The sequence below is a fragment of the Phyllobacterium sp. MT110 genome, assembly GCF_058792715.1.
Window position 1 is genome coordinate 111444 of the sequence record NZ_JBXAFE010000005.1, and the last position, 111675, is coordinate 223118.

Annotated in this window: 111 protein-coding genes, 1 tRNA gene, 1 pseudogene and 1 riboswitch (2 of these 114 running past the window's edge); of the genes and pseudogenes, 61 read left to right on the top strand and 52 right to left on the bottom strand. The window is 60.3% G+C overall.

What is annotated here, in order from left to right:
- The 9 genes from mutS to sppA form a co-directional block, all read right to left on the bottom strand.
- Positions 1–1212, bottom strand: the beginning of a protein-coding gene (gene mutS, locus AC1Q5O_RS20280) for a DNA mismatch repair protein MutS (protein WP_492565827.1). The gene continues 1509 nt to the left of window position 1, outside the view; only the first 1212 of its 2721 coding nucleotides appear in the window; its start codon is at positions 1210–1212; its stop codon lies beyond the left edge, outside the window.
- Between the two features lie 147 nt (positions 1213–1359).
- A complete protein-coding gene (olsB, locus tag AC1Q5O_RS20285) occupies positions 1360–2199 on the bottom strand; it encodes a l-ornithine N(alpha)-acyltransferase (RefSeq protein WP_464662297.1) in 840 nt (279 codons plus the stop codon).
- A gap of 157 nt (positions 2200–2356) precedes the next feature.
- A complete protein-coding gene (gene lspA, locus AC1Q5O_RS20290; RefSeq protein ID WP_464662299.1) occupies positions 2357–2860 on the bottom strand; it encodes a signal peptidase II in 504 nt (167 codons plus the stop codon).
- Between the two features lie 5 nt (positions 2861–2865).
- A complete protein-coding gene (locus tag AC1Q5O_RS20295; RefSeq protein ID WP_492565463.1) occupies positions 2866–3744 on the bottom strand; it encodes a TrmH family RNA methyltransferase in 879 nt (292 codons plus the stop codon).
- Positions 3741–4847 (bottom strand): RsmD family RNA methyltransferase, encoded by a 1107-nt coding sequence (locus AC1Q5O_RS20300; protein ID WP_492565465.1) that lies wholly within the window; start codon positions 4845–4847, stop codon positions 3741–3743. Before AC1Q5O_RS20300 ends, AC1Q5O_RS20295 begins: the two co-directional genes overlap by 4 nt.
- Positions 4848–4930: 83 nt before the next feature.
- On the bottom strand, positions 4931–5905 hold the full coding sequence (gene lhpI / locus AC1Q5O_RS20305; protein ID WP_492565467.1) for a bifunctional Delta(1)-pyrroline-2-carboxylate/Delta(1)-piperideine-2-carboxylate reductase: 975 nt from the start codon (positions 5903–5905) through the stop codon (positions 4931–4933).
- 24 nt (positions 5906–5929) lie between these two features.
- On the bottom strand, positions 5930–6259 hold the full coding sequence (locus AC1Q5O_RS20310) for a LapA family protein (protein WP_105738045.1): 330 nt from the start codon (positions 6257–6259) through the stop codon (positions 5930–5932).
- A 69-nt stretch (positions 6260–6328) separates the two neighbouring features.
- Positions 6329–6610 (bottom strand): integration host factor subunit beta, encoded by a 282-nt coding sequence (locus tag AC1Q5O_RS20315; RefSeq protein WP_091878879.1) that lies wholly within the window; start codon positions 6608–6610, stop codon positions 6329–6331.
- Between the two features lie 78 nt (positions 6611–6688).
- A complete protein-coding gene (gene sppA, locus AC1Q5O_RS20320) occupies positions 6689–7675 on the bottom strand; it encodes a signal peptide peptidase SppA (protein WP_223612256.1) in 987 nt (328 codons plus the stop codon).
- 260 nt (positions 7676–7935) lie between these two features.
- Between sppA and lptC the strand changes: the two genes are divergently transcribed.
- The 6 genes and pseudogenes from lptC to ptsN all read left to right on the top strand — a co-directional run bounded on the left by lptC (position 7936) and on the right by ptsN (position 13349).
- Positions 7936–8673 (top strand): LPS export ABC transporter periplasmic protein LptC, encoded by a 738-nt coding sequence (gene lptC, locus AC1Q5O_RS20325; protein ID WP_223612255.1) that lies wholly within the window; start codon positions 7936–7938, stop codon positions 8671–8673.
- Positions 8674–8717: 44 nt separating this feature from the next.
- Positions 8718–9353 (top strand): LptA/OstA family protein, encoded by a 636-nt coding sequence (locus AC1Q5O_RS20330; protein ID WP_288192577.1) that lies wholly within the window; start codon positions 8718–8720, stop codon positions 9351–9353.
- Positions 9354–9462: 109 nt separating this feature from the next.
- A pseudogene (gene lptB / locus AC1Q5O_RS20335) lies at positions 9463–10191 on the top strand (LPS export ABC transporter ATP-binding protein); the annotation flags it as partial.
- A gap of 167 nt (positions 10192–10358) precedes the next feature.
- Complete coding sequence (gene rpoN, locus AC1Q5O_RS20340) at positions 10359–12023, top strand: RNA polymerase factor sigma-54 (RefSeq protein WP_492565472.1); 1665 nt, start codon at positions 10359–10361, stop codon at positions 12021–12023.
- Between the two features lie 207 nt (positions 12024–12230).
- Positions 12231–12824, top strand: coding sequence for a ribosome hibernation-promoting factor, HPF/YfiA family (gene hpf, locus AC1Q5O_RS20345; protein ID WP_091878871.1), 594 nt, complete (start codon positions 12231–12233; stop codon positions 12822–12824).
- 60 nt (positions 12825–12884) lie between these two features.
- Complete coding sequence (gene ptsN / locus AC1Q5O_RS20350; RefSeq protein WP_492565474.1) at positions 12885–13349, top strand: PTS IIA-like nitrogen regulatory protein PtsN; 465 nt, start codon at positions 12885–12887, stop codon at positions 13347–13349.
- A gap of 246 nt (positions 13350–13595) precedes the next feature.
- Here the strand turns inward: ptsN and AC1Q5O_RS20355 are convergent, their stop codons facing one another.
- Positions 13596–14492 (bottom strand): DMT family transporter, encoded by an 897-nt coding sequence (locus AC1Q5O_RS20355; RefSeq protein WP_492565475.1) that lies wholly within the window; start codon positions 14490–14492, stop codon positions 13596–13598.
- A 101-nt stretch (positions 14493–14593) separates the two neighbouring features.
- Between AC1Q5O_RS20355 and AC1Q5O_RS20360 the strand changes: the two genes are divergently transcribed.
- On the top strand, positions 14594–15451 hold the full coding sequence (locus tag AC1Q5O_RS20360; protein ID WP_223612251.1) for a LysR substrate-binding domain-containing protein: 858 nt from the start codon (positions 14594–14596) through the stop codon (positions 15449–15451).
- Positions 15452–15457: 6 nt separating this feature from the next.
- Here AC1Q5O_RS20360 and AC1Q5O_RS20365 read toward each other — a convergent pair whose 3' ends face one another.
- Both AC1Q5O_RS20365 and AC1Q5O_RS20370 read right to left on the bottom strand, forming a co-directional pair.
- The gene (locus AC1Q5O_RS20365) at positions 15458–15841 is read right to left on the bottom strand and encodes a cupin domain-containing protein (protein WP_492565477.1); all 384 of its coding nucleotides are present in this window, start codon (positions 15839–15841) and stop codon (positions 15458–15460) included.
- 77 nt (positions 15842–15918) lie between these two features.
- Entirely contained in the window at positions 15919–16353 is a 435-nt protein-coding gene (locus AC1Q5O_RS20370; RefSeq protein WP_472461970.1) for a Fur family transcriptional regulator, read from the bottom strand.
- A gap of 235 nt (positions 16354–16588) precedes the next feature.
- Between AC1Q5O_RS20370 and AC1Q5O_RS20375 the strand changes: the two genes are divergently transcribed.
- From AC1Q5O_RS20375 to AC1Q5O_RS20390, 4 genes are read left to right on the top strand one after another with little or no spacing between them, the layout of a single operon-like run.
- Entirely contained in the window at positions 16589–17482 is an 894-nt protein-coding gene (locus AC1Q5O_RS20375; RefSeq protein WP_492565480.1) for a metal ABC transporter substrate-binding protein, read from the top strand.
- The gene (locus AC1Q5O_RS20380) at positions 17479–18375 is read left to right on the top strand and encodes a manganese/iron ABC transporter ATP-binding protein (protein ID WP_492565482.1); all 897 of its coding nucleotides are present in this window, start codon (positions 17479–17481) and stop codon (positions 18373–18375) included. The genes AC1Q5O_RS20375 and AC1Q5O_RS20380 overlap by 4 nt, the downstream gene beginning before the upstream one ends.
- Positions 18372–19232 carry a metal ABC transporter permease gene (locus tag AC1Q5O_RS20385; RefSeq protein ID WP_492565484.1) on the top strand — a complete coding sequence of 287 codons (861 nt, stop codon included), beginning with the start codon at positions 18372–18374 and terminating at the stop codon, positions 19230–19232. Before AC1Q5O_RS20380 ends, AC1Q5O_RS20385 begins: the two co-directional genes overlap by 4 nt.
- Positions 19229–20080, top strand: coding sequence for a metal ABC transporter permease (locus AC1Q5O_RS20390; RefSeq protein ID WP_492565486.1), 852 nt, complete (start codon positions 19229–19231; stop codon positions 20078–20080). Before AC1Q5O_RS20385 ends, AC1Q5O_RS20390 begins: the two co-directional genes overlap by 4 nt.
- Positions 20081–20116: 36 nt before the next feature.
- On the opposite strand, the gene AC1Q5O_RS20395 is transcribed toward AC1Q5O_RS20390, so the two are convergent.
- The 10 genes from AC1Q5O_RS20395 to AC1Q5O_RS20440 form a co-directional block, all read right to left on the bottom strand.
- Positions 20117–28720 (bottom strand): GH36-type glycosyl hydrolase domain-containing protein, encoded by an 8604-nt coding sequence (locus AC1Q5O_RS20395; protein ID WP_492565489.1) that lies wholly within the window; start codon positions 28718–28720, stop codon positions 20117–20119.
- A 361-nt stretch (positions 28721–29081) separates the two neighbouring features.
- The gene (locus AC1Q5O_RS20400; protein WP_223612245.1) at positions 29082–30119 is read right to left on the bottom strand and encodes a sulfate/molybdate ABC transporter ATP-binding protein; all 1038 of its coding nucleotides are present in this window, start codon (positions 30117–30119) and stop codon (positions 29082–29084) included.
- 11 nt (positions 30120–30130) lie between these two features.
- Positions 30131–31015 (bottom strand): sulfate ABC transporter permease subunit CysW, encoded by an 885-nt coding sequence (gene cysW, locus AC1Q5O_RS20405; protein ID WP_223612244.1) that lies wholly within the window; start codon positions 31013–31015, stop codon positions 30131–30133.
- A complete protein-coding gene (gene cysT / locus AC1Q5O_RS20410) occupies positions 31005–31865 on the bottom strand; it encodes a sulfate ABC transporter permease subunit CysT (protein WP_403169255.1) in 861 nt (286 codons plus the stop codon). The genes cysW and cysT overlap by 11 nt, the downstream gene beginning before the upstream one ends.
- A gap of 4 nt (positions 31866–31869) precedes the next feature.
- Positions 31870–32901, bottom strand: coding sequence for a sulfate ABC transporter substrate-binding protein (locus tag AC1Q5O_RS20415; RefSeq protein WP_492565492.1), 1032 nt, complete (start codon positions 32899–32901; stop codon positions 31870–31872).
- A 226-nt stretch (positions 32902–33127) separates the two neighbouring features.
- Complete coding sequence (locus AC1Q5O_RS20420) at positions 33128–33304, bottom strand: hypothetical protein (RefSeq protein ID WP_346307838.1); 177 nt, start codon at positions 33302–33304, stop codon at positions 33128–33130.
- A gap of 17 nt (positions 33305–33321) precedes the next feature.
- Positions 33322–33828, bottom strand: a complete 507-nt coding sequence (locus AC1Q5O_RS20425; protein WP_464662325.1) for a hypothetical protein — start codon at positions 33826–33828, stop codon at positions 33322–33324.
- Positions 33809–33967 carry a hypothetical protein gene (locus tag AC1Q5O_RS20430; protein ID WP_223612239.1) on the bottom strand — a complete coding sequence of 53 codons (159 nt, stop codon included), beginning with the start codon at positions 33965–33967 and terminating at the stop codon, positions 33809–33811. The genes AC1Q5O_RS20425 and AC1Q5O_RS20430 overlap by 20 nt, the downstream gene beginning before the upstream one ends.
- Before the next feature lie 251 nt (positions 33968–34218).
- Entirely contained in the window at positions 34219–34920 is a 702-nt protein-coding gene (hutC, locus tag AC1Q5O_RS20435; RefSeq protein WP_223612238.1) for a histidine utilization transcriptional repressor HutC, read from the bottom strand.
- The gene (locus AC1Q5O_RS20440; RefSeq protein ID WP_492565496.1) at positions 34917–36299 is read right to left on the bottom strand and encodes a formimidoylglutamate deiminase; all 1383 of its coding nucleotides are present in this window, start codon (positions 36297–36299) and stop codon (positions 34917–34919) included. Before AC1Q5O_RS20440 ends, hutC begins: the two co-directional genes overlap by 4 nt.
- An 85-nt stretch (positions 36300–36384) precedes the next feature.
- On the opposite strand from AC1Q5O_RS20440, the gene hutI reads away from it, so the two are divergent.
- From hutI to AC1Q5O_RS20485, 9 genes are all read left to right on the top strand, one after another.
- On the top strand, positions 36385–37578 hold the full coding sequence (gene hutI, locus AC1Q5O_RS20445) for an imidazolonepropionase (protein ID WP_492565498.1): 1194 nt from the start codon (positions 36385–36387) through the stop codon (positions 37576–37578).
- 2 nt (positions 37579–37580) lie between these two features.
- Complete coding sequence (hutH, locus tag AC1Q5O_RS20450) at positions 37581–39122, top strand: histidine ammonia-lyase (RefSeq protein ID WP_492565500.1); 1542 nt, start codon at positions 37581–37583, stop codon at positions 39120–39122.
- On the top strand, positions 39119–39925 hold the full coding sequence (gene hutG, locus AC1Q5O_RS20455) for an N-formylglutamate deformylase (RefSeq protein ID WP_464662332.1): 807 nt from the start codon (positions 39119–39121) through the stop codon (positions 39923–39925). The genes hutH and hutG overlap by 4 nt, the downstream gene beginning before the upstream one ends.
- Positions 39922–41592, top strand: coding sequence for a urocanate hydratase (gene hutU, locus AC1Q5O_RS20460; RefSeq protein ID WP_492565503.1), 1671 nt, complete (start codon positions 39922–39924; stop codon positions 41590–41592). The genes hutG and hutU overlap by 4 nt, the downstream gene beginning before the upstream one ends.
- Positions 41592–42143 (top strand): HutD/Ves family protein, encoded by a 552-nt coding sequence (locus AC1Q5O_RS20465; RefSeq protein ID WP_492565504.1) that lies wholly within the window; start codon positions 41592–41594, stop codon positions 42141–42143. Before hutU ends, AC1Q5O_RS20465 begins: the two co-directional genes overlap by 1 nt.
- An 86-nt stretch (positions 42144–42229) precedes the next feature.
- Complete coding sequence (locus tag AC1Q5O_RS20470) at positions 42230–42613, top strand: hypothetical protein (protein ID WP_492565506.1); 384 nt, start codon at positions 42230–42232, stop codon at positions 42611–42613.
- A gap of 114 nt (positions 42614–42727) precedes the next feature.
- A complete protein-coding gene (locus AC1Q5O_RS20475; RefSeq protein WP_492565508.1) occupies positions 42728–44092 on the top strand; it encodes a PepSY-associated TM helix domain-containing protein in 1365 nt (454 codons plus the stop codon).
- Positions 44093–44114: 22 nt separating this feature from the next.
- Positions 44115–44651, top strand: coding sequence for a copper chaperone PCu(A)C (locus AC1Q5O_RS20480; RefSeq protein WP_492565510.1), 537 nt, complete (start codon positions 44115–44117; stop codon positions 44649–44651).
- On the top strand, positions 44651–45241 hold the full coding sequence (locus AC1Q5O_RS20485) for an SCO family protein (RefSeq protein WP_492565513.1): 591 nt from the start codon (positions 44651–44653) through the stop codon (positions 45239–45241). The genes AC1Q5O_RS20480 and AC1Q5O_RS20485 overlap by 1 nt, the downstream gene beginning before the upstream one ends.
- Positions 45242–45280: 39 nt before the next feature.
- On the opposite strand, the gene AC1Q5O_RS20490 is transcribed toward AC1Q5O_RS20485, so the two are convergent.
- Entirely contained in the window at positions 45281–46174 is an 894-nt protein-coding gene (locus AC1Q5O_RS20490; protein WP_492565515.1) for a sigma-70 family RNA polymerase sigma factor, read from the bottom strand.
- 144 nt (positions 46175–46318) lie between these two features.
- Here AC1Q5O_RS20490 and AC1Q5O_RS20495 point away from each other — a divergent pair, with 144 nt between their 5' ends.
- Together AC1Q5O_RS20495 and AC1Q5O_RS20500 are read left to right on the top strand one after the other, a co-directional pair.
- Positions 46319–46777 carry a carboxymuconolactone decarboxylase family protein gene (locus tag AC1Q5O_RS20495; protein ID WP_223612419.1) on the top strand — a complete coding sequence of 153 codons (459 nt, stop codon included), beginning with the start codon at positions 46319–46321 and terminating at the stop codon, positions 46775–46777.
- Between the two features lie 135 nt (positions 46778–46912).
- Positions 46913–48127: an Mrp/NBP35 family ATP-binding protein gene (locus tag AC1Q5O_RS20500; RefSeq protein WP_492565518.1), complete on the top strand. Its 1215-nt coding sequence runs from the start codon at positions 46913–46915 to the stop codon at positions 48125–48127.
- 77 nt (positions 48128–48204) lie between these two features.
- Here AC1Q5O_RS20500 and AC1Q5O_RS20505 read toward each other — a convergent pair whose 3' ends face one another.
- Entirely contained in the window at positions 48205–49833 is a 1629-nt protein-coding gene (locus tag AC1Q5O_RS20505; protein ID WP_492565520.1) for an alpha-D-glucose phosphate-specific phosphoglucomutase, read from the bottom strand.
- Between the two features lie 167 nt (positions 49834–50000).
- Here AC1Q5O_RS20505 and AC1Q5O_RS20510 point away from each other — a divergent pair, with 167 nt between their 5' ends.
- Together AC1Q5O_RS20510 and AC1Q5O_RS20515 are read left to right on the top strand one after the other, a co-directional pair.
- A complete protein-coding gene (locus AC1Q5O_RS20510; RefSeq protein ID WP_223612223.1) occupies positions 50001–50255 on the top strand; it encodes a type II toxin-antitoxin system Phd/YefM family antitoxin in 255 nt (84 codons plus the stop codon).
- Positions 50255–50668: a type II toxin-antitoxin system VapC family toxin gene (locus AC1Q5O_RS20515; RefSeq protein ID WP_492565523.1), complete on the top strand. Its 414-nt coding sequence runs from the start codon at positions 50255–50257 to the stop codon at positions 50666–50668. The genes AC1Q5O_RS20510 and AC1Q5O_RS20515 overlap by 1 nt, the downstream gene beginning before the upstream one ends.
- A 49-nt stretch (positions 50669–50717) precedes the next feature.
- On the opposite strand, the gene AC1Q5O_RS20520 is transcribed toward AC1Q5O_RS20515, so the two are convergent.
- Positions 50718–51335 carry a L,D-transpeptidase gene (locus AC1Q5O_RS20520; protein WP_223612221.1) on the bottom strand — a complete coding sequence of 206 codons (618 nt, stop codon included), beginning with the start codon at positions 51333–51335 and terminating at the stop codon, positions 50718–50720.
- A gap of 180 nt (positions 51336–51515) precedes the next feature.
- Between AC1Q5O_RS20520 and AC1Q5O_RS20525 the strand changes: the two genes are divergently transcribed.
- Complete coding sequence (locus AC1Q5O_RS20525; RefSeq protein WP_223612220.1) at positions 51516–52010, top strand: MmcB family DNA repair protein; 495 nt, start codon at positions 51516–51518, stop codon at positions 52008–52010.
- Position 52011: 1 nt separating this feature from the next.
- Here AC1Q5O_RS20525 and AC1Q5O_RS20530 read toward each other — a convergent pair whose 3' ends face one another.
- From AC1Q5O_RS20530 to hrpB, 3 genes are all read right to left on the bottom strand, one after another.
- Positions 52012–52575 carry an ActR/PrrA/RegA family redox response regulator transcription factor gene (locus AC1Q5O_RS20530; protein ID WP_105737977.1) on the bottom strand — a complete coding sequence of 188 codons (564 nt, stop codon included), beginning with the start codon at positions 52573–52575 and terminating at the stop codon, positions 52012–52014.
- 68 nt (positions 52576–52643) lie between these two features.
- The gene (locus tag AC1Q5O_RS20535) at positions 52644–53948 is read right to left on the bottom strand and encodes an ActS/PrrB/RegB family redox-sensitive histidine kinase (protein ID WP_492565525.1); all 1305 of its coding nucleotides are present in this window, start codon (positions 53946–53948) and stop codon (positions 52644–52646) included.
- A gap of 63 nt (positions 53949–54011) precedes the next feature.
- Positions 54012–56459 (bottom strand): ATP-dependent helicase HrpB, encoded by a 2448-nt coding sequence (gene hrpB / locus AC1Q5O_RS20540; RefSeq protein ID WP_492565527.1) that lies wholly within the window; start codon positions 56457–56459, stop codon positions 54012–54014.
- 239 nt (positions 56460–56698) lie between these two features.
- On the opposite strand from hrpB, the gene AC1Q5O_RS20545 reads away from it, so the two are divergent.
- The 4 genes from AC1Q5O_RS20545 to fghA are packed head-to-tail and all read left to right on the top strand — an operon-like array spanning position 56699 to position 59805.
- Positions 56699–57811, top strand: a complete 1113-nt coding sequence (locus tag AC1Q5O_RS20545) for an S-(hydroxymethyl)glutathione dehydrogenase/class III alcohol dehydrogenase (RefSeq protein ID WP_492565529.1) — start codon at positions 56699–56701, stop codon at positions 57809–57811.
- Positions 57811–58287 (top strand): GNAT family N-acetyltransferase, encoded by a 477-nt coding sequence (locus AC1Q5O_RS20550; RefSeq protein WP_492565531.1) that lies wholly within the window; start codon positions 57811–57813, stop codon positions 58285–58287. Before AC1Q5O_RS20545 ends, AC1Q5O_RS20550 begins: the two co-directional genes overlap by 1 nt.
- Positions 58288–58293: 6 nt before the next feature.
- A complete protein-coding gene (locus tag AC1Q5O_RS20555) occupies positions 58294–58944 on the top strand; it encodes a DUF1345 domain-containing protein (protein WP_492565532.1) in 651 nt (216 codons plus the stop codon).
- Positions 58945–58971: 27 nt separating this feature from the next.
- Complete coding sequence (gene fghA / locus AC1Q5O_RS20560; RefSeq protein WP_492565534.1) at positions 58972–59805, top strand: S-formylglutathione hydrolase; 834 nt, start codon at positions 58972–58974, stop codon at positions 59803–59805.
- A gap of 9 nt (positions 59806–59814) precedes the next feature.
- On the opposite strand, the gene AC1Q5O_RS20565 is transcribed toward fghA, so the two are convergent.
- From AC1Q5O_RS20565 to AC1Q5O_RS20575, 3 genes are all read right to left on the bottom strand, one after another.
- Entirely contained in the window at positions 59815–60576 is a 762-nt protein-coding gene (locus AC1Q5O_RS20565; RefSeq protein ID WP_346306977.1) for an RES family NAD+ phosphorylase, read from the bottom strand.
- Complete coding sequence (locus tag AC1Q5O_RS20570; RefSeq protein ID WP_223612210.1) at positions 60536–60919, bottom strand: MbcA/ParS/Xre antitoxin family protein; 384 nt, start codon at positions 60917–60919, stop codon at positions 60536–60538. The genes AC1Q5O_RS20565 and AC1Q5O_RS20570 overlap by 41 nt, the downstream gene beginning before the upstream one ends.
- An 86-nt stretch (positions 60920–61005) precedes the next feature.
- On the bottom strand, positions 61006–62385 hold the full coding sequence (locus AC1Q5O_RS20575) for a cytochrome P450 (protein WP_464662363.1): 1380 nt from the start codon (positions 62383–62385) through the stop codon (positions 61006–61008).
- 281 nt (positions 62386–62666) lie between these two features.
- Between AC1Q5O_RS20575 and AC1Q5O_RS20580 the strand changes: the two genes are divergently transcribed.
- The 3 genes from AC1Q5O_RS20580 to gyrB all read left to right on the top strand — a co-directional run bounded on the left by AC1Q5O_RS20580 (position 62667) and on the right by gyrB (position 67606).
- Positions 62667–64472 (top strand): S10 family serine carboxypeptidase-like protein, encoded by a 1806-nt coding sequence (locus AC1Q5O_RS20580; protein WP_492565537.1) that lies wholly within the window; start codon positions 62667–62669, stop codon positions 64470–64472.
- Positions 64465–64893: a hypothetical protein gene (locus tag AC1Q5O_RS20585; RefSeq protein WP_492565538.1), complete on the top strand. Its 429-nt coding sequence runs from the start codon at positions 64465–64467 to the stop codon at positions 64891–64893. Before AC1Q5O_RS20580 ends, AC1Q5O_RS20585 begins: the two co-directional genes overlap by 8 nt.
- 271 nt (positions 64894–65164) lie before the next feature.
- On the top strand, positions 65165–67606 hold the full coding sequence (gene gyrB, locus AC1Q5O_RS20590; protein WP_223612206.1) for a DNA topoisomerase (ATP-hydrolyzing) subunit B: 2442 nt from the start codon (positions 65165–65167) through the stop codon (positions 67604–67606).
- A gap of 34 nt (positions 67607–67640) precedes the next feature.
- Here the strand turns inward: gyrB and AC1Q5O_RS20595 are convergent, their stop codons facing one another.
- Positions 67641–68006 (bottom strand): HVO_A0114 family putative DNA-binding protein, encoded by a 366-nt coding sequence (locus tag AC1Q5O_RS20595; protein ID WP_492565540.1) that lies wholly within the window; start codon positions 68004–68006, stop codon positions 67641–67643.
- Positions 68003–68299: a toxin-antitoxin system TumE family protein gene (locus tag AC1Q5O_RS20600; protein WP_492565542.1), complete on the bottom strand. Its 297-nt coding sequence runs from the start codon at positions 68297–68299 to the stop codon at positions 68003–68005. The genes AC1Q5O_RS20595 and AC1Q5O_RS20600 overlap by 4 nt, the downstream gene beginning before the upstream one ends.
- 284 nt (positions 68300–68583) lie before the next feature.
- On the opposite strand from AC1Q5O_RS20600, the gene AC1Q5O_RS20605 reads away from it, so the two are divergent.
- From AC1Q5O_RS20605 to thiD, 11 genes are all read left to right on the top strand, one after another.
- The gene (locus tag AC1Q5O_RS20605; protein ID WP_472461940.1) at positions 68584–69639 is read left to right on the top strand and encodes a dipeptidase; all 1056 of its coding nucleotides are present in this window, start codon (positions 68584–68586) and stop codon (positions 69637–69639) included.
- A 28-nt stretch (positions 69640–69667) separates the two neighbouring features.
- Positions 69668–71278, top strand: coding sequence for an ABC transporter substrate-binding protein (locus tag AC1Q5O_RS20610; protein WP_464662375.1), 1611 nt, complete (start codon positions 69668–69670; stop codon positions 71276–71278).
- Positions 71279–71305: 27 nt separating this feature from the next.
- On the top strand, positions 71306–72373 hold the full coding sequence (locus tag AC1Q5O_RS20615; protein WP_223612202.1) for an ABC transporter permease: 1068 nt from the start codon (positions 71306–71308) through the stop codon (positions 72371–72373).
- Positions 72370–73305 (top strand): nickel transporter permease, encoded by a 936-nt coding sequence (nikC, locus tag AC1Q5O_RS20620; protein ID WP_223612201.1) that lies wholly within the window; start codon positions 72370–72372, stop codon positions 73303–73305. The genes AC1Q5O_RS20615 and nikC overlap by 4 nt, the downstream gene beginning before the upstream one ends.
- Positions 73302–74135, top strand: coding sequence for an ABC transporter ATP-binding protein (locus AC1Q5O_RS20625; RefSeq protein WP_492565546.1), 834 nt, complete (start codon positions 73302–73304; stop codon positions 74133–74135). Before nikC ends, AC1Q5O_RS20625 begins: the two co-directional genes overlap by 4 nt.
- The gene (locus tag AC1Q5O_RS20630; RefSeq protein ID WP_346306489.1) at positions 74132–74905 is read left to right on the top strand and encodes an ABC transporter ATP-binding protein; all 774 of its coding nucleotides are present in this window, start codon (positions 74132–74134) and stop codon (positions 74903–74905) included. The genes AC1Q5O_RS20625 and AC1Q5O_RS20630 overlap by 4 nt, the downstream gene beginning before the upstream one ends.
- Positions 74906–75030: 125 nt before the next feature.
- The gene (locus AC1Q5O_RS20635; RefSeq protein WP_492565549.1) at positions 75031–75987 is read left to right on the top strand and encodes a TadE/TadG family type IV pilus assembly protein; all 957 of its coding nucleotides are present in this window, start codon (positions 75031–75033) and stop codon (positions 75985–75987) included.
- 56 nt (positions 75988–76043) lie between these two features.
- Positions 76044–76146, top strand: a riboswitch (TPP riboswitch).
- Between the two features lie 111 nt (positions 76147–76257).
- Complete coding sequence (locus AC1Q5O_RS20640; protein WP_464662381.1) at positions 76258–77001, top strand: ABC transporter permease; 744 nt, start codon at positions 76258–76260, stop codon at positions 76999–77001.
- Positions 77002–77039: 38 nt separating this feature from the next.
- Entirely contained in the window at positions 77040–77993 is a 954-nt protein-coding gene (locus AC1Q5O_RS20645; RefSeq protein WP_492565551.1) for an ABC transporter substrate-binding protein, read from the top strand.
- A gap of 25 nt (positions 77994–78018) precedes the next feature.
- Entirely contained in the window at positions 78019–78681 is a 663-nt protein-coding gene (thiE, locus tag AC1Q5O_RS20650; RefSeq protein WP_492565553.1) for a thiamine phosphate synthase, read from the top strand.
- On the top strand, positions 78678–79478 hold the full coding sequence (gene thiD / locus AC1Q5O_RS20655; protein ID WP_492565555.1) for a bifunctional hydroxymethylpyrimidine kinase/phosphomethylpyrimidine kinase: 801 nt from the start codon (positions 78678–78680) through the stop codon (positions 79476–79478). Before thiE ends, thiD begins: the two co-directional genes overlap by 4 nt.
- Here the strand turns inward: thiD and AC1Q5O_RS20660 are convergent.
- Together AC1Q5O_RS20660 and AC1Q5O_RS20665 are read right to left on the bottom strand one after the other, a co-directional pair.
- A complete protein-coding gene (locus AC1Q5O_RS20660) occupies positions 79420–82260 on the bottom strand; it encodes a DUF2339 domain-containing protein (RefSeq protein WP_492565557.1) in 2841 nt (946 codons plus the stop codon). The two genes, thiD and AC1Q5O_RS20660, sit on opposite strands and share 59 nt — an antisense overlap.
- A 72-nt stretch (positions 82261–82332) precedes the next feature.
- A complete protein-coding gene (locus AC1Q5O_RS20665) occupies positions 82333–83139 on the bottom strand; it encodes a transglycosylase SLT domain-containing protein (protein WP_492565559.1) in 807 nt (268 codons plus the stop codon).
- 255 nt (positions 83140–83394) lie between these two features.
- Here AC1Q5O_RS20665 and AC1Q5O_RS20670 point away from each other — a divergent pair, with 255 nt between their 5' ends.
- From AC1Q5O_RS20670 to AC1Q5O_RS20690, 5 genes are all read left to right on the top strand, one after another.
- Positions 83395–84435 carry an L-idonate 5-dehydrogenase gene (locus tag AC1Q5O_RS20670; RefSeq protein WP_492565560.1) on the top strand — a complete coding sequence of 347 codons (1041 nt, stop codon included), beginning with the start codon at positions 83395–83397 and terminating at the stop codon, positions 84433–84435.
- Between the two features lie 140 nt (positions 84436–84575).
- Positions 84576–85454, top strand: coding sequence for a D-alanyl-D-alanine carboxypeptidase family protein (locus tag AC1Q5O_RS20675; protein WP_223612191.1), 879 nt, complete (start codon positions 84576–84578; stop codon positions 85452–85454).
- 113 nt (positions 85455–85567) lie between these two features.
- Entirely contained in the window at positions 85568–86152 is a 585-nt protein-coding gene (locus AC1Q5O_RS20680) for a hypothetical protein (RefSeq protein ID WP_492565563.1), read from the top strand.
- On the top strand, positions 86152–86739 hold the full coding sequence (locus AC1Q5O_RS20685) for a hypothetical protein (protein WP_492565565.1): 588 nt from the start codon (positions 86152–86154) through the stop codon (positions 86737–86739). The genes AC1Q5O_RS20680 and AC1Q5O_RS20685 overlap by 1 nt, the downstream gene beginning before the upstream one ends.
- 4 nt (positions 86740–86743) lie before the next feature.
- Positions 86744–87316: a hypothetical protein gene (locus AC1Q5O_RS20690; protein ID WP_492565567.1), complete on the top strand. Its 573-nt coding sequence runs from the start codon at positions 86744–86746 to the stop codon at positions 87314–87316.
- 4 nt (positions 87317–87320) lie between these two features.
- Here AC1Q5O_RS20690 and AC1Q5O_RS20695 read toward each other — a convergent pair whose 3' ends face one another.
- Together AC1Q5O_RS20695 and AC1Q5O_RS20700 are read right to left on the bottom strand one after the other, a co-directional pair.
- A complete protein-coding gene (locus AC1Q5O_RS20695; RefSeq protein WP_492565569.1) occupies positions 87321–88619 on the bottom strand; it encodes a hypothetical protein in 1299 nt (432 codons plus the stop codon).
- Between the two features lie 71 nt (positions 88620–88690).
- Positions 88691–89875, bottom strand: a complete 1185-nt coding sequence (locus tag AC1Q5O_RS20700) for an MFS transporter (RefSeq protein ID WP_492565828.1) — start codon at positions 89873–89875, stop codon at positions 88691–88693.
- 222 nt (positions 89876–90097) lie between these two features.
- On the opposite strand from AC1Q5O_RS20700, the gene AC1Q5O_RS20705 reads away from it, so the two are divergent.
- Positions 90098–90736, top strand: a complete 639-nt coding sequence (locus AC1Q5O_RS20705) for a glutathione S-transferase (RefSeq protein ID WP_492565571.1) — start codon at positions 90098–90100, stop codon at positions 90734–90736.
- A gap of 36 nt (positions 90737–90772) precedes the next feature.
- Here AC1Q5O_RS20705 and AC1Q5O_RS20710 read toward each other — a convergent pair whose 3' ends face one another.
- Together AC1Q5O_RS20710 and AC1Q5O_RS20715 are read right to left on the bottom strand one after the other, a co-directional pair.
- Positions 90773–91654 (bottom strand): DMT family transporter, encoded by an 882-nt coding sequence (locus AC1Q5O_RS20710; protein WP_223612185.1) that lies wholly within the window; start codon positions 91652–91654, stop codon positions 90773–90775.
- An 8-nt stretch (positions 91655–91662) separates the two neighbouring features.
- Positions 91663–92076, bottom strand: coding sequence for a VOC family protein (locus AC1Q5O_RS20715; RefSeq protein ID WP_492565573.1), 414 nt, complete (start codon positions 92074–92076; stop codon positions 91663–91665).
- Between the two features lie 215 nt (positions 92077–92291).
- Between AC1Q5O_RS20715 and AC1Q5O_RS20720 the strand changes: the two genes are divergently transcribed.
- Positions 92292–92453: a Thivi_2564 family membrane protein gene (locus tag AC1Q5O_RS20720; RefSeq protein ID WP_105737901.1), complete on the top strand. Its 162-nt coding sequence runs from the start codon at positions 92292–92294 to the stop codon at positions 92451–92453.
- Between the two features lie 40 nt (positions 92454–92493).
- Here AC1Q5O_RS20720 and AC1Q5O_RS20725 read toward each other — a convergent pair whose 3' ends face one another.
- A complete protein-coding gene (locus tag AC1Q5O_RS20725) occupies positions 92494–93387 on the bottom strand; it encodes a LysR substrate-binding domain-containing protein (protein ID WP_464662407.1) in 894 nt (297 codons plus the stop codon).
- A gap of 201 nt (positions 93388–93588) precedes the next feature.
- Here AC1Q5O_RS20725 and AC1Q5O_RS20730 point away from each other — a divergent pair, with 201 nt between their 5' ends.
- Complete coding sequence (locus tag AC1Q5O_RS20730; protein ID WP_492565576.1) at positions 93589–93741, top strand: hypothetical protein; 153 nt, start codon at positions 93589–93591, stop codon at positions 93739–93741.
- Positions 93742–93750: 9 nt separating this feature from the next.
- Here the strand turns inward: AC1Q5O_RS20730 and AC1Q5O_RS20735 are convergent, their stop codons facing one another.
- The 3 genes from AC1Q5O_RS20735 to AC1Q5O_RS20745 form a co-directional block, all read right to left on the bottom strand.
- On the bottom strand, positions 93751–93939 hold the full coding sequence (locus AC1Q5O_RS20735; protein ID WP_223612181.1) for a hypothetical protein: 189 nt from the start codon (positions 93937–93939) through the stop codon (positions 93751–93753).
- A gap of 61 nt (positions 93940–94000) precedes the next feature.
- The gene (locus tag AC1Q5O_RS20740; RefSeq protein WP_492565579.1) at positions 94001–94402 is read right to left on the bottom strand and encodes a (R)-mandelonitrile lyase; all 402 of its coding nucleotides are present in this window, start codon (positions 94400–94402) and stop codon (positions 94001–94003) included.
- Positions 94393–94773, bottom strand: coding sequence for an ArsR/SmtB family transcription factor (locus tag AC1Q5O_RS20745; protein WP_492565581.1), 381 nt, complete (start codon positions 94771–94773; stop codon positions 94393–94395). The genes AC1Q5O_RS20740 and AC1Q5O_RS20745 overlap by 10 nt, the downstream gene beginning before the upstream one ends.
- A gap of 122 nt (positions 94774–94895) precedes the next feature.
- Between AC1Q5O_RS20745 and AC1Q5O_RS20750 the strand changes: the two genes are divergently transcribed.
- The gene (locus AC1Q5O_RS20750; RefSeq protein ID WP_492565583.1) at positions 94896–96071 is read left to right on the top strand and encodes an MFS transporter; all 1176 of its coding nucleotides are present in this window, start codon (positions 94896–94898) and stop codon (positions 96069–96071) included.
- A 58-nt stretch (positions 96072–96129) separates the two neighbouring features.
- Here the strand turns inward: AC1Q5O_RS20750 and AC1Q5O_RS20755 are convergent, their stop codons facing one another.
- Complete coding sequence (locus tag AC1Q5O_RS20755; RefSeq protein ID WP_105737885.1) at positions 96130–96591, bottom strand: YidB family protein; 462 nt, start codon at positions 96589–96591, stop codon at positions 96130–96132.
- A gap of 160 nt (positions 96592–96751) precedes the next feature.
- Here AC1Q5O_RS20755 and AC1Q5O_RS20760 point away from each other — a divergent pair, with 160 nt between their 5' ends.
- The gene (locus AC1Q5O_RS20760) at positions 96752–97009 is read left to right on the top strand and encodes a GlsB/YeaQ/YmgE family stress response membrane protein (protein ID WP_464662416.1); all 258 of its coding nucleotides are present in this window, start codon (positions 96752–96754) and stop codon (positions 97007–97009) included.
- Between the two features lie 156 nt (positions 97010–97165).
- Here the strand turns inward: AC1Q5O_RS20760 and AC1Q5O_RS20765 are convergent, their stop codons facing one another.
- From AC1Q5O_RS20765 to AC1Q5O_RS20800, 8 genes are all read right to left on the bottom strand, one after another.
- The gene (locus tag AC1Q5O_RS20765) at positions 97166–98179 is read right to left on the bottom strand and encodes a DUF930 domain-containing protein (RefSeq protein ID WP_492565586.1); all 1014 of its coding nucleotides are present in this window, start codon (positions 98177–98179) and stop codon (positions 97166–97168) included.
- A 91-nt stretch (positions 98180–98270) separates the two neighbouring features.
- A complete protein-coding gene (locus AC1Q5O_RS20770; protein WP_492565588.1) occupies positions 98271–98774 on the bottom strand; it encodes an ankyrin repeat domain-containing protein in 504 nt (167 codons plus the stop codon).
- 155 nt (positions 98775–98929) lie between these two features.
- Positions 98930–99844, bottom strand: a complete 915-nt coding sequence (locus AC1Q5O_RS20775) for a hypothetical protein (RefSeq protein ID WP_492565590.1) — start codon at positions 99842–99844, stop codon at positions 98930–98932.
- Positions 99845–100063: 219 nt separating this feature from the next.
- Positions 100064–101089, bottom strand: a complete 1026-nt coding sequence (locus tag AC1Q5O_RS20780) for a fatty acid desaturase (RefSeq protein ID WP_492565592.1) — start codon at positions 101087–101089, stop codon at positions 100064–100066.
- 189 nt (positions 101090–101278) lie between these two features.
- A complete protein-coding gene (locus tag AC1Q5O_RS20785) occupies positions 101279–102817 on the bottom strand; it encodes a putative bifunctional diguanylate cyclase/phosphodiesterase (protein ID WP_492565594.1) in 1539 nt (512 codons plus the stop codon).
- Entirely contained in the window at positions 102818–103372 is a 555-nt protein-coding gene (locus AC1Q5O_RS20790) for a heme NO-binding domain-containing protein (RefSeq protein ID WP_472461914.1), read from the bottom strand.
- A gap of 327 nt (positions 103373–103699) precedes the next feature.
- Positions 103700–103776, bottom strand: a tRNA-Arg gene (locus AC1Q5O_RS20795).
- Positions 103777–103961: 185 nt separating this feature from the next.
- Complete coding sequence (locus AC1Q5O_RS20800; protein WP_492565596.1) at positions 103962–104852, bottom strand: LysR family transcriptional regulator; 891 nt, start codon at positions 104850–104852, stop codon at positions 103962–103964.
- Between the two features lie 109 nt (positions 104853–104961).
- Here AC1Q5O_RS20800 and AC1Q5O_RS20805 point away from each other — a divergent pair, with 109 nt between their 5' ends.
- The 8 genes from AC1Q5O_RS20805 to AC1Q5O_RS20840 form a co-directional block, all read left to right on the top strand.
- Entirely contained in the window at positions 104962–105576 is a 615-nt protein-coding gene (locus AC1Q5O_RS20805) for a nitroreductase family protein (RefSeq protein ID WP_492565598.1), read from the top strand.
- Positions 105573–106457: an EamA family transporter gene (locus AC1Q5O_RS20810; RefSeq protein ID WP_492565600.1), complete on the top strand. Its 885-nt coding sequence runs from the start codon at positions 105573–105575 to the stop codon at positions 106455–106457. Before AC1Q5O_RS20805 ends, AC1Q5O_RS20810 begins: the two co-directional genes overlap by 4 nt.
- 265 nt (positions 106458–106722) lie before the next feature.
- The gene (locus AC1Q5O_RS20815; protein WP_308526417.1) at positions 106723–107424 is read left to right on the top strand and encodes a VirB8 family type IV secretion system protein; all 702 of its coding nucleotides are present in this window, start codon (positions 106723–106725) and stop codon (positions 107422–107424) included.
- Positions 107421–108242, top strand: coding sequence for a TrbG/VirB9 family P-type conjugative transfer protein (locus AC1Q5O_RS20820; protein WP_492565602.1), 822 nt, complete (start codon positions 107421–107423; stop codon positions 108240–108242). The genes AC1Q5O_RS20815 and AC1Q5O_RS20820 overlap by 4 nt, the downstream gene beginning before the upstream one ends.
- 3 nt (positions 108243–108245) lie before the next feature.
- Positions 108246–109544 (top strand): type IV secretion system protein VirB10, encoded by a 1299-nt coding sequence (gene virB10 / locus AC1Q5O_RS20825; RefSeq protein ID WP_492565604.1) that lies wholly within the window; start codon positions 108246–108248, stop codon positions 109542–109544.
- 51 nt (positions 109545–109595) lie between these two features.
- Positions 109596–110699 carry a P-type DNA transfer ATPase VirB11 gene (virB11, locus tag AC1Q5O_RS20830; RefSeq protein WP_492565606.1) on the top strand — a complete coding sequence of 368 codons (1104 nt, stop codon included), beginning with the start codon at positions 109596–109598 and terminating at the stop codon, positions 110697–110699.
- Positions 110700–110773: 74 nt separating this feature from the next.
- Positions 110774–111445 carry a lytic transglycosylase domain-containing protein gene (locus tag AC1Q5O_RS20835; RefSeq protein ID WP_492565608.1) on the top strand — a complete coding sequence of 224 codons (672 nt, stop codon included), beginning with the start codon at positions 110774–110776 and terminating at the stop codon, positions 111443–111445.
- 62 nt (positions 111446–111507) lie between these two features.
- Positions 111508–111675, top strand: partial view of a TrbC/VirB2 family type IV secretion system protein gene (locus AC1Q5O_RS20840; RefSeq protein ID WP_492565830.1) — the 5' portion only. It continues 120 nt past the right edge of the window; only the first 168 of its 288 coding nucleotides appear in the window; it begins with the start codon at positions 111508–111510; its stop codon lies off the right edge, out of view.

The window sequence follows — 111675 nt, forward strand, 5'->3', positions numbered from 1 at the left end:
GAAAGAAGCGATTTGGGCGGCAGCCTCGAGTCCGCGCGCGAGTGCGCCAAGATCGCGCGGACCGCCGCGCCCGACGGCAAGGCGCGACAGGGCGCGGGGCATGTCCGGTACGCCCTTCAAAGCTTCGCGGGTCAGATCGGCGAGGGATTGTCCGGCGAGAAAGCAGGAGACGGAATCGAGCCGCTCCGCAATGGCGGCGGAATTTGTCAGCGGCGAGGTCAGTCGCTCGGCCAACAGCCGGGCGCCGCCGCCGGTAACCGTGCGGTCAATGGATTTGAGCAGGCTGCCGTCGCGATTGCCCGACAAGGTGCGCAGCATTTCCAGATTGGCTCGGGTGGCCGGGTCGATGAAAAGCGTGGAGCCTTCCGATTCCCGCTCCGGCCGCATCAGCGGCGGTCGTTCCGAAATCTGCGTCTTTTCCACATAGGCGATGGCGCCCGATATGGCTGACAGTTCGGCGCGCGAAAAATGTCCGAAGCCGTCGAGCGTGGCCACGTCGAAATAGCGCTGTATGCGGTTTTCCGCCGTGGCGCTGTCGAAAAGGCTTGGCGGCTGCGGGCTGACCGAGCGCCCGACGACATCGAATGTCGGGCGCAGGTCCGGATCGTGAAACACCGGATCGGCAACGATCAGTTCGCGCGGATCGACGCGCAGAATATCGGCAAGCAGCCGCGACGGATCGGTTTCGCTGACCCGGAACGTGCCGGTGGAAATATCGATCCAGGCGAGGGCAAACTGGCCCTGCGCTGCGCCTTTCACCCGGCCCAGCGTCATGAGATAGTTGGCTTCGGAGGGATCGAGCAGCTTTTCCTCTGTGAGCGTGCCGGGGGTGACCAGCCGCACGACATCGCGCTTCACCACGGATTTCGATCCGCGCTTGCGCGCTTCAGCCGGGTCTTCCACCTGTTCGCACACCGCAACCCGGAAGCCGCGCATGATGAGCTTCTGCAGATAGTCGTCCGCCGCATGCACCGGTACGCCGCACATCGGGATATCCTCGCCCAGATGCTTGCCGCGCTTGGTCAGCGTGATCCCGAGCGCGCGGGACGCGGCTATGGCATCGTCGAAGAACAGCTCGTAGAAATCGCCCATCCGGTAAAACAGCAGGCTGTCCGGATTGGTCGCTTTGATCTCGATATACTGCTCCATCATCGGCGTTGGGCGCGCCGAGCTGTCAGCCTCATAGGATGGTGTTTCCGCAGTGAATGGCATGTCGGCCAAGACGTTCTCCTGATTTTGACCGATTCCGATCAGAAGACCAATCTATGCGCTATCGGGAACTTTACACACCGTGCAGGCGCATCATCGGCGGTTTTCTCCACAGATGATGTTCGTCCTGCAGGAGGCGAAAGTGGAATTTCAGTCGAAACGCTTGGCGTTCGAGATGTAATGGCTGACGTAGCGGGTGGAAATGCGGCTGACCGGCAGAATGATCAGTACATCGGTCGTGCCGAAATCATGATCCACCACCGCACCGTCACCGATCATGGCACCAAGGCGCAGATAGCCCTTGATCAATGGCGGCATGGCGAACAGGGCAACCTTCGGATTGACCGCTTCGCTGGGAACGAGGTCCATCGGCTGATACAGCGACGGCAGGGCCTGGACATCCCAGTCCGGCGTTGCGCGGCAGTTGTGATGCAGGAACGACAGCGGCAGAGCATGCGCCGCCGGCACCGTTCCCTGGAAGGATGCGCAGCCGAACATCACGTCGATGGAGTGATACCGGCAATAGCTCCAGATGCCCTGCCACAGCAGTTCGACCGTGCGCTTTGAGCGGTATTCCGGCAAAACACAGGACCGGCCGAGCTCAAGGAAATGCATCTGCGGCTTGGCAGCGACCAGACTGTCGATCGTATATTCGCTAGCCGAGTAAAAACCGCCTGTTTTGTGGGCAACTTCCGAGCGCATCAGCCGGTAGGTGCCGACGATCTGCTTGTGCTTGGGGCCAATGATCGAGGTATCATAAACCAGGAGGTGATCGCATACGGGATCGAAACGGTCTGCGTCGCGTTGTTCCAGGGTCGCCGAGCCCTTGGCGCCGAGTTCATCGAAAAATACCTTGAAACGCAGCTGCTGGGCAGAGACGATTTCGGCTTCGGTTTGCGCAAGGCAAACTTCCATCGTCCCAATGCGTCCAAGCACCGCGACAAGGTGTGGCGCCGTAAACGGCGAGGGTGTTGAATCAACCTGCGACATCGTGTGCTGATCTTTAAAGATAGACGCAGGTTCAAGCAAGGCGAAGCTCATAACGATTCGCTCTCATCATGGTTGATCGGCAATCACTAGATGCTTGAATACAACAATTGGATGACGGGCACATGACGCGGGAGACACCGCAGATGCTGGGTTTTCCTCAGTTTCCCCCAGCTTGCCCCTTTGGTGTCTTGCGCTCGCGCAGCCAGACAAAAATTTCTTCAAGCACGACCAGTGCGGCGCCGACGGAAATGTAGGCATCGGCCAGATTGAAGACGGCAAATGACCATGACGGCAGATGGAAAAGAATATAATCAACGACATAGCCAAGCAGGCTGCGGTCGATCAGATTGCCGATGGCACCACCGATGATCAGCGCAAAGCCGATGCGCGAGATCCAGCGTGCCGGTACGGTGCTCCACCAGAGATAGCTGACAAAGGCGATGACGACGACGGTCAAGCCGATCAGGGCAAGGTCGTGCATGCCGCTGAGCATCGAAAATGCAATGCCATTATTGTGAACACGAAAAAGCGCCAGAAATGGCAGCAGATCGATCTGCTGCTGATAGTCCATGCCGGTCTCGACGAGATATTTGACGATCTGGTCGCTCGCCACGGCAAGCACCACAATCGCCAGCAGGCCGAAGAAGGATTTGCTTTTCATGGGGGTTATTTATCCTGTTTGCCGCCATCGAGTGTCAACGCCTCGCGGCGGATCTCGAACAGCATGACGCCGGTGGCAATGGCGAGATTGAGCGAATCCGCCCGGCCTTCCTGGGGAATGCGGGCCAGCTTGTCACAGGTTGAGGCCAGCGTGTCGGGGAGGCCCTGCTGCTCATTGCCCATCAGCAGAATGACCGGCTTGCCCTTGTAGGGAATCGTCCGGTAGTCGACGGCGCCCTTGAGGTGCGTGCCGACGATCAGTCCCGAAAATCCCTTTCGCCAGGAAAGGAATTCCGTTTCGTTCGTGCGTATCAGCGGGACGGCAAAGACCGAACCCATTGTAGCGCGCACGGTTTCGAGCGAAAACGGATCCGTGGTGTCGCCGATCAGGATGATACCCTTGGCGCCTGCCGCATCGGCTGTCCGGATGATGGTGCCGAGATTGCCCGGATCGCGCACCCGGTCGAGCGCGACGTAAACATCGTTGCCCTGCGGTCGGGTGGCTGACAGGGGCTGCAGCTGCTGCTCGAACACGCCGACGACCATTTGCGGATTGTCGCGCCGGGTGATGGCGGAAATCACCTTCTCGTTGACCTCGAGCACGTCACCGCCCTTGGCAATCGTGCGGGCTGCGACCTGCTCGACAAGGGAATTGCCCTTGCCGGCCTTGGAATAGACAAGCGTCTTGATGGTCCAGCCGAGATCGAGCGCGTCGATGACGAGTTTCAGGCCTTCGGCCAGAAACACACCCTGCTGGTCGCGGAACTTCTTCAGCGCCAAGGATCGCAGATCCTTGACGATCGGGTTGGTCAGGCTGGTGACTTCCTTGACCTTGCCGGGCCGCGCGATGGAGCTGCCGTGCTGGCGGTCGTCATGTCTGGTCATTTGGCACCCCAGCGGCTGAACAGGGACGTGGAAAGGGCGCGCCCGGAAGACCGTTCGCGCAGGATCAGTTCGCCGGACTGCACTTCGCCGCCAAGACCGGTAAAGGCATCGCGCATCAGCTCGTGAATGGCAAAGAACGATGCGCGGATGGAATAGGCGGTCAACACCACACCGAGCGGATTGGGCGTCAGGATCGACCGGCATAAATCGACCATATCGGGCAGATTGTCGAAGAGCTGCCAGACCTCGCCGTTCGGGCCGCGGCCATAGGCGGGCGGATCGAGCAGGATGATGTCATAACCGCTGCCGCGCCGCTCTTCGCGGGCGACGAACTTCATAGCATCCTCGCAAATCCAGCGGATGGGCTTGCCGGAAAGTCCGGCCATTTCCTGGTTTTCGCGGGCCCAGACGATTGCCTTCTTGGACGCATCGACATGGGTCACCTCCGCGCCCGCACGGGCGGCAACGAGCGAGGCGACGCCGGTATAGCCGAAAAGATTGAGCACCTTCACCGGGCGCTTTGCACCGCGAATGAGGCTGTCCATATGCGACCAGTGCGTTCCCTGTTCGGGAAACACGCCCACATGCCGGAAGGAGGTGAAGCGGCCGAAGAAGGGAATGCCCTCATAGGCAAGCGGCCAGGTTTCGCCGAGCGGCACCTTGGGGAAATGCCAGCGTCCGACGCCTTCCTCATCCGTATTGCCGGTAAAGATCGCGTCAGCCTTGTCCCACTCGGCCTTGTTCCAGGCCGGGAGCCAGATGGCCTGGCCTTCGGGGCGGATGATCCGGTAGGGACCATATTGTTCGAGCTTGAGGCCGTTGCCGCTGTCGAGCAGGGCGTAATCATCGGAGGGCAGCGTTTCGAGGATCAGGCCGGTCTTTTCTGTCGGGCGCGGACCGGTATGGCGGGTCAGGACCCGCTTGGGCAGCGGTTCGGAACGGGGCGCTGCCTTGACGCGCGCATCATTGTCCGCCGGGGCAGAGGTTTTGGCAAATTGCGGGCGGGGTTTTGTCGCCTGCTGCCTGTGCGGCGCAGCTTTCGGTCCCGCGCCTTTCGGGCCGGTGCCCTTGGCCTTCCTGATTTTTCCGCCAGACGATTTCAAACCGTTATGCCCTCATATGCCCTTGGCCATCGTTCAATGGTGGTTTCCTATGCCAAGATGAGGAAAGGCGAAAGCAAAAACACTCAGGCAGAGGCTGCAATCGCCTTTTCATAGACCAGAATACCGGCGGCAAGGTCTTCCAGCGCAGCGCCGACCGACTTGAACAGGGTGATTTCATCGGGCGACTGACGCCCTTTCACCGTTCCGCGGGTGAGATCGAACAGATCGCCGATCACATGGCTGTCGCCGATGACGCCCGCCTTGATCGGCTGGACGAGGTCGCCGCCTTCCTTCAGCGCGCCTTCCCTCGTGTCGACAAACACCCGCGCGCGCTTGACGCACTCATCGTCGCTTTCCCGCATGGCGGGGGTAAAGGCTCCGATAAGATCGACATGCGCGCCCTTCTTCAGATGCCTGCCGAGAATGAGCGGTTCGGTCGACAGCGTGCCAGCGGCGATAATATCGGCATCGGCGATGGCCGCATCCTTGTCGGTGACCGCCTTGGCGTTGAACCCGTCAGCGACGAGATCCGCCGCCACTTTGCGCGCATTGTCGATGCTGCGGTTCCAGATGGAAATCTCGCGGATCGGTCTGACAGAGCTGTGCGCGCGGGCAAGAAAGCCCGAGAGCGCGCCGGCGCCAAGGATAACCAGTTTGGATGCATCTTCGCGGGCGAGATAGCGGGCGGCAAGGGCGGAAGCGCCTGCGGTGCGCCATATGGTCAAACGCTGGCCATCGATCAGGGCCTTGGGTTCCCCGGTCTTGCCGTCGAGCAGCAGATAGACGCCCATGACGGCCGGTTTGGCAATGGCCCCATTGTCAGGCGATACCGTGACGATCTTGACGCCCATATAGCCCTTCGACGAATCGCCGAGCGCATCGAAGTCCGACCAGGCCGGCATCAGCAGAAGCGTCGATGCGGCGCCATCGGGGCGATCAACCGTGTGATGGTGGCGCACGGGCTGGATAACGCCCTGACGGAACGCCGTTTCAATGGCGTTGATCATGTCCGGCCAGTTCAACAGCCCGTCGACGTCAGCCGGAGAGACCAGTTTCATTGCAAATCCTTGAAAATATGCTGCTTAGTGCAGAGAGGGAAGGTTGGGCGTGGACTGCGTGGCCGCCGATTTCCGCGCTTCCATGCGCAGGAGTTCGGTCTCCTGCTTGCGCTGGCGCGCCAGTTTGCGGTGCCGGCCCTGGTTGATCCAGGTGGCGAAACTGCCAAGGATCAGCCCGACGAAGAGAGCGAGAAACAGCCAGACGAAGAGGGGTGCGGCATAGGACAGGCCGGGATTGCCCGGATTGAACGGATCGATCGTAAAGGTCACCAGCCCGCGATTGGCCACCGACAGTGCAATCAGGATCACTGCCAGCGGCACGAGAATGAGGACGACAACGACGCGATTGATCATATCTCTCTCCAGGGTAACAGCACTTCACGTATCATCAGGCTATGAAGCTGCCCCAGCTTGTTGCTGCATTCAGTCGGCGTTCAGCCGGTCGCGCAGCTCTTTGCCGGTCTTGAAGAATGGCACCCACTTTTCCTCGACCTCGACGCTGTCGCCGGTGCGGGGATTGCGACCGCTGCGGGCGGGGCGGTTTTTCACCGAGAATGCACCGAAGCCACGAAGCTCGACCCGATTCCCTTCCGCAAGAGCGTCGGTGATCTCGTCGAAAATGGCGCCGACGATATTCTCGACATCGCGTTGAAACAGGTGCGGATTGCGGTTGGCAATGATCTGGACGAGCTCTGATTTGATCACGGCATAATCCCCTTCTGGTTCAAGTTCAAATGACACGGCCATTATGACTATGTCACTGATCCTGTAAGCTTAAATATTCTATTGCGCCCCTACGGGCCTGCCGTCAACGTGCCAAACAGAAACGAGCCCGTCAAGGAAGATGCGATCTCCGGTCAAATCGCGCAGCAACCCGGTGCTTTCCTGCGGAATACCGAGATATTGTGCCAGCATTTTCAGCGCGGATTGGGATAGAAACGAGCTGAAGGTTGTCTTTTGTGCGGGTTTCCATTCGATGACGGGCAATTTCTCGTCAACGCCCTTGGTTTTCAGCCAGGCAATCGACTTGTCTTCCCCGCCAAGTTCGTCGATGAGTTTGTTGGCCAGCGCCTGTCTGCCGGTGAAGACCGATCCGTCTGCCAGCGCAAGCGTCTGTTCGCGGGTAAAATTGCGCCGTTCCTGAACGATTCCGACGAACCAGTCATAGGAATCCATGATCATGCGATGGATCATGGCCTTGGCTTCGTCGCTGGCGGGGTTGAAAAAGTTCGGTTCGGCTTTCAGCGGACTGGATTTGATTGTCTCCACCTTGACGCCGACCTTCGTCAGCAGTTCGGAAATATCGGGATACTGGAACAGCACGCCGATCGATCCGACGATGGAGGACTGGCGTGCGACAATATGATCCGAACCGCTGGCAATCATGTAGCCTGCCGAGGCCGCCAATGTTCCGACCTGCGCAACAACGGGCTTTTTCGCGGCAATCTTGCGCACGGCTTCATAGATGGCTTCGCCGCCCGCCGTGGTGCCGCCCGGTGAATCCACCGAAAGAATGACGCCCTTCACAGCGGTGGAATCGGCGACTTCGCCCAGACGCTTGATGAGCTCGTCATTCTCGAAAATCGTGCCTTCAACACGGATTTTGGCGATATGCGCTGCGGTTTTGCCGGAAAGACGGTCGGAACCGGAGAGAAATCCGTAAAGCCCGATCAGGGCGAGCGCGACAACCAGAAGGGAAAGCACACGCCAGAATGTCAGCTTGCGCCGGAGACGGCGCCTGTCGATGATTGCGTCAGCTGTGTTTGCCATCGTATCGTCCGTTTCCTGTGCAATTCAGTGCAAGCATTCTTCTGCGGCAACATTCCGAGGAAGTCCAGACCCCCGGGGTTCAGCACATTGCCCCATATAGGCAATTGGCGCTGCACCTTGTATATGAACGGATGACGGCATATTTGTTCGATCAAATGCAACGTGTCCCATAGACCCTGGTTCATTTCATCGAAAAATAACCATATTGGCGTTCAACTAACAGGGCGCCAACACATCGCAATCGGTAGTATAGCCAATACATGTCCATTGAACTGAAACATACGCATCCAAACGGCGATGCAACAGCGGCTGCTGCGCAGCATGCGGAAGTTGCGCGGCAATTTTCTGCCACCGAGAAGGATTCGCACGTTTTTCGCGCTGCGGAACGCCATTCGCGGCGCGTGCGCTTCATGAAATTTGCCTTGCCTGCCGTCGCCGTGATCGGCGCTGCGGTTTTCTCCTGGTTCACATTTTTCTCCACGACCAACATCCCGAGCAATATCACTTTGGACAGTGCGGGCATTCAGGATGGCAAGCTGGTCATGACCAATCCCAAGCTGGATGGCTTTACCAAGGACAAGCTCCCCTACAAGATGAGTGCGGAACGGGCGCTGCAGGATGTCGGCAACAGCTCGCTGATCACGCTTGAGAATATCAGCGCGGAAATTCCGGTTGGCCAGGATCTGCGGGCGCAGGTCAACGCCAAGGGCGGCCTTTACGACAATGCCAACCGCCAGTTGAAGCTTGACAACAACATAACGCTGACAACCTCGGACGGCATGAAAGCACAGTTGAAATCCGCCGATATCAATATACAAGAAAACTCGATGTCGACCGATCAGCCTGTCAAGATCGAAAATAGCAGTGCCAGTATCGTCGCAGACAGTATGAAAATTACTCAGAGTGGCAAAGTAATGGTCTTTGAAAAGGGGGTCAGGCTTGTCATTCAGCCCGCAAAGCTGCATGAAGGTCGCAACGAAGCCAAATCACCGCAGTGATTGCCGGCCAGGTGGGGATATCCCGGATTTAGGAGATTGAGACAATGTCGCGCGGGACAAGACTGATCAGCATTTCGACTGTTGCATTGGGCATTTGGGCATCCTCCATGATTGGTCCTGTTGCAGCGCAGGATGCGAGCAAGGCCGGCGGCCTGAACAACGGCATGAAGCTTTCGAGTGATCAGCCCATTCAGATCGATTCCGATCGCCTCGACGTGCATAATGATGTGGGTACTGCCACCTTTACCGGCAATGTAACGGTCACCCAGGGAACGACGCTGATGAAGGCGGGTTCCATGATCGTTTATTACGTCAAGAAGCCGGAAAAGACCGACGCGGAAAAAGCCGCCGACAAGGCAGCCGCCAAAACAGAGACCAAGGCAGCCGCGCCTGCGGGCGCAGGCGCCCAGGACATCGACCACATCGAGGTCAACGACAAGGTCTACGTGAAGTCCGAAGATCAGGTTGCCACGGGCGACCATGGCACGTTCGACATGAAGACGCAGGTTCTGGTTCTGACCGGCAGCAAGGTCGTTCTCTCGCAGGGCGATAATGTTGGCGTCGGTTGCAAGCTGACCGTGCAGATGAAGAGCGGTCAGGCCCAGCTGGAAAGCTGCAAGAACGGACAGACAGGCCGCGTTTCTATCGTCGTTGCGCCGAAGAGCGCTCCGAAGAACTAGGCCGGCGGTATAAGTGTCCCTGTTTTCCCGTCAATCCGCAAAGACCCCCACATCGCCAGACGCGCGCATTTCCCAGGAGATGCGTGCCGCCGATCCGTCGGCGACGGACCGGATGAAGGGTACGCTTGTCGCCCGCGGCATCACCAAGAGCTATAATGGCCGTCAGGTGGTCAATGGTGTTTCCTTCGGTGTGCGCGCCGGCGAAGCGGTCGGTATTCTCGGTCCGAATGGCGCCGGGAAGACCACCTGTTTCTATATGGTCACCGGCCTGGTGCCGGTCGACAAGGGCAATATCGAAATCGATGGCTTCGATGTGACGACGATGCCGATGTATCGCCGCTCGCGCCTCGGCATCGGCTATCTGCCGCAGGAAGCCTCGATTTTCCGCGGCCTGTCCGTGGAAAACAACATCAAGGCCGTGCTCGAAGTGGTCGAGAAGGACCGCACCGCACGGGCGCAGGAACTGGATTCCCTCCTGGAAGAGTTTCATATCGCCCATCTGCGCAAGGCACCGGCGCTTTCCCTCTCCGGCGGTGAACGCCGCCGGCTCGAGATTGCCCGCGCTCTGGCCTCGCGGCCCAATTTCATGCTGCTCGACGAGCCGTTCGCCGGCGTTGATCCCATTGCGGTCTCCGATATCCAGCAACTCGTCCGCCATTTGACCAGCCGCGGCATCGGCGTCCTCATCACGGACCACAATGTGCGCGAAACGCTGAAGCTGATTGACCGCGCTTACATCATTCATGCGGGGCAGGTTCTGACCCACGGCCGTCCGGACGAGATTATTGCGAATCCGGATGTCCGGCGTCTTTATCTCGGTGATCAGTTCAAGCTCTGATTTTATCAATTTCTGGCAGGTTTTTGCCAGAAATTACCCGCCCTTGCGTGAATCCAGATGAATCTTTCCGAAAAGAGTCGTTTTTTGCCTTGCTGGAATTGACAAGCAAGGATTGGGCCATTTCTGTACATTGAGAAGAATTTCGTACAGGAGTACCCGCGTTCACCATGGCCCTGTCGCCAAAACTCGATCTGAGACAAACCCAGTCTCTGGTGATGACGCCGCTGCTCATGCAGTCGATTCGGCTGCTGCAATTGTCCCATGTCGAACTCGAGCAATTCATCGAGCAGGAGATCGAAAAGAATCCGCTGCTGGAGCGCGATGAAACGGCAAACGAACATTTTTCCTTCGAAAGCCGGGATACATCCGATGATCGCGGGCCGGGAGAAGCCGGCGACTATTCGCGCGGTGTCAATCATGGTGACGCCGACGAAAGCCGCGACGGGGGCAGCGCGAGTGAGCAGAACGACCATTGGCTTGTCAGCGGCGAGTCGACCAGTTCAGGCTCCATGTCCGAGACGTTCGACAGTTCTCTCGAGAATATCTTTCCGGATGATCCTGGAACCCACGACTTCATCGCTGGCGATCTGGCCTCGCAATGGAAATCGTCATCGGGTGACGGATATGTGTCGACGGGCGGCGAGGGGTTCAATCTCGAACAGGTGACCGCGTCGCCGTTGACGCTGCGCGATCACGTCGGCGAGCAGATCATTTTTGCCTTTGAGGATGCGGTGGACCGCCTGATTGCAGCGGAACTCGCCGATTACCTCGATGAAATGGGTTATCTGCGCGTCGATGTCGAGGAGATTGCCGAACGGCTGGGCACCGATGCGGCCCATATCGACAGATTGATCGCGGTTTTGCAGACATTCGAACCGGCGGGGCTGTTTGCCCGTGATCTGGCTGAATGTCTGGCTCTGCAGCTGCGTGCAAAAAACCGGCTCGATCCGGCGATGACGATGCTTCTGCAAAATCTGGAACTCCTGGCGAAACGGGATTTTCAAAGCCTGAGAAAGCTGTGCAGGGTCGCCGATGCCGATCTCCTCGATATGCTGCAGGAGATACGCCTGCTCGATCCAAAGCCGGGAACGGCCTTCTCCTCGGGTGTGGCCGACAGCATCATCCCGGATGTGCATGTCGACATGGCGCCGGACGGGACATGGAATATCGAGCTCAATCCGGATGCTCTGCCGCGGGTCCTCGTCAACAACACCTATTATGCGACCATTGCAAAGGTAACGGCTTCCCCGGCTGAAAAGGGGTTTCTCAGCGAATGCCTGCAAAATGCCAATTGGCTGACGCGCAGCCTGGATCAGCGCGCCCAGACCATTTTGAAGGTGGCGACGGAAATCGTACGCCTGCAGGCGGAGTTCCTGCAATTCGGCGTCGCCTACCTGAAGCCGCTCAATTTGAGAAATGTGGCTGACGCCATCGGTATGCACGAGTCGACCGTGAGCCGCGTCACCGCCAACAAATACATGCTGACGAAGCGCGGCGTCTTCGAGTTGCGCTATTTTTTCAATGCGGGGATTTCGGCCACCGAAGGCGGCGAGCAGCATTCCTCCCAGTCCGTGCGGCATCAGATCAAGCTGCTGATCGACAGTGAAAAGCCGGATGATATTTTATCGGACGACACGATCGTGGATCTTTTGAAGGGCCAGGGCGTTGAGATTGCACGGCGTACGGTTGCCAAGTACCGCGAGGCGATGAACATCGCATCCTCGGTGCAAAGGCGCCGGGAGAAAAAAGCGGAGGCTTCTGTGCGCAAGGGTGACGGAAACTCTGGATTCATCCGCCGCACAGGTGTAGAATCGAGGCGAGCGGGTAAATGAACCGAGCCATAGAAGCTTGGTCAAGGGAGAGTGAAGCGCCGGTAATTTGCATCGATTGAAGCGAAAGCGCGCCTTTTGGAGATGAAGAATCAGAAAGTGAAATGTGATGGATCACTCGCATGGAATGTGCGGGATGTCTTTGCTCGTCTCTCAACAACAGTGTAGATTGGCTCGGGCAATGAAAAGTCACAATGAAGGTGAGGTATCATGAGTCTGCGTGTATCTGGGAAACATATGGACATTGGTGACGCTTTCCGCATTCGCATTGACGAACGGATCGGTGAGATGGTGACCAAATATTTCGATGGCGGATATACAGGCCACGTCACAGTGGAGAAACAGGGGTCGCGCTTCATCGCCGATTGCCTGATCCGTCTCGATACCGGCACGGTGCTGCAGGCAGCGGGCGAGGCACAGGATCCTCAGCTTGCTTTTGATGCAGCCGGAGAACGCGTGGACAAACGCCTTCGCCGTTACAAGCGGCGTCTGAAATCGCATCAGGCGCCCGGCTCGAACGGTGTTTTCGACGATATTTCCTACCGGGTCGTCGCCCCCGTACCGGATGAAGATGAGGATATTCCGGAGGATTACGCGCCGACAATCGTGGCTGAGACATCGATGGCGCTCAGGAGCATGAGTGTCGCATCCGCCGTGGTCGAGCTCGATCTGAAAGATAGCCCAGTGGTTGTCTTCCGCAACTCTGGCAGTACGCAGGTGAATATCGTATACCGCCGCGCTGACGGTAACATCGGCTGGATCGATCCATCGGCCGTGGCCGGTCAGAACGGCGCCGGGTCTTAGGCGAAATTTGAACTACCGTCCGCGCCCAAAGCGCGGACGGTAACAGGAAGGAAGAGAATAATGGATCTGGGTGACCTCATTCAGCCCGACGCTGTCCTGCCCGCATTGAAAGTCAATTCCAAAAAGCAGCTTTTGCAGATCATGTCGGAGAAGGCTGCCGCCTTGACCGGTTTGACGGAGCGGGAAGTGTTTGACACCGTCCTGCAGCGCGAGCGTCTTGGCTCGACTGGCGTTGGCAATGGCATTGCCATCCCGCATGGCAAGATCAACAGCGTCAAACGCATCACCGGGGTCTTCGCACAGCTCGAAACCCCCGTGGATTTCGAAGCGCTGGACGATCAGCCCGTCGATATTGTTTTTCTTCTGCTGGCGCCGGAGAATGCCGGTGCCGATCATCTGAAGGCCTTGTCGCGGATTGCCCGCATGCTGCGCGATCCCGAGCGGATTGCCAAATTGCGCAACGCCCATGATGCGACCCTTATCTATGAATTGCTGACGGCGCAGCCTGCCTCCAACGCCGCCTGATTCTTTTGCATCCTTTGACGAAAAGCCGCCTCCGGGCGGCTTTTTGTTGGGGTGGGATGAGGGTTAGGGCATGTTCTGCACGACTCTCGTGCGTGGTTCGACAAGCTCACCATGAGGAAGCATGGGGGATTGCAAAGAAGTATATTCTGCAATACTGGCGATTGGCTTGCAGCCAGCACCTTCCCTCATGGTGAGCTTGTCGAACCACGCACCATGAAGACGCAACGCTGACGGACAGCACCCGCTTCAGACTGCTATGCTCCTGCGCCAGGGAATTTGCCACCCGAGCCGCACGCCCAGCGTGCCGCAGGCAATCAGCAGCATGCCGGCGGCCTGCGCCATTCCCAGCGGGTGTCCGTAAATTGCCCAGTCCACGATGATGGCGACGATCGGATAGATGAAGGTCAGGACGCCGATGACCGGCGTCGACAGGCGCGGATAGGCCGAATAGATCAGGATATAGGCAATGCCCGTATGGAGGATGCCGATACTGGCCAGCCAGCCCCAGGATGCCAGCGGCACGGGCTCCGCCCAACTGGCAAAAGGCGCGAGCATGACGATGCCGACGATGGTCTGGCACAGCACCGTGATTTCCGGCCGTTGCTCGCCGAGGCCCTTGGCGAGAATGGTTGCAGCGGCATAAAGCATCGCAGCACCAAGCGACATGACGATCCCAAGAATCCATAGCGTGCTGACCGGTGCCGTCGCGCCGACAAGGCCGCTCGCCAGGACGACGCCGATAAAGGCACCGAGCATCCAGATGATCTGATCGACGGTGATGCGTTCCTTCAAAAGGGTTGCGCCGATGAGAACGACGAAGAACGGCTGGATGTGATAGATGATCGTGGTGGTTGCAATCGATGTCATGCGGAACCCGGCAAAAAACGATACCCAGCTGAGCACCATGCAAATGCCGCCGAGCGCTGCCCGGCCCAGCCGCGGCCAAGAGAGGGTCCGGTCGGGAAGGTAGCCGCGCAGGAAACACCAGGCTGCGAGGAAGACCATGCCGAAAACACAGCGCCAGAAGACGATGGTGACCGGATCGAGCCGTGTTTCCGTTGCAAAGGCACCGACCGTCCCGATGATGGCCATGGCGACGGCCAGCCGTGCTGCAGGAAAACGATCGGATATCGGGTCAGGCATATGGGTCATTCCCGTGGCAAAGGATGCCCAGTTAGCGCCCTTGGCTGCCGCCAAACAAACGAATAGATTTGGAGTGAACTATTCGCTATATTGATGGCATTATGGCTGCACCCCTCGACCTCGATCTCCTGCGGACCTTTGTGACTGTCATCGAAACCGGCAGCCTGTCGGCGGCTGCCCCGCGTGTCGGCCGCAGCCAGTCGGCGGTCAGCATGCAGATGCAGCGGCTGGAACAGGCGGTGGGCAAACAGCTGCTTATTCGCAACCCCCGGTCCGTCGAGCCGAATCTGGCCGGCGAGAGTTTTCTCAATTATGCGCGGCGGTTGCTGCGATTGTCCGACGAGGCGTGGGCCAATGTCACCCGCCCCGAGGAAACCGGCAGCGTGCGGCTTGGCGTGCCCGATGACTATGCGGCATTCCTGCTGCCGCCCGTTCTGTCGCGGTTTGCCGAGGAGCATCCGCTGGTCACCGTCGAACTGGTCTGCGAGCAATCCACCTCGCTGGTCAAGGCGATCGATGAGGACCGGGTCAATCTGGCGATTGTCACCCGCGGAGCCACCCAGCCGCTGGAGGTGATCCGCCGCGAGCGCTTGATCTGGGTGGCATCGCCGACCCATGTTGCCTGGGAAAATGACCCGCTGCCCATCGCCCTGTTTGAACCCGGCTGCGCCGCGCGCATGAACGTGCTGGATGCGCTGGGCGATGCGGATCGCAGCTATCGCTGCACCTATTCCAGCGCCAGCCTGCTCGGACTGATCGCCGTGGTGCAGGCCGGGCTGGCGGTGGCTGCGCTTGCCGCGTGCAGCGTGCCGTCGACCCTGCGCGTTATCGGCGAGAATGAAGGCCTGCCGCCGCTGCGTGATCTGGAAATCGGCATCATGCGCAGCCCGGTGTCATCCAGTCCGGCCATTGACCGGCTGAATGATTTTCTGCGCCGCGAATTGGCGCAGATTGCGTAAGGTCTGTCAGATCCACACGTCGTTCTGTGCTGTCCGCTCACCGCCCTCGCGGCCGGTATTGAGAACACCTCGGGGTTCGATCAGCATCAGACGGACTTCCCTTTCGGCATAGGGCTTGTGCTCGACCCCTTTGGGGACGACATACATTTCACCCGGCCTGATCGTCACGAAACCGTCGCGGAAATCGATGCGCAGTTCCCCGTCCAGGACAATGAACGCTTCATCGGTTTCCGGATGATCGTGCCAGATGAAATCACCCTCGATGCGGACGATCTTGAATTGATAATCGTTGAGTTCCGCCACCACTTTGGGTGACCATTGTTCGGAAAACAGCGTGAATTTTTCCGAGAAATTGATGGCCGGATAGGATTTTGGCTGGACTGTTTGCATGCATAACTCCCTCGGGCAAATGCCAGCGGAAGTTATGCTTCACGCGAAAGCAAACGTCTTGGACGTTTGTGCGTGCGCTATTCCGGACGCCTGGATTTCCGCCCGTAGAGTTCCAGCCGGTGATGGATGATGTCATAGCCGAGCGCGCGGGCGATCTCTTCCTGCAGTTTCTCGATCTTGTCCGACTGGAATTCGATCACGTCACCCGTATCGACATCGATCAGGTGGTCGTGATGCTCGCCATGGGCCTGTTCGAAGCGTGACGGGCCGCCATTGAAGGCGTGGCGATGAATGGCGCCCATTTCTTCCAGGAGGTTCATGGTCCGGTACACGGTCGAAAGTGAAATGCTGTCATCGATCTCGATGGCGCGATGGAAAATCTTCATCGCATCCGGGTGGTCTTCGGTGGAGGTCAGAATATCGAGAATGATTCGGCGCGGGCGGGTGATGCGAACGCCTGCCTTGCGCAGCTCCTTCTCGTAATCCGGCTTCTGATTGATAGCATGTTTCATGCGCGGGATTATGCGCCAGAACGCGCTCAGTTGCAAAGATTCTCAACTGGCCTCGGGAAATACGCACGTTGGTACACAGAATTTCGGCGTCTGACCTCCAGCATACGGCGGGAAACGGGAATGGAATTCTTTTTGCAAATCATTCGCATTTGCATTGACGCATCTCCCGCAAGCCGTTATGGAGTAACAATGGTGACGAAAAAGCTCACCATTTTCCCGGTTTGCTGGAGGCGAGATGAGATTTTCCCGACTGTTGATTGCTGTTTTTGCTCTTTTGACGATTCTTGGCCCGGCATCCGCCACCGAAGGCAAGAAGTTCAAGGTGGTCACCACCTTTACGATCATCGCCGACATGGCCCGCAATGTTGCGGGGGACGCGGCCGACGTGGATTCGATCACGAAACCCAACGCTGAAATTCATGACTACCAGCCGACACCCGGTGATATCCTGAAGGCGCAGGATGCCAATCTCGTCCTGTGGAACGGCCTTGGTCTGGAACGCTGGTTCGAAAAATTCTTCGGCAACGTCAAGAATGTTCCGAGCGTCGTTGTCAGCGAAGGCGTAGAGCCGATGGGCATTTCGGAGGGCCCCTATGAGGGCAAGCCGAACCCGCATGCCTGGATGTCGCCCAATGCCGCGCTGGTTTATGTGGAAAATATCCGCAAGGCACTCGGCAAGTACGACCCGGCCAATGCCGCCGTCTATGACCGCAATGCCGCGGCCTATTCGGAAAAGATCCGCGCAACCGTCGCGCCCATCCGCGACAGTCTCGTTGCTGTTCCCGCCGAGCGCCGCTGGCTGGTGACGAGTGAAGGCGCCTTCAGCTATCTCGCACGCGATTTCGACATGAAGGAGCTTTATCTCTGGCCGATCAATGCCGATCAGCAGGGCACACCCCAGCAGGTGCGCAAGGTGATCGACAAGGTTCGCGCCGAGAAAATCCCGGTGGTTTTCAGTGAAAGCACGATTTCCGCTTCGCCCGCCAAGCAGGTCGCCCGCGAGACCGGGGCCAAATATGGCGGTGTTCTCTATGTCGATTCACTCAGCGATCCCGATGGTCCGGTGCCCACCTATCTCGACCTTCTGCGCGTCACGGCACAAACCGTTGCCAAAGGCTTTACCCAGTGAGCGCGTCCTCCCAAGCGCTCGCCGGCCCCTCCGCTGCAAAGCGGGGGGCTGGTCTTTCCGTGCATGACGTGACCGTGACCTATCGCAATGGCCACACGGCTTTGCGCAATGCCAGCTTCGATATCCCGCGCGGTTCGATCACAGCATTGGTCGGCGTCAATGGCAGCGGCAAGTCCACCCTGTTCAAGGCCATCATGGGCTTCGTGCCCCTCGCCAGGGGATCGGTCTCGATCCTGGGTGAACAGGCGGGACGGGCGCTCAAACGCAATGTGGTGGCCTATGTGCCGCAGAGCGAGGATGTCGACTGGAATTTTCCGGTTCTGGTCGAAGATGTCGTGATGATGGGACGATATGGCCATATGAATTTTCTGCGCATGCCGAAAAAGCGTGACCAGCACATGGTGACTGCCGCGCTGGAGCGGGTCGGCATGGCGGATTTCCGCAAGCGCCAGATCGGCGAGCTCTCGGGCGGTCAGAAGAAGCGCGTCTTTCTCGCCCGCGCGCTGGCGCAGGAAGGCGATATCATTCTTCTGGACGAGCCCTTTACCGGCGTCGACGTGCGGACAGAAGAGGCCATCATCGGCCTTTTGCGATCTCTGCGCGATGACGGCAAGGTCATGCTGGTCTCCACCCACAATCTCGGCAGCGTGCCCGAATTCTGTGACCGGGCCGTGCTGGTCAACCGCACCGTCCTGGCCTCCGGACCGACCGCAGAGGTGTTCACGCAGGCCAATCTGGAAATGACCTTCGGCGGCGTGCTGCGCCACTTCATCCTCGGTGGCGTCGATCTGCATGCCGATGCGGATCCGCGCAGTGTGACGGTGCTCAGCGACGATGAACGCCCCTTCGTGATCTACGGCGAACCCAAGGGGAAAGGTAAGCCGCAATCATGATGCAGCTGCTTCTCGAACCCTTTTCCTACAACTATATGATCAATGCCATGTGGGTCAGTGCGCTGGTTGGTGGTGTCTGCGCATTCCTTTCCGCCTACCTCATGCTGAAGGGATGGTCGCTGATCGGCGATGCGCTCTCCCATTCCATCGTGCCCGGCGTCGCCGGGGCCTACATGCTCGGCTTGCCGTTTTCAATCGGCGCGTTCTTTTCCGGCGGTCTCGCCGCAGTCGCCATGCTGTTTCTCAACCAGCGGACAAAGCTGAAGGAGGACGCCATCATCGGCCTGATCTTCACGTCCTTCTTCGGGCTCGGCCTGTTCATGATGTCGCTGTCACCCGCCTCGGTGAATATCCAGACCATCGTGCTCGGCAATATCCTGGCGATCACGCCGGAGGATACGCTGCAACTGGTCATCATCTGTGGGGTGTCGCTGGCCGTTCTCTTGGTCAAATGGAAGGACCTGATGGTAACATTCTTTGACGAAAATCATGCCCGTTCCATCGGCCTCCACCCGCCGCTCCTCAAAATCCTGTTCTTCACGCTGCTCAGCGCGTCGACGGTGGCCGCCATGCAGACCGTGGGGGCGTTTCTGGTGGTGGCGATGGTCGTCACCCCCGGCGCAACCGCCTATCTCCTGCATGACCGTTTCCCGCGCCTGATCCAGACGAGCGTGCTGATCGGGGCCTTGACCAGTTTTATCGGCGCCTATCTCAGCTATTTCCTCGATGGTGCCACCGGCGGCATCATTGTCGTGCTGCAGACACTCGTCTTTCTCACCGCTTTTGTTTTCGCACCCAAGCATGGAACGCTGGCCGCGCGCCGCCGCGCCCGCCTGGCATTGGAGGAGGGGGCATGAGCGACCTGATCCAGCTTTTGTTGCAGCCGTTCAGCTTCGGCTTCATGCAGCAGGCCTTTGTCATCACGCTTCTCGTGGCAATCCCCATGGGCCTGCTCTCTCCCTTTCTCGTCCTGAAGGGCTGGTCGCTGATGGGGGATGCGATCTCGCATGCGGTGCTGCCCGGCGTGGTGCTCGCCTATATCGCGGGTATCCCGCTAGCAATCGGGGCCTTTGCGGCAGGCATGATCTGCGCCCTTGCCACCGGCTTCCTCAAGCAGAACAGCCGGGTGAAGGAAGACACCGTTATGGGCGTGGTCTTCTCCGGCATGTTCGGCCTTGGCATCGTCCTCTACACCAAGATCCAGTCTGACGTGCATCTCGACCACATCCTGTTCGGAGACATGCTCGGCGTGGCATGGCGCGATATTGCCGAAACTGGCGCGATTGCAGCCGTGACCCTGTTGGCCCTCGGCATCTGGAGGCGTGATTTGCTGTTGCATGCCTTTGACCCGCAGCACGCGCAGGCCATCGGTCTGCCGGTCAAATTCCTGCACTATGGCCTGCTCTGCATCCTGTCGCTGACCATCGTCGGCGCGCTCAAGGCTGTTGGCATCATCCTTGCCGTCGCCATGCTGATTGCGCCGGGCTCCATTGCCTTCCTCTTGACCAAACGGTTCGAACGCATGTTGCTGGTCTCGGCAGCTGTCGCGGTTTCAACGTCGCTCACCGGCATCTATCTGAGTTTCTTTCTCGACAGCGCCCCGGCGCCGACCATCGTACTTTTGCTGACGGTAAGCTTCATTCTGGCCTTTGTCTTCTCCAGAAAAGGAACCGCCGCCAGCGCGGAAGCACAGGCGGCGGAATAGGGTCGTCAACTCAGTCAGCGGCCACCAGGCCGCTGGCTATTCTCCCGGCACGACTTCCACGAGTACCGTGTGCTCGCCCGATGTCTCCAGCGGAATGCCCGCATCGGCTTTGGCCAGCTTCTTGCCGTCCACAGTGATCTTCCTGCCGCCCTTGGCGGCCGGTTTCACCTCGACGGTATAGCGCGCCTTGCCGTTGCGCAGCACGAAGCTGAAGCCGTCGGTCCATGCCGTCGGCAGGGCCGGATCGACGAACAGCCGGTCATTCCTGCGGCTGATGCCGAGAATGCCTTCCGTTGCCACGCGGTAGAGCCAGCCGGCAGAACCCGTGTACCAGGTCCAGCCGCCGCGCCCGCGCATCGGATCAACCGAATAAACATCAGCAGCGACGACATAGGGCTCGACCCGGTAGGACTCGGCCTTGTCGGCATCCAGCGAATGGTTCACCGGATTGAGCTTGCTGAACCAGCGATAGGCTTCGTCGGCATTTCCAAGCTTGGCCATGGCCAAGACTGCCCAGGTTGCCGCATGGGTATACTGCCCGCCATTCTCACGCACACCCGGCGGATAGCCCTTGATATAACCGGGCTCATGCCGCGTTTTGTTGAACGGCGGTGTGAACAGTTTGATGATATCAACCTCGTCATCGACCAGATGCGTCGCAACGGACTGCATGGCCTGCTTGGCGCGATCGGGATCACCATAGCCGGAGAGAACGCTCCAGGACTGGGCAATGGAGTCGATCCGGCACTCGTCGCTGGTCTTGGAACCCAGCGGCGAACCGTCGTCGAAATAGCCGCGGCGATACCATTCGCCGTCCCAGCCATCCTTTTCCAGCGCCGCCTTGAGGCTTTCGATATGGGCTTCCCACCGCTTGATGCGGTCGGCATCCTTGCGCTGGCGGGCAAGCGGCAGGATATCGCGCAGGGTGCTGATCAGGAACCAGCCCAGCCAGATGCTCTCGCCCTTGCCCTCTTCGCCGACCCGGTTCATGCCGTCGTTCCAGTCGCCGGTGAGCATGAGCGGCAGCCCATGCGCGCCGGTGCGGGCGATTGCCAGATCGAGCGCGCGCGCCGCGTGTTCGTAGACCGTGACTTTATCCGCCGCGATTGTCGGCTGATAGAAGGCATCATGCTCGCCGTTTTCGAGAGCCTTGCCTTCGATGAAGGCGATCTGTTCGTCGAGGATGCTCATATCGCCGGTCACCGAGGTGTAGTGGGCAATGGCATAACCGAGCCACACCACGTCATCGGAAATCATCGTCCGCACACCGGCACCGGATGTCGGCAACCACCAGTGCTGGACATCGCCCTCCTTGAACTGGCGGGCGGCGACATTGAGGATCTGGTGCCGCGCCAGTGACGGGTCTAGCACCAGCATGGACAACGTGTCCTGCAGCTGGTCGCGGAAGCCAAAGGCGCCGCTGGCCTGATAGAAGGCCGTGCGCGCCCAGATACGGCAGGCAAGGCTCTGATAGGGCAGCCAGCGGTTGACCATCACATCGAATGCATCATCAGGCGTATCCACCTGCAGGCCATCGAGGAAGCCGGTCCAGATCGCCTTGGAGGCCGCAAGCGTCTTTTCAAACGGACGCTTCAACTGTTCTGCGAGAACACGCCGTGCCTCGTTGGCACCGGCAGTGTCGCCGATGTAGAACAGGATTTCCCTGGTTTCACCCGCCGCGATCTCCACATCGACGGCAAGCGCCGCGCAGGGATCGCCCCCCGCCTCAACGACGTTGGACAGGGTTTTTGCCTGCAGGACGGCAGCCGGCTGGTCCACCGAGCCCAGAGGGCCGAAGAACTCGGTGCGGTCCGATGTCACCGATTGCGGTTTCACGTTTGCGGCGAAGAATGCCACGTGATCCTTGCGGTCGGTGCCGTAGGGATTGCGGGCAAAGAGTGCACCGCTTTCCGTATCATGCGACGGCACGATGAACGGAGCCGTCTTGGCGCGGGAATTGCCGAGCATCCATTCGACAAAGCCATAGACACGCAACTGCTTGGCTGTCCCGCCATGGTTGGTGATCTTGAGGCTGGACACGCGCACCGGCATGTCCGTATCGATGGTATGGGTCAGTTCAAGGCCGACATTGCCGTGGCGTGACAGGAATGTCGAATAGCCCTGGCCGTGGCGGGTTTCATACTGAACCGATGGATCGCGCAGTACCGAGGCGGTCGGCGAGAACGCGGTTCCCTTGTCCAGATCAACGACGTAGAGCGCTTCGCCGGACCGGTTGATCACGGGATCGTTCGACCATTGGGTCAGCTGATAGTCGCGGCTGTTGCTCGACCAGGTGAAACCTGCACCTTCCGCCGACACGTGGAAGCCGAAGCCCGCATTGGAGATCACATTGATCCATGGCTGCGGCGTGGTGGTCCGGTCGGCAAGACGGACGACATACTCACCGGTCTTCATGTCAAAGCCGCCAAAGCCGTTCCAGAAGGCCAGTTCATTGCCGTCTGTTTTCTGACGACGCTTGCCCACCAGCTGCGTCGGTGCCGGCGCGATGCTGCGCATCTCGTCAAGGCCGGTATCGCCGGTCGCCAGAGCCTTGCCGGCCGGTATGGCGGCAACCGGCTGCAGGTCGGCGGACAGTTCCTCCGTGCGCTTCAGCTGTTCAACCAGCGTGCCGTTCTGCGCGTGCATGACAATGCGGGCAGAGGCGAGCAGCGTGTTGTAGCTCGCATCGCTCATCTGGTCCTTGCGCACGGTGAAGATGTGGACGCGCGGGCCATACTGGCCGCCGCGGTTGCGGCTGTTCTCGCAGATCGCTTCGAGCCCGCGCTGGAAATCCTGGGCGTAGGAGAAGGAGCGTTCGTTGATGACGACGACGTCAACCACAAGCCCCTTTGCCCGCCAGTATTCCTGCGCCTTCAGGACGTTCTTCAGCGTGTCCATGTCGGCTTCGTCATCGATGCGCAGGGCAAGGATGGGGAAGTCGCCGGAGATCGACATCGGCCAGAGGTCGGACTGGCTGCCAAGGCCGGAAGCGATGCTTTCGGCGGGCATGCGCAGGGCCTTGTCCGGATAGATCAGGCTGGTGGCGACGCGCTGGAAATCGGCCGCTTCGTCCGGATTGATCTCGATATGGTGCAGCCGCACCTGCGAACTTGTCCAGGACAGCGAGAATTCGCGGGCAAAGCAGTCGGGATGGCGGAAGCGGGAAACGACCTCCTCCAGCTCGTGCCGGTCCGGGCCGACAAGGGTCCAGAAAACCAGCGTGACGCGCTTGTGCGCGGGAACGCGGACGCGGCAGCGCAGCGACGCGATGGGGTCCAGCACAAAGCCCTGGCTGCCGTTGAGGGTTACACCCTCGTCGAAGGCAACCGGGTTGCGCAGGTTGCGGCCACGGCCGATGAAGGCCCGGCGGTCGGTTTCCGCCTGGATTTCACGCATGGCGCCCGATCCGTCCGTGACCACGTGCGCCACGTGAATATCGGGTTCGTTGCTGCCGCGCTTGCGGCGGGTGGCGTAAATCGTGTCGCCGCGCGGAACGATCTCGGTTTCCACGAACATCTTGGCGAATGCCGGATGCGCCGTGTCCGTATCGTCTGCGGTGAGCACCAGTTCGGCATAGGACGTCACTTCAATGATCCGGTCTTTCGTACCGGTATTGGTGATGATGATGCGGCGGCCTTCGCCGTCGGAATCCGAAGCGACGATGGTTTCCACCGTCGACTGGATCGTACCGTTTTCCTTGACGAATTCGGCCTTGTAGTCGGCGAAGATGGTAGTGCTCTTTTCGCCGGCTGCCCGAACGGGATCGCCGGTTGCCGACCACCATTCACCGCTGTCGAGATCGCGCAGGAACAGGAATGTTCCATAGCCGCTTTCCAGCGGATCCGGCTGGAAGCGGGTGATCGCCAGGCCATTCCAGCGGCTGTAGCCGCCGCCATTGGCGGTGACCATGACGGAATAGTGGCCGTTCGACATGATCTGCGTGGCGCGCGGAGCGGAAAGCGGGTTCTTGATGAAGCGGATGGAGGCCGTTTCTTCGCCGCTTTCCACGGCCTTGCGCATCGGATTGTCGGCCTTGGCCTGCAGGACAGGGATTTCGCGCGGTGCCTTTTCCTGCAGCAGCAGTTCGGCGGCTTCGATGACGGGATCCGAGTGGAAACGGTCGCGCATGCGGCCTTCGAACACGACATTGTTGACGGCAACGATCGACATGCCGTGATGGTGCGCCATGTAGTTGCGCACGATGGCATATTCCTCGTCTTCGCGCACGCGGGAGCGGGTGAAGTCGACGGCATCATAGAAACCGTACTGACCGAGCGCACCCATCGCGCGCAGGCGTTTCAGGTTGGCCACGGCTTCCGCCGGGCGATACTGGCTCGCCATGATGCTGGCATAGGGCGCAACCACATAGTTCTTGGACAGGCCGCGTTTCAGTCCCAGCGTCGGGACGCCGAAATTGGTGTACTGGTAGTTCATCTCCGGATCGCGCGCATTGTAGGCGGCTTCGGAAATGCCCCACGGCAGGCCCTTGGAATCGCCATATTCGATCTGGCGCTGGACGATCAGCTTGTTGGTCTGATCCAGCATCGAGCCCAGCGGTTCGATCATGACCAGGGGCGGCATGAGATATTCGAACATGGAGCCCGACCAGGAGATCAGCGCACCACGCCAGCCAACCGGCACCAGGAGACGACCGAGGCGGAACCAGTGATCGACCGGGATGTCGCCCTTGGCGATGGCAAACAGGCTGGCGAGACGCGCTTCCGAAGCGAGAAGATCGTAACAGCTCGCGTCCAGCTCGTTGGTATCGACGCGGAAACCGATCGACAGCAGGCGCCGTTCCTTGCGCTCAAGGAAGGTGAAGTCGGTGTCGAAGGCCAGCTGGCGGGCGCGGGTGGCCAGCGAAACCAGCCGTTCGCGCAGGCTGTCGGTTCCCTCGTGGGTGCCGATGGCGTCGTCCGTATGGGCCTGACAGGTCTTGACCAGAATCAGCGCCCAACCGTTTGCGGTGGTGCTGAGCGGGCTTTCGAGTTCGCCGTGCAGTTCTTCCGTCAGACGCTGGATGTCACCGGCAAACAGCGAAAGGTTGATGGTGCGCAGCGATGCCGTTTCCGGCTCTTCCTTGATGGTCGTGATGGCGCGGCGGAAATTGGCCACCCGCTCATCCAGGCGGCGACGCAGGGGCCGCAGGACACGGCGTTCATCCGGAATGTCGTTGATGGCTTCCTCAAGGATATCGCTGACATCGAGAATGCCGTCGAGATCGCTTTGCAGATAGACGGACGGAGCCTCCGCCCATTTTTCCAGCGCGGAAGACAGTGCCACGAGATGGCCGGCAAGATTGCCGCTGTCCACCGACGAGACGTAAAGCGGTAGAAGCGGCCGCAGCGTGGTTGTTTCGTACCAGTTGTAGAGATGGCCGCGATACTTCTCCATCTTTTCCAGCGTGGAGAGCGTGTCGTCGATACGGGTCAGCGTCTCGTTGAAGCCGATCCAGCCGAAATCCCGGGCCGCCACGGTCGACAGCAGGTACATGCCGATATTGGTCGGCGATGTACGCGTGGCGATAACCGGATGCGGGTCCTCCTGGAAATTATCCGGCGGAATGAAATTCTGTTCCTTGGTGACGAACGTATCGTAGTAGTGCCAGGTGCGGCGGGCGAAGCGGCGCAATTCGCTCTTGTCGGAAGAGCGGACATTCAGATCATCGAGCGGCTTGGCCGAACGGCTGACCAGCCAGGCAATGATCGGCGAGAAGAACCAGATCACGGCAAACGGCACGGCCAGATACCAGGCACGGCTGTGGGTAGCCAGCGGCAGCGCGATGGCGACGGCAGCCACGATGATCGCGGGCCACATCAGGCGGGTATAATACTGCAGCGTGTCAGGGGCGCTGGCTTTCGCCTGTGCCGCCGCACGCCATTCCAGCAGGTTCTTGCGCGATATGAAGACGCGGTAGAGCGTGCGTGCGATGGCATCGGCCATCAGGCAGGCCATGTTGGCAATGAAGGTGATGCGCAGGGCGATATCGGCGGCGCCGGAGAAAATGTCGGTGAGGATCGCCTGGAAATGGCCCTTCAGCGACAGGTTCATGTTTGTCGGAACAAGATTGGTGAACAGGATCATCGTCGGGACGATGAACATGCTGAAGATCATGAAGAACTGCCACAGGGCAGCGACGCCGGGCGGCAGCAATGTCCAGCCGGCGATGGAGGCGATGATCCAGAAGACCGGCGTCAGCGAGCGGCGCAGATTGTCGGTCATCTTCCAGCGTGTGACGGCGGTCACACCCGGCTTTGTGCTGAACAGATAGGGCAGGAGCTGCCAGTCGCCGCGCGTCCAGCGATGGTGGCGCGAGATGTCGACGTTATAGCCCGTCGGATAGTCTTCAACCACTTCGACGTCACTGACGAGCGCCGCGCGGGCATAGCCGCCTTCCAGAAGATCATGGCTGAGAACGGTGTTCTCGTCGATCTTGCCGTCGAGCGCCAATTCGAAGAAATCGACATCATAGAGGCCCTTGCCGGTGAATGTCCCTTCACCCAGCACGTCCTGATAAACGTCCGAGACGGCAAAGACGTAGGGGTCGATACCGCGGTTGACCGAGAAGACGCGCTGCAGGAACGAGGCATCGTCACCGGTGGTGAGCGAGGGGGTGACACGCGGCTGCAGGATCGCATAGCCGCTGGTCACGCGGCCGGATTTTTCCTTGTAGATCGGTCGGTTGAGCGGATGGCTCAGCTTGCCTGCCAGACGGTTCACCGAATCCGGCGTGAGGCGCGTATCGGAGTCGAGCGTCATCACGAATTTGATGTCGCCGGGCACTTCCTCATTGCTGGGGAAATAGGTTGTATCCTTGTCGCCGCGCAGCAGGAGGTTCAGCTCATGCAGCTTGCCGCGCTTGCGCTCCCAGCCCATCCAGCGGCCTTCCTGCGCATTGTACAGGCGCTTGCGGTGCAGGAGGAAGAAACGCGGGTTGCCGCCCTGCGTATAGTGCAGGTTGAGCGCAGTGACCTTTTCCCGGGCATAGTCGAGAATGTCGAGATCGTTCTCGTTCTGCTCGACCTTGCTGTCCGCCCAGTCGGTGAGCAGCGCGAAATAGATTTCGCCGCGCGGATTGGTCAGATAATGCACTTCGAGGTTGCGGATATGCTCATCGACGGAATCGCGCGAGGTGATCAGCGTCGGCACTGCGACGAGGGTCTTCGCCTCGGGGGGCAGGCCATTCTTGTATTCAAAACCGATCAGCCGTGTCGGCGGCATGAACATCGGAATGATCCAGTTGACGAAACCATTGGCGGTTTCCATCGTCGGGAACACCGCCAGGACCGTCAGCAGCAGGACCGTATCGCTCGGCAGGCCGTAACGGCGCAGCCAGTAATGGATCAGGAACAGAATGCCGATGGAAATGACCGAAGCCGGAATCCACAGGCCGGCGAGCCCGAGTGTCTTGTAGAACCGGACCCAGCGCTGCAGCACGGTTGGGGTCGAGCCGCAGGTTTCTTCCAGCTCCGAGCGGCCGTCGCCGGCGAGATAATAGCCGACGTCGCGCTTGCGCTGCACGGTGACGCTCTTCTCGTCCCCCTTGGTTTCGGCGCTGTGATGGGCGAGGTCAAGGGCGGCCTGGGTGATGTCCTGCTCGCTCTTGCCCGAGCGGCGCGCGATCTTTTCAATCGCCACGCGATAGGCATTACGGGAATGGAAATCGAGCGCATCAAAGTTGGAATGTTCGCGCAGCACCGCATCGACGCCGCTGACCGTCTCGAACCAGGTGATCCAGTCGACGTCGTCGATAGCCTTCAGGCTGCGGATGAGATTGCCCATGGTCACGCCGCCGGTGGACTGGCGCGTATGTTCCTGGATAATAGCGTCTTCGGCGTCGCTGCCGTTCTTTTCCAGCTCTTCCTCAAGCCAGGCGACAGCCGCACCGGAGTGCATGGCGCCGCCGCGCAGGCGGTAAAGCAGATGCGTGGCGAAGGTGCTGTCACGCGCGGCAGTGGTGTACTGGGCCAGAAGCTGCGGCAGGGTATCCTTGTCGGCGTTCAGCGTGATCTCGTCGGCAACGCTGTTGGCATAGGCGCGCATGCGCCGCGCCCGTTCGACGCGCAACGACAGCCGGCGGGCGTTTTCGATGAGAATGAAGCGCACGGCCGAGGGCAGGGCCCAGAGTTCGCCGATATGCAGGGGCGCAACCGTCTGGAATCCTTCGACCACCGCCGTCAGGCTGTTGAGCGAGAACTGGCTGTCCGTATGGGCCGCATAGAGCCAGGCCAGCGCCATGACGCGCGGGATTTCCGGCTTGCCGGCCAGTGGGGGCAGCTGGCGGAAGAACTTCTTCGGAAGATCGCGCTCCACCTGCTGGATGTTCTGGTCGACGAGGTAGTAATTGTCGAGGAGCCACTGGGCCGCCGGAGTAATCGTCTCGCCCTTGCGTGCAGCCGCGTCGGAGGAACGATAGGAATGGAGGATGAGCCGGGCATTTTCCACCGTGCGCTGTTCGAACACCATCGGTTCGTAGTCGGGCAGGCGGATATCTTCCCCGCGCGCCACGCGCGCGCCCAGGTCCCGAAGGTCGTCAATGGATTTGTAATGGGCTCTGATTGGATTGGGTTGGACCGAAAAAATCTGACCAACGGCATTCTTCTGTGGTGTGAAAGATTTAAAAAAAGACAGTAGGGCCATTTGCCTTCGTTTCGGTTGTGAAGAAAAAATCTTCAGGGCTGCAACACAGACGATAATAACGGGTCGACGGACCCATGGAGAAGTTTACGATCTAATCGGGTACGATCAACTAAGCTACCATCACTTTCATCCTTGCCGATCAGTTTTGATGAAAATGAGTCAGATTGCCATTTGTTTATCTTAAGCAATTCGTAGCGGGCTGCACAGGGGCACAGCGCGCAAACTCCTTTGCAGCCGTTTGCGAACGGCGATGGGCTTTGTGAACAGACTGTTTCTGTTTTGATGAACAAGCCCATGACGGCCGGGCAGCAAAAAGCCGGAGCTCATGGAACTCCAGCTTCGGGGGCAAAGGCCGAAAGGGTCAGGCCTGCGGAAAGACCCGCCAATGCTTCGGCCGAAAGGCGATGCGGCTCTTTTCCCGGGCCGGATGATCGGCCGGAATTTCAATCTCGACGCGTTCCGCCGCGCCGCCGATTTCGAGTTCCACGCGCCTTGTCGCACCGACACGGCGGCTGGCAATGACGGTTCCGGCAATGCAGCCGCCGCAGCCGTCGATCAGCTCGACATCGTGCGGACGGAAATAAAGCGTCGCGTTGCCGTCGGGCGCATCGCTTTTCAGGCCGAGTGTGCGGTCCGCAAGCCATACCTCGCCATTGTCGATGCGCACGGTCAGCGAACTTGATTCGCCGATGAAGCCATAGACAAACGGCGAGTTGGGCGTGTCATAAACCTGATCCGGCGTTCCGATCTGCTCGATCTTGCCCTGGCTCATCACCACCACGCGGTCGGCGAGCTCCAGGGCTTCGTCCTGGTCATGCGTCACGAAAACCGTCGTGTGCATGGTCTTGTCGTGAATTTCCCGCAGCCAGCGGCGCAGTTCCTTGCGCACTTTCGCATCCAGTGCGCCGAACGGTTCGTCGAGCAGCAACACACGCGGTTCGATGGCCATGGCGCGGGCAAGGGCAACGCGCTGGCGCTGGCCGCCGGAAAGCTGGGCCGGATAGCGCTTTTCCAGGCCGCCGAGCTGGACGAAATCGAGCAGCTCGGACGAACGGCGGCGGATTTCCTCATTGCTCGGCCGGCTGGCGGAGGGGCGAACCTTGAGCCCGAAGCCGACATTGTCGATCACGGTCATATGGCGGAACAGGGCGTAGTGCTGGAACACGAAGCCGACATTGCGCTCCTGTACGGATTTGAGCGATGCATCCTCGTCGCCGAAAAACACCTTGCCTTCGGTCGGGGTTTCCAGCCCCGCGATCAGGCGCAGAAGCGTCGTCTTGCCGGAACCGGAGGGGCCGAGCAGTGCAATCAGTTCACCCGAATTGATATCGAGCGATACGTCGTGCAACGCCGGGAAGCGATCGAATTCCTTGCGTACACCACTTACGCGAACGTCCATGTTTGTTCCTCTCAGTGTCCGCCATTGGCTGCCAGTTCCGCACCGTATCTCAACTCCAGCAGGGTCTTGAGAACGAGCGTCACCAGCGCCAGAAGCGCCAGAAGCGAAGCCACCGCAAAAGCAGCGACCGTATTGAATTCATTATAGAGAATTTCGACCTGCAGCGGCATCGTGTTGGTCAGGCCGCGAATATGACCTGAAACGACGGATACCGCGCCAAACTCCCCCATGGCCCGGGCGTTGCACAAAAGCACGCCGTAGAGCAAGCCCCATTTGATGTTGGGGAGGGTGACATGCCAGAAGGTCTGCCAGCCGTTTGCCCCGAGGGAAAGCGCCGCTTCCTCGTCGGTCGTGCCCTGCTCCTGCATCAACGGGATGAGTTCGCGCGCCACGAAGGGAAATGTCACGAACACCGTTGCGAGCACGATACCGGGAACGGCGAACAGGATCTCGATTCCCTGCGATTTGAGCCAGGGGCCGAGTGCACTGTGCGTGCTGAACAAAAGCACGTAGACGAGACCCGATATCACAGGGGAAACCGAGAACGGCAGGTCGATCAGCGTCGTCAGGAACGCCTTTCCCTTGAACTCGAACTTGGCAATGGTCCAGGCCGCCACCACCCCGAAGACGAGATTGAGCGGAACGGCAATGGCCGCAACCAGAAGGGTCAGGCGGATCGCGGCGAGCGCATCATGGTCGGCGAAGGCTGCGAAATAGGCGGCGGGGCCCTTGCGGAAGGCCTCGAAGAAAACCGCGATCAGGGGCAGAAGCAGGAACAGCCCGAGAAAGACCAGCGCCACGCCGACGAGGATGAAGCGCGCCGTGCGGCTCTCGGTGGTTGCCGGATGCCAGACATTGGATGCGGCTTCCGGCGGTTGCGGCAACTCATGTCGCATAGCCATACCTCCTGCGGCTCCAGGCCTGGATCAGATTGATGACGAAGAGCATCGTGAACGAAATCAGAAGCATGATGGCGGCGATGGCCGTTGCGCCGGTATAATCGAACTCTTCGAGGCGGATGACGATCAGCAGCGGTGCGATTTCCGAGATATAGGGAAGGTTCCCGGCAATGAAGATCACCGAACCATATTCGCCGACCGCGCGGGCGAAGGCGAGGGCAAAGCCAGTGAGGATTGCCGGAGTAAGGCCGGGCAGCAGAACGCGCGAGATGGTCTGGAAGCGGGTCGCGCCGAGGGTGGCCGCCGCTTCCTCCACCTCCTTGCGGATTTCTTCCATGACCGGCTGCACCGTGCGCACGACAAAGGGCAATCCAATGAAGATCAGCGCGATGGTGATACCAACAGGCGTGAAGGCGACCTTGATGCCCAGCGGATCGAGCCAGCGGCCGATCCAGCCGTTCTTTGAATAGAGGGCTGTCAGCGCGATGCCGGCAACGGCGGTGGGCAGGGCGAAGGGCAGATCGACGATGGCATCGATGATCCGGCGGCCGGGAAAGCGGTAGCGCACCAGAACCCAAGCCACGATAACGCCGAACACCACATTGATCAGAGCGGCGATCAGCGATGTGCCGAAGCTGATTTTCAAGGCGTTCAGCGTGCGCGCGTCGGTCGCGACGTGCCACATGCCGCCCCAGCCCAGCGAGGCGGAGCGCCAGACCAGTCCAGCCAGCGGGATGAGGACGATGAGGGTCAGGTAGGCAAGAGTGAAGCCGAGCGTCATTCCGAACCCTGGAATAACACTCGGCCTCTTAAACCGCCAACCTGCCTTGGCAAGGTTGGAGATCATGCTGTTACTTTTTCGGCTTGTAAATCTGGTCAAACGTTCCGCCATCTCCGAAGTGATAGGGCTGTGCTTTTGCCCACCCGCCGAAGATTGGATCATCGATTGTCACCAGTTTCAACTCCGGCAGTTTTTTCAGGAGATCCGCCGATACCAGCTTGGGCTCGGAAGGGCGGTAAAAGTGCTTCGCTGCAATGGTCTGGCCTTCTGCCGAGTAGAGATACTGGAGATAGGCTTCAGCCACCTTGCGCGTGCCCTTGGCATCGACATTGCCGTCGACAACGGCAACGGGCGGCTCGGCAAGGATGGATTGCGGCGGCACGACAATGTCGAATTTGTCGGCGCCGAATTCATTGGAGGCAAGATAGGCTTCGTTTTCCCAGGCAAGCAGCACGTCGCCAAGTTCACGCTGGGCAAAGGTCGTGGTCGATCCGCGTGCGCCCGAGTCAAGCACCGGGACATGCTGGAACAGATTGCCGATATAGTCCTTGATCTTGGCTTCGTCGCCACCGTATTGGCCATTGGCCCAGGCCCAGGCCGCAAGATAATTCCAGCGTGCCCCGCCCGATGTCTTGGGGTTCGGCGTGATGACTTCGATCCCATCCTTGATGAGATCGCCCCAGTCCTTGATGCCCTTCGGATTGCCCTTGCGCACCAGGAAGACGATGGTTGACGTATATGGTGCAGAATTGTGCGGATATTTGGTACGCCAGTCGGGATTGATCTTTTTGGTTGCCTTGGCGATGGCGGAGATGTCGCTTTCAAGCGCCAGCGTCACCACATCGGCATCGAGCCCGTCGATCACCGAACGGGCCTGCGCGCCGGACCCGCCATGCGATGTCTGGATGGTCAGCGTTTCCCCGGTATCCGCCTTCCATTTCGCCGCAAAAGCCGCGTTGTAATCCTTGTAGAGTTCGCGGGTCGGGTCATACGAGACGTTCAGCAGCGTCGTATCCGCATGGGCGGCAGACAGCGATTGAAAGGAAACTGTTGCGGCGAATAAAGCAGCCGCAAGCGATAGGGATATACGGGAATGTTTCATGCCTGCCTCCGTGTAGTGTGACCTAAAGCGTAGCAGAGCGTCCCGCAGAGCGGGCGTTGGAAAGAATTCCTTTTATATCGATAAATTAGAAAATTCTACCTGAATACCATAGTCTACAGAAATGGTAGTCTATTCCGGATCGGTGGTGGAATTTGACCGCAGCAGGATTCTTTCCCTGCGGCAAGGAAGTGGTACCGGCCCGCGGCCGGTACTGGGCTGGAGGCCCTTATTTGCGTATCAGCAGGTCAACCGGCGTGATCTCTGCGACTTCGGTGTATGTGCTGGTCACTGTCCTGGCTTCGATCGAGGCGCGCACTGTGAGTGGCGTGACAAAGATCGCCAGTGTCAGCAATGCGGTGGCGGCGATTGAAAGGCGTCGTTCCATGCGTGCGTTGATGATCATTGGTTTTCCCCTTCGTCCTAGTGGTATTTTGCCCGCAGCGGGCGGGAAATGATGTCGTCGATGGCAAATTTAGGGATCGGCAAAAGCACCTGATCCAGCTCGGCCAAGGTTTCGGCAAAACCGATGGCTGCATTCTCAACCTCTTCCTGGCGGGAGGGGCATGCCATGGCATTGAGGCAGGTTCGTGCCGCAAGCATGTCGCAATTTTGAAGTCCGGCGATCAGCCCCAAAGTCAGGCATTCTTCCTTGCACACGTGATGCGAGCCGAATGGAAACGTCTTCAGCGGGCACAGGGCGCAGTGGCGCAACGTGCGGATGAAGAACGAGAGTTCCGACAGGGCGCGGTTGCCTTCACGGCTGCCTAGAATTTCGCTGTACAGGCCAAACGCCATTTCCCAGGCGATCACCGAACCGGTTTCAAAACCGGCAGTCCACCGGCGATAGCCTTCCAGCACGAGTTTTTCCGGAGCCCGGTCGAAGTAGCAGCCTGTCCCTTGCCCTGCTTCAGATGCGCGTGGATACATGCCCACTCCCATCCTGTTCATTGTTGCGGCATGGGCGGGCAACGGGCTGCGTCAGCCGGTTCAGGCCGGGTGCGGGACGTGGAAGCTGCGCATGCAGCATGAAAACCACGCGCAGGCGTGGCAGAAAAAGACCTATCATAGGGTCCTCCAATCGAACGGGTTCAAGGCCCAGACATCAAAGGTATGCACTCGTGTGCTTGTGCATAAAGGCAATGACTTATTCCAAAGTCAAATGATAATTTTCGAAAAGCATGAAAAATATCAATAACTTAGAATGATTCTAGGAAATTATGAGTTTTTTAGTAGACAATTGTTCTGGCAAGCTGACAAATCATCGCACCCCGACGGCGCGCGACAGTCCATTCCTTGCGTCATCCAGCCGAATGTCTTCTAGAGCTGCGTGACCATGCGGTGCGAGGCGGGGTGGATCATCCGCACGAATGTGATCGGCTTCTGCGGCACGAAGGTGACGCGTTCCACAATGAACACGGCGTCCTTTTCGCTGACACCGAGAATATCAGCCTCCTGCGCGCTCGCCACGCCGGCGTGAAAGACGATCTCGGCCTGCGAGAACGGTGAGTGGGTCACCAGCCATTCGTTCGGGCTGATGGTCTCGAATGTCTCGCCGCGGATGGAAGGCACCGCATCAAGATTGATCCAGCGATCCTCATATTGATACGGCTTGCCGTCGGAGAGGTGCAGGCAGCGCACGTGCAGCATGTCTTTGGCCTTGGCGAGGCCCATGCGGCGGGCAACATCTCCCGGTGCTTTCTCCACCTGGTTGGAAAGCAGCCTGAACTGGTAGGCGCCGCCCTTTGTCTCGATTTCCTGCCGGACGATGGGAATGACAAAGCGCGCTTCCCGCATCGGGTGCAGGGCTACCCGGGTTCCGGCCTTGCGCTTGCGCACGAGGACGCCGCCCCGCGCCAGTTCCTGCAGGGCGCGGTTGACCGTGGCGCGTGCGCAGCCGAATTCAATGGACAGCACTTCCTCTCCGGGGATCAGTGCGCCGGGTGCCCAGACCCGCTCGGCGATGCGCCGGGCCATTTCCGCTTTGATGGCATGGAAGGATTTTCGCGCTGTTGCCGTCACACCCGCTCCAGAACCGACGCAAGCCGCGTCTTGTAGGTTGCAAAGATTTGTTCCCGCGCGTGGTGACGTCCCTCATGCACCACATGACGGCCCGCCGACCACACATCGGTCACCGCGTGTCTGTCGCCTGCAAAAATCCAGCCGTCAAGCAACCGGTCACCCCGGAGGCCGAGGATCGCGGGATTATCGGCATCGAGTGCAACCATGTCGGCCCATTGTCCAACGGCAAGACGGCCGCCATTGCGGCCCAAGGCCTGCATTCCGCCCGCAAGCGCGGTGTCATAGAGCGTACGGCCGTTGGATTTGCCATCGACGGAAAGCGTGACCCGTGAGACATCGCGCAAACGCTGGCTGTATTCGAGCTGCCGCAGTTCCTCCGATGGTGAAATGCGGATGTTGGAATCCGATCCCGTACCGAACCGCCCGCCAGCACCCAGATAGCGCACGCCATCAAAAATGCCATCGCCGAGACTTGCCTCGGTCAGCGGGCAGAGGCCGACCACCGCGCCGCTGGCAGCAACACGCAACGTTTCTTCCGGTGTCATGTGCGTCGAATGAATGAGGCACCAGCGCTCATTGACGGGCAGATGGTCCAGCAGCCAGCTCATGGAGCGCTGGCCATAGACTGCCTGGACTTCTGCCAGTTCCGGCAGCTGTTCGGCGATGTGGATGTGGAAGGGCATGGCGGCAAACCGGCGCTCCAGCTCCAGAAGGTCGCGTTCGCTGACGGCGCGGATCGAATGCGGTGCGACGCCGAAACCCGCATCGGGACCTGTTTGCCGCGCGGCCTTTTCCGCGGCCTCCGCCAGTTTGGAAAAGCGCTCGAGGTCGTTACCGAAACGCAATTGCCCGCCTGCAAGCGCGCGCCCGTCGACGCCGCCCTGCGCATAGGCAACCGGCAGCAGCGTCAGGCCGATACCGCTCGCGCTGGCGGCAGCGGCGATGCGCTCCGATAATTCGCCGAGGCTGGCATAGGGGGGGCCGCCCGGCTGGTGATGGACGTAGTGAAATTCGGCCACGCTGGAATAGCCGGATTCGAGCATTTCGACGAATGCGAAGGCCGCAATGGCTTCGATATCGTCGGGATCGAGAATATCGAGAAAGCGGTACATGATCTCGCGCCACGTCCAGAAACTGTCGCGGCCTGCCGGGCTGCGCGCTTCGGAAAGGCCGGCCATGGCCCGCTGGAATGTGTGGCTGTGCAGATTGGCCTGCGCCGGGAGGAGAACAGCGGTACGATGACTGTCAACGGGCGCAGTGCTGTTTGCGTCCACCGACACGATCTGCCCGCTCGCGCCGATCTGCACGAGGACGTCGCGTTCCCAGCCTTTTTCCGTGAGGGCCGTGCTCGCAAAAACAGATTTTTTGGCTTCGCTCATTTCTTCTCTCATCCCCGGATTGACATAATATGTATATACATAATAACGTCATGAGCAAGCACTAATGGGGATGGTATCAAGGTCGATGAGGAAAATTCTGTCCGGATTGAGGATCGCGACGCTGGAGAATACCGGTGCGTCCTATGGTCTGATCGACGCGGGTGCGATCGGCATTGAAGGGGATCGTATTTCCTGGGTTGGCACCGCTGTTCCGGATGACTGGAAAGCTGTCGAGGTGCAGGATTTCGGTGGCCGCCTGGCGACGCCGGCACTGATCGACTGCCACACTCATCTGGTTTTCGGCGGCAACCGCGCCCGCGAGTTTGAAATGCGCCTTGAGGGCGCCAGCTATGAGGAAATCGCCCGGGCTGGCGGCGGCATTGTTTCCTCGGTGAAATCGACCAATGGTCTGTCGGAAGATGAACTCGTCGCGCAAAGCCTGCCGCGGCTTGACACCCTGCTGGCGGAGGGCACTTCCACCGTTGAAATCAAGTCCGGCTACGGCCTCAACATCGAGGCGGAGCTGAAAATGCTGCGGGTGGCGCGCCGCCTCGGCACGTTGCGTCCCGTGCGCATCCGCACCAGCTATCTCGCTGCCCATGCGGTGCCGCCGGAATATCGCGGCCGCGCGGATGATTACATCAGCGAAGTTGTGCTGCCGGGTCTCGACGCCGCCCATGCGGAAGGTCTGGTCGATGCGGTCGACGGCTTTTGCGAAGGTATTGCCTTCTCGCCGGCCCAGATCACGCGTGTGTTTGACCGGGCGAAAGCTCTTGGCATTCCGGTCAAGCTGCATGCGGAACAGCTGTCCAATCTCGGCGGTGCCATGCTTGCCGCATCCTATGGCGCACTGTCTGCCGATCATCTTGAATATCTCGACGAAGACGGTGCCAATGCGATGGCTGCGGCCGGTACTGTTGCGGTGCTTCTGCCCGGTGCCTTCTATGCATTGCGGGAAGAACAGGCGCCGCCGGTCAAAGCCCTGCGCGCCGCCGGTGCCCGCATCGCCATCGCCACGGACTGTAACCCCGGTACATCGCCGCTGACATCGCTGCTCCTGACCATGAACATGGCCTGCACCCTGTTCCGCCTGACCGCCGAGGAAGCGCTGGCGGGTGCAACGCGCGAGGCAGCGCATGCGCTGGGATTGCAAAACGATCTTGGCACCATCGCTCCCGGCAAACGCGCCGAAATCGCCATCTGGAACGCCGCGCAGCCCGCAGAACTCTGCTACCGCATCGGCTTCAATCCCCTCCACCAGCTTATCTTGAAGGCTTGACCATGACTGTCGTCCTCCACCCCGGTTCCGTTCCTCTGGCTGAACTGGAAAAAATCTATTGGCAGGGCACGCCTGTCCGGCTCGATGCATCGTTTCACAAGGGGATTGCAGCCGCAGCTGCGCGCATCGCCGAAATCGCAGCCGGCAGCGCGCCGGTCTATGGCATCAACACCGGGTTCGGCAAGCTTGCTTCGATCCGCATCGACGCCGCCGATGTGGGGACGCTCCAGCGCAATCTGATCCTGTCGCATTGCTGCGGTGTCGGCAACGCGCTGCCGGAAAACATTGTCCGCCTGATCATGGCCCTGAAGCTGATCTCGCTCGGCCGCGGCGCTTCGGGCGTACGCCCGGAACTGATCAGCCTTATCGAAGCGATGCTGGCCAAGGGCGTCATTCCTGTCATTCCCGAGAAAGGTTCCGTGGGCGCTTCCGGCGATCTGGCGCCGCTGGCGCATATGGCCGCGGCGATGATCGGCGAGGGTGACGTGACCTTTGGCGGGACGCGGATGCACGCCAGCGAAGGCCTTGCCAAGGCCGGCCTCACGCCGGTCGTGCTCGCCGCCAAGGAAGGGCTTGCGCTCATCAACGGCACGCAGGTTTCAACGGCGCTGGCGCTCGCGGGCCTGTTCCGGGCGCATCGCTCTGCCCAGTCGGCCCTGATCACGGGGGCCCTGTCCACCGATGCGGCGATGGGTTCCTCAGCGCCGTTCCACCCCGATATTCACACCCTGCGCGGCCATCGCGGCCAGATCGATACGGGTGCCGCGCTGCGCCGCCTGCTCGAAAATTCGCCGATCCGCGAAAGCCATATCGAAGGTGACGAGCGCGTTCAGGATCCCTATTGCATCCGCTGCCAGCCGCAGGTCGACGGCGCCTGCCTCGATCTCTTGCGCATGGCGGCGCGTACGCTGGAAATCGAAGCCAATGCGGTCACCGACAATCCGCTGGTTCTTAGCGACGGCTCGGTGGTATCGGGCGGCAACTTCCATGCGGAACCCGTTGCTTTCGCCGCCGATCAGATCGCCATTGCCATCTGCGAAATCGGATCGATCGCCCAGCGCCGTATTGCGCTGCTGGTCGATCCGGCATTGAGCTACGGCCTGCCTGCTTTCCTTGCCCGCAAACCGGGTTTGAATTCCGGCCTGATGATCGCCGAGGTCACCTCAGCGGCGCTGATGTCGGAAAACAAGCAGATGTCGCATCCGGCCTCGGTTGATTCCACGCCGACCTCGGCCAATCAGGAAGACCATGTGTCCATGGCCTGCCATGGTGCGCGCCGCCTGTTGCAGATGACGGACAATCTGTTCTCCATCATCGGCATTGAGGCACTCACCGCCGCGCAGGGCATCGACCTGCGCAGCCCACTGCAGACCAGCCCGGAACTTACCCGCGCCCATGCCGCGATCCGTTCCGTCGTGCCGACGCTGGACGAGGACCGCTACATGGCGCCGGACCTGAAGGCCGTGTCCGATCTCGTCGGTTCCGGGGCGCTCAATTCAGCAATCTCCCCCGACATCCTGCCAGCACTGGATACCGGCCTATGAGTGTTGTTGACGTCAAGCAGGGGGCGTCTCCGGTCATTCTTGGCCTGCCGCACACCGGCACCGAGGTTCCCGCCGATATCTGGGCACGGCTCAACGAGAACGGCCAGCTGCTGGCCGATACGGACTGGCATATCCATACGCTTTATGACGGGCTTCTGCCGGAAGCGACGACCGTGCGCGCCACCTTCCACCGTTATGTGATCGACGCCAACCGCGATCCGGAAGGCGTCAGCCTCTATCCCGGACAGAACACCACCGGCCTCATCCCGGAAACGGATTTCGACGGCAGGGCGATCTGGCGTGACGGCGAAAAACCCGCCGCCGCCGATACGCAAAAACGGCTTGAGCATTTCCACAAGCCCTATCACGCCGCCCTGGCGGCGGAGATCAAGCGCGTGCAGGACATTCACGGCCTCGCCATTCTCTATGATTGCCACTCCATCCGCTCGCACATCCCGTTTCTGTTTCAGGGCAAGCTGCCGGATTTCAACATCGGCACCAATCAGGGCGCGAGCTGTGCTCCAGAGGTGGCGGCAGCCACCGGCCGGTTTGCCTTTGCCGCACCGGGTTACGACGGCGTGATGAACGGACGCTTCAAGGGTGGCTGGACCACGCGCCACTACGGCAAGCCGGAAAAGGGTGTGCATGCCATCCAGATGGAGCTGGCGCAGTCCACCCATCTGCAGACCGAAGCGCCGCCCTTTGCCTATGACGAGACGAAGGCCGAGCGCCTGCGCAAGCATCTCAAGGACATTCTCGAAAATCTCGAACAAACCGCCTTCAAGCTCGGGAGCTTAAAATGAACAATCCACGTCACAATATCCGTGAAATCCGCAGCCCCCGCGGACCGGAACTCAATACCAAATCCTGGATGACAGAAGCGCCCCTGCGCATGCTGATGAACAATCTTGATCCGGATGTGGCCGAAAACCCCAATGAACTGGTAGTCTATGGCGGCATCGGCCGCGCCACGCGCACATGGGACGATTTCGACAAGATCGTTGCGACCCTGAAGACCTTGAACGAGGACGAGACCCTGCTGGTGCAGTCCGGCAAGCCGGTCGGCGTGTTCCGCACCCATGCGGATGCGCCGCGCGTCCTCATCGCCAATTCCAACCTCGTTCCCCATTGGGCGACATGGGATCATTTCAACGAACTGGATAAGAAGGGCCTGGCCATGTACGGCCAGATGACCGCCGGTTCGTGGATCTACATCGGCACGCAGGGCATCGTGCAGGGCACCTACGAGACCTTCGTCGAGGCGGGCCGCCAGCATTACGGCGGCAATCTCAAGGGCAAGTGGATCCTCACCGGTGGCCTTGGCGGCATGGGCGGCGCACAGCCGCTGGCGGCTGTCATGGCCGGTGCCTGCTGTCTCGCCATCGAGTGCAATCCGGATTCGATCGATTTCCGCCTGCGCACCCGTTATGTCGATGCCAAGGCCGAAACGCTGGATGAGGCGCTTGCTATGATCGACCGCTGGACCAAGGCCGGCGAAGCCAAGTCCGTCGGCCTCCTCGGCAATGCCGCGGAAATCCTGCCGGAACTGGTGCGCCGCGGCGTGCGCCCCGACATTGTTACCGACCAGACCTCGGCGCATGATCCGATCAATGGCTACCTGCCCAAGGGCTGGTCAATCGCCGAATGGAAGGCCAAGCGCGAAAGCGACCCCAAGGCGGTCGAGAAGGCTGCCCGTGCCTCCATGCGCGAGCATGTGGAGGCGATGATTGCCTTCTGGAACGCCGGCGTACCGACGCTCGACTATGGCAACAATATCCGTCAGGTCGCCAAGGACGAAGGACTGGAAAATGCCTTCGCTTTTCCCGGCTTCGTTCCCGCCTATATCCGTCCGCTGTTCTGCCGCGGTATCGGTCCGTTCCGCTGGGCGGCGCTGTCGGGCGATCCGGAGGATATCTACAAGACGGACGCCAAGGTGAAGGAACTCACCCCCGGCAATACCCATCTGCACAACTGGCTCGACATGGCGCGCGACCGTATCGCCTTCCAGGGCCTTCCCGCCCGCATCTGCTGGGTCGGCCTGGGTGATCGGCATCGCCTGGGTCTTGCCTTCAATGAGATGGTGCGCAACGGCGAACTCAAAGCCCCCATCGTCATCGGGCGCGATCACCTCGATTCCGGTTCCGTCGCCTCGCCGAACCGCGAGACCGAAGCAATGAAGGACGGTTCGGATGCGGTTTCCGACTGGCCGCTGCTCAATGCCCTGCTCAACACGGCATCAGGCGCCACATGGGTGTCGCTGCATCATGGCGGTGGTGTCGGTATGGGCTTCTCGCAGCATGCGGGCATGGTGATCTGCGCCGACGGCACGGATGATGCCAAGCGCCGCATCGAACGGGTTCTGTGGAACGATCCGGCCACCGGCGTCATGCGCCATGCGGATGCGGGCTACGAGATCGCCATCGATTGCGCCCGGGAAAAGAGCCTCAACCTGCCGGGTATTCTCGGCTGATGCGCATCCTGCGTTCGGCCGGGCACCGGCAGATGCCTTGGAAAAACGGCAAGGGTGTCACCACCGAGATTGCCGTTTTTCCCGAAGGCGCATCGGTCGACAGCTTTGACTGGCGTATCAGCATGGCAAACGTTCCGGAATCCGGCCCGTTCTCGGCCTTTCCGGGCGTCGACCGCGTGCTGGCCGTGCTGGAAGGCGAGATGATATTGAGTGTGGATGGCCGGCCGCCTGAAACGCTCGGTCCATTGTCTCCGGCGATTGCCTTTCCCGGTGATACCCCGACAAGCGCGGTGGTGCTGCGCGAGGTTACGGACCTCAATGTCATGGTCCGGCGCGGAAAATTTACAGCTCAGGTCAGAAGGTGTGGCGACGCGATCGTTGCGGGCAAGGGCGGCCATGCATTTCTGTTTCTGCGCGGCGAGGCAGAACTCACGAGCGGCGAAACGCTCGGCGCAAATGATGTTCTGCAACTCGCCCAAGCCGAAACGGTGACGTTCAAAGATGTGCCCTCGAGCGCATGGCTGGTGGAGATCGACCGGCTTTCTGCCTAGGCGATCCGGCATTTGTCGCTTTGCCGCATAGATTTCCCGCGCAAGCTGCGTTATCTGGTTGGCAGGAACCGCAAAACGGGGATGTGATGCGCAAATACGGATACGATTGGCAACTGGCGGTGCGCATGCTGTGCGCGCTGGCGCTTGTCTTCGTCGCCTTTGCCCATCAGCCGGTCATTGCGGCATCCAATAATCAGATTGATCTTGCCGCCTATACGCTGCCCGACGGCACTGTTCCCGTGCTCTGCCTTCCCGGCAGCGGTGACCAGGACCCGCACAAGAGCGCATGGCACGGCACGGGCTGCGAAGCCTGCCGCATTTCCGCGTCGTTCATTCTCCCTGTTCCGCCTCACGCCGGCGGTCAGCGCGTCGAACCGGCGGTATCGCTCGCCATCAAACGCGAAGCGGTGCTGATTGCCCGCAGCCTCTATCCTCCGGCGGCACCGCCCCAGGCTCCCCCTCTCGTCTGACACAAACTTTTCGAACGCTGGTCCGCCATCGATCGGAAAGGTTGCGCCGTTTTGGGCGCGCCCATTGGTCTTTCACAGGCCAATCATTGTTGCTGTCAGACGATTGGAACACGCATGAGCGTCTCAAGCATGGCTTCGCAGAAGCCCAAGGACATCAGTCAATCCCTCTACCGCGCCATCTGGCGCTGGCATTTTTTCGCCGGCCTTCTGGTCATCCCCTTCATGCTCAATCTCGCCGTCACCGGCGGGCTCTATCTCTTCAAGGATGAAATCGACAATACGGTGTTTGCCTACCGCAATGTCGTCACGCCGCGCAGCGAAGTGCTTGCGCCGTCGCTGCTGATCAGGAACGCAGAGGCTGCGGTCCCCGGCGCAACCATCCTGCGCTATCGCGACCCCTCCACGCCGACCCAGTCCGCCCGGGTTATCCTCGGTACGGATGCCGGGAAGGTCCTTGTTTTCGTCGATCCCTATACCGGTTCGGTGCTCGGCAAGGTTGCCGAGAAGCAGGAATTCAATTGGGTCGTGCGCAAGATTCACAGCCTCGTCTATTTCGGACTGGCGCTTGACCGGGTTGTCGAGGCGGTTGGCGGCCTCGCACTGATTCTTGTCGTCACCGGCTTTTATCTGTGGTGGCCGCGCAAGCAGAAAGGCGGCGTCGTCACGGTTCGCGGCACGCCCGACAAGCGCATCTTCTGGCGGGATCTGCATGCGGTGACCGGTGCTGTTGCCGGGGCTTTGATCTTCTTCCTCGCCATTACGGGCATGCCGTGGTCGGCCTATTGGGGCGACAAGCTCAATGCCACCCTGGCGGATAAGGGCCTCGGATACCCCACGCAGCTGTGGAACGACGTTCCGGTGTCGAAAATTCCGACAAAGGATGTGCTGACCGAGGCGGGCTGGACCATCGAAAACGCCCCGGTTCCGGCATCGACAGCCGATGGGGCGATGAAAAGCGTCGGCCTTGACCGGATCGTGGCGTCCGCCAGGGCAGAAGGCATTACGCCGGGCTTCGAGGTATCGCTGCCGTCGGGACCGGAAGGGGTCTATACCGCGGCGATTTTCCCGGACGATATCGCCATGCAGCGGACGATCCATTTCGATCAGTACAGCGGCAAACCATTGGTCGATCTGAAGTTCGCCGATTATGGCGCGGGTGCCAAGGCCATCGAGTTCGGCATCGGCGTCCATATGGGGCAGTATTGGGGCCTCGTGAACCAGATCGTCATGTTGGTCACGTGCTTTGCCATCATTCTCGCCGCTGTCTCCGCCGTGGTCATGTGGTGGAAGCGTCGTCCCTCGGGGCGTCTGGGGGTGCCGCCCATGCCATCGCAAAAAAGCGTCTTTGCCGCGTTGACGCTGGTCATCCTCGGCTTCGGCGTGCTCTTCCCGCTCACAGGTTTTGCCATTCTCGCCATGCTGGTTCTCGATCAGTTGATCCAGCGTGTTCCTTCCCCGCTCAAACGCGTATTCTCATAAACAACGGAACTGGAGAACGTCCATGAAATCCACTCTCAAATTTGCAATGTTTGCATTGCTGGCCACCTCGGTTGCCTCGCCTGTGCTGGCCCATGATCATTCGGCCATGGCCAAGGAAGGTGCTGCCAAAACGCAAAAGCACGAAGCCTCGGACGCGGTCAAAGTCGGCAATCTCGTATTCGCCGGCGCCTTCACCCGCGCCACATTGCCGGGCGCCAAGGTTGGCGGCGGCTATATCTCGATCACCAACGAGGCCAAGGAAGCGGACCGCCTGCTGGGCGGCTCCAGCCCTGTTGCCGCGCGCGTCGAAGTTCATGAAATGAAGATGGACGGCGAAGTGATGAAGATGCGCAAGCTTGCGGACGGTGTGCAAATTCCCGCGGGCGGAACCGTCGAACTCGAGCCCGGCGGCATGCACCTGATGCTGCTGGAGATCAAGCAGCCCTTGAAGAAGGGCGAAGACGTCCCGGTAACCCTCGAATTCGAGAAGGCCGGCAAGGTTGAGCTCAAACTGCACGTGGAAGCTGCCGGGGCAACCTCCATGGAGCATGGCCAGTGATGAACGTTCGCCGCGTCCGCATTGCACTGTGGTCGATCATCGCCGTTCTGATGATCTTCCTCGCCTTCACCTACTACAGCGCCCGCAAGGGCAATGAAATAGAGCCCGTGAAGCTTGGTGTGCCGTTTTCGCTGATCGACCAGAATGGCACGCCGATCACCGAAGCGGCATTCCAGGGACATCCGACGGTGCTGTTCTTCGGTTTCACCCATTGTCCCGAGGTTTGCCCGACAACGCTGTTCGAGATGGCGGGCTGGCTCAAGGCATTGGGCGATGAAGGCAAGGATTTGCGTGTTTTCTTCATCTCGGTCGATCCCGAGCGGGATACGCCCGAGGTGATGAAGGGCTACACGGCCGCCTTCACCGATCGGATCACCGGCATCACCGGCGATCCCAAGGAAGTGGAGAAGGTCATCAAGGGCTGGAAGATCTATGCCCGCAAGGTGCCGACGGAAAATGGCGACTACACCATGGACCACACGGCATCGGTGATGCTGCTCGACCGGGATGCCCGCCTGAAGAGCACCATTGACTACAAGGAAACCACCGACGTGGCTTTGAAGAAGCTGCGGCTTCTCATCGGCTCCTGAAGATTTTCCTCCAAAACAGAATGAGACCGGCATCTGGTCTCATTCTTTTCGGCCCTTGCCTTTCCTGAGCACCACCAGGTCAAGCGCGTTGAGGCGCGAAGACTCGGCAACAGCTTCAATGGCAGTGATCCTGTCCCCTGCAATCGTCAGGTTCAGGACCACGTGCAATCTGCCTCGAACCTTGACCACGAGACCAAGCACGCCATCGACAAGCGCCGGCACTGCACCCTGTGCGCGTCCTTTGAACGTATTGGCCACGGCTTCCGCACCGCGAATTTCCGACATTGCGCCCAATTGCACCGCCGCTTTGTCCGCACGGAACACCACATCCGGATCGAGCACGGCCAGAAGCGCGTTGAAATCGCCACCGCGGGAAGCCGCCAGAAAGGCATTCACGATCTCGCGCTGGCGGGCAAGACTGCGGGCCGGAATGGTATCCGTTCCCTGCACCCGGCGACGCGCCCGGCTGGCCAACTGCCTTGCCGCTTCCGGCGTGCGATCGACAATCGGCGCAATCTCGTCGAACGATATGCCGAACATGTCGTGCAACACGAAAGCCAGCCGCTCCGCCGGGGCCAGCCGTTCGAGCACCACGAGCAGAGCCGCCCCCACCGAATCTGCCATTACAATGTCATGTTCGGGATCGCCGCCTGACTCGCGGCCTGCCACGGGCTCTGGTGTTTGCGGAGTCAGTTGGTCCTCGCGCCGTGATGTGCGCGAGCGCAGCATATCGAGGCATACGCGTGAGACGACAGTTGTCAGCCAACCAGCCAAGTTGCCGACGTCGTCCGTATGCGCCCGGCTGAAGCGCAGCCAGGCCTCCTGTACGGCGTCATCGGCTTCGGTCATCGAGCCGAGCATCCGGTAGGCTACCCGCCGCAGATGGGTGCGATTGGCCTCGAATTGCTCGGTCAGAAATTTTTTCTCGTTCATCTGTCACGTTTCCTCGCCCTGTTCCGTCAAAGCAATGACGAACGAAATCCGGCCGATGTGACAAGAAATCGGGTCCGGGAAACCGTCAAGAGCAAAAGCCCGGATATCTGGTCTCGGGCGTCAGTCAAACGAGAGGAAAAAATGATGCAAGCACGTATGAGCAACCCGGCAATGATCAACCCTGAAGCAATGAAAGCCCTGCAGGCACTGGCTGCGTCCACCGGTGACAGCGAGTTCCCGAAAGGCCTGCTTGAACTCGTGCATCTGCGCGCCAGCCAGATCAACGGCTGCAGTGTCTGCGTCGACATGCATCCGCGCCTTGCCCGCAAGGCGGGTGAAACCGATGAACGGCTCTTCGCCGTGTCCGTGTGGCGCGATACGCCGTACTTCTCCGAGGCGGAGCGCGCCGCCCTGGCCCTGACCGAAGCGGTGACCCGTGTTGCGGATCGGGCCGATCCGGTGCCGGATGACGTCTGGAATGAAGCCGCCAGACATTTCGATGAAAAGCGGCTCGGCAATCTGGTGCTGGCCATCGCCAACGTCAATGTCTGGAACCGTCTCAACATCGCGACCCGGCAGGTGCCAGGCGTATGGAAAGTCTGATCTGCTTGCGCGGATTGCTCTGCAGACCGCCTCGCTCAGCGGGGCGGTTTGCCGCGGAAGTTGCGCTTTGCCCCATTGGCGTTTCTGTTCAACTGCACTATGTGAAGCAGCAGGGAATAAAAGGAATAGTATACAATGGCAGGCGTGACCAAGGAACAGGTTCTCGATCAGCTGAAGACGGTGACCGGGCCTGATTTCAACAGCAACATTGTCGATCTGGGCCTTGTCTCGGATATTTTCATTGCTGACAACAAGGTGTTCTTCTCCATAACCGTACCGGCCGAGCGGGCGCAGGAGCTTGATCCGTTGCGCGCCGCTGCCGAACGGGTCGTCAAGAATATGCCTGGTGTGGCTGGTGCCATCGTCGCCCTGACCGCCGAAAAGCGCGGCGGTCCGACCAGTGACGACGCGGTGCCGCGTCCCGCACCGGCAGCACCGCAACGTCCCGCGCAGCGTCCGGCACCCGCCGGTGCAGTCCCGCCGCCGCGCGTTCCGGCCCAGCCGCAGTCCGGGCACGGCCATGCGGCCGCGCCCGTCAAATCGGGCGTTCCCGGCGTTGGCGCGATCATTGCCGTCGCCTCGGGCAAGGGCGGCGTCGGCAAGTCGACCACGGCAGTCAATCTGGCGCTTGGGCTGCAGGCCAACGGCCATCGTGTCGGCATTCTCGATGCGGATATCTATGGCCCGTCCATGCCGCGCCTGCTGCATCTCTCCGGCCGCCCGGAAGTCGTCTCCGGCCGTGTGCTCAAGCCCATGGAAGGCTATGGCCTGAAAGTCATGTCGATCGGCTTTCTCGTCGATGAAGAGACACCGATGATCTGGCGTGGCCCGATGGTGATGTCGGCCCTGACGCAGATGCTGCGCGAAGTGCAGTGGGGTGATCTCGATGTACTCGTGGTCGATATGCCGCCCGGCACCGGCGATGCGCAATTGACCATGGCGCAGCAGGTGCCGCTTGCCGGGGCCGTCATCGTCTCGACACCGCAGGATCTGGCGCTGATCGATGCGCGCAAGGGGCTCAACATGTTCAAGAAGGTCGATGTGCCCCTGCTCGGCATTGTCGAGAACATGAGCTATTTCATCGCGCCCGACACCGGCAACCGCTATGACATTTTCGGCCATGGCGGCGCGCGCAATGAAGCCGAACGGCTCGGCGTTCCCTTCCTCGGCGAGGTGCCGCTGGTGATGGAAATCCGCGAAATGTCCGATGCTGGAACGCCCGTCGTCATCAGCAATCCGGAGGGACCGCAGGCGAAGGTCTATCGCGAGATTGCGGCCAAGGTCTGGGACCAGCTGCAGGCGGCGAAAGCCAATCCCGGAAGGGCGGCTCCGGCGATTGTTTTCGAATAGCAGGAGATTTTCCCTGCAACCGGACAAAGAAAAAGCCCGCCTTTCTGGCGGGCTTTCTGTTTTAACTGAAGCACTTATTATGTAATCACGCTCGGCTTGTCGCGGCCGGTGCGTGTCTTGATTTCAGTCAGGTCATCGGCGGCGCGGATGAGGTCGGCAAGCGCGCTTTGCGTTTCAAGATCGTGGCGCGCGGCATCGGCTTCGTAGCGTTCGATATAGAGCCGCAGCGTTGCGCCCGACGTGCCTGTCCCGGAAAGGCGCAGGACAATGCGCGATCCGCCCTCGAAGAGAATGCGGATGCCCTGATGTTCGCTTACCGATTTGTCGACGGGGTCATGATAGGCGAAGTCATCGGCTTTGGTGATCGTCAGTCCCTGCACAGTCTTGCCCGCAAGCGTCGGCAGCTTGGCCCGCAGGGCGTCGATCAGGCCGTTGGCCGCGCCTGAATCCACTTCCTCGTAATCGTGACGGGTGTAGTAGTTGCGTCCATAGGCGGCCCAATGTTCCCGCGCGATCTGCTGGACGCTCTCCTTGCGCACGGCCAGGATGTTCAACCACAGCAGCACAGCCCAGAGACCATCCTTTTCGCGGACATGGTTGGAGCCGGTGCCGGAGCTTTCCTCGCCGCAGATCGTTGCCATGCCGGCATCGAGCAGGTTGCCGAAGAATTTCCAGCCCGTCGGTGTTTCATACATGCCGATCTTCAGCTTTTCGGCGACGCGGTCGGCCGCGCCGCTGGTCGGCATGGAGCGGGCAATGCCCTTCAGCCCGGCCTTGTAGCCCGGCGCGAGATGGGCATTGGCGGCCAGCATCGCCAGCGAGTCGGACGGCGTGACGTAAATGCCCTTGCCGATGATCAGGTTGCGGTCGCCGTCGCCATCGGATGCCGCGCCGAAATCCGGACCGTCCGGCGACATCAGCAGGTCATAGAGATCCTTGGCATAGACGAGATTGGGATCGGGGTGATGCCCGCCGAAATCCTCCAGCGGTACGAAGTTCACGCAGGTTCCATCCGGTGCCCCGAGGCGGTGTTCAAGGATTTCCTTGCCGTAGGGGCCGGTCACCGCATGCATGGAATCGAACCGCAGGGTGAAACCGGACTTGATCAATGCGCGGATCGCATCGAAGTCGAACAGCGTTTCCATCAGTTCGGCATAGTCCGAGACGGAATCGATGATCTCGACATCCATGCCGGCAAGCTGCTGCTTGCCAACGGTGTCGATGTCGATATCGGCGGCATCCGCGATCAGATAGCGGTCGATGACCTTGGAGCGGGCAAACACTGCTTCGGTGATTTTTTCCGGGGCAGGGCCGCCATTGCTGATATTGTACTTGATACCGAAATCTTCGGCCGGCCCGCCGGGGTTGTGGCTGGCGGACAGGATGAGTCCGCCGAACGCCTTGTACTTGCGGATGACATTGGACGCCGCCGGCGTTGAAAGAATGCCGCCCTGGCCGACGAGAACGCGGCCAAACCCGTTGGCAGCGGCCATTTTCACGGCAATCTGCACGACGTCGCGATTGTAATAGCGGCCGTCGCCGCCGATTACCAAGGTCTTGCCCTTGAAACCGTCGAGGGAATCGAAGACCGACTGGATGAAATTCTCGACGTAGTTCGGCTGCTGGAATTCGGGAACCTTCTTGCGCAGACCGGACGTTCCCGGCTTCTGGTCATCGAATGGCGTGGTGGCAATGGTTTTGAACATGTGGACCTTCCCGGTTATGCGCATCGGCAGCAATCTATGAGCCCCTTGTCGATCAGGTCAACACGGCAAAAATCAGTTCGGCAAATAAATCGGATTGCGGCGGCCGGGTTAGGTTTGTCTACGTCGCCAGTTTGTAGTAACATACCTACAATTCAAAGAGGTGTGTGATGGGCATTACAACTGTTTCGAGCAGAGAATTCAATCAGCATGCCAGCGACGTCAAGAAGGCGGCAAACAACGGCCCCGTGTTCATCACGGATCGGGGCAGGCCCGCCCATGTCCTCCTGAGCATGGAAGAATATCTGAAGCTCACCGGGGGGCAGGAGAGTCTTGCCGATGTCCTGGCGCAACAGGAGCCCTCGGATTTTGATTTCGAAATACCCAGTCTGAATGTCCGGTTTCGTCCGGCCGATCTGTCCTGATGTTTATTCTGGATACCAATTTCATTTCCGAAATGCGCCGACAGGACAGAGCCGATGCGAACGTCATGACTTGGGCATCGACCATACCTTTTTCGCATTTTTTCCTATCGGCCATTACGATACTGGAGATTGAACAGGGTCTGCTGCTGGTGGTCCGGAGGGATGCGCAACAGGGAGCGATCCTGCGCCTGTGGCGGGACAATTGGGTGTTGCCTCGGTTCGAGGGAAGAGTTCTTGCAGTGGACACGGCTGTCGCACAACGCTGTGCGCACCTGCACGTCCCGAACCCTCAATCGGAGCGCGATGCACTTATCGCTGCAACGGCGCTGGTCCATGGCATGGTTGTGGTAACCCGCAATATTGCGGATTTTGCATCAACAGGGGTCAAGACCATCAACCCCTGGAGCGTGTGAAAAGGCCACCCAAGGGGCAGCCTTTTCAAGCAATTCATAAGCCGGAGAATTAGAGAACGACGACCTTCGCACCCACCTCGGCGCGGTTGAAGAGGTCGATGATGTCCTGATTCATCAGGCGGATGCAGCCCGAGGACATCGCCTTGCCGATGGACCACCATTCCGGCGTTCCGTGCAGGCGATAGCCGGTATCACCGCCCTTGTTGAAGAGGTAAAGCGCACGGGCACCCAGCGGATTCTGCAGGCCCGGATCCATGCCCTCGCGGAATTCAGCCAGTTCAGGCTTGCGCTTGATCATTTCCTTCGGCGGCGTCCAGGTTGGCCATTCACGCTTCATGGCTATGCGCGCTGAACCCTGCCATTCAAAGCCCTGCTTGCCCACGCCGATGCCGTAGCGCATGGCGCGTCCGTCGCCGAGGACGAAGTAGAGGAACTTTGCCTTGGTATCGACAACGATCGTCCCCGCGGCTTCACCGCCATCGTAGCGAACTTCCTGACGCAGGAACTGCGGCGGAATCTTGGCGCGGGGAATGGCTGGAAGCACATAACCGGCATCAGTCACGGAGGAGTAGGAGGCAGTGGAATAGTTGAAGCCGATCGTGGAACAGCCGGTCAGAGCAGTTGCACCCATCAGTCCAACTGCAAGGACGATTGTCTTGAGTTGCATAGTCACCCCATCAAGTATTGGCCGAATCTAAGGCGATTCAGTTGTCTTCCCTCATTACTGCCATTATTGTTAATGCTTGATTAACCGTAAAGCGTAGTTTTCTGTTAACCATACTTATCCTCAACCAAGTGGTGCATTTTTGCCGTATGCGGTTGTAGCGATCTCAGCGATACTTGCGTCATGCCCCTTGTGATTCCCGGTCAGACCAGCCCGCTCATCGATGGTCGTCAGTCAGAGAACGCCATGCTGGTGCGCCGTGGCGTGCAGCGGCTGTTTCTTGAGCTGGGTCTGGCGGTGATGCCGGAACTGCCGCTGGCTTCGGGACGGCGTGCCGACCTCGTTGCCATGTCGCGCACCGGTGAAATCTGGATCGTCGAGATCAAATCATCGATCGAGGACTGGAAGGTCGACAAGAAATGGCCGGATTACCGGGCCCACTGCGACCGGCTGTTCTTTGCCACCCATCCCGGTGTTCCCGCCGATATCTTCCCGCAGGACTGCGGATTCATCCTGTCTGACGGCTATGGCGCGGAAATCCTGCGCGAAGCGCCCGAGCACAAATTGTCCGGAGCGACGCGGAAAGCGATGACCCTGCGCTTTGCGCGGGTGAGCGCGGCGCGGATGACTCTGGCCGAATTGTCCGGAATTCACTTGCCCGAAACGGATATGGAATAGGTCAGCGCGGCGCGCGCTTTGCGAGGATGCGTTGCAGGGTGCGCCGGTGCATGTTGAGGCGGCGGGCCGTTTCGGAAACATTGCGGTCGCACATCTCGTAAACGCGCTGGATATGTTCCCAGCGGACGCGATCCGCCGACATCGGGTTTTCCGGCGGGGCAACCTTGGCACCGGACCGGCGGGTCAGCGCGGCAAACACCTCATCGGCATCGGCGGGCTTTGACAGGTAGTCGATGGCACCGAGCTTGACGGCGTTGACCGCTGTCGCAATGTTGCCGTAGCCGGTCAGGACAATGGCGCGGGTGTCTTCGCGGCGCGCCCGGATTGCCTCGATGATATCAAGGCCGTTGCCGTCGCCCAGCCGCATGTCGACCACGGCATAGGCCGGTGCGTGCGTCTTGACGCTGGCAAGTCCCGCTTCGACCGATTCAGCCGTTGCAACGGTGAAACCACGGGATTCCATGGCACGCGCCAGGCGCTGCAAAAAGGGCTTGTCGTCGTCGACCAGCAACAGTGTCCGATCGCCGCCTATGGCCGCAATATCGTCCTGATCCGTGTGTTCCATCAGGGTTTCCTGCTCATTTCTTATAAATATACTCCGTTAATGGTTCGCAATGAACAAAAAGTCAAAGGTTATCCGTTTTGTTCATCAAGTTGATTGCGCGGCCATGTCACGACAACTTCTGCGCCTTGCCCCGGATCATTGCGATTGCGGAAGGTGATGGCCGCACCGGAACGCTCCAGCAATGTTTTGGCGATGAACAGCCCCAGCCCCAGGCCGCCGCCATGTTCATTGGTCTCGCGGTCGCGGCCGGTGGTATAGGGCTCGCCGATTCGGTCGAGAATATCAGCCGGGAAACCTTTGCCGTCATCGGCAACGACGATCTGCACCGTCTTGTCGGTCCAGCCCCAGCTGACCTGAATGGTTTCGCGGGCAAAATCCACCGCGTTCTCCACCAGATTGCCGAGGCCGTAAATGATTCCCGGATTGCGGCGGATGACCGGTTCGTTGCCTTCGCCGCGCAGCTTCGTCACCTCGATGCTGATGCCGAAATTGCGGTTGGGCTCGATGACTTCCTCGATCAGCGAGGAAATCTTCAGCCGCGACATGTGTTCCTCGCTTTCCGAGGACAGGCTGGTCAGGCGCTTGAGGATTTCCCGGCACCGGTCGGTTTGCGAGCGCAGGAGTTCGATATCCTCGGCAAAGCGATCGTCCTGCGCCAATGCCCGCTGCATTTCCTTGGCAACGAGCGCGATGGTTGCAAGCGGTGTGCCCAGTTCGTGCGCCGCCGCCGCGGCGAGACCGTCGAGTGCGGAAAGATGCTGCTCGCGCTGCAGGATCAGCTCAGTCGCGGTGAGCGCGTCCGCCAGAAGCCGCGCTTCTTCGGCAACGCGGTAGGCATAGACGGCGGTGAAGACCAGCGCCGAAACAACGGAACACCACACCCCTGCAATCAGCACGAACGGCAGTTGCAAGGTCTGGTCGGGGTACCAGGGCAGGGGCAGATGGAAATAGGCGAGAGCCGTCGCGCAGACCGTCACGAGGACGCCGAGTGTCACGGTTGACGAGGCGGGCAGGGAGGTTGCGGAGATGATGACCGGGACGATCATCAGCACGGCAAAGGGATTTTGCAGCCCGCCGGTCATGTAGAGCAGGCCCGCCACCTGCAGGATATCGAAGGCGAGAACCGTGATGGCCGCCCGCGGTTCAAGCCGGTGATTGATCGGGTAGCGGAACGACAGGAGGAGATTCAGCCACGCCGAGCAGGCGATCAGCGCAAAGCAGATGCTGACGGGGAAGGGAAACTTCAGGTAGAGCGCCACGAAGAGGACCGCGATGCTCTGGCCCGCGACGGCCAGCCAGCGCAGGCGGATCAGCGTCGTCAGCCGCAGCCGCCGCGACAGGTATGAGGAACGTATGCTGAATTCTTGAACCATGGGCGAGCTTTAGAACAAACCCGATGCAAAGGGAATTCTCGTTTTGCATCGTTTGCGGCTCGCCTATGTTCCGCGCGGTTTGGCCCGGGCCGTGGGCAGTGCCTGCGCCGGGTCTTCCGGCCAGACATGCCGGGGATAACGCCCGCGCATGTCGCTGCGCACATCGGCCCAGGAGCCTTTCCAGAAACCCGGCAGGTCACGGGTGATCTGGATCGGCCGGTGCGCCGGGGAGAGCAGTTCCAAGAGCAGCGGGATTGTTCCGCCGGCAATGGCAGGATGAACCCCGAGCCCGAACAGTTCCTGCACGCGCACGGCAAGAACAGGGTCGTCCGCATCGTAGCGGATGGGAATGTTCGAGCCGGTCGGCACCGCGAAATGCGTCGGGGCCAGCGCATCGATCCGGCGCTGCAGATCATGCGGCACCAGTGCACGCAGCCCTTCGACAAGCACATGCGCCGGAATCTGGTTGAGATTGGCGGTTCCCGGCAGGAACGGCAGCAGCCAGTCATCCAGCACGGCAATCAGATCCGCATCGGCCATGGATGGCCATGGAGCGCCGAGGCCCTTGTGCAGCCAGGCAAGCCGGCGGCGCAGGATCGTTGCCTCCTTCGACCAGGGCAGGATATCGAGACCATGGCTGCGCACCGCCTCGACGACGCCCTGATTGGCCTGATCGCCGCTGGGGGCGGGCAGGGTCTTTTCCGACAGGGCGATGGCCCCGATGCGGGTGGCATCGCGCGCCTGCAGGGCATTGCGGTTTGCGTCGTAGCTGACCTGCCGGCCGCTGACGATGCGATCGCCCAGCGCTTCGCGGATGTCGGCTTCGGTTGTTTCCGCCGCTGCCAGTATCCGGGCCTTGCCGGCCCGGCCCGCCAGATCGGCGACGACGAGCCATGGCGCGCGTGCCAGCGAGGTCGCCGCATCCATTTCGCCGCCGCGACCGTTGGCCAGCGTGAACTGGCCGTTGCCGCGCGCCTTGGCAATCCGGTCGGGATAGGCATCGATCAGCAGGCGTCCGGCACTGTCCGGCTCCGTCCCCTGCACAACATCACGTCCGGCCAGCCGCTTTGCCAGCCCGCGCGCCCGCGTTGCCCGCTCGCCGCGTTCGCGCTGAAAACGGCTAAGCCGTACGTCGAGGTCAATATCATTGCCGCCCAACCCGCGTTCGGTGAGGAGCACGGCGAGGTCGGCCGCGCGCCCGCCCTGTCCGCGTTGCCGCGCCGTCAGCACCATATGGGCAAGCCGCGCCGGCAGGGCGAGCGCGCGCATGGCATGGCCCATCGGGGTGATGCGGTCGCTGTCCAGCGCACCGAGATTGTCGAGCAAGGTTTTGGCTTCCCTGATCGCTGGGGCGGGCGGCGCATCGAGAAAGGCCAGGCTGCGCGGATCGGCAACGCCCCAGGCGGCACAATCAAGCACGAGGCCGGTCAAATCAGCCTCGAGAATTTCCGGTGGGGCAAAGGCTTCGAGCGCCGCCGTCTGTTCGGCGCGCCACAGGCGCAGGGCAATGCCGGGTTCCGTGCGTCCGGCACGGCCCGCGCGCTGGTCCACCGCCGCCCGCGCCGCCCGCACGGTTTCCAGCCGGGTCAGGCCGGTGGCCGGTTCGAATTTCGGCAGCCGCGCCAGGCCGCTGTCGATGACGACGCGCACGCCGTCGATGGTGATCGACGTCTCGGCAATGGATGTCGCCAGCACCACCTTGCGCCTGCCCAGCGGCGCCGGCCGTATCGCCGCATCCTGGTCGCGGCCCTCGAGCGCGCCATAGAGCGGCACGATCATCGTGTCCGCACCCACGCGCCCGTCCAGCGCTTCGGCGGTGCGCTCGATTTCACGCTGTCCGGGAAGAAACGCCAGAATGCTGCCGGTCTCTGTGGCCAGCGTGTCGCGGATCGCCCGCGCCATGGCATCTTCGATCCTCTCATCCGGTTTTCTCTCGCGATAGCGCGTTTCGATGGGAAAGGAGCGGCCCTTGCTTTCCAGCACCGGCGCATCGCCGAGAAGCTGTGCCACGCGCGCGCCATCGAGCGTTGCCGACATGACAAGGAGCTTCAGGTCCGGCCGCAGCGCCGCCTGCACGTCGAGCGCCAGCGCCAGGCCGAAATCGGCATCGAGGCTGCGCTCGTGGAATTCGTCGAACAGCACGGCGGCGACACCGGCAAGATCGGGATCGTCGAGGATCATGCGGGCGAACACGCCCTCGGTCACCACAAGGACGCGCGTCCTGGCCGACACCTTGTTTTCCAGCCGCATGCGGTAACCGACGGTGGCGCCCACCTCTTCGCCCAGCAGGCTGGCCATGCGGCTGGCGGCGGCGCGCGCTGCAAGGCGGCGCGGCTCCAGAAGGACGATGGTCCGGTCCCCGCGCCATGGCGCGCCGAGCAGATGCAGCGGAATCAGCGTCGTCTTGCCCGCGCCGGGCGGCGCCACGACAACCGTCGCCATGCCGCCCGCCAGCGCGCCGTCCAGCGCGGGAAAAATCTCGGTGACAGGCAGGAGAGGCAGGTCAGGCACGGCAAAATCCAGTGGTGAAATCTCCGGCCGTTTTGACAAGGTTTGCCGCGCGAAGTCCATTGTTTTGTGAACATGTCACTGCAATCTTAGACAAGGCTCGTCGGGCGGCTCCTACCCAGTGTCTTGATCGGCGACCAGAAATGTCGCCGATTTGATTGACGATCCCCGGTGTGATCCTGATAGTGCACAACTGCAAATCAGTATACCGCATGTTGAAAGACGCATCAGGGAGAATTCGCATGAAATCGCGCGCCGCCGTTGCCTGGGAAGCCAGGAAGCCATTGACCATCGAAACCATCGAGATCGGCGGGCCGAAGCCGGGCGAGGTTCTGGTGGAAGTCATGGCCACCGGCGTGTGCCATACGGATGCCTATACGCTCTCCGGCCTTGATTCCGAAGGCAAATTCCCCGCCGTTCTCGGCCATGAAGGCGCGGGCATCGTGCGTGAGCTCGGCGCCGGTGTGACCTCGCTCAAGGTCGGCGACCATGTCATTCCGCTCTACACACCCGAATGCCGCCAGTGCAAGACCTGCCTGTCGCAGCGCTCGAACCTGTGCACCTCCATCCGCTCGACTCAAGGACAGGGCGTCATGCCCGACGGCACCAGCCGCTTCTCCTGCGATGGCGGCGAAGTCTTCCATTACATGGGCTGCTCCACCTTCTCCAATTTCACCATCCTGCCGGAAATCGCTTTGGCCAAGGTGCGCGAAGACGCGCCCTTCGACAAGATCTGCTATATCGGCTGCGGCGTGACGACCGGCATCGGCGCGGTGATCTACACAGGCAAGGTCTGGCCCGGCGCCAATGTGGTGGTCTTCGGTCTCGGCGGCATCGGCCTCAATGTCATCCAGGGTGCGCGCATGGTCGGTGCCGACAAGATCATCGGTGTCGATCTCAACCCGGCCAAGGTCGAGATGGCGAAAAGATTCGGCATGACCCATTTCGTCAATCCCAATGAGGTCGGCAATGACAAGGTGGTGCAGGCCATCCAGGACCTGACCGATGGCGGCGCGGATTTCTCCTTCGATGCAACCGGCAACACCAATGTGATGCGCCAGGCGCTCGAATGCTGCCATCGCGGCTGGGGCACCAGCATCGTCATCGGCGTGGCGGAAGCCGGCAAGGAAATCGCAACGCGGCCGTTCCAGCTGGTCACCGGACGCAACTGGCGCGGCACGGCCTTCGGCGGCGCGCGCGGGCGCACCGACGTGCCGAAAATCGTCGACTGGTACATGGAAGGCAAGATCGAGATCGACCCTCTCATCACCCACACCATGCCGCTCGAGGAAATCAACACCGCCTTCGACCTGATGCACGAAGGCAAATCGATCCGCTCGGTCGTCGTCTTCTGATGGCCGATGGCGGCTACACGGTGGATGTGCGCGGGATGGATGAATTCAGTCCGCGCGATCTCTATGCCATGCTGCGCCTGCGGGTCGATGTCTTTGTCGTCGAGCAGAAATGCCCCTATCCGGAACTTGATGGCAAGGACCTTGACGCGCTGCATCTGCGGCTTCTCCTCGGCGATGAACTGGTGGCGAGCGCCCGCCTGCGCCCGCCGCATGGCGGCATGGATGCGGCGCGCATCGGCCGGGTCGTCGTCTCGCCCGCGCATCGCGGCAAGCGGCTCGGCGAAAAGCTGATGGCCGAGGCCATTGCCGCCTGCGAAACCCGCTTTCCCGGCCGCCCCATCGCGCTGTCGGCGCAAAGCCACCTGCAGCGGTTTTATGAGTCCTTCGGCTTTCTGCCGGTGTCGGGCGAATATCTGGAAGATGATATTCCGCATGTCGACATGCAGCGGCCGGTGACGGCACAAACGGCGGGGTAGAAGGCAATGCTGCGCCGGCACAATCCCTTTTACATCGCAGCTGTTGCCGGTCTCGCCGCGCTGGCGCTCGCCCTGGTGTTCTACCCGCACCTTGCCTATGTGCTCGCCGCAAACACCTTCTTCATTGTCTATCTCATCCTGACGGCGTTCAAGATCCGTCGGCTGACGGCGGATTTTCTCAGGAAGAATGCGGCCCGTTCCGACGAGCCCATGGCGGTCATTTTTGCCGTTACCCTCGGCACGGTTGTCGTGGCGGTGGGGTCGCTTTTCGTGCTGATCAACAGCGGCAAGCACCCGCAGCTGATCAATCTTGTTCCCGCGCTGGCCGCCGTGCCGCTGGGCTGGGCGACCATCCATGCCATGGCCGCCATCCATTATGCCCATCTCTACTGGCAGCCGGATGAAACGGCAGAGGGCACCAAGGACAAGCCGCGCAAACATGTCGGCGGGCTGGATTTCCCCGGCGAAAAGGAGCCGGGCGGCATCGAGTTTCTGTATTTTTCCTTTGTCATCGGCATGACCGCGCAAACCTCCGATACGGCGGTCACCAGCACCGAAATGCGCAAGGTCAACCTGCTGCACGCCATCGTTTCCTTCTTCTTCAACACGGTGCTTGTGGCAGCGGCGGTCAATGTCGCTGTCGCGCTCGGCCAATAATCAGCTCAAAAAACCACGGGAATTGTCATGGAAACGCTATCGATCGCCAGGAGTTTTGAAGGCACGCAGGGAGTCTATCGCCATCGCAGCGATGCCTGCCAGTGCGACATGACCTTCGCGGTGTTTCTGCCGCCGCAAGCCAAGGATGGCCCGGTGCCGGTGCTGTGGTATCTCTCGGGTCTCACCTGCACCCACCAGAACGTCATGGACAAGGGTGAATACCGCCGCGCGGCGGCCGAGCACGGCGTTGCCATCGTCTGCCCCGATACCAGCCCGCGCGGCGATCACGTGCCTGATGAAAAGGACAATTGGCAGTTCGGGTCAGGCGCCGGATTTTATCTCGATGCGACCGAGGCGCCCTATGCCGACAACTACCGCATGGCGAGCTATATCGCGCAGGAACTGCCGGCGCTGATCGCCGCCAATTTTCCCGTCGATATGGCGCGGCAGGGTATTTTCGGCCATTCCATGGGCGGGCATGGCGCCATCACGCTGGCGCTGAAGCACCCCGGCCGTTACCGCTCCGTTTCCGCCTTTGCCCCCATCGTCCGGCCGGGTGTCGCGGGCTGGTCGCGTCCGGCCTTTGAAAAATATCTCGGCACCGACGAGACGGCCTGGCGCGCCTATGACAGCGTGCTGCTGATCGAGGATGGCCACCGGGTGCCGGAACTGCTGGTGGATCAGGGCAAGGCCGATGGTTTTCTCGATGACGGCCTGCGGCCATGGCTCCTGGAAGAGGCGTGCCGGCAGGCCAATATTCCGCTGATGCTCAACATGCGCGATGGCTACGACCATTCCTATTTCTTCATTTCCACCTTCATGGCCGATCATGTCGCCTGGCATGCGGCGCGGCTCGGTTAGGCCTTCGTCTTACGGGCGCAGCGTCCTTGCCATGCGCGGGTCGCCGGCAAAGATCGCGCGGCTGAAACCCAGCCGGATGTCCGGCTGGTCGCAGATGGCCTTGACGCCATAATCGGAAAACACCAGCCGCCATGTGGTCGTGTGCGTGGGGCGCGGCATGGCGAAGGCGCCGCAGGAGAGCAGCGCCAGATTGGCGCCGCCCGCGGGGTCGCGCACCGACTGGTAGCGGATGATCTCGATGCCCGCCTGATGCGCCGCGTCGGCCAGCGCAAGGCAGGCCGTATAGTCGGTCAGGTGCGTCCAATGCTCCGCATGCCGGGCAAAGGGCTGAGCCAGCAGATCGATGCCGCGCTTCGTCGCATAGCGGCTCTCGAATGCGGTGAATTCCAGTGCATTGCGCGGCCAAGGCGTTCCCGGGCTCTCGCTGAAGAACAGGAGCCGGTAGAATGCCGTCTCGGCCACCGCCGTTTCAACCACTTCGCTGGCATAGAACACGCCGGGAGAATAGCCCTCGCGCCGGAAGCGTGAATTGCCGGGATAGCGGCCATAGCGAAAGGGCGTTGCCAGGAGATAATCGAGCCGGGCGCAATCCGGCGGCAAAGGCGGCTTGGTCGCTTCGATCTCGTCCTCAAGCAAGGCCTGCTCGTCGAGCGTATCGACAAGTTTCATGGTGGAAACGCGGTGTTGCGCCTCAACAAGGCGCCAGCAGGCGCCGTGCCGGTCGCGCGCCTCAGATCGGAGCGCGTCGGGCGTCCAGATAGGCAAGGACATGGGCGAGACCGTCAATGGTTTTGATGCGGTTGAGCGGCTTGCCCCCCAGCATGCTGTTGTCGGTGCGGATCCACTGCCGGGCGACGCTGTCGTCACCGCCGACAATGGCGTCCAGCGAACGGTAGAGCCGGATGAAAAGCAGCGCCAGCTCATAACTCTTGCCGGTGAGCGGCGTGCCATCCTCGCTGCGCTTCAGGCGCGATATGCTGGGCTCCGACAGGCCGACCACGGTCGACAATTCCTTGGCGGTCAGCCCGAGCAGTTCGGACGACCGCAGCAAAGCCTTGGAAACAACGGCGGTCTTGCTGGTGTGTTCCGGTGTGCGTTGGGTGAGTGCCGACATGTCTATACCTTTCGTCTGAAAGGAATATAGCTTTAATTTCAGGTGAAATCAATGGGCAGAGATTTTGGTTGTCTGGAAGCCATTTCCTACCGCCTTGCCGAAACCGCCATGGGCAGTCCGCCATCGGGTTGCGTCGTCAGTTTCTGCACCGGCCATGGCTTTGCCGTGCCCACCGTATCGAAACGATATCTGTGCAGCAGCGTTGCCAGCGCGATGATGGCCTCCTGCAGCGCAAAGCTGGCGCCGATGCACACGCGCGGTCCGGCGCCGAACGGCAGGTACTGGAAGCGGTCGATCGTGTCGCGGTTTTCCGGATGGAAGCGCGAGGGCACGAAGGCTTCGGGATTGTCCCAATAGAGGCGATGGCGATGCACCGTCCATGGCATGACCAGAATGGCGGACCCCTTGGGAATATGCAGATCCTTGTACTGATCGTCCTCCACCGGCTCGCGATTGATCGAAGGCGCCGGTGGGTAGAGCCGCATGGCTTCCTCAAAGGCGGCCCGCGTGAAGGGCAGGGCGTTCAGCCAGTCATGCGGCGCCGGCAGCGGGTCCTGCTGCATGAAGGCGTCGATTTCCTGTTCGATCAGATCGCGTTCCCACGGCGCCTGTGCCAGCAGATAGAACGTCCAGCCCAGCGCCCGCGCCGTGGTTTCATGCCCGGCCCCGATGAAGGTGATGATATTGTCTTCGATCTCGGCGCGCGACAGCCCGTCCGGTCCTTCCGCACGCAGCAGCAGCGTCAGGAAATCGTTGGGAACGGCGTCGCCATCCCGGTCCATGCGCGCCTTGCGCAGGACGATCGTCTCGGCAACGATCTTGCGGAAGAAGGCCAGTGCCCTGCGGCCGCGGATCTGGGTGAAGCGCGGCAGCCAGCTCGGCGCACCGAGGAGGTCCAGCGGGTCGACGCGCCCCATTGTCTCGAACAGGCGGTCGACTTCATGGGCGAATTCGTCGGGTTCACCGGCAATTTCGCCGGAAAACAGGGTTTCCGCCAGGATGTCATAGGTGAGCATCGTCATGTCGCGGGACACATCGACGGTGCCCGCCACGCTTTCATAGCGTTCGGCAAAGCTTTCCGTGGTCCGCTTCATCGCTTCGGCAAAACCGTTGATGTGGCGCGGGGTAAAGACGGGCGCCATGGCCCTGCGCGAGCGTTTCCAGGTCTCGCCTTCGGCTGTGAGCAGCCCGTCGCGCAGGATCGGGCGCAGGATGCGCTGGCGCACCGCCGCCATCTTGTAATTCTTGGCGTTGTCGACGAGGACGTGGCGGATCAGGCCGGGATCATTGGCGATGATCGTGTGCTGGAAGGCCCAGTCGATGGATACCCATGGTTCGTTGTAGGACGGCTCTCCCCACAACTCGAGCGGATTGCGGTAAATGGTGCGAATCAGCTCAATCGTGCCGACCGGGCCCGTGCGCGGCACCGGCGCGGGGGGAATGAATGCGGTTCTGACAGTGTCCATGTGGCAGCCTCCAGACCCGAAATGTGGGGATGGCGTTTCCCGATGTCCACCCATTCAGCCCTGATTCCTGCTATGTCCCGGCTGTTCGCCGGTTTGCCGTTGGCCTATCGACCAATGGCTAATTGACGAGGGATGGCCGGGCAGGGTGTACTCATCCCATGCACCGCCATTTTTGTGAGACAGTCGAAACGACTGACCGAAAATCAGATTTGTTCTCAATTTTTATCTCATTATATCAATAGCTTAAGTATTTTATCGATTTGTATTATGAGGTTGTGACCATGGCTTTGCGCTTGTACTGGCCCCTGCTGGCGGTGTTTCTCGTCTCCTGCAGTGGCGGTTCCGATTCCGAAAAATCCGCTTCAACCGCCTCGTCAGGAACTTTTACCGCCCCCAAGCCCGTGCCCGGGAGTGCCGTCTTTGCCTATGAGCCTTATGATGCGGTTGAGCGCCTTGCCGTGAGCGAAACGCCTTCCAGCAAGGCGCAGACGATCAACCTCAGGGGGAGTGTCATTCAGTTCACTGCAACCGCCGGTCATATGATTGCCTATGACTGGGAAAGTGCCCCGCCGAAGCCGGTTGATCTGGCGCGACTCGATGCACAAGCCGCCATTTTCTATACGGCCTATACGCGCGATGACATGCCGCGCGAAACCCGCCCGGTCACCTTCGTTTTCAATGGCGGGCCGGGCGGCGCATCTGCAGATCTTGATCTCGATTTTCTTGGACCGAAGAAAGTTGATCCGGTATCGCCGGAATTGAGACTGCTCGACAATCCCGATACTATGCTCGACAAAACCGATCTTGTGTTTGTCGATCCGGTTGGAACGGGTTATTCCGCAGCGATCCGGCCGTATGAAAACGCGGATTTCTGGGGCGTCGACAGCGATGCCAAGGTCCTGCGTGACTTTATCACCCGTTACGTCAACCTCACCGGCCGGCAAAGCTCGCCGAAATATATTTACGGTGTATCCTATGGCGGCATGCGTGCGCCGATCATCGGGCGCCGGCTCATCGAAAGCGGCAGCCGCGACTATATGGCTGGCCCAGATGGCAAGCCGGCCAATATCCTTGCCGGACTGATCCTGAACTCACCGATGCTGGACTTTAAAACAGACTGCCGCCACTTCAAGGTCTCCTGCGGGGGAGCGCTGCCGACTTACGCCATGGTTGCCGCCTATCACAGCAAACCCGCCGGCCGACAGGATCTGACGGCCGAGGACCTGAAAACGGCCGATCCAGCATCTGTGGCACCAAAGATTGCAAGGTTCCTGTCGGATGTCCGCGCATTTGCCGTCACCTTCAACAGCCTGTATCGGGCCGTATTCCCGGGCGTTTCGCAAGCGGCGTCTGACCGAATCCAATGGGACGCCTACCTCAACGCACCCAGCTGGTCCTTTCCGGAAGGAGGTCAGTCCAATGCCGAGAATTTTCTCAATGCGCTCTACCGGCTTACCGGAATAGGCAAACCGTACCAGAAAGGGGATATGGTCAGGGACAATCCCTGGATCGAAACGCCCAATCTCGATCCCATGCAATTCCTTGAAAAGTTCGACCCGGCGCGGGGTAAGCTTGTCATCGATGACGGACGGGAGTTTTTGCCCAGACAGGCAATCGATCCCTCGCTGGATCGGGTCGATATTTATTATGATTTCATAAAAACCTATCAGGCCGATTTCATGAACTACAAGCCGACGTCACCTTATCTGGGTCTCAACGGCGGCATCATCGATAACTGGAATTTTGAACCTGATCCAAGGCTGCCTGGTGCCGAAGGCAGGTTGGGAACCAGTCTTCCGGATATGGCTTTTGCCTTGACCTTGAACCCCAACCTGAAGGTTCTCATCCAGCACGGCTATTACGACCTCAACACCGTGTTTCATCAGACGGAACTGAACATAACGCGCGCTGGCTTGGCAGCCAAGGTACCGGTCAAAACCTATGAGGGCGGCCACGGCGTCCTGCCCGGCAAGACCCGTTCCTATGAGCATGTCATGCAGGATCTCGATGCATTCTATGCCCAGCCCCAGACGAACATGATTGCCGCATTGAATGCACCCTTCGCGGAAAGGGATGGCCATGAGTAAGTTTGCTTTGTCGATGGTCACGGTTTTGCTCGCAGTCAGCGGACAAGCACCGGCCTCCCATGCCGGGGATTCCATCAATCTGACCCGGCCGGATCTGGACATGCAGCCGCGCGCGCTGCGCGCCACTCCTCCGCATGACCCGCTGGGACAGGGAAGTCCCAAGCCGATCACGCCGGAGAGTGTGGGCAGCGCTGTCGACCGCCGTATCCGTTTTCTGTTCGACCAGGCGGCTGACCCTGCCACGCAGCGTGTCACCGTCGCTTCGGCGGAAAAAGCCGGTGTGGGCTACTTTTCCGATCATTTCCGGGAAATCGATCGCGATGAAACCGGCAGTCTCGATTTCACCGAGGTCAAGGCGTTTCTCGACGCCCAGTCTCCCATGGCAAGGCCGGCGTCGACCGGAATCCAGATTATCAGGTAGCGTGCACCGCTGTGTTCCCGTTCGTGGTGTGGCGCCCGGAATGAATTGTGCGAGAAGGCGGGCCGGGCTCAGCCTGAATCTGTGCCATACCGCAAGGTTCAGGCACGGATTTCCGCGTCGATCAGGCGTTTTTTAGCCATGATCCGTGGATAGCCTATAGGCTAAGAATTGGAAAAACGTACATTAACCACTATATCTAGGTTTGCAGCCGGGCATGATTCGCCCGGGTCCTTCACGCCAGTTTACGGCGCCAAGAAAAGATTGAATTTATATGAGTGATACACCTGAGATGACGACCGGAACTTCACCGGAATATGGTGCAGATTCTATCAAGGTTCTCAAGGGGTTGGATGCTGTCCGCAAACGCCCGGGTATGTATATCGGCGATACGGACGACGGTTCCGGCTTGCACCACATGGTCTATGAAGTCGTCGACAACGCCATTGACGAGGCGCTGGCCGGTCATGCGACGCGCGTCACTGTCACGCTCAATCCCGACGGGTCCTGCACTGTCACGGATAACGGACGCGGAATTCCCACGGATATGCACGAGGAAGGCGTCTCCGCAGCCGAGGTCATCATGACCCAGCTGCACGCCGGCGGTAAGTTCGATCAGAACTCCTACAAGGTGTCGGGCGGTCTGCATGGCGTGGGTGTTTCCGTGGTCAACGCCCTGTCGGTCTGGCTGCGCCTCAAGATTCGCCGTCAGGGCAAAATCCATGAAATGAGTTTCACCCATGGCGTTGCGGATGCTCCGCTGCGGGAAATCGGCGAGTCCAATGGCGAGACCGGCACGGAAGTGTCGTTCCTGCCTTCGACCGACACATTCACCATGGTCGAGTTCGATTTCAAGACGCTGGAACATCGTCTGCGCGAACTGGCTTTCCTGAACTCCGGTGTTCGCATCCTTCTGGCTGACCGCCGCCATGCCGATCCGGTCGAGCTCGAGCTGTTTTATGAGGGCGGGCTGACGGCCTACGTCAAATATCTCGATCGCACCAAAAAGGAACTGGTCAGCGAACCGATCTATATTCGCGGTGAGCGCGATGACACCACCGTGGAAGTCGCCATGTGGTGGAATGACAGCTATCACGAGAATGTTCTGTGCTTCACCAACAACATTCCGCAGCGCGATGGCGGGACGCATCTCGCCGGTTTCCGCGGTGCGCTGACGCGCCAGATGACGGGTTATGCCGAAAACACCGGGCAGGCGAAAAAGGCAAAGGTATCGCTGACCGGCGATGATTGCCGTGAAGGTCTGACCGCCGTTCTCTCCGTCAAGGTGCCGGACCCGAAATTCTCGTCGCAGACCAAGGACAAGCTCGTTTCATCCGAAGTGCGCGCGGTCGTCGAAAGTCTCGTCAATGAGGCCTTGTCGAGCTGGCTGGAAGAACATCCTGCCGAAGGCAAGGTTCTGGTGGAAAAGGTCATCCAGGCTGCATCCGCCCGCGAGGCTGCCCGCAAGGCGCGCGACATCACCCGCAAGAATTCGCTGAGCATCAGCTCGTTGCCGGGCAAGCTTGCCGATTGCCAGGAGCGCGATCCGGCCAAGTCGGAAATCTTCATCGTCGAGGGCGATTCCGCCGGTGGTTCGGCCAAGGGCGGCCGCTCGCGCCAGAACCAGGCGATCCTGCCGCTGCGCGGCAAGATCCTGAACGTCGAGCGTGTCAAACTCGACCGCATGCTCTCCTCCGACCAGATCGGCACGCTGATCCTGGCGCTGGGAACCAGCATCGGCAAGGACGAGTTCAACCCGGACAAGCTGCGTTATCACAAGATCATCATCATGACCGACGCCGACGTCGACGGGGCGCATATTCGCACGCTGCTGCTGACGTTCTTCTTCCGCCAGATGCCGGAACTGATCGAGCGCGGCCATATCTATATCGCCCAGCCACCGCTTTATAAGGTGTCGCGCGGCAAGTCCTCGCAATACATCAAGAACGAAGCGGCCTTCGAGGAGTTCCTGATTGATTCAGGCCTTGAAGAAGCATCGCTGGAACTGACCGGCGGTGAAGTGCGTGCCGGTACGGATCTGCGGTCTGTCATCAATGATGCGCTGGCTGTCCGTCATCTGCTGCTGGGCCTCAACACCCGCTACGACCGTGCCGTCGTCGAGCAGGCGACCATTGCCGGCGCGCTCAATCCGGAAGCCATTTCCGATACGCCGCGTGCCGAGCTTTTGGTGAAGGAAGTCGCTGCCCGCCTCGACCTGATCGCCGAAGAGACAGAAAAGGGCTGGACCGGCCGGCTTGCAACCCCGGATGACGGTGTCGACGGCTATGTCCTGGAACGTTCGCTGCGCGGCGTCAAGGAAACCGTGACGCTCGACATGGCCTTGATCGGTTCGGCCGATGCACGCCAGCTCGACCGCTATTCCCCGCGCCTGCAGGAAGTCTACGGCAAGCCGCCTGTCCTGCGCCGCAAGGAAAAGTCCGAATCCCTGGCCGGACCGATTGCCCTGCTCGAGGCGGTCTTTGCCACGGGACGCAAGGGCCTGTCGCTGCAGCGTTACAAGGGACTGGGCGAAATGAACGCCGATCAATTGTGGGAAACCACGCTTGATCCCAATGCCCGTTCGCTGCTGCAGGTCAAGGTCAATGACGCGACGGACGCCGACAGCCTGTTCTCAAGGCTGATGGGCGATGATGTCGAGCCGCGCCGCGAGTTCATTCAGGACAATGCGCTCAGCGTTGCCAATCTGGACGTCTGATCCCGGACAATAGTCCCGGCTGCGGGCGTCGCCGTCAGGCCACCGCCCGCAGGTCAAAATCGGCGTGAATGATGTCGAACGGCACGCAAACCTTTGCATCCTCGGTACGTTCGACAAGACCCCAATGGATCAAGACTGTTACATCGTCGTGAACCCGCTTCACATCGCGCCGGAGCGAGCGGGCAAGACCGCGAATGCTGGACGGACCTATCTTTTGCAAATGCTCGATCAGTTCCCAGCGTTTGGGCGTGATGATTGAAAACAGTTGGGCCGGCGAACTGAAAGTGAATGTCGCAACCGGATCGGCGCTTCCCTTGTTCCAGGTGTTGGTAAATTCCTTGGCAGCGTCACGCATGACGGCGTTCGTGTCGCTGCATATCTGGATCGCTGCCCGTCTCATTTGACTATTCTCCTGTCAATTTCCGAATAAAAATCGATGATCAACGCCTCGACGGAGATGAAGAGATACGGATATTCCCGCCCATCGAGATGGCAGTGATCGCCTTTTCCTCTTTCATTGTCGTATCCGACAATCCGCCTGCCGTGCCGACCCCAGAAAAGCCGGTATTTGTAAGGATGCGCGCTTCCTTTGACCGGCATGGGAACGGACCAGATTATCATCTCCATGATAGAGCCGTCAGCGAATATGCTCTTGTGCCGGTAGATCAGTTTGGCGCCGGTGTTGTCAATCATGCCAACGCACTCCTCCGTTGTCAATCATGCCAACGCTCCAGCGATATTTCGCCGTCCTATGGGTAGCAAGTTTGGCAATCCGCAGCCACGATCCACAGGTTGCAACCCGTTCGCATGGGCGGCCCGGCACAAATGGGGTTGCTCTTATACTTTTGTACAATTCCTATCTTGCCTGTTCCTCTGCGACATGATCTTTTGTCCAAGGAGAAGCACGCAGCACCGGACGTTGATGAAACGATTTATCGGTGGGCATGCCTTGTTGGGTAACCTGAGTGGGAATTGAAATGCAGCCTGTCTTTGATGGTCACAACGATGTGCTTTACCGGTTGTGGAAACATTCAAAAGACGGCGCCGACCCGGTCCGCGAATTCATTGAAGGTACCACCTCAGGCCATATCGACAAGAGCCGCGCCCTGAAGGGCGGGCTCGTTGGCGGCCTGTGCGCCATCTATGTTCCGTCAGGCGATCTTGCCTTCAAGGCGCCCGATGCCAAGGGGCATTATTTTACGCCGCTCGCTGCGCCGCTCGAGCGTGCACCCTCCCTCGACATCTCCCTGGAAATGGCCTCGATTGCGCTGCGTCTGGAACAGGCGGGCGGGTGGAAGCTGTGCCGTTCCACCGCCGATATCGAGGAGTCGGTGGCCAACGACCAGTTCGCCGCGGTTCTGCATATCGAGGGCTGCGAAGCGATCGATGCCGATCTGGCCGCACTCGAGGTTTTCTATGCGGCGGGACTGCGCTCACTCGGGCCGGTCTGGAGCCGCAACAATGTTTTCGCTCACGGGGTTCCATTTGCCTATCCGTCCGACCCGGATACCGGTCCCGGTCTGACGGCGGCGGGCGAGGATCTGGTCAGGGCATGCAACCGCCTCGGCATTCTCGTTGATCTTGCCCATATCACGGAAAAGGGCTTCTGGGATGTCGCCCGGATCAGCGATCAGCCACTGGTTGCCAGCCATTCCAATGTTCACGCGCTCACGCCGATCGCACGCAATCTGACGGACAAGCAGTTCGATGCCATTCGCGAGCGCAAGGGGCTGGTTGGCCTGAACTATGCGGTCGCGATGCTGCGTCCGGACGCCCGCGAGAATGCCGATACGCCGCTCAGCGACATGGTTCGCCACATCGACTATATGGTCAATCGCATGGGAATCGACTGCGTGGCCCTTGGCTCGGATTTTGATGGTGCTAAAATCCCCAGCGAAATCGCTGACGCGGCAGGCAATCAGGCGCTTGTCAAAGCGCTGGCGGACGCTGGATATTCAAACGAGGATCTTGCAAAGATTTGCTACGGAAACTGGATGCGTATCCTGCGATCCGCTTGGCATGAAACGAACTGAAACAACACAAAAAACAGGGGTGACTATTATGTTGATCAACCAGTTAAACGCGAAATTCCGGCTGCTTGTCGGAAGTGCGGCGCTCTCCGCGCTCGTGATATCCGGCGTGCCTGCATGGGCCGCAACGCCAGCCGATACGCTGGTCGAAGCTTTTGCCATCGACGATGTGATTACACTTGATCCGGGCGAGGCCTTCGAGCTCACCATGGGCGAGATCAACGGCAATACCTATGACAAGCTGGTGCGCCTCGACATCAATGACCCCTCGAAGATCATTCCTGACGTTGCCGAGAGCTGGACGGTTTCCGACGATGGCCTGACCTATACGTTCAAGCTGAAGCCGGGCCTGAAATTTGCTTCCGGCAATCCGCTGACGGCTGAAGACGTCGCCTATTCCTTCGAGCGCGCCATCAAGATCGACAAGAGCCCCGCCTTCATCCTCACCCAGTTCGGCCTGAAGCCGGACAATGTCACCGCAAAGGCCAAGGCAACGGATCCGAGCACCTTCGTTTTCACCGTTGACCAGCCCTATGCCCCCAGCTTCGTGCTCAACTGCCTGACATCGACGGTTGCATCCGTCGTCGACAAGAAGCTGATCTCGCAGCATGTGGTCGACAATGACTACGGCAATGCCTGGATGAAGACCAATTATGCCGGTTCCGGCCCGATGAAGATCCGCGACTGGCGCGCCAACGAAATCCTCGTTCTGGAGCGCAACGACAATTATCACGGCACCAAGGCGCCGCTCAACCGCGTGATCTACCGCCATGTCAAGGAAAGCGCCACGCAGCGCCTGCTCCTGGAAAAGGGCGATATCGACGTTGCCCGCAATCTGGAGCCCAACGATCTGGAACAGGTGGTCAAGAACAGCGACATCAAGACGACCAGCGCAGCCAAGGGCACGATCTATTATTTCAGCCTCAACCAGAAGAATGCGAACCTAGCCAAGCCGGAAGTGCGTGAAGCGCTGAAATACCTCGTCGACTATGACGCCATCGGCGAAAAGCTGATCAAGGGCATCGGCGAAATCCACCAGACCTTCCTGCCGAAGGGCATTCTGGGCGAGCTGGACGAAAAGCCCTATTCCCTCAACGTGGCGAAGGCCAAGGAACTTCTGGCCAAGGCCGGTCTGAAGGATGGTTTCTCAGTGACGATGGATGTGCGCAACGGCCAGCCGGTGACGGGCATTGCCGAATCCGTGCAGCAGACCTTTGCCCAGGGCGGCGTGAAGCTGGAGATCATTCCCGGCGACGGTAAGCAGACGCTGACCAAATACCGCGCCCGCACCCATGATATCTATATCGGTCAGTGGGGCGTGGATTACTGGGATCCGAACTCCAATGCGGAAACCTTCACCAGCAATCCGGACAATGCCGATACGGGCACCAACAAGACGCTCGCATGGCGCAATGCCTGGGATGTGCCGGATCTGACCAAGGAAACCAAGTCGGCCCTGCTGGAACGCGACACTGCCAAGCGCGCCAAGACCTATGAGGATCTGCAGAAGAAGGTTCTGGCAACCAGCCCGTTCGTTCTCCTGTTCCAGCAGACGGAAGTTGCCGGTATCCGCTCGAATCTCAAGGGTTTCAAGCTCGGACCATCTTTCGATACCAATTACGTTTTCACCGTATCGAAATGATCAGGGCAAGCGCCCAAGGCTGAAATTATGACGACCACAGAAACACAACTGGAGGCCAGGCGTTCAGGCGCCTGGGCCTCCGGCCTTGCCATTGCTATTGGCCGCTTCGTGCTGATCGGCGCGATCACTTTCCTCGGCCTTCTCGCCGTGACTTTCTTTATCGGACGGGTCATTCCCATCGATCCCGCCCTGGCGATCGTCGGCGATCGGGCCCCGGCCCATGTGGTCGAGCGGGTGCGCGAGGAATATGGCCTGAACCTGCCGCTCTATGAGCAGTTTTTCATCTATGTGAAAGGCGCGCTGCAGGGTAATTTCGGCAATTCGGTCTTGACCTCCAATCCTGTCATGACCGACATCCGCCGGGTGTTTCCGGCCACCATGGAGCTTGCCACGTTCGGCACGCTCATCGGCACGCTTTTCGGCGTACCGCTTGGGGTCCTTGCCGCCGTCAAACGCGGCAGCCTGATCGACCAGATCGTGCGTCTTATCGGCCTTATCGGCTATTCCATGCCGATCTTCTGGCTCGGATTGCTGGCGTTGCTGGTCTTTTACGCCAAGCTTGGCTGGACTTCGGGGCCGGGCCGCATCGACGTCATCTATGAATACACATTTACACCCATTACCGGCTTTTATCTTCTCGACGCGGTGCTTCAAGGCAATTGGGACGCCTTCTGGAATATCTTCTCATTCATCATCCTGCCCGCTTCGCTGCTTGGTTATTTCTCGCTTGCCTATATCAGCCGCATGACCCGCAGTTTCATGCTCAATGAGCTGGAACAGGAATATATCGTTGCCGCCCGTGCCAAGGGCCTGTCGGAAACCCGCATCATCTGGGCCCATGCCTTGCGCAACGCCGCCGTGCCATTGGTGACGGTCATTGCCCTGTCCTATGCCAATTTGCTTGAAGGTTCAGTCCTGACCGAAACCGTCTTCTCGTGGCCGGGCCTCGGCCTGTACATCACCAATTCCCTGCAAAACGCGGATATGAACGCGGTCCTTGGCGGCACCATCATCATTGGCGCAGTGTTCATTGCCATCAATCTCCTGTCTGATCTTCTGTATCAGGCGCTTGACCCACGGACGCGCGCACGATGAGCCAGACAATCCATACACCGCCTCCACCCATGTCGCGCCGTCAATGGCTGATGAGTGACCGTCCGCAATCGCGCCTGCAGGCAAGGCTTGGCCGCGCCTATCTGGTATGGGGCCGCTTCGCTAGCAACCGGCTGGCGCTTGCCGGCCTTGCCATTATCGTCGCCCTGCTGGTGGTTGCAGCATTGGCCAATGTTCTTGCGCCACATTCACCCGTTATCGGCGACCTGCGCAATGCGCGCCTGTTGCCACCCGGTGGTGACTATTGGCTTGGCACCGATGATCAGGGCCGTGATATTCTCTCACGCCTCATCTATGGCTCGCGCCTCACGCTCTATGTCGTGATACTCGTAGCGATCATCGCAGCGCCCATTGGCCTGATCGTCGGCACTGCCGCGGGTTATGCGGGAGGCTGGGTCGATTCCATTCTTATGCGCCTCACCGATATTTTTCTGGCCTTCCCAAAGCTTATTCTTGCGCTTGCGCTGGTCGCAGCCCTGGGACCTGGCATCGAAAATGCGGTCTTTGCCATCGCCGTGACGTCCTGGCCACCCTATGCCCGTATCGCGCGCGCCGAAACACTGACGATTCGCAATTCCGACTATATTGCAGCCGTCCGCCTGATGGGGGCCTCGCCGGTCCGCATCGTCCTGCGGCACATCATGCCGCTCTGCCTGTCCTCGCTGATTGTCCGTGTAACGCTGGATATGGCCGGTATCATCCTGATTGCCGCGGGTCTTGGCTTTCTTGGTCTCGGCGCTCAGCCGCCATTGCCGGAATGGGGGGCGATGATTGCGTCGGGCCGCCGTTTCATCATGGATCAGTGGTGGGTTGCCGCAGCACCGGGCTTTGCCATTCTGATCGTCAGCCTTGGCTTCAATCTGCTGGGCGATGGCCTGCGCGATGCGCTTGATCCGCGAGGCAACAACCAATGAGCACCCTTTTGACTGTCAAGGACCTGCGGGTCCAGTTTCCGACCCGGACGGGTGTGGTCGATGCCGTGCGCGGTGTATCCTTTACGCTCGGCCGCGAACGTCTCGGCATTGTCGGCGAATCCGGTTCGGGCAAGTCCCAGACCGGGCGCGCCATCATGGGGCTGACGCCGCCGCATGCGAAAATTACCGCAGAGACGTTGAATTTCGATGGCATCGACCTGCTGAAAGTCTCGGCTGCCGAACGGCGGTCGCTGCGCGGCAACCGGATTGCCATGATTTTGCAGGACCCGAAATATTCGCTCAATCCGGTCATGAGCATCGGGCGGCAGATCGTCGAGACGCTGCGCACCCACGAACGGGTCAGCAAATCCGAGGCGCGCAAGCGTGCGCTCGACATGCTGGCCGCCGTGCAGATTCGCGATCCCGAGCGCGTCTTCGATCTCCATCCGCATGAGGTTTCGGGCGGCATGGGGCAGCGCGCCATGATTGCCATGATGTTGATCACCGGCCCGGAGCTGCTCATCGCCGATGAACCGACCTCGGCGCTCGACGTGACTGTCCAGCTGGATGTTCTCGCCATCCTCGACAATCTGGTGCGCGATCGCGGCATGGGGCTGATCTTCATTTCGCACGATCTGCGGCTGGTCTCGTCGTTCTGCGACCGGGTCATCGTCATGTATGCGGGCCATATCGTCGAGGAGATCGCCGCCAAGGACCTGCACAATGCCAAACATCCCTATACGCAGGGGCTTCTGAACTGCATGCCGAAAATTGGTGTCGATACCCATCCTCTCCCTGTCCTTGATCGCAAGCCGGAGTGGGCGGCATGACGACATCTCCTGCCAAAGCGCTTGTCGTCGACAAGCTAGAAGTCACGTTCGACCGTTTCCGCGCCTTGCGGGGTGTTAGCCTCGATGTGATGCCCGGTGAATCCTTCGGGCTCGTCGGTGAATCCGGCTCCGGCAAATCGACATTGCTGCGGGCGGTCGCCGGGCTGGCGCCGACCAGCGGCGGCTCGATCACCGTGAATGGCAAGCTGCTGGACAAGAAGCGCACCAAGGCGTTCTATCGTGAAGTGCAGATGGTGTTCCAGGACCCCTATGGTTCGCTGCACCCGCGCCAGACCGTCGACCGGCTTCTGCTGGAACCACTGGCGGTCCACGGATTTGCCGACATTGAAAAGCGCATTCTGCGCGCGCTCGACGAGGTGGGCCTCGGCTCCAGCTTCCGCTTCCGTTATTCGCATCAGCTGTCCGGCGGCCAGCGCCAGCGTGTCGCTATCGCCCGGGCATTGATCCTGGAGCCGTCGATCCTGCTGCTCGATGAACCGACATCGGCGCTCGACGCATCCGTACAGGCCGAAGTGCTGAACCTGCTGGAACAGATACGCCGCGACCGCAAGCTGACCTTCCTGATGGTCAGTCACGATCTGGCGGTGGTCACCCACATGTGCGACCGGCTGATGGTCATGCAGAGCGGTGCCGAGGTGGAGCGCCTTTCCGCCGCCGATCTTGCCGCCCGCAAGGTGACGCAGGCCTATACGCGCAATCTGCTCGTTGCCAGCGAGGGTTTTGTGCGGCCGGGCGCACCCGCTGCCTAGGTCGTGCTTTATCGGATTTTTACCATGGTGCACGACTTATCGCAGATTGAGACAATCTGAACGAATTTGCTAAGCAGGCATTTACGGCATGGCCTTCATGGTTCGCTCAACAACCGGAGCGGGCTATGAGCAAATTCAAACAATTCCTGAGAGACAAGCGTGGCGCCACGGCACTGACCTTCGGTCTGCTGCTTGTGCCGCTTATGGGCATGACCGGTCTTGCCCTTGACTATACCGTTGCCTCAAATGAAAGAGTCAATTTGCAGAACGCCGCTGACACAGCGGCGCTGGCCGGTGCCTCCATCTTCACGGGTGGCAATGCACAGGCTGCCGAGGACAGGGCACGGGCCTTTTTGCGTGCCAACCTTGGGGACAAGGCTGGCGCTGTCAGCGTCAATTTCAGTGCAAAGGACCAGAAGGTCACCGTCAATCTGGGAGGGCAGACCAATACCCTCTTCATGTCGTTACTGAACCAGAACTCAGTCCAGATTGGTGTGACTTCAACTGCGCTGGCGCCGTTGAAACCGTCAGAAGCCAAAATCATTTTGAAGGACATGTACGGCATTTGGGCCAAAAAGGTTTCGATTGTCGTCACTCGCCCTGGTTCAACTAAGGAAGTGACGTTAGGCACCGTGCTGTATGAGGCCAAAGACAAGACTGCCCTCAATTGGCGAGGAACAGGGGTCAAAACCATGAGTCCGGCTGACGGCAACGTTGTGCTCGGCGACTACCAAACACTGTATATCAAAATGGAAGTCAAAAAGGACGGTTGTGATGTCGGCCGTTATAATTCCACAGCTGGTACAAACACAGTTACGTGTAAAACTGCATCGAGCGGATATAGGAATTATGACGCAACATACCAAACCAATGATGGAAATACTGTGGATCATCTCTTCGTTGACGGTGTGCAGCTGAAGAAAAATGGTGATACAAAGTTAACTGATCTGCTCAGTTGCGATAAACAATCTCACGAACATGCTTGGGAAGACGGCGGTGGCTGGGACCAGCAAGATCTTTTCTACACGGTTATTTCCGGGTGCAAAGCTGTCGATGGCGAGAATGTCCGCCTGACCAACTGATGTCTGCAATCCTCAAGCGGCGCGATTGACTTTACGCCCCCGCCGCTCCATCATGACTTCATTCCGAGGGGGGCACTGTACAGTGCTGAGATAGCGTCGAGCTGGACCCTTGAACCTGATCCGGGTTATGCCGGCGTAGGAACGGGAATTGAGCATTCTTCACGCACTCTGCCTTGTCTTCGCACATATCCGGATCTCCACACGTTTGATGGAGTCCTGCAGATGCCGTTTTCGCTGAACCACCAATCGCCGAGTCTGTGACGGCCCGCCATGCGCATGCTCGTCCGCATCGCCGGGGCCCTGCTGGCTGTGCTTGCGTGCTGGCAGCTCGCTGTCTGGATGCTGCAGCCGCCGCGCTTCATCCTGCCCGGCCCCGGTTCTGTCATTGCCGCCCTGGTCGAGCAGCAGCATTATCTCCTGAGCAACGCCGCCATCACGGTGCTTGAGATCGTGCTCGGGCTGTTCTTCGGTGCCATGGCCGGAATCCTTGTTGCGCTTCTGGTGGCCGGCCTGCCGGGTTTCGGCCAGATCGTCTGGCCTCTGCTGCTGGTCCTGCAGGCGCTTCCGGTCTTTGCCATTGCGCCGCTCCTGGTTCTCTGGTTCGGCTTCGGCCTCGCGTCCAAGGTCGTCATGGCCAGCCTGATCATCTTCTTCCCCGTCGCCTCGTCCTTTGCCGATGCACTGCGGCGGACCAGTCAGGACCTGCTGGATGCCGCCGCCCTGACACAGGCTTCGCCGCTGGCGACGCTGTTCCTCATCCGTGTGCCCAGCGCCTTGCCCGGCCTCGGTTCGGGCCTGCGTGTTGCGGCGGTCTTTGCCCCCATTGGCGCCGTGATCGGCGAATGGGTCGGTGCCTCGCGCGGACTTGGCTTCGTCATGCTGCAGGCCAATGCCCGCATGCAGACCGACACGCTGTTTGCCGCTCTCATCATCCTCGCCGTTCTGACCATCGTTCTGCGTTTCCTCGTCGATGCCTTCGCCGCACGTCTCACGCCCTGGGTGCAGGCATCATGACCACTCCGTTTTCCCGTCCCGTTGATAAAGGAATGCCCATGTTTCGCCGCCGTGCGTTTGCCCCCGCCATCGTCCTGCTAACCGCCTTGTCTCTCCTCGCATCTCCCGCCGCGGCCGCAGACAAGCTGTCTGTCCTGCTGGAATGGTTCGTCAACCCCGACCATGCACCGCTGGTTGTTGCCCGCGAAAAGGGCTTCTTCAGCGAAGCGGGACTGGACGTGGATCTGATCCCGCCGGCCGATCCGGCAGCGCCGCCGCGCCTCGTGGCGGCCAAGCAGGCGGACATCGCCATCGGCTACCAGCCCAACCTTTATCTCAGCCATGATGAAGGCCTGCCGCTGGTGCGTTTCGGCACCCTGGTGGAGACGCCGCTCAACACGGTGACCGTCCTCGCCGATGGCCCGATCAAGAGCCTGAAGGACCTGAAGGGCAAAAAAGTCGGGTTTTCCGTGGCTGGTTTTGAGGATGCCATGCTCGGCGCGATGCTGAAATCCGAAGGCCTGAAGACGGGAGATGTCGAGCTGATCAATGTCAACTTCGCCCTGTCGGCATCGCTGATCGCCAATCAGGTGGATGCCACGGTGGGTGGCTACCGCAATTTCGAGCTGACGCAGATGGCGCAGGAAGGCCACAAGGGAACGGCATTCTTTCCCGAGGAGCATGGCGTGCCCGTTTATGACGAGCTGATCTTCCTGACCCATCCCGATCTGGCGAAAGACGACCGTTTGAAACGTTTCATCGGCGCCGTGGAAAAGGGCGCGATCTATCTGACCAACCATCCCGATGAGTCCTGGTCGCTGTTCATCAAGGCCTATCCCGATCTCGACAATGCGCTGAACCGGCAGGCATGGATCGATACATTGCCGCGTTTTGCCAAGCGTCCCGCCGCTCTCGACCGCAGCCGTTATGAACGGCTCGGCGTGTTCATGCACGAGGCGGGACTGATCAAATCGGTGCCCAAGGTGGATGACCTCGCCGTTGAACTGCAGTGAAACGATTTATTCGGAGAAAAAGACCATGCCAAAAGTAGATTTCCGCCTGAATGCCATTGTCGATGTCGATGCCATCGGCGGTGATGCCGATCTGGGTGCCCTGGCTTTGCAGGCCGCGCGGGGCGGGGCCACGATCATCCAGTATCGCGACAAGAATTCGCCGACGCGCAAGATGGTGGAGCGCGCCCGTGCCATCCATGCGGCCCTGCACGGCACAGGCATCCCCCTGCTTGTGAATGACCGCATCGACGTCGCGCTGGTGGCGGGTGTCGAGGGTGTGCACGTGGGGCGCGAGGACATGCTGGTCGCCGACGCCCGCACGCTGCTTGGCCCCGATGCAATCATCGGCCTGACGGTGAAGAATGAAGCCGATGCGCAGGTGGCCATAAGCTCTGCCATCGACTATGCCTGCGTGGGCGGTCTGTTCGAAACCCCTGCCAAGCACAATCCCGACGGCCCGATCGGTTTTGACGGGTTTGCCCGGCTGGCGGCCATCATCCGCGCGGCAAAGCCCGACCTGCCGGTCGGCGCCATCGCGGGCATCGATCTCGGCCGGGTCGCGCCGGCTATTCGCGCAGGCGCCGATGGGGTTGCGGTGATTTCGGCGATCTTCCGTCAGGCGGATCCGCGCGCCGCCGCACAGGTGCTTCGCGATGCCGTCGACGAGGCGTTGAGGGCAACCGCATGACCGCCATTGCCCTGACCATTGCCGGTTCCGACAGCGGCGGTGGCGCCGGTATCCAGGCCGACATCAAGACGTTCTCGGCGCTCGGTGTGTATGGCACGAGCGTGCTGACCGCGATCACCGCACAGAACACGCGCGGCGTCACCGCCATCGAGAACCTGAGCCCGGCTATCATCCGCGCCCAGATCGATGCCGTTCTCTCGGATATCGCGGTCGGGGCGATCAAGATCGGCATGGTTTCCACGGTCGAAACCATCGACACCATCGCGGAAGCCTTGAACCGCTGGCAGCGCAAGGCGGTCGTCGACCCGGTGATGGTGGCAACATCGGGCGATCGGCTTCTGCAGCCGGAGGCGGTGGAGGCGCTGCGCCAACAGCTCCTGCCGCTGGCATTTGTGCTCACGCCCAACCTGCCGGAAGCCGCATTGCTGACTGGCACACCCGCAGCGGAAACCGAACGGGAGATGGCGCGGCAGGCCGAGCTGCTGCTGAAGCTTGGTCCGGCGGCGGTGCTGATCAAGGGCGGTCACGGGCTTACAAGCCTCAGTACCGACCTCTTGTTTGACGGCACGTCTGTGATGCGTTTCGACGGACCGCGGCTTGTCACCACCCACGACCACGGCACGGGCTGCACCCTGGCGGCGGCGATTGCCAGCGGGCTGGCCAAGGGTCTTGATCTGCCGGTGGCAATCGGCGAGGCGAAAGCCTATCTGACGGCAGCCATGGCTGCCGCCGACGGGCTCAATGTGGGTCAGGGGCGCGGCCCGGTGCACCATTTTCATCGCTGGTGGGCGGCGTAGCGGCCGCCCCCGCATTGAGAATGCGCTGGTAGAACAGGCCGACGCCAACCAGCGACAGACCCAATCCGATGAAGGAGAGGGCCCGCAGGATGCCTTCAAGGTTCGACATGTCGAGCAGGAAAACCTTGGCGATCACAAGGAACACGATCGGTGCCGAGATCAGGCGCAATGGCCTGTTCTGCCGCCACGCGCCCAATCCGAAGAGGCCAAGGCCGAACAGCAGCCAGACGGCCGAATAGGTGAACATTTCCATCGAGTCCACGCCCTTCCACAGATGAATGCTGCTGCCCCAGAAGAACACCCGGATGGTGAGCGTCACCCATGTGAACAGCATGAGGCCGGACAGGATCGCCAGGGCCATGGCGTAGTGCCGGGGGCGGTTGGCCTGCGCCATGACCAGCGGCAGGCCGAACAGCTTTATCTGCGGTTCGCCGAAGGCGTTGAGCGCCACGAGAGCCGCCAGCAGGCCCGGCAGCAGGTAGCCCATGAACAGGCTGTTGAAGATCAGGCCGCCGCCGACCGAACCGTCAAACAGCGGATTGAGGAGAATGAAATGCTGCGTCACGGCCACCAGGATGCCGACGTAACCGACAATGAGTGCGGCGATGCGGTAGAGCCAGTCCTGGCCGCCCCGGCTCAGCATCATCAGCGACAATGATCCGCCGAGTGCGATGAGCGTGTAGAGTGACTGTTCGCTCAACGTTACATCGCCGCCGCTGTCGAGCGTGCCCCCATTCATCCAGTGGCGGACGAGGATATTGACGAGCACGAAGCCTGCCAGTACGGCAAGGGCCTGTGCAAGCCGGTAGGCGGTGTCCTTGGTCCCTTTGGCCAGCACGAGCTGCGCAACGGTCATGGCCGCGAAGAAGCCGCCGTAATTGAGCAGGAGCTGGTTGAAGAACGGCGTGGTCGACAGGCGGTCACTGCCGACGATCGTCGGATCGAAGAGAACATGCCCGAGGATGACAACGGCAAACACCGCCGGCGCAAAGCGCAGCACCGGTGCAAGGCGGGTTCGTGTGGCGAAGGCATAGACAACCGCCAGGGCACAGGCGGCCAGAATACGCCATTGCGGGTCGAACACCACGAAAAGGGCGAGCACGGCGAAACCGATGGATGCGGCGTCAAACAGCCAGGCCGGGGATGCCGGCTTCACATCGTCCTTCCACAGGCGCGTCAGCCATGTCGCAGCGCCGAAGCCGGTGATTGCGAGGCCGACGGTGAGTATTTCTTCGGTTGCGGCAGGTGTGTTACCGAAGATATAGAGCATCACTGTGATCATCACGAAGGGAACGGCGGTTCCCAGCGCCGCATAGGCAAGGCCGCGCACGATGTCAGGCAGCCGCGCAAGCACCGTTGCCGCAAGAACACCGATGGCGGTGAAGGCAAGTGCGATGACAATGGCAAAGCTGCGATATTTCGCCGGATCGTAGAGTGACAATCCCGAACCGTTATAGCCGCTGTCCAGCAGATGATGCATATCCGCGAGGGAGAGCGGAACCAGCGCGATGAGGGCGGCTGGAACAAGGAAGGGCAGGGCCCGGCGTATCAGGAGCGGTGCCAATGCCGATACGGCAATAATGAGTGTTGCCAGGACCAGATAGCGCGACGACGCCAGCCCGAAAAGATCGTGCGAGACGTAGCCAAGACCGAGAAGAATCGCACCGGCGGCACCCGCCATGGTGATGGGGTCATACCAGGGCTCTCCGGTGCGGTCGAACAGGGTGTAGCCGCCCGGCTTCAGATGGCTGAAGACGGAGAGAGCCAGCAGGCTGACCGTCAACAAACCAAGGGCCCCGCCATTCGGCATCGGGTCGAACCCGGTATAGGCCGCTCCCCAGATCGCCGCGAGAAGGATCGCCGCGCCGCCAATCAACGGCCATGCCTTCGCCCGGGCGAGGACAACCGCGACGAGCGTGACGACCGACAGATAGGTCATGAAGCTGTAGGGTGCCGGTGCCTGCGCGTTTACCAGGGCCGGTGTCAGGTAGGAGCCGATAAGGCCGAGGCCGGCAATCCACGGACCGTGTTTGATGGCAAGTGCGAGGGTGGCGAGACCAACGGCGCCCAGGGCAAGGAACGCGGTCGAACTGCCGATAAAGCCATAGATGCCGTGGGCGGCATAGACGACGGCAAAGAGGGCCGCTGATCCCGCGGCGGTGAGAACACCCGGGATATAGTCCGGGCCCTCGACGGACAGGCCAAGCGGCTTTTCCTTGCGGCGCAGATATTCACCCGCGCCCAGAAGCAGCAGGCCGAAAATCGCACCAAGGCAGAGCCGGATGCCGGGGCCGAGCAGTTCGTTCTCGATGGAATACTGGACGACGAAGATACCGCCAAGGAACAGCGCCACGCCGCCGATCCACACGGGCCAGTTGCGGCCAAGCGATCGCTCGAAATCGCCGTAGGACTTCTTTGGCCGGGCTGCCGGTACGGATGGTGCCGGTGTTGCGCGGACGGTGACAGGCGTTGCCGACGGCTTGCCCGACATGATTTGCGCGACCTTTTTCGGGTCCAGCCGCGCTGATGCCGCCATGGCCGGTATCGGTGTTCCCACGGGCTCGGCCGGGGGGACTGCGCGTGCCGGTGTCTCCGTCAAGGCCTCGTCGGCCCGGAAACGGCGAATCGGTTTTGCGGTATCGCTGGCTACTGGTGCCGGTTGCGTTTTTTCCGCAATCTGCCGTCGCAATTCTTCCACCTGCTTGCGCAGCGCGGTTACTTGCTGACGCGCCATGGCCGCTACAACCAGTGCGATGATCGACAGAATGATGGAAAGACCCATGTGTGTGCTCCAGATTGAGCACACAACGCCATGAATCGGCTCATTATTCAACTAGGCGTTGATAGGTGGGGTTTATAGTCCGTAAGGACGATCAGCCGGAATGGCGATAAAGCCAGGACGCACGGGAGCCGGGTCCGGCGCATAGGCCACCGTCTGCACCGTCGCGGCCGGCTGGCTGATTGCGGGCACAGGTGCCATGGGCAGCGAAGCAATCTGCGTGGACTGGACAGGCGTGGTGCCGCCCTTCAGGCCGGTTTCATCCAGCATGCCCTTGCGCTTGGCCTGGTAATAATAGCCGCTGGCATAGAGGCGAACAGCGCGGTCAAAATTGCGGTCGGCAACCTTGTAGGCACCGGCCAGGTATTTCACGCCGTATTTGAGGTTGGTTTCCGCATCGAGCAGGTCCTTTGGCGTGCCGCTGTGCCCCATGGCGCGCGCCGTGGACGGCAGAATCTGCATCAAGCCCCAATACTTGCCGTTGCGGGCTTCCGGACGGCCACGGCTTTCGCGGTGGACAACACGGCGCACCAGCGCTTCCGGCACCGCATAGGCGGCAGAATATTGTGAAATCAGATTGTCGACCCGCGGGCCGTAGGTCTCTGTCTTTGCCGGTGCGGCAATTTTTGCTGTCTCGGCCGGGGCAGCCTGCGTCGTGGCATTTGCGGTCGCGAGGGCGGCCGGGTTGGCTGCGGGGCCGGCATAGGCCATCTGCACAGGCGCGCCGGTCACGGTCAGCGCAGTGGTGCGCGGTGCAGTCTCAGGAACAGGAATCGACGCTGTGCTGGTCGGCAATGTCGGGTTGGCCGTGGTGCAGGCTGCCAGGCTCAGTACCAGACCGAGGCAGGCGAGCGGGCGCAGCAATCGAATGTTTGAAACCATTGTCCACCAGTTCTGAGCGACCGTTTACGGCCTGTTAATCTCTTCTCATAGCCTGTTCGGCGGCTTCCCCGGCAATCACTTTCCGCAACGCTCTGTAACAAATGCCGTTTCCACAGGTCTGCAGGGCGATTTTTGGACGCTCCCCAGCCCCTGGCGACCGCTGCGGATGCTCCCGGTCCCGATCAATCCGCGCGTGTTGTTTGTCTGCCATTTTCTCGATACGATCGCCGTTATCGCCATTTCGGGACGGATCACATGAAGACAATCGCTGCCACCCTTTTCGGCCCGGAGGATTTGCGTATGGCGGAACACACGCTCTCCGCGCTGAAGCCCAATATGGTGCGCATCCGCTTCGGCGCAGGCGGCATTTGCGGCTCGGACATGCACTATTTCCGTCATGCGAGGACCGGCGATTTCGTCGTGACATCGCCGCTGATTCTCGGTCACGAAGTGGCGGGGGAGGTGATGCAACTGGGGTCTGAAGTCACGGGGCTCAGTGTTGGCGACCGTGTCGCGGTCAACCCGTCGCGCTGGTGCGGCACCTGTGCCTACTGTCACGAGGGCCGCGCCAACCTGTGCGAGAATATTTATTTCATGGGGTCGGCATCGAAGACGCCGCACATGCAGGGCGGCTTTGCCAGTTTTTTTGATGCAACGCCGGCGCAATGCGTAAAGGTGCCCAGGGATTTCCCGTTTCAGGCGGCGGCGCTGGCCGAACCGCTTGCGGTATGCCTGCACGCCGTTCGCCGGGCCGGACACGTCAAAGGGCATTCGGCCATCATATTCGGTGCGGGTCCGATCGGGCTCCTCACGCTTCTGGCGCTGAAACATGCCGGGGCGGAATCCGTCGCGATGGTCGATCTCGCCGCCGCTCCGCTGAAATTCGCGCTTGAACTGGGTGCCGACCGGGTGTTCGACCTATCGGAAGGCGAGGACAAGCTTGCCAAACTGGCCGTCGCGACGCCGTTCGATGTCGGCTTTGAAATTTCCGGAACGGCCGCTGGCCTTGCCTCGGCCATCCGCACCGTGCGGCGCGGCGGTACGGTTGTGCAGGTCGGCAACCTGCCCGGCGGGTCTATTCCGGTGCCCGCCAATGCGGTGATGGCGCGGGAACTCGACCTGAAAGGCACGTTCCGTTTCGGCGAAGAATTCTACGAAGCCGTTGAACTGATCGTCTCCGGAGAAATCGGCGTGTTGCGGCTTGTCACGGGTGAATTCCCGCTTGAAGAGGCCCCCGAAGCCTTCGCCGTGGCGCTGGACAGATCGCGCAGTGTCAAGGTCGTTCTGACTGCCTGAGGGCCCGGCGACCATTTGCCGTCACGCCACAGCTTGGTCTGGCGGCGGAAATCCGCTAACAGGGTGGCAGAGCAGCGGATTATTAACAATGATGCGCTAAAAACCATTCATCTCCACCTTTGGAAATCAGACCGCTCAAAATGAACGTGCCGCGTGTTTTTTACCCTCTGTCGTTGATGTCAAAATGTGTGGCATTGTTTGTTCTGGTTGTTGGCGTGGCGAGCGGTTGCACGACCACATCGGCGCTGCAGCCGGTTGCAACGACCGTACCCGCCTCCATCACGGAAAAGTCCGCGTCGATTGTCGTCGATGGCAGTACCGGTGCGGTGCTTTACCAGGCCAGTGCCGACCTTCCGCGCATCCCGGCTTCGCTGACCAAGATGATGACGTTGTATCTGACGTTCGAAGCGCTGGAATCCGGTCGTCTTACCAAGAACACGGTCATTCCCGTTTCCGCCCACGCAGCGTCACAGGCACCGAGCAAGCTCGGCTTCCGGCCCGGTCAATCGATCGATGTGGATACGGCGATCAAGGCGATTGTGGTCAAGTCGGCCAATGACGTTGCCGTTGCGCTTGCCGAAGCCATTGGCGGCTCTGAACCGCAGTTTGCCGCATTGATGACGGCCAAGGCCCGGCAGCTCGGCATGAAGGGCACGACCTTCAACAATGCCTCGGGTCTGCCCGATCCCATGCAGGTCACCACCGCCCGCGATATGGCGCTGCTCGGCATGGCACTGCGCCGGCATTTCCCGCAGCAATATTACTATTTTTCGCTGCATGACTTCATGTTCAACGGCAGGCTGGTGGAAGGCCACAACCGCGTCCTGGCGAAGCTCAACGGTGCCGATGGCATCAAGACAGGCTATGTCCGTGCCTCCGGCTTCAACATCGTCACATCGGTGAATGACAATGGCCGCAAGCTCGTTGCGGTGGTGATGGGCGGCGACACGGCAAGAGCGCGCGACCAGCAGGTCGTCGATCTGGTCCATAGCTATCTGCCCATGGCTGCCTCACGCTAAACCGCCTCACGCGGTCCGGACTTGCCATGCAGCGCGCAACCGTTGCATGGTTCCACGGAATGCGACTCAGAATTCAGCGCGTGCTATGGCGCTGATCGGAGGAAGATCGCCCGATGTGGTCCTATGTGCGCAATCTCTCCAGCAAGGCACGCGCCTGGATAACCGCCGGCCTCGGCACCTTTGCCGCGCTCGTCGTGGCCGTGACCCTCGGGGTGTTCGAAGCGCAGCCGCAGGCCGCCATCAGCCAAATTCTTCCCGGACAGTCGCTTGATGCCGGCAAGTGGCGCATCAAGCCTCTGAAAGCCTGGGTGACGGATCAGAAAATCCATGGTCTGACGCCGAAGGCGGATCAGAAGGCGCTGGTGCTTGAGGTCGAGCTGACGAACCGGACAACGCGATCGGACAAAAGCTACTACAGCACAGTCCATCTGCCTCCCGGGATTGGGGCAAAGGCGGAAAAACCGATGATCTATCTTGTGCGGGATGACGCGCTGATGCCGTCGCTCCAGCCGGGTCTGCCGGAAAAAATGGCCTATGTCTGGCTGATGCCGGCAACGGCGATACCCAAGGACACGGTTGAGCTGAGCTTTGACGCCGATATATTTAAGCGGAGCGATAATCTCTATGGCGCGCCCGGCTGGTGGGGCAAGCGCGTGGCGGCCAAGGCCAGTCTGGCCCTTGCCGGAGGACAGGGCTGATGCGCCGGCTCGGCAATATTCTGGTGGTCTGTCTTGCCGTCGTTGTGCTGTATGCCATGCAGCAGACAAAGCCGCATTACGAGGATTTGACCGGTCCTATCCCCGCCTATGGCAAGATGCATGAAACGGTTCATACCCGGCTGGTCGACCTCCGGTTGGAGCAAGTGGATTTCGCCCGCGAACTGGCGTTCACGCAGTACGGGCAGCGCAAGACACTGACGACATCGGGCCTTTGGGCTGTGGCGACGGCGGAATTGGCGGCAACGACTGCATCGGCAACGGTTGCTGCAGCGACGTGGGTGGGCCCTACGGGCCTGCATTACGAAAAGACCGATCGGGTCGGCATCCTGAGCAGCCAGATGCCGCCGCTGCTTGATCCGGGCATGCCGAGGAAAGTTCGTTTTGTCTTCGAGATACTGCCGGATCAGGTGAATGGGGCAACGTTCACGCTTTCCAGCCGGATGGCGCCACGGCTTGATTCCGAGGCACGCATCGCCATCGATGATTTCAGAAAGTTCAACGACGGCCAACCGCTGATAGAGGACAGCTATGATCTGGCAAAACCCGTGCCTGTTTCAGGGAACTGATCGCATGACCCTCACTGACGAGACGCCGGATCTTTCGGAACGCCGCTGGCGCCGGCGCAGCCTGTGGGCGCAGGTGCTGCTCATTCCTCTTGCGCTGTTCGTCGTGTCGTACGGCGATGTCAAGGAAATGGGAAAAAGCAACAATGTCGTGCCGATTGACGTCACGGCTGGCCAGAGTGCCCGCTACGGTGGCAGCGACTGGCAGTTTATCGAGCTGCGCACGGTCGCCGAGGGCATGAAACCGGGGGCATTGCCGAAAAACGCCGTTCCGGTCATTGCGCGTTTCATTGTCGAAATTGGCGATCCGGACCTGAAAAACCTCTGGCTGATGTGTTCGATCAGGCTGGTGGACGCAACCGGGCGATCCTGGTCGCCGGCATCGGTACCCGGCCTGCCGCGTCCCGCCGAGGGTATAGAAACCTGCGCCTCTACTATCTTCGCCGAGGTCAGCCAGGGCATGCGGCGGGTGGTCGAGGAGACCTATCTTGTCCCCGCCAATGTCGTTGGGGAGCTGAGACCGATCATCGGCATGCGCGGCGAGCGTCCCTATTATCTGCGCTTTGCCCGTCCGCAATAGCTGGCTAGCTGCCGGCAGCGACCGGTTCAGCCTCTGCCGGCTGCGGATTGCGCCGCATCGAGAAAGCCGTTTCCATAATTGCGGCAAGAAAGCAGATGCGCAGCGGTTCGACCAGTATCCCGGTGGAGGAGTCCTGCAGCGGGCTGCCGAACAGGAAGCTGACGCCATTGGAAAGGGCTTGCCAGACGTCCAGCGCGTGCGGGCCGATCAGCCGTGCGGTGCCCAGCCACATCCAGGCGGCGGCCCACTCGATGAAACGATATCCGAGGATCAGCGTGAGGATGAGCAGCAGTCCGGCGTTGAGGGTCAGCTTGACGCCGTTGGCGATGGGCAGGTAACGCGAGCGGTAGCCGCCAATGAAATGTTCCACGAAGTGGCGCAGGAATTTCGGGATCGATTTGTAACGCTCGCCGAACTGTTCGACGCGGCGGTGCAGATGCAAGATCTCTTTTTCGTCGCGCACATCGTAGCCATAGACCAGGGCCACCATCACAAGCCAGATCACCGGTAACAGCGCATGGAAGAACAGGCCGATGGCAACGGTACCGAACGCTTCGGGAACCTGCTCGACGGGTATGAGTGCTGCGGCATTGGCCGATGCAACCGGCTCCGGCAGACCGGCAAGCAGGGATTTGGCGTAGGTCCAGAGATTGCCCTCGATAAAGGCTTTCATCCAGCTGTCCTTCCAGCGGCTGATGATATAGAGGCCGATGAAAACCCAGTTGGTCTCGCACACCACCATGATGATCTGCCAGATGGAACGGCCGGTCTTCTCCTTCATGGTTTTTGCCAGCTTGCGGATGACCCAGGAGATGGCAACGGACAGAAGCAGCCATTTGGAATCCAGCACATCAAGCACATTGCCGCCGCTTTCCCCGAAGGGCATCTGGTCGAGCGCGGCGCGCGAATACTGCCGCACCGTATTGCTCAGAAAGCCCCAGGCGGCGTAATAGGCAAAGAACGGGATGAGCGCGACCGAGACCATGGCGGCCAGTCTCGAAAATCCGCGGCGCGTGTCATCGTCCGGGCCCGCAGCCGCGACGTTCTCTTGTGCCGCGTTCAATGCCGGCAGTCCGGGCCGGACAATCTGGATCATGGAAACGGTTGTCACAAGTTGTGCAAGGGCAACCAGCGTCAGCATGGCCAGTCCCGCATAGTGATTGATGTAGGCGGCGTCGACAGCCAGTTGCATCAGCACATGCGATGCAATGACCCCGAGCAGCAGGACGGCAAAAAGCTGTGGCCAGAACCTCAGCCACAGCCGGAATGTCAGCCTCAGGGGCAGCATAACGTCGGCCAGCATGATCAATTCCCTGCGAATCTCATGCGGACTGTATCAAAATCGCGGGGCGTGTCACCCCGCGGGGAAAGGCTCTAGCACGTAGCCAGAACCTGCGTTGCCGCGCGCCGGTCGAGTGCCTGGCTCCAGAGTGTCAGCCCAAGGGCGCCGACCACGAGAATGGCGCCGACCCATGGTGTCGCGCCAAGACCGAGGGGTGACGCCACGATGATGCCGCCGAGGAAGGCACCTCCGGCAATGCCGAGGTTGAACGCGGCGATGTTGAGTGCCGAGGCAACGTCGACCGTCTCCGGCGTGTGGATCTTCGCCAGCTGCACCACATAAAGCTGCAGGCCGGGGACATTGGAGAAGGACAATGCACCGAGGGCGGCCAGCGTGACCAATGACCAGACCGGCGAGACAGCGGTGAAGGTGAAGATGGCCAGCACAAGCGCCTGCAGCGCAAACATCACGACCAGCGCGCCAACCGGGTTGCCGTCGGCCACACGTCCGCCAACCATGTTGCCCACGGCAATCGACAGGCCGTACAGCACGAGGATGAGACTGACAGTCGAGCCTGCATAGCCGGTGATCTCCTGCAGCACGGGAGCAAGGAATGTGAACATCACGAAGGTCCCGCCATAGCCGAGCGCGGTCATGGCGAAGGCGAGCAGCAGGCGTCCGCTGCCCAGCACGCGAACCTGGTCGATCAGGCGCGCAGGAGCGGCCTTGGCGATGGTAGCAGGCAGAAGCACGGCAATGGCGATGAAGGCGATGACACCAAGGCCGGCAACCGCCCAGAATGTTGCACGCCAGCCCAGCTGCTGGCCGATGAAGGTACCAAGCGGAACGCCGGTGACGATGGCGACGGTCAAGCCGAGGAACATCATGGCGATGGCCGATGCGCGCTTGTTGGGCGCAACCAGATCGGCGGCAATGGTGGCACCAACCGAGAAGAACACGCCATGCGCGAAGGCGCTCAGCACGCGGGCGACGAGCAGGAGTTCATAGGTTGGCGAAAGCGCCGCAGCGGTATTGCCGACGATGAAAAGCGCCATCAGCCCGAGCAGGAGCGGCTTGCGCTCGATCTTGCCGGTAAGGGCGGTCAGAACCGGTGCGCCGAAGGTGACACCCAGCGCATAGACGCTGACGATGAGACCGGCGAGCGGCAGGGTGATGCCGAGATCGCCGGCAACGGTGGGCAGGAGGCCAACGATCACGAATTCTGTCGTGCCGATGGCATAGGCGCTGATTGTCAACGCCAGCAGTGCGAGAGGCATTGTCTTGTCCTTTGAATGGCAGGCGGGAATTTGATCCGGCCCGCGAATGGAATGACGACGGATGGCAATCCGGTTGCGCTGAATATGGTCGAAGCGCATTCCATTGATAATCGTGTGATATCGCGGGATAATCATGAATTGAATTCATGGATCGGGGCAATGCACGCGCAAGGCTTGTTATCGGCACCGGTTTCATGAAAACTTGTGTCAACCGAGGCCCTCATGACACATGCTCTGCCCGTTCTGTATTCTTTTCGCCGCTGTCCCTATGCCATGCGGGCCCGGCTCGCCATTCAGGCCGCGCACCAGGCCTGCGAGCTCCGGGAAATCGTATTGCGAGACAAGGCGCCGGAGTTTCTCGGTGTTTCGCCATCGGGGACGGTGCCGATGCTGCTGTTGCCCGACGGGACGGTGATTGATGAAAGCCTCGACATCATGCGCTGGGCCTTGAGCCAGCATGACCCGGAACATTGGCTTGAGGTGGATGATGGCGGCTGGATTGCCCGCAATGACGGCCCGTTCAAGCGCAGCCTTGACCGCTACAAATACCCAACCCGCTTTGAAAAAACCGATCGGCTGGCAGAACGCGAAAAGGCATTGGCGATACTGGATGAATACGAGGAACGGCTGGCCTGGTCGCGCTGTCTCTTCCGGGCGACGCCGTCGCTTGCCGACATGGCGATCCTGCCGTTTGTCCGGCAGTTTGCCAGCGTGGATGCGGACTGGTGGAGCGGGCTTGCCCGCCCGCACGTGAAGCGGTGGCTGGATGAGTTCGTGTCATCCGGCCGGTTCGACGCGGTGATGCTGAAATATCCGAAATGGCAGGCCAGTGATGCTCCGACGCTTTTCGGCGTGGCTTGAGCATCGATTGCGACGGCTTCGAGCGGATGAAACGTTTCAATCCGCTTGAATGGCCTTTGCCGGCACGCTCTTGTTTTTCAGGTTCAGAAGGTTGCCCGAAAGGATGAGGGCTGCGCCGAGCGCCGTGTAGATATCGATCCGTTCCGCATAGATGAGCCAGCCCAGCACGGCCATGAGCGGCACGCGCAGAAAATCCATCGGTATCACCACGGTGGCATCCGCATACAGCAGGGCCTTCGCCATGCAGAAATGCGAGAACGTGCCGGTGAAGGCGATGATCACCACCCAGGGCCAGGCATGCAGGGTCGGCCATTGCCAGACATGCAGCGCCGGCAGCAATCCGATGGCTGACTGGATCACCAGCATCCAGAAGATGATTTTCACCACGCTTTCCGTGCGGGTCAGGGATTTGACCATGGTGAAGGAAATGCCGAACGTGAACGCCGCGCCGAGCACGATCAACTGTCCCATTTCGATCGTTCCGATGCCGGGGCGCACAATGATGACGACACCGATGATGCCGAGGAGGATCGTCAGCGTGCGCCAGAGATTGAACCGCTCGCCGAGAAAGGCGACGGCCATGACGGCCGTCCAGGCCGGTGTGGTGAATTCAATGGCGATCACCTGCGCCAGCGGGATCATGGACAGCGCCTGCAACCAGGCGAACTGGCCGGCATAATGGGCGGTATTGCGTCCGACGTGCTGCCAGATGCGGCCGGTCCGCATGGCGCGCACGCCGCCGGAAGACCGGATCAGCGGATAGAGCATTGCCAGCCCGATCAGCGACCGCATTTCCATGATCTGGAAGACGTTGAGTTCCTTCGAGGCTTCCCGGCCGGAGATCGCCATCATGAGAATGGCGGCCAGCGACCCCGACATCCAGAACGCCGCCTTCAGGTTTGATGGCTTGAATTCCATGGCGGCCGCTATTTCGCGTAGACGCTGGCGAAATCCGCAAAGCCCTTCACTTCGATCGGGTTGCCCGAGGGATCACGGAAAAACATGGTCCATTGCTCGCCCGGTTCGCCCTTGAACCGCACCACGGGAGGCATGACGAAGTCGACCTTTGCGCGCTCGAGCCGGTCGGCAAGGGCATTCCAGTCTTCCAGCGGAAGAATGACGCCGAGATGCGGCATGGGTACCATGTGATCGCCCACCTTGCCGGTGTTGGTCGTTTCGAACGGCTTGCCGAGATGCAGCGAGATCTGATGACCGAAGAAATCGAAATCCACCCAGCTGTCGGTGCTTCGCCCCTCGGCACAGCCAAGGATATCGCCATAGAAGCCGCGCGCCTTGTCGAGATCATGGACGTGGTAGGCAAGATGAAACAGCGAGCGCATGGGAAGAATCCTGAGAAATGGGGATGATGGCGAAGCTATCAGCAACTGAACGGGCAATGCAATGCACGGTGGTTCGAAATTGCGCCCAGCATTCGGTGCCGGCAGCACGTCCGGATATTGCAGCGTATGGACTGCTGTTTGCGTGGAACAAAAATAGCCAGCAAAGAGTTTTGCCACGCTACGATTGTTCTGATCCCGAAAACAGGAAGTTTGCGATGTCCCTTCTTATCAGTCTTCTGATCACCGTTCTGGTGATCTTTCTTGTGCTCTATCTCGTCCAGATGCTGCCGCTCGATGGCCGGGCCAAGCAGATCGTCCAGGTGATCGTTGTGGTGATCGGGATTATCTCGCTGCTGCGCTATCTCGCAGTTTTCTAGGGATCGCTGCGGCGGGGCTCAAGGCTCTGCCGCATCCTCGCTATTTCTTTACCTCACCGAGCTGCCCCAGCATCCAGTCGCGGAACGCGCGGATTTTCGGAACATTCCGCCGGGCTTCCGGATAAACCAGCCAGTAGGCGTGCTCTGACGATCCCACAATATCGAAGGGTTGGATAAGCTGTCCTTGTTGCAGCTCGGGCTGGAAGAAGAAGGGTGTCAATATTCCAACGCCCTGTCCGGCCAGCACCGCCCGCCCTTCCAGATGCTGGTCGCCCAGCCGGTTGCGCAGGTCGCCGCGCAGGGCCGGCTTTTCGATGCCAACCAGGCTGAACCAGATGTTCCACCAGGGGTCGCCGGGGTCGAGAATGGGCAGTTTGAGCAGGTCGGTCGGTGTCTTGACGCCGCCGACGGAGGCGGCGAGTGCCGGTGACAGCATGGGCGTGAAATAAGCCTGGAAAAGCTTGTGGCAGACAAGGCCGGGCCACTCCTTTGTGCCGCTGCGAATGCCGACATCCGCCTCCTGACGCACGAAATCCGTCATTTCGCGGCCGGATTTCAGCCGGACGGCCAGTGCCGGGTTCTCCATTTGAAACGAACCCAGCCGCGGAACCAGCCACGTGGCGGCAAAGGTCGGAATCGTCGCGATGGTCAGGATGCCGTCGGCGCTTTCGCGTGTCGTTGCAAAGGCGGCACGCAGGATTTCGAATGCCTCGGTCGTTGCCGGGGCCAGCCGCGCCCCTATTTCCGTCAGGACAACCTGACGCGGCAGCCGCAGAAACAGCGGCGATCCCACCCGCTCTTCCAGCAGTTTGATCTGATAGCTGACGGCGGCTTGCGTCATGCCGAGCTCCTCCGCCGCCTTGGTGAAATTGCCATGGCGGGCAGCGGCCTCGAAAACACGGATAGCGGCAAGGGGCGGAAGATTCATCGGCATGATCCATAAGCTGTCCTTATGGAAGATACTCGCCGTTTTGTTGGAAAACAAGCGCGAACAGGCGCATTGAATGCATACCCAAGACATGAACGTCGCATACAAACCGGAGTTGAGGTCATGAACCCCTCACCATCGCACTGCACATCCATAGACAACCCCGGATCCCGCTGGGGTTGGTTCGCAACCCTCAGGCGGGCGCTGGTGAGGCCCACCGTGCCGATCACCGTCAATGCCGCGGATTTTTCCGATCACATGCTGCGCGACATCGGCATGAGGGACGGTCGTCCCGGGCGGGGAGAGCTATTCACATCGCACCCCGATCTGAAGAAGGATATTTTCAAAGGGTCCGTCTAAGCGTTCCGTTCAGGAATCAAAGTCGACTTCCAGCTGCTTCTCGAGGGCGACAAGGTCCGCGGGAAGCGGCATGCCCATGGCTTTCAGTTCGTTGAGATGCTCACGCAGAGTCTCGTGAATTTCATGGGCGTCAGCCGGCCGTTGCACCATCTCTTCAAGCAGGAGTGCGATCTGTGCCTTGATGTCTTCGAACGCCATGATTTTTCCTTTCAACGCAACCGCAAAGCCGGGTTTTTACACCTGCACACATGCTAGCAGATTATTGTGCGCCGGAATATTGCGTATCGGAAACCTTTTCCATCCACTCGACGGCATTGCCGTCCAACGCCTCCTGCATGGCGATGTGCGACATGGAATTTGCCGGACCCGCACCATGCCAGTGTTTTTCGCCGGGCGGAATCCAGATGACATCACCAGTCCTGATCTCGCGGATTTGTTCGCCCCAGACCTGCGCGAGGCCCGCCCCGGAAACCACATAAAGCGTCTGTCCAAGCGGATGGGTGTGCCACGCGGTTCGGGCGCCCGGCTCGAAATGCACGACGACGGCGATGAGCCGCGCCGGGGAAGGGGTCTGGATGATCGGGTCCTGCCAGACGGTGCCGGTGAACCATTCTTCCGGCGCGCGGCGCGTCGGTATGGAGCCGCTCGATTTTATGTCCATTCGGTTTCTCCCGGGGTTTCGGCCGGACCGGCCGGAGGCTGGCTTTCAGGCAATGGCATCGTGCTTGCCGAGGCGATGACGGAGTCGAGAAAGCCGGGGAAGCGATTGTCGAGATCGGCACGGCGCAAGGTCAGAAACCGTTTCGTTCCATCGGGCCGCACATTGATCACGCCTGCCTCCCGCAGCTTGGCGACATGATAGCTCAGGGCTGTTTTGGAACCAAGCTGGGTAAATTGCCCGCATGTCATGGCGCGTTCGCCATTGCGCGCTAGAATGGCAATGATGTTCAAACGCGTCTCGTCGCCAAGCGCTGTGAAGATGGCGGGAAGTGAAATCTCTTCAGCATCCGGATGAAACAGGGGATGGGTCATGTCCTCCACCGTAGCAAGTACGCGGGAAAAGTTCAATGTTCAATAATCGTTGAACTTTGTTCTTGACTTCACATGCCGGTGAGCTCAATAGTTCAAGGATCATTGAACAAAGGATATCTCCCATGGACATTCGCCTTGTCGGTCTGGCGTTGGGTACATTCGCCATTGGCATTGAGGGTTTTGTCGTCGCCAGCCTTCTGCCGCAGATTGCCGGGGATACCGGCGTGACGCTGGTTCAGGCCGGTTATCTCGTGGTCATGTTCGCGCTTGCCTATGCACTGGGCGCGCCGGTTCTAGCGGCTCTTACCGGGTCTGCAGACCGCCGTCTCATCCTGGCAGGCAGCGCCACCACCTTCGTCATCGGGGCAATTCTGGCGGCATTTGCTCCATCCTATGCGTTTCTCACGGCCGCCCGGCTGCTGATCGGCATGTCGGCGGGCCTATACGCGGCCACGGCGCAGGCAACGGCCGTCGCCATCTCTGAAGCGCATCATCGGGCGCGGGCGATTTCCGTCATCGTCGGCGGGACCACGCTGGCGGTGGCCTTCGGTGCGCCGCTTGGCGCGCTGATCGCATCGTTTGCCGGCTGGCGCGGCACCTACATCTTCATTGCCCTGATCGGGGCGGCCGCGACCACCTTCGTCTGGTTTCTCCTGCCGCGCGGATTGCGCGCCGACCGCTTGACCCTGCGGCAGCGGCTCGGCGTGATCCGCCACCCCGGGCTCTTGCCCGCGCTTGTCACCATGCTGCTCTACATGGCCGGCGGCTTCATCGTTTTCACCTATATCGCCGCCATCGCGGTGCAGGGAACCGGCCTTTCCCGCGCGATGGTGCCGCTGGTGCTGCTGGCCTTTGGTCTTGGTGCTGCCCTTGGCAATGTTGTCGGCGGACAATTGTCGGATCGCTTCGGCCCGACGCGCACGGTGATCGCCGCCTCCTTCCTCAATGCCGCATCGCTGATGGCGATCAGCTGGATCATGCAATGGCCGCATGAAATCGCCGGTCCCGCGCTGATGACGATCATGGTTCTCTGGGGAATTGCCGCATGGATGTTCCCACCCGCGCAGGCCAGCCGGGTTCTGGCGATCGCCCCGGAAAGTGCGCCGCTCGCGCTGTCGCTCAATGGCTCGGCGCTTTATCTCGGCATTGCTTCGGGGTCGTTCGTCGGCGGGCTGATCATCGCCAATCTGGGTCTTGAATATCTGGGCTGGATCGGCGGTGCCTTCCCGCTGCTCGGGCTCGTCGTGATGCGGCTCGCCAACGTCAACGCGCGCAAGACCGAACTTTCCGTCGCCTGATCCCCAGCCGCAGAACAAAGGCTGGCCGAAACGAAACCCGTTCCGGCCAGTCTGGTGTTTATGAAGACGATTTCAGGAGCGAAGCAATCTGCTGCGTGCTGGGCACCTGGCCGTTTGGTGTGAGCTGGTCGACCACGCCCGGCAAGATCTTCGACAGCTGCGCGAGAAGGTCTTGTTCACTCATCCCGGTTTGCTGGGCAATCTCGCTGATGGTTTTCTGGCCGAGCGCGCTGCCCAGATCACCGGGTGCGATGGGCTTGTTTTCACCCGGCTGAAGCCAGGAATTTGCCGTCTCGCCATGACCCGCATTGGTCAGGCTGTTCAGGAGACCGCCGAGCCCGCCGAGAAGCCCGCCGCCGGCTGCTGTATTGCCATTGTCGGCCGTCTGCGGATTGTCGGGAGCCTGCGCGGGCTGGCTCGAGCCGCCGCTCAGCATTTTACCGACCAGAAGTGCTCCAAGCGCAATGATCAGCGGCTTCGATATATTTCCGCCTGGTACCGCATTATCGAAAATTCCCATCTCGATCTCCCTTCAATGTTGCTCGGTTTCAGCTCAAATCCGTCGTTCTCCCCCGCAAAGATATTTGTTCATTCCGGGAGAAAGCACAACCATCTTGCTTTTATGCAATCTATGCGAAAACATGACGACATTAAGCCAATGGATAGGAAGGAATGTTCGCATGTCTGTTATCGGTTGGATTGTACTTGGACTTGTTGCTGGATTTATTGGCAGCAAGATCGTCAACAAGAGCGGTCAGGGCTTAATCTTTGACATCGTTCTGGGCATTGTCGGCGCCGTCGCCGGCGGCTACATTTTCAGCTTGCTCGGTGCCACCGGCGTCACCGGCTTCAACATCTACAGTCTGATCGTCGCTGTTATCGGTTCCGTCGTCGTGCTCTGGCTCTATCACGCGATCACCGGCAACAGATCTGCTTGACCTGAAACCGCCCGCTTTTTGGGATGAACAGCGTGGCATCCGTGCCGCGCTGTGGCTGTTATTGCAGGGAAAGGAACACAAAACACTCACATGAGGCAGCGCCCATTCCGGCCTCAGGAGGACGCGATGATCAAGGCCGGGTCTGGCGCCCGGTTATCAGCGCCTGTCATCCAACTTGCGGGCTTGCCACTCATTTCTTGGAACGATCCCGCCAATCCTGAAGGTGAATGAGACCACCCGCGTTGCGCCGGCATCGACCGAACATTTGAAATCCAGATTGTACCAGTTTGATCCGAGGCGGAACGCGGCGCCAGCACCGTTGAATGACGTCTTGGACGTGATCCCTCCCGCGGGGCCATTGGGAAGGATCGCATCCCGCGATGCAGTGCTGGGTTTTGAACTCAGCATCGCCAATGCCTCCGATGTACAGAGGCTTGCAAGGCGCTCTTCTGGCGAAAGCCTTGCGACGATCTGCGCTGTCCGCGGGTCAAGCCCCGAGTTTGGCAGGAATTTCTGGCTCATATTTGAGAATGGATTGGAGTTGGGTGCGGTTTTGGAACCGTTCGGTTTGGATGCCTGATCTGACTTCTTTGGGGTAGGCTCTGATTTCTGTTGCGGAGTGGGCATATTGTTGACCGCGTTGGTCGGAGCCGGCGACTGTTGCGTTGCCTGCCCTGCCGTTTCGCTGGGCATGGGCGCCGACTGCACATCAGGTTTCGGGGTTTCTGGCGCAGCCGGTTTGCTCTCCAGCGGCAGCGCGGCTGGAGCAGCGTCCATTTTCGCTTGTGCTGCGGGTGAGTCTTGCGGGGTTGATGCTGCGTCTTGAGTTGTACCGTCGGCGGGTGGCGCCGCTTCGGAATCGGCAGCATCTCTTTCTGATCGCGGGAGAAGCTTAAGAAGACGTTGCGAAGAGGCGGCCGCTGCGGCGGGGGCCGGGGCGGGCTGCGGTTTTGGCGCCTCTGCCTTCTCTTCCGTCTTTTCCGGTTCCGGCTTTGGCTGCGGTTCGGGTTCTGGCGGCGGAACGACCTTCACCTCCACGCTTTCCGGCTCCGGCGGTGTGGTTTTCCATTGGGGAAGCTGGAGGAACAGCAATGCCGCCACCAAAAGATGCAGGGCGAGGGACGTCAGGACGCCCCCTCCAACTTCGTCCCGCAGCTTTTTGGCGAACACTAGCATTGCTTAAACGATTATCGACCGCATGCCTGAAACCTAGGAGCTTGACCGGCCCGCAACAAGGGGGAAGGACGCAGGCCGGTTCCTTCTACTTCAACAATGCGGCAATGGCCGGCTTGTCGGCCGCCAGTTCCAGCGCTGTCTTGCCGCCTGCAGTCCTGGCAGATTTATCCGCTCCGTGTTTGAGCAGAGCCTGAACCACGGCGGGATCATCGCTGTAACTTGCCGCCATGTGCAGTGGCGTCATCTTGTCGTAGTCACCGACGAAGTTGACCTTCGCGCCCTTGGAAATCAGCAGATCGATGACGCTTGCCGGGCCGTAATAGGCTGCAGTGTGCAGGGGTGCCCAGCCCTCCTGGGTCTTCAGGTTCACATCGGCACCGCAGGCCAGCATCTTGGCGACAAGATCGGCTTTCTTGTCGCGGATCGCGATGCTGAAATGCGTATCGCCGCCCATATCCCGCCCGTTCGGATCAAGTTTTTTGCACTGCGCGGCCGTGGGTGCCGCGCCGGCGCCGGAAACCGGAACAATCGCACTGACCGCTGTCAGAACCAACCCGAACAGGGCCACATTTGAAAACAATCTCCGCACGCTGTCGTCCTCACCAATTTGGATTGCGTCCGTCATCTGCGACGGATCGATCCCGGCTTTCTACAGGGCTTTTAACCGGTTGGGCAAGGGCGGCGGCAACGGCGCAAAAACATCCCGCAGCGTGCGCTGCGGGACGTGCTGGCATTCAAGCGGGTCTATCGGTTGCGGCGGATTCCGGCCGCACCGCCGACCGCTGCGGCGAGGGCGCCGATCAGCATGGCGACGAAGGCTGCAAAACTGCCGCTTGCGGCAATCCTTGCCGACTTGTCGGCGGTCTGCTTAGCCTGAGCCTTCAGTTCCTCAACCTTGGCCGTGGCTTTGGCCTTGACCTCGTCGATCTTGGCAACAGCCGCATCATATCGCTTGTTGGCTTCATCGGGCGAGATGCCCAGCTGTGCTGCAATGATGGCTGTCACGCGCTGTTTGGTTTCCTGCGATGTCTCTTCGCCCAGGGCATGACTGGTCAACGCCGATACGACTTCCTTGCGGGCCTGTTCCGGCGTCAGGGATGTGGTCCCCGAGGGATCGCGGTTGAGCACACCGTCTACCAGACGGTCGACCTCCGCGCCGGCCTGTTCCTTGGTGATGCCGCTGGCTTGAACAGCCTGCGGGATCATGTCCTTGGCGGTCGAGGCCGCGCCGGACACGGCCTGACCTGCCGTCGATCCGACCGAGGACGCGACGCTGCCGAGGACGCCGAAGGCCCCGCCAACGGCGGTGCCAAGCAGATAGAGTCCGATAGCCAGTCCCGCGGCCCAGACAACCAGACCGTGCAGCACGCCGCTCCAGCGCGCATACTGGCCGGAAAAATAGGCAGCGATGTAACCGCCGATAGCCAGGGCAATAATCATCGCAACGGCGCTCCAGATACCGCCTCCGATACCCAGGCCCTGCGCGGAAGCGCCGTCGCCGGTGGTGCTGACCGTGCTGAGGCCAATCCCCAGACCGAGTGCTGCGAACAGCACCTGGACGGCGATGGTGAGAAGCGTGCCGCCAAAAATACCGCCCCATGCGAGGCGCTGTCGGTCAACCGCGATTGTATCCACTGTGTCCCGATCATACGAAACCATGGTGTGTCTCCATTCATCCTGTTCTTCAGATAAAATCCCTGCGGGGGTGCAAGCGCCCGGCGAGGTCAGGATGGAAACACACCCGGATACCGTTGGTTCCAGATCGGTAGCCGGATATATTTTGCACGGGCGCGGGAACAAAAGCCGCGTTCGTGTATGCCTGCGCGGTGTGCGCAGGCTGCAAGGCAGGTGTACAGATGGTCTGGAAAGCGGCTGGCGTCAGGCCAGGCTGCGCGCCTCGCGAAACGTGATGAGCCTCTTGCGGCCTTCATCCCACAGGACCAGTTTCACGCAGCGCAGGCTCTGCAGAATGGTGATACGCCCGACATTGCTCAGCTCCGGATAGTCCCGCAGAACTTCCGGCAGCCGGTAATAGGGCACGCGGCTGGAAAGATGGTGGACATGGTGGATGCCGATGTTGCCGGTCAGCCATCTGAGAGGAAGCGGCAGGACGTAATGCGAGGAACCGTGCAGGGCGGCCTCCTGGAACTGCCAGTCAGCGCCTTGCGACCAATGGGTCTCCTCGAACTGGTGCTGGACGTAGAACAGCCAGATGCCCGCAGCCCCGGCGAGAACGACGATGGGCAGATGCACCATCAGGAAGGGAATGACACCCACCAGCCAGATCAGAACGGCCGCCAGCAGCGCGATGGCAAAATTCGTCGCCATGGTGGAGATCCAGGGCTGGGCGCCGGAGCGCATCATGCCGAACGGCAATCTCTGTTTGAAAATGAAAAGCCAGGCCGGCCCGATGCCGAACATGATCACCGGATGCCGGTACAGGCGGTAGCCCAGGCGGCCCCAGCGGGACAAGGCCCGGTATTCGGCAACGGTAAGGGTCGTGATATCGCCGACACCGCGCTCATCCAGATTGCCGGCTGAAGCATGGTGCAGTGCATGCGCACGGCGCCAGTAATCATAGGGGGTCAAGGTAAGAACGCCGATCGCCCGGCCGGTCCAGTCGTCGGAATGCCGGTGGGCGAAGAAGGAACCATGGCCGCAATCATGCTGGATCATGAACAGGCGAAGCAGGAAGCCGGCTGCCGGAATGATGAACAGCAACCCCCACCAGAAACCATAGTGGACGGCAGCCCAGCAGACCGCCCACAGGATTGCGAAGGGAATGACCGTCACCGCGAGCTCGAAAATGCTGCGGCCGCGGTGCGGTTTGCGATAATTCAAAAGGATTTTCGGCCAGGCTCGGCCGCCTAATCCAGCTTCGGAAATGGGAGAGGAGTTTTTCATCGTCTATCATAGGCTTGCGACATGGGGCGACACAAGAGAGCTTCCCGTTCTTTTGTCGTAATAGGCAGATTTATGTGCAAATCCGCCGGTCATCACGGAAATCGAGGCAGAGCCGATTGGGTACGACGTCACAGTCCCATTGGCTTCATAGTAGCCCTCCGTCCTGCATCGACAGATGACGTTTCAGGCTCAGGAGGCTGAAATATTGTGGGCGAATGGCGTCGGATTTGCACGGGCCTCAAGATATCGGGTGATTTCATTCAGCGGCATCGGCCGTCCAAACAGATATCCCTGCTGTACGAAACAGCCGCAACTGGTCAGCCTGAGCGCCTGGCTTTCCGTCTCGACGCCTTCGGCGATGACGCGGAGTTCCAGCGCCTGTGCGAGCTGAACGATTGCCTTGACCACGGCTTCGGCCTGCTGGTCAGCGCTGATATCCCTGGCAAAGGAGCGATCGATCTTGATGACGTCCAATGGCAAGCGCCTGATGTATGAAAGGCTCGAATAGCCCGTTCCAAAATCGTCAAGGGCAATTCGGATGCCGAGCGCGCGAAAGCGGGAAAGGCATTCCTGGGCCTGCTCGAAATCGATGAGCAGCAGGCTTTCCGTGATTTCCAGTTGAAGGGCGGAGGGAGGGAAATGATGATGGGCCAACGTCGCGGCGATATGTTCGACAACCGAGGGGGAACGCAGGTGACGCGGCGACAGATTGATCGACACGTAATCGAGATGACCGTCGCGGATGAACGGGTGCATCTCCCGGCAGCAGCGGTCGATCATCGCCCGGCCAAGCTCGACGATCAACGAACTTTCTTCGGCCAGCGGTATAAACAGGCCGGGAAGAATGAGCCCCCGCTCGGCATGCTGCCACCGCGCAAGAGCCTCTACCCCAACGATTTCGTTGCCCTTGGTGGAGATGATTGGCTGGTACCAGGGCTCGATCTCTCCCGCCGCCACCGCGGTGCGCAGTTCTGCTTCCAGGCCCTGGCGGCTCTGAAGCTCGCCCGCCATGGTGTCGTCGAACTCCGTCCATGTCGAGCGTCCAGCCGACTTCGAATGGTACAGGGCGAAATCGGCAAAGCGCTGCAGTGTCGGTGAATCCACGGCATTGCGGGGGAAGCTTGCAAAGCCGACCGAGCAGCTGACGATCAGCTGCAGGCGGCCGCAATCGATCGGCCTGCTCATGACCTCCATGACGTCTGCCGCGATCTGGCGGGCGCGTCCGCTGTGAGCCGGTGTCACGCAGATGACGCCAAACTCGTCACCGCCCAGCCGTCCGGGCACCTCTCGCTCCCGGCAGATTGCGCGCAACCGAGCAGCAACTTCCAGCAGCACCGCATCGCCGACGGCATGGCCGTAATTGTCATTGATCTCCTTGAACCGATCGAGATCGACAAACAGGAGCTGTACCATCCCGCTTTGAACACGAGCCTCTCGGATAGCCGTTTCCAGATCGCGCGTGAAACTGACCCGGTTTGCGAGCGTGGTCAGAGGGTCGCGCTCGGCAAGGAACAGGGCCTGTTGACGAGAAACCTCCAATTCGTGCGTGCGATCGAGGACGCGCATTTCAAGGTCGTTCGCCAGCACCGTCAGGTGGTTGTTGGCGTTATACAATTCCAGCGACTTCGCCTCGAGCAGCCATTCCGCCTCTTCGCGGGCTCGGCGTTCCCGCTTGAGGCGCCGTTCGAGACGCGCAACGCGATCGCCGGGCGTGTCGGTTTCCAGCATTTACGCTATCGCATCCGTCTTCTGGATTGAGAACCGGACGAATTTCTCGCCATCGTGTTCGTGCGCGCTTCGCTCTATAAGCACGGTCTCGCCATAGAGCTGAGCCGCGCCAAGAATGAGGCCCGAGGCAAGCGCCGCGAAGGGACGATTGCTGCGATAATCGAGGTGCATTGCCCCGGTCCCAAGGCGTTCGGCCCGGAATTCCGGCAGCTCGGCATCGGGGTAGAGTTTTCGTACCTCCACATGGATATGGCTGTCGATGCTTTCGAGGAAATCAAACAGGGTGGCTGCGGTCTTGAAGAAATCAGGGAATGAAGCCTTGAAACGCCCGATCAAATGTTGACCGAACAAATCCAACAATTCGTTTGGCGGCGTGTTGCTTTGCGCAGCCAAGTTGGTGACAAGCGATTGCATCTCCTTGTGGTCGTAAGTACCCACTGCAGTATAGGCGCCGCCACTCGGCAGGTCGGAAGCTTCGATGAGATCATCCACGGCATCCGCCCCGTAGATATGCTCTACGAAACCCAGCAATTCGGTGAATACCATGCCCTTCATGTTGTCCCCCTACCAGAACATCGAACCATGTCGATTTCCAATGATAAACTGCAGGAGAAAATGCATAATTAATAATCAAATTAAGAATGAAAGAAAGTTTTCCACACAGTACTTTATGTGGGAACGCGTGGGATAAATATAGATGCTTTACTTAATTGGTTCTGCTTCAATGTGATGTGATCATGCGGCGACATAGGCGTGCGGGGAATTCCCATCCGCCATTGCGAAAACGGGACGAGAATGCTCCTCACGGTTGTTCAATCCTTTGCGATCTCGATTGGAAACCGATTGTTCTGATAAGTGAGGGCTGCGGCTCCTCGCCAGATATGGCGCACCCGACAGGATTCGAACCTGTGACCTCTGCCTTCGGAGGGCAGCGCTCTATCCAGCTGAGCTACGGGTGCATGAGGCTGCGATAGCTCGCATGCGCGAAGCGGTTCTAACCGATGCGGCCCTTGGCTTCAATGGCGAATTTCGCACCTTCCCGAAAGAAATGATTGTGCCGGCCGCACGCCGCGCATCGGACAGGTCGCCATTCCCCAGACAAGCCGGCGCATGGGTCATTCAGAGCGGGTGCCGCCTCGTTCATTTATTCCCGGCTGAATGCGTCGATGAGGAAATCAAGAAAGGCGCGGATTTTCGGCGCGACGTGCTGCCGGGACGGATAGATGGCATAGAGCGTGGTTTCCACCGTACTCCAGTCATCCAGCGCCGATTGAAGCCGGCCCTCCTTCAGGTCGTCTGCGACATAGGGATAGGGCATCAAACTCACGCCGAAGCCCGCCCGCAGCGCGTCACGCACAGCAAGGCTTGAGGTGACCGAGTATCGGCTGTTGACGGCGATGCTCTCCGTGCGGCCGAACTTGCGGAACTCCCAAAGGTCGGCATGGCCGGAAAGGCTGAACCGGACACAGGTGTGCGCCTTCAGATCCGACGGTTCTTCAGGTTTGCCGTGCGCCTCGAAATAGGAGGGCGCCGCACAGAGGACATGGGGCATGACGGCGAGTTTTCGCGCGATCAGGCTGGAATCCTCCAGATTGTCGCTGCCGCGAATGGCAAGGTCAAATCCTTCCCGCACGATGTCTACCCGCCTGTCGTCGAGATGCAGATCGAGATGCAGGCCGGGATAGCGCGACAGGAAACCGGGAATTGCGGCCGAAAGCCGGGTCAACGTCACCGTCATCGGTGCGCTGACCCGCAATGTGCCGCTCGCTTCCGCCTTGATCGGACACAGTGCTTCGTCCGCCTCGGCCAGTGCATTGAGCCCGCGTATCACATGCTCCAGATAAATCCGGCCTTCCTCGGTCAGCGCCATGCGCCGCGTCGTCCTGTTGATGAGCCGAACGCCCAGATGCGCCTCCAGCTCGGCAATGTTCTTGCTGATCGCAGGCGGCGACAGGCCGAGACGGCGCCCGGCTTCGGCAAAGCTGTTGCGTTCCGCTACCTGGCGAAAGACCCGCAGGGCAGTGAGATGATCCATGTCATAGTTTTCCAATAGTGAATTATCACTTTCGTATGTCGCATATTATCATCATCAGGTGAATTATCTATGTGATATCAAAGCCACATACCAAGTTTGGAATGACGTGATGACCAATCCTACAATCGCTCTGATCGAACAGCGTGTTTCAGCCAATCGTTTCGACGCCTCGCACTCGCTGTCGGATGCGGAAATCAGGGAGCTGACGCGTCTGGCAACGCGTGCCCCGACCGCTTACAACCTGCAGAACTGGCGCTTCATTGCAGTGCGCGCACCGGAGTCCAAGGTCCGGTTGCAGCATCTGGCCCACGGCCAAACCAAGGTGCGCGATGCCGCCGTTACCTTCATTGTCTGCGGGCAACTTCCCGACCACGCTGCCCTTCCCGAACGGCTGCGTCCCTTCGTCGAGGCTGGTTTCATGCCGGACGAGATGGCCACGGTATGGCAGGAAGGAGCCCGCACACAATATGCCGATCCTCAGACCGCGCGCGATGAAGCCGTGCGCTCGGCAAGCCTTGGTGCCGCAACTCTGATTTTTGCCGCCGAAGCGCTCGGCCTCGTCACCGGCCCGATGGTCGGATTCAATGCCGAAGGCGTTGCGCGCGCGTTCAGCCTTGGGCCGAATGAAGTGCCGGTGATGCTCGTCACCGTTGGCCGCGCCGCGCCCGGAAACTGGCCGCAGAAGCCCCGCCGTCCCCTGGCCGAGGTTCTGGAACTATCATGAGCGCGCGCGGTTCCGACCTGCTGCTGACGGCAATTGCCCCTGTCATCTGGGGCAGTACCTATATCGTCACCACCGCGTTCCTGCCGGGCTTTTCCCCGATGACGGTCGCCATGCTGCGCGCCTTGCCGGCAGGACTGCTGCTGCTCCTGATCGTTCGGCAGCTTCCGGCCGGCATCTGGTGGCTGCGCAGTTTTGTTCTGGGCGCCCTCAATATCGCGATCTTCCTGAGCATGCTGTTCATCGCGGCCTACCGGCTTCCGGGCGGCGTTGCTGCGACGGTGCTGGCGGTCCAGCCGTTGATCGTGGTTTTTCTCGCCTCGGTCGTTCTTGCCAGTCGGGCCCGCCCGGTATCGATCTATGCCGCCCTTGTCGGGATCGCCGGTGTCGCGCTGCTGGTGCTGGCCCCCAATGCGGCGCTCGACGGGATTGGTGTTGCAGCGGGTCTTGCCGGAGCTGTCTCCATGGCCCTCGGAAATGTATTGACCCGCAAGTGGCAACCGCCCGTATCGCTGCTCACCTTCACGGCCTGGCAATTGACGGCCGGAGGGCTGCTTCTCGTTCCGATGGCGCTGCTTTTCGAGCCGCCCATGCCGTTCCCGAGTACGGCCAATCTGCTTGGCCTGGGGTGGCTTGGGCTGATCGGCGGTGCCCTGACCTATGTCCTGTGGTTCCGGGGCATCGCGCTTATGCAATCCGCGGTGGTGTCCTTGCTCCTGTTCCTCAGCCCGTTGACCGCCGTGCTGCTCGGATGGCTATTCCTCAATCAGACATTGACCTCACCGCAGATCGGTGGGCTCGTTCTCGTCATTGGCAGCATCTGGCTCGGACAACGGGCCAGCGCGGTTCCGGTCTCCGCCCCCGGAGCTGTTGAAACCCGCTAGGAAGTCGGCCGGCGGCCTACCGCGGGACGCGGCAAACCTCGTTTTCTCCTGCCTGGGCGAAAGGCATCAGACCAAAGTCGAATTGTGTTCCGCGTTCGCATGATATTTACAACTTGAACGGTTCTTCGGGCGCTGCGCAATCGAGGCAGGGCGCGCGGTCATATTATAAAATTTTCATTTCAGAATTTTCAGTTTTACCGATTTCAAGGTTTCGCCGGCAGTGATGAATGCGTCTGGATCCAATGAAAACATAATCGAGGCGGGATTGGCACCCGGGCCGGACAGGCGCTACTTCAGCGAAGCCATCCGCTGGGAAAACGATGTCATCCGCACCGTGAAGCGGTCCCGGCTGACCGCGTGGCTGGTGGCTGTCATCAGCTTTGCCCTGGCTTGCCTGACGTTGACCTGTCTCGCCTTGCTGCTTCCGCTCAAGAGCTTCGAGCCCTATGTCATCGAAGTCGACAAGACAACCGGGTTCATGGAGATAAAACAACCACTTGCCGATGGTGATCTGACGCAGAACGAAGCGATCGCCCGCATGTATGTGGTCCGTTACCTGAAAGCGCGCGAGACCTATGATCCGGCAACGGTGAAAGACAATTTTGATCTTGCCCAGCTGCTGTCGACACGCGATGCCGCGCGGGATCTCTTTGCGCTCTACAGTCCATCCAATGCGGACAATCCGGTGACGCGCTTCGGCCGCGAGACCCGGGTGGAACTGAAGATCAAATCCATACAGCTTCCCAACAGGCTTACGGCCGTGGTCCGGTTTTCCACACAGCGGACAGGCCGCGAGTCCGGCGCAGAGGAACACTGGGTTTCTCTCCTGCATTTCCAGTATTCCAAAGCGCCCATGCCCAATGAATGGCGGTTCGAAAATCCGCTTGGTTTTCAGGTCGTCGACTATCGCCGCGATCAGGAAAGCCTGTCCGGGCAAGGCACGCCCGGTGACCGGTACCAGCCATGAGGACACGTGCCCGCGCCTGCATGGTATTGCCGGTTGGCGTTGCAATAACGATGGCGGCGGTCATCCATGCGGCGCAGGCGGAAGTCGCGCCGCGCCGCGGCACCGCGGATGCCCGTGTCAGGACGGTGAGTTACAACCCCAGCAACGTCGTCGCGGTCGATGCAACCTACGGCGTGTCGACGATGATCGTTTTGGGCGACACGGAAAAAATCGAAACGGTTGCCGTTGGCGACAGCATTTCCTGGAAAATCGAGCCCAACAAGAAGGGCAACATCATTTTCCTCAAGCCGGTGGAGCCGAAAGCCGCGACGAACATGAACATCGTCAGCGACAAGCATGTCTACACTTTCGTCCTGCGTGCGCATCCGGATTCGCAGTCTGACCAGACCTACATGATCAGGTTCCGATATCCCGACGTGGAGATGGACGCCAAGCTTCTGGCCCAGGCGCAACGGCTGGTATCGGAACCAAACCGCGCCGGGTTCCGCCATGAAGATGCCAATACGGATTATCATTTTCGCGGCGACCGTGCGCTTAAACCGGCCGAGGCTTTTGATGACGGCGTCAAGACATGGTTCCGGTTCCGGGGCGATGTTCCGGCGATCTTCAGTGTTGAAGGAGGCAAGCGCGAAATCCTCGCCAATCACCGGCGTGAGGGAGACTATATCGTTGTCGACAAGATTGCGAAGCAGTGGATGCTGCGGCACGGCGGTTATGCGACCTGCCTGTTCAATCTGAACAGGAAAACAGCGCCATCGGTTGTTGCCGCGCCGGCTGTCATCGCCGATGCTCCCGCCTCCAAGCGACGCTGGAGATAAGCGATGCCCGATCTCGACTACCATCGCAGTCTGGATATCGAGGCAGGGACAGGTTCCCGCCTGCTGGAACCAAAGCGCACGTTGCGGGCCGGCATCGTTGGCCTATGTCTTGCGGCAGGGGCAACCGGGCTCTTTGCCTTGCCGCTGTTCAGCCACCCGCGGCCGCCGCAAGGCGAGCGCGCTGTGTCCGACGAAGCTTTCCTGCCATCGCGTGCGGGCCAGCTCAATCTCACGCCGCCGCCCGAACGGAAAGCAGCACCGCTCCTGCCGCAAGCCGCGGCGGTGATTGAAGGAAGGGCAGGCAACAGTGACGATTCGGAACGTCAGCGCCGCAGCGCCGAGGAAGAAGCACGCCGCCGTACCGAGGCGGAGGAAGCGGCCTATCATGCGAAGCAACAGGACCGCTACCGTTCGCCGATGATCGTTTCGGAACTGGGCGCGGCGGGTGAGCCGGCCCACAATGAGAGGGGTGCCGACGAGAAACCGAAAAGCCCGGATACGTTTCAGGCCAGCAATCCGAACGACCAGTTTCTCGCCTCCCTGTCCGGAAAATCCGCGGAAACGGCCAAGGCTGAAAAGAACCCGCGCATCGACGCACTGGTGCCGCAGGGCACTATTGTGCGGGGTGTCCTCGAAACGTCAGTCCAAACCGACCTGCCGGGAATGGTGCGGGCCATAACCACGGATGATGTCTGGTCGTTCGACGGAAGGCGTATTCTCGTGCCATCGGGCACGCGGCTGATCGGCGAATACAACGCCGGACTGGCGCAGGGGCAGACAAGGGCATTCATCGTCTGGACCCGGCTGTTGCGGTCGGACGGCGTGTCCATCAATCTCGCCTCCATCGGAACGGATGAGCTTGGCCGCTCCGGAATGAGCGGCCATGTGAACAGGCATGTTTTCGAGCGATACGGTTCCGCGATCCTGCTCAGTGCGATTTCCGCCGGCGGTCAAATATTGGCTTCAACGGACACATCGTCCAGCCTGAATTCAGGCCCGGTGACGACAACCTATGTTGATCCGAAGACCAATGAAGTCCGGACCGTCACGACCCGTCCCAATATCGATATCGGCGCGAACATGGCGGCAAAGGGCGCTGCGGTTGCGGCGCAAACCTTTGCTCAGGTTGCAGGGGAGGCCTTGAAGGGGTCACTGAACATTCCACCCACGATCACGATCAATCAGGGAACGCCGGTTGCCATCTTTGTCCGCCGCGATCTCGATTTTTCCGATCTCTACCCGGATCCGGTGCGCGAAAAGCTGCGGGAGCTCAAACGGGGGCGCGACGGCTATGGACAATAGAAACCCGCAAGCACCCGCCTTCCGGGGGGTTGTTCCGCGCGAGGGATCCTGATGGGCATGGTCTCCCGCAACGACGATCTGATCTCGCTGGCCTTTGCGCCACTGCAATCGCTGCTGGAACGGCAGGATGTCATCGAGATCTGCATCAATGAACCGCACAGGGTTTTCGTCGAATATGGTTCAGGCGCGCTGCAGGCGGGTATGGTTGCGCTCAACCTGCCGGAGATGACGCGCGAGCGGATCTGCTTCATGGCAGAGCGGGTCGCCGCCGCCAGTCATCAGTTTGTCAATGAAGAAGAACCGCTGCTTTCCGCATCCCTGCCGGATGGTTCGCGTGTTCAGGTGGTGCTGCCGCCCGCGGCACCGGACGGAGGCGCCATCGCCATCCGGCGGAAGATCGTTCGTGATCTGTCGCTCTCCGACTATGCCGAGGCCGGTGCGCTTCTCCGCGCGCGGGTAACCGGCGGGGCCGATGTCCTGACGGACGAGGAACAGGCCCTGTGCGACCACCTCGATGCGGGCGATATCGCGCAATTCCTCCATTTGGCGCTGCGTCACCGTATCTCCATGATCATTTCAGGCGGGACGGGAACGGGAAAGACGACGTTTCTCAACGCCCTGATGCGGGAAATACCCGGGCATGAGCGGATCATCACAATCGAGGATACGCCCGAACTCATGCCGCCGCATGGCAACCATGTCCGGCTGATCGCATCACGGGGCAATCAGAACATCGCACAGGTGGACATGCGGCGTCTGGTGGAAGCGTCACTGCGCTTGCGCCCCGACCGCCTGCTCCTTGGCGAAGTGCGCGGCGGCGAGGCGCTGGATTTTCTGCAGGCCATCAACACGGGGCATCCCGGTTCGCTTTCCACCGTTCACGCAAATTCTCCGCGTGCGGCCTATGAACGCTTGGCAATGCTGGTCATGCAAAGCGGCTTTGGCGGGGGTGGCGGTCTTTCAAAACCGGAAATCATCGATCATCTGCATGCAACGCTGCCGATTGTCGTGCAACTGGGCCGTAAAGAGGGGCGGCCCGGCGCCGTGTCCGAGATTTTTTACGCTCCCTATGTCAGGCAGACCGGGCGCCCCGCTGCCGTACAGGGAAACATGTTGTGGAACGCCTCCGGCCGTCGCGCGCGCGGTGCCCCATGAGCTGCGCGGCAAACAGATCCAGCAGCCCTGCAGCCGTCGACACAGGCCGTTCTGCCCGCACAGCTCATCGGCCGATGCGGGTTCTGATCAGTCTTTGCCTGCTTGGCGTGACTGTCCCGGAAGCAGCCCGCGCCGTCGAAGCCAACGATCCCGGCATGCCGCCGGTCAAGATCACGGCATTCGGCGAAAGAACCACAGCACCGCAACCGGCGGCGGATATGGCGGTATGCCAGTTCAAACGCGTGCCTTCGGCCGAAGATGGCAAGGCGCTGGTCCAGCGCATTGCCAGGGAGGAACATGCCGATGTGGCGCTTGCCGTCGCTGTGGCTCGGCAGGAAAGCGGCTTTCGCATGGATAGCGTCTCCAGCGCCGGTGCCATCGGCCTGATGCAATTGATGCCGGCAACCGCACGCCGGTTCGAGGTGGATATCTGCGACCCGGAGGACAATGTCCGCGGCGGTGTGCGGTATCTGAAACACCTGCAAACGAAATATGCCAATCCGCTCTATGTCCTCGCCGCCTACAATGCCGGCGAGCTTGCCGTGGAGCAAAATGGTGGCATTCCGCTTTATCCCGAGACGGTCCGTTACATCGCGGCCGTGCTTTCGGACGTCTACGACTGGCGGCCGCTCGGTGACCGCAAAATGCCTGGGAAAGCCGCCCATCAAGGCAGGAAAGCGCCGGACAAACCCGATGCAGGCAGGGTCGGCGCATGGACGCAAGGATTTGTTCTTCACGTGGAGTAATCAAAGTGTTTTTTCATTCGTTCATTTTCAAAATCGCCTTGTCGCCGTCGCTCGCCGGGCGTATCGTCACCCGCGGGATAGCGGCCTGGATAGCTCTTTGCATTCTGGTCCATGGCGCTCATGCCCAGACGGGGCTACAGCCGGTGCAGTCTGTCCTGCAGACCCTCATCGGCATTCTCACCGGGCCGATTGCCTCAATGATCGCCATCCTGGCCGTCATCAGCTGCGGG

Coding starts and splice junctions, on each gene's coding strand:
- AC1Q5O_RS20555 (WP_492565532.1), top strand. CDS start 58,294: ATGCTGCGCCGGCACAATCCCTTTTACATCGCAGCTGTTGCCGGTCTC.
- AC1Q5O_RS20440 (WP_492565496.1), bottom strand. CDS start 36,299: ATGAGCGAAGCCAAAAAATCTGTTTTTGCGAGCACGGCCCTCACGGAA.
- AC1Q5O_RS20425 (WP_464662325.1), bottom strand. CDS start 33,828: ATGTATCCACGCGCATCTGAAGCAGGGCAAGGGACAGGCTGCTACTTC.
- AC1Q5O_RS20700 (WP_492565828.1), bottom strand. CDS start 89,875: ATGCCTCTCGCACTGCTGGCGTTGACAATCAGCGCCTATGCCATCGGC.
- AC1Q5O_RS20310 (WP_105738045.1), bottom strand. CDS start 6,259: ATGATCAATCGCGTCGTTGTCGTCCTCATTCTCGTGCCGCTGGCAGTG.
- hutU (WP_492565503.1), top strand. CDS start 39,922: ATGAACAATCCACGTCACAATATCCGTGAAATCCGCAGCCCCCGCGGA.
- AC1Q5O_RS20570 (WP_223612210.1), bottom strand. CDS start 60,919: ATGTCGGCACTCACCCAACGCACACCGGAACACACCAGCAAGACCGCC.
- gyrB (WP_223612206.1), top strand. CDS start 65,165: ATGAGTGATACACCTGAGATGACGACCGGAACTTCACCGGAATATGGT.
- AC1Q5O_RS20565 (WP_346306977.1), bottom strand. CDS start 60,576: ATGTCCTTGCCTATCTGGACGCCCGACGCGCTCCGATCTGAGGCGCGC.
- AC1Q5O_RS20505 (WP_492565520.1), bottom strand. CDS start 49,833: ATGTTCAAAACCATTGCCACCACGCCATTCGATGACCAGAAGCCGGGA.
- AC1Q5O_RS20535 (WP_492565525.1), bottom strand. CDS start 53,948: ATGGTTCAAGAATTCAGCATACGTTCCTCATACCTGTCGCGGCGGCTG.
- hutG (WP_464662332.1), top strand. CDS start 39,119: ATGAGTGTTGTTGACGTCAAGCAGGGGGCGTCTCCGGTCATTCTTGGC.
- AC1Q5O_RS20755 (WP_105737885.1), bottom strand. CDS start 96,591: ATGGGAATTTTCGATAATGCGGTACCAGGCGGAAATATATCGAAGCCG.
- AC1Q5O_RS20550 (WP_492565531.1), top strand. CDS start 57,811: ATGGCCGATGGCGGCTACACGGTGGATGTGCGCGGGATGGATGAATTC.
- AC1Q5O_RS20660 (WP_492565557.1), bottom strand. CDS start 82,260: ATGGGTCTTTCCATCATTCTGTCGATCATCGCACTGGTTGTAGCGGCC.
- thiD (WP_492565555.1), top strand. CDS start 78,678: ATGACCGCCATTGCCCTGACCATTGCCGGTTCCGACAGCGGCGGTGGC.
- AC1Q5O_RS20510 (WP_223612223.1), top strand. CDS start 50,001: ATGGGCATTACAACTGTTTCGAGCAGAGAATTCAATCAGCATGCCAGC.
- AC1Q5O_RS20625 (WP_492565546.1), top strand. CDS start 73,302: ATGAGCACCCTTTTGACTGTCAAGGACCTGCGGGTCCAGTTTCCGACC.
- AC1Q5O_RS20490 (WP_492565515.1), bottom strand. CDS start 46,174: ATGAACGAGAAAAAATTTCTGACCGAGCAATTCGAGGCCAATCGCACC.
- AC1Q5O_RS20370 (WP_472461970.1), bottom strand. CDS start 16,353: ATGAAACATGCTATCAATCAGAAGCCGGATTACGAGAAGGAGCTGCGC.
- AC1Q5O_RS20295 (WP_492565463.1), bottom strand. CDS start 3,744: ATGACCAGACATGACGACCGCCAGCACGGCAGCTCCATCGCGCGGCCC.
- AC1Q5O_RS20355 (WP_492565475.1), bottom strand. CDS start 14,492: ATGCCTGACCCGATATCCGATCGTTTTCCTGCAGCACGGCTGGCCGTC.
- virB10 (WP_492565604.1), top strand. CDS start 108,246: ATGCCCGATCTCGACTACCATCGCAGTCTGGATATCGAGGCAGGGACA.
- AC1Q5O_RS20400 (WP_223612245.1), bottom strand. CDS start 30,119: ATGGACGTTCGCGTAAGTGGTGTACGCAAGGAATTCGATCGCTTCCCG.
- AC1Q5O_RS20610 (WP_464662375.1), top strand. CDS start 69,668: ATGTTGATCAACCAGTTAAACGCGAAATTCCGGCTGCTTGTCGGAAGT.
- AC1Q5O_RS20695 (WP_492565569.1), bottom strand. CDS start 88,619: ATGCTGGCCGACGTTATGCTGCCCCTGAGGCTGACATTCCGGCTGTGG.
- AC1Q5O_RS20760 (WP_464662416.1), top strand. CDS start 96,752: ATGTCTGTTATCGGTTGGATTGTACTTGGACTTGTTGCTGGATTTATT.
- AC1Q5O_RS20810 (WP_492565600.1), top strand. CDS start 105,573: ATGAGCGCGCGCGGTTCCGACCTGCTGCTGACGGCAATTGCCCCTGTC.
- AC1Q5O_RS20480 (WP_492565510.1), top strand. CDS start 44,115: ATGAAATCCACTCTCAAATTTGCAATGTTTGCATTGCTGGCCACCTCG.
- AC1Q5O_RS20715 (WP_492565573.1), bottom strand. CDS start 92,076: ATGCGCTCGCTGTTTCATCTTGCCTACCACGTCCATGATCTCGACAAG.
- AC1Q5O_RS20740 (WP_492565579.1), bottom strand. CDS start 94,402: ATGGACATAAAATCGAGCGGCTCCATACCGACGCGCCGCGCGCCGGAA.
- AC1Q5O_RS20640 (WP_464662381.1), top strand. CDS start 76,258: ATGCGCATGCTCGTCCGCATCGCCGGGGCCCTGCTGGCTGTGCTTGCG.
- AC1Q5O_RS20580 (WP_492565537.1), top strand. CDS start 62,667: ATGGCTTTGCGCTTGTACTGGCCCCTGCTGGCGGTGTTTCTCGTCTCC.
- AC1Q5O_RS20585 (WP_492565538.1), top strand. CDS start 64,465: ATGAGTAAGTTTGCTTTGTCGATGGTCACGGTTTTGCTCGCAGTCAGC.
- AC1Q5O_RS20745 (WP_492565581.1), bottom strand. CDS start 94,773: ATGACCCATCCCCTGTTTCATCCGGATGCTGAAGAGATTTCACTTCCC.
- nikC (WP_223612201.1), top strand. CDS start 72,370: ATGAGCCAGACAATCCATACACCGCCTCCACCCATGTCGCGCCGTCAA.
- hpf (WP_091878871.1), top strand. CDS start 12,231: ATGAGTCTGCGTGTATCTGGGAAACATATGGACATTGGTGACGCTTTC.
- AC1Q5O_RS20665 (WP_492565559.1), bottom strand. CDS start 83,139: ATGGTTTCAAACATTCGATTGCTGCGCCCGCTCGCCTGCCTCGGTCTG.
- AC1Q5O_RS20485 (WP_492565513.1), top strand. CDS start 44,651: ATGAACGTTCGCCGCGTCCGCATTGCACTGTGGTCGATCATCGCCGTT.
- AC1Q5O_RS20820 (WP_492565602.1), top strand. CDS start 107,421: ATGAGGACACGTGCCCGCGCCTGCATGGTATTGCCGGTTGGCGTTGCA.
- AC1Q5O_RS20785 (WP_492565594.1), bottom strand. CDS start 102,817: ATGCTGGAAACCGACACGCCCGGCGATCGCGTTGCGCGTCTCGAACGG.
- AC1Q5O_RS20470 (WP_492565506.1), top strand. CDS start 42,230: ATGCGCAAATACGGATACGATTGGCAACTGGCGGTGCGCATGCTGTGC.
- AC1Q5O_RS20395 (WP_492565489.1), bottom strand. CDS start 28,720: ATGGCCCTACTGTCTTTTTTTAAATCTTTCACACCACAGAAGAATGCC.
- AC1Q5O_RS20735 (WP_223612181.1), bottom strand. CDS start 93,939: ATGGCGTTCGAAGACATCAAGGCACAGATCGCACTCCTGCTTGAAGAG.
- AC1Q5O_RS20670 (WP_492565560.1), top strand. CDS start 83,395: ATGAAGACAATCGCTGCCACCCTTTTCGGCCCGGAGGATTTGCGTATG.
- lspA (WP_464662299.1), bottom strand. CDS start 2,860: ATGAAAAGCAAATCCTTCTTCGGCCTGCTGGCGATTGTGGTGCTTGCC.
- hutH (WP_492565500.1), top strand. CDS start 37,581: ATGACTGTCGTCCTCCACCCCGGTTCCGTTCCTCTGGCTGAACTGGAA.
- cysW (WP_223612244.1), bottom strand. CDS start 31,015: ATGCGACATGAGTTGCCGCAACCGCCGGAAGCCGCATCCAATGTCTGG.
- AC1Q5O_RS20360 (WP_223612251.1), top strand. CDS start 14,594: ATGGCTGCACCCCTCGACCTCGATCTCCTGCGGACCTTTGTGACTGTC.
- AC1Q5O_RS20720 (WP_105737901.1), top strand. CDS start 92,292: ATGTCCCTTCTTATCAGTCTTCTGATCACCGTTCTGGTGATCTTTCTT.
- ptsN (WP_492565474.1), top strand. CDS start 12,885: ATGGATCTGGGTGACCTCATTCAGCCCGACGCTGTCCTGCCCGCATTG.
- thiE (WP_492565553.1), top strand. CDS start 78,019: ATGCCAAAAGTAGATTTCCGCCTGAATGCCATTGTCGATGTCGATGCC.
- AC1Q5O_RS20495 (WP_223612419.1), top strand. CDS start 46,319: ATGCAAGCACGTATGAGCAACCCGGCAATGATCAACCCTGAAGCAATG.
- AC1Q5O_RS20600 (WP_492565542.1), bottom strand. CDS start 68,299: ATGATTGACAACACCGGCGCCAAACTGATCTACCGGCACAAGAGCATA.
- AC1Q5O_RS20465 (WP_492565504.1), top strand. CDS start 41,592: ATGCGCATCCTGCGTTCGGCCGGGCACCGGCAGATGCCTTGGAAAAAC.
- AC1Q5O_RS20375 (WP_492565480.1), top strand. CDS start 16,589: ATGAGATTTTCCCGACTGTTGATTGCTGTTTTTGCTCTTTTGACGATT.
- AC1Q5O_RS20750 (WP_492565583.1), top strand. CDS start 94,896: ATGGACATTCGCCTTGTCGGTCTGGCGTTGGGTACATTCGCCATTGGC.
- sppA (WP_223612256.1), bottom strand. CDS start 7,675: ATGGCAAACACAGCTGACGCAATCATCGACAGGCGCCGTCTCCGGCGC.
- AC1Q5O_RS20390 (WP_492565486.1), top strand. CDS start 19,229: ATGAGCGACCTGATCCAGCTTTTGTTGCAGCCGTTCAGCTTCGGCTTC.
- cysT (WP_403169255.1), bottom strand. CDS start 31,865: ATGATCTCCAACCTTGCCAAGGCAGGTTGGCGGTTTAAGAGGCCGAGT.
- AC1Q5O_RS20500 (WP_492565518.1), top strand. CDS start 46,913: ATGGCAGGCGTGACCAAGGAACAGGTTCTCGATCAGCTGAAGACGGTG.
- AC1Q5O_RS20520 (WP_223612221.1), bottom strand. CDS start 51,335: ATGCAACTCAAGACAATCGTCCTTGCAGTTGGACTGATGGGTGCAACT.
- AC1Q5O_RS20530 (WP_105737977.1), bottom strand. CDS start 52,575: ATGGAACACACGGATCAGGACGATATTGCGGCCATAGGCGGCGATCGG.
- olsB (WP_464662297.1), bottom strand. CDS start 2,199: ATGTCGCAGGTTGATTCAACACCCTCGCCGTTTACGGCGCCACACCTT.
- AC1Q5O_RS20575 (WP_464662363.1), bottom strand. CDS start 62,385: ATGGACACTGTCAGAACCGCATTCATTCCCCCCGCGCCGGTGCCGCGC.
- virB11 (WP_492565606.1), top strand. CDS start 109,596: ATGGGCATGGTCTCCCGCAACGACGATCTGATCTCGCTGGCCTTTGCG.
- rpoN (WP_492565472.1), top strand. CDS start 10,359: ATGGCCCTGTCGCCAAAACTCGATCTGAGACAAACCCAGTCTCTGGTG.
- AC1Q5O_RS20690 (WP_492565567.1), top strand. CDS start 86,744: ATGACCCTCACTGACGAGACGCCGGATCTTTCGGAACGCCGCTGGCGC.
- AC1Q5O_RS20710 (WP_223612185.1), bottom strand. CDS start 91,654: ATGGAATTCAAGCCATCAAACCTGAAGGCGGCGTTCTGGATGTCGGGG.
- AC1Q5O_RS20775 (WP_492565590.1), bottom strand. CDS start 99,844: ATGGTTTCGTATGATCGGGACACAGTGGATACAATCGCGGTTGACCGA.
- AC1Q5O_RS20630 (WP_346306489.1), top strand. CDS start 74,132: ATGACGACATCTCCTGCCAAAGCGCTTGTCGTCGACAAGCTAGAAGTC.
- AC1Q5O_RS20705 (WP_492565571.1), top strand. CDS start 90,098: ATGACACATGCTCTGCCCGTTCTGTATTCTTTTCGCCGCTGTCCCTAT.
- AC1Q5O_RS20635 (WP_492565549.1), top strand. CDS start 75,031: ATGAGCAAATTCAAACAATTCCTGAGAGACAAGCGTGGCGCCACGGCA.
- AC1Q5O_RS20525 (WP_223612220.1), top strand. CDS start 51,516: ATGCCCCTTGTGATTCCCGGTCAGACCAGCCCGCTCATCGATGGTCGT.
- lhpI (WP_492565467.1), bottom strand. CDS start 5,905: ATGAAACTGGTCTCTCCGGCTGACGTCGACGGGCTGTTGAACTGGCCG.
- AC1Q5O_RS20475 (WP_492565508.1), top strand. CDS start 42,728: ATGAGCGTCTCAAGCATGGCTTCGCAGAAGCCCAAGGACATCAGTCAA.
- AC1Q5O_RS20685 (WP_492565565.1), top strand. CDS start 86,152: ATGCGCCGGCTCGGCAATATTCTGGTGGTCTGTCTTGCCGTCGTTGTG.
- lptC (WP_223612255.1), top strand. CDS start 7,936: ATGTCCATTGAACTGAAACATACGCATCCAAACGGCGATGCAACAGCG.
- AC1Q5O_RS20430 (WP_223612239.1), bottom strand. CDS start 33,967: ATGATAGGTCTTTTTCTGCCACGCCTGCGCGTGGTTTTCATGCTGCAT.
- AC1Q5O_RS20805 (WP_492565598.1), top strand. CDS start 104,962: ATGACCAATCCTACAATCGCTCTGATCGAACAGCGTGTTTCAGCCAAT.
- AC1Q5O_RS20835 (WP_492565608.1), top strand. CDS start 110,774: ATGCGGGTTCTGATCAGTCTTTGCCTGCTTGGCGTGACTGTCCCGGAA.
- AC1Q5O_RS20790 (WP_472461914.1), bottom strand. CDS start 103,372: ATGAAGGGCATGGTATTCACCGAATTGCTGGGTTTCGTAGAGCATATC.
- AC1Q5O_RS20780 (WP_492565592.1), bottom strand. CDS start 101,089: ATGAAAAACTCCTCTCCCATTTCCGAAGCTGGATTAGGCGGCCGAGCC.
- AC1Q5O_RS20330 (WP_288192577.1), top strand. CDS start 8,718: ATGTCGCGCGGGACAAGACTGATCAGCATTTCGACTGTTGCATTGGGC.
- fghA (WP_492565534.1), top strand. CDS start 58,972: ATGGAAACGCTATCGATCGCCAGGAGTTTTGAAGGCACGCAGGGAGTC.
- AC1Q5O_RS20675 (WP_223612191.1), top strand. CDS start 84,576: ATGAACGTGCCGCGTGTTTTTTACCCTCTGTCGTTGATGTCAAAATGT.
- AC1Q5O_RS20800 (WP_492565596.1), bottom strand. CDS start 104,852: ATGGATCATCTCACTGCCCTGCGGGTCTTTCGCCAGGTAGCGGAACGC.
- AC1Q5O_RS20615 (WP_223612202.1), top strand. CDS start 71,306: ATGACGACCACAGAAACACAACTGGAGGCCAGGCGTTCAGGCGCCTGG.
- AC1Q5O_RS20645 (WP_492565551.1), top strand. CDS start 77,040: ATGTTTCGCCGCCGTGCGTTTGCCCCCGCCATCGTCCTGCTAACCGCC.
- AC1Q5O_RS20365 (WP_492565477.1), bottom strand. CDS start 15,841: ATGCAAACAGTCCAGCCAAAATCCTATCCGGCCATCAATTTCTCGGAA.
- AC1Q5O_RS20680 (WP_492565563.1), top strand. CDS start 85,568: ATGTGGTCCTATGTGCGCAATCTCTCCAGCAAGGCACGCGCCTGGATA.
- AC1Q5O_RS20545 (WP_492565529.1), top strand. CDS start 56,699: ATGAAATCGCGCGCCGCCGTTGCCTGGGAAGCCAGGAAGCCATTGACC.
- AC1Q5O_RS20415 (WP_492565492.1), bottom strand. CDS start 32,901: ATGAAACATTCCCGTATATCCCTATCGCTTGCGGCTGCTTTATTCGCC.
- AC1Q5O_RS20515 (WP_492565523.1), top strand. CDS start 50,255: ATGTTTATTCTGGATACCAATTTCATTTCCGAAATGCGCCGACAGGAC.
- AC1Q5O_RS20595 (WP_492565540.1), bottom strand. CDS start 68,006: ATGAGACGGGCAGCGATCCAGATATGCAGCGACACGAACGCCGTCATG.
- AC1Q5O_RS20725 (WP_464662407.1), bottom strand. CDS start 93,387: ATGCCGATGAATCTTCCGCCCCTTGCCGCTATCCGTGTTTTCGAGGCC.
- AC1Q5O_RS20420 (WP_346307838.1), bottom strand. CDS start 33,304: ATGATCATCAACGCACGCATGGAACGACGCCTTTCAATCGCCGCCACC.
- AC1Q5O_RS20605 (WP_472461940.1), top strand. CDS start 68,584: ATGCAGCCTGTCTTTGATGGTCACAACGATGTGCTTTACCGGTTGTGG.
- AC1Q5O_RS20385 (WP_492565484.1), top strand. CDS start 18,372: ATGATGCAGCTGCTTCTCGAACCCTTTTCCTACAACTATATGATCAAT.
- hutI (WP_492565498.1), top strand. CDS start 36,385: ATGAGGAAAATTCTGTCCGGATTGAGGATCGCGACGCTGGAGAATACC.